The 111,498-nt window shown below is 72.9% G+C and carries 111 protein-coding genes, 3 pseudogenes and 1 riboswitch; of the genes and pseudogenes, 68 read left to right on the top strand and 46 right to left on the bottom strand.

Annotation, left to right across the window (positions count from 1 at the left end; translation table 11 throughout):
• Positions 1–164: 164 nt before the first annotated feature.
• From C3492_RS29660 to C3492_RS29650, 3 genes are all read left to right on the top strand, one after another.
• Positions 165–3,035 (top strand): DEAD/DEAH box helicase, encoded by a 2,871-nt coding sequence (locus C3492_RS29660; protein WP_181140611.1) that lies wholly within the window; start codon positions 165–167, stop codon positions 3,033–3,035.
• Positions 3,032–4,315: an SWF or SNF family helicase gene (locus tag C3492_RS29655; protein ID WP_103815708.1), complete on the top strand. Its 1,284-nt coding sequence runs from the start codon at positions 3,032–3,034 to the stop codon at positions 4,313–4,315. Before C3492_RS29660 ends, C3492_RS29655 begins: the two co-directional genes overlap by 4 nt.
• Before the next feature lie 128 nt (positions 4,316–4,443).
• Positions 4,444–5,784, top strand: coding sequence for an esterase-like activity of phytase family protein (locus C3492_RS29650; protein ID WP_103815707.1), 1,341 nt, complete (start codon positions 4,444–4,446; stop codon positions 5,782–5,784).
• A gap of 61 nt (positions 5,785–5,845) precedes the next feature.
• Here C3492_RS29650 and xylA read toward each other — a convergent pair whose 3' ends face one another.
• Positions 5,846–7,012: a xylose isomerase gene (xylA, locus tag C3492_RS29645; RefSeq protein WP_103815706.1), complete on the bottom strand. Its 1,167-nt coding sequence runs from the start codon at positions 7,010–7,012 to the stop codon at positions 5,846–5,848.
• A gap of 158 nt (positions 7,013–7,170) precedes the next feature.
• Here xylA and xylB point away from each other — a divergent pair, with 158 nt between their 5' ends.
• The 9 genes and pseudogenes from xylB to C3492_RS29605 all read left to right on the top strand — a co-directional run bounded on the left by xylB (position 7,171) and on the right by C3492_RS29605 (position 17,119).
• Positions 7,171–8,616, top strand: coding sequence for a xylulokinase (xylB, locus tag C3492_RS29640; RefSeq protein WP_103815705.1), 1,446 nt, complete (start codon positions 7,171–7,173; stop codon positions 8,614–8,616).
• Between the two features lie 52 nt (positions 8,617–8,668).
• Positions 8,669–9,877, top strand: coding sequence for an ROK family transcriptional regulator (locus C3492_RS29635; protein ID WP_103815704.1), 1,209 nt, complete (start codon positions 8,669–8,671; stop codon positions 9,875–9,877).
• Positions 9,878–9,992: 115 nt separating this feature from the next.
• Positions 9,993–10,049 (top strand): annotated as a pseudogene (locus C3492_RS46130) (hypothetical protein); the annotation flags it as partial.
• Positions 10,050–10,120: 71 nt separating this feature from the next.
• The gene (locus C3492_RS29630; protein ID WP_258055966.1) at positions 10,121–10,411 is read left to right on the top strand and encodes a hypothetical protein; all 291 of its coding nucleotides are present in this window, start codon (positions 10,121–10,123) and stop codon (positions 10,409–10,411) included.
• A gap of 377 nt (positions 10,412–10,788) precedes the next feature.
• Positions 10,789–12,273, top strand: coding sequence for an APC family permease (locus C3492_RS29625; RefSeq protein WP_103815703.1), 1,485 nt, complete (start codon positions 10,789–10,791; stop codon positions 12,271–12,273).
• An 80-nt stretch (positions 12,274–12,353) separates the two neighbouring features.
• A complete protein-coding gene (locus C3492_RS29620) occupies positions 12,354–13,367 on the top strand; it encodes an acetamidase/formamidase family protein (RefSeq protein WP_103815702.1) in 1,014 nt (337 codons plus the stop codon).
• Positions 13,368–13,444: 77 nt separating this feature from the next.
• Positions 13,445–14,044: an N-acetylmuramoyl-L-alanine amidase gene (locus C3492_RS29615; RefSeq protein ID WP_181140621.1), complete on the top strand. Its 600-nt coding sequence runs from the start codon at positions 13,445–13,447 to the stop codon at positions 14,042–14,044.
• A 188-nt stretch (positions 14,045–14,232) separates the two neighbouring features.
• The gene (locus C3492_RS29610) at positions 14,233–15,540 is read left to right on the top strand and encodes a GAF domain-containing protein (protein ID WP_103815700.1); all 1,308 of its coding nucleotides are present in this window, start codon (positions 14,233–14,235) and stop codon (positions 15,538–15,540) included.
• A gap of 55 nt (positions 15,541–15,595) precedes the next feature.
• Positions 15,596–17,119 (top strand): aldehyde dehydrogenase family protein, encoded by a 1,524-nt coding sequence (locus tag C3492_RS29605; RefSeq protein ID WP_103815699.1) that lies wholly within the window; start codon positions 15,596–15,598, stop codon positions 17,117–17,119.
• A 257-nt stretch (positions 17,120–17,376) separates the two neighbouring features.
• Here the strand turns inward: C3492_RS29605 and C3492_RS29600 are convergent, their stop codons facing one another.
• Positions 17,377–18,120 carry a bifunctional 2-polyprenyl-6-hydroxyphenol methylase/3-demethylubiquinol 3-O-methyltransferase UbiG gene (locus C3492_RS29600; protein WP_103815698.1) on the bottom strand — a complete coding sequence of 248 codons (744 nt, stop codon included), beginning with the start codon at positions 18,118–18,120 and terminating at the stop codon, positions 17,377–17,379.
• A gap of 402 nt (positions 18,121–18,522) precedes the next feature.
• Between C3492_RS29600 and C3492_RS29590 the strand changes: the two genes are divergently transcribed.
• Complete coding sequence (locus tag C3492_RS29590; RefSeq protein WP_103815696.1) at positions 18,523–19,071, top strand: SMI1/KNR4 family protein; 549 nt, start codon at positions 18,523–18,525, stop codon at positions 19,069–19,071.
• Between the two features lie 331 nt (positions 19,072–19,402).
• Complete coding sequence (locus C3492_RS29580) at positions 19,403–20,206, top strand: MBL fold metallo-hydrolase (RefSeq protein ID WP_103815695.1); 804 nt, start codon at positions 19,403–19,405, stop codon at positions 20,204–20,206.
• A gap of 119 nt (positions 20,207–20,325) precedes the next feature.
• Here C3492_RS29580 and C3492_RS29575 read toward each other — a convergent pair whose 3' ends face one another.
• Entirely contained in the window at positions 20,326–21,417 is a 1,092-nt protein-coding gene (locus C3492_RS29575) for a HAMP domain-containing sensor histidine kinase (protein ID WP_308461161.1), read from the bottom strand.
• A gap of 10 nt (positions 21,418–21,427) precedes the next feature.
• Entirely contained in the window at positions 21,428–22,123 is a 696-nt protein-coding gene (locus tag C3492_RS29570) for a response regulator transcription factor (RefSeq protein ID WP_103815693.1), read from the bottom strand.
• 203 nt (positions 22,124–22,326) lie between these two features.
• On the opposite strand from C3492_RS29570, the gene C3492_RS29565 reads away from it, so the two are divergent.
• Positions 22,327–23,403 (top strand): endonuclease/exonuclease/phosphatase family protein, encoded by a 1,077-nt coding sequence (locus C3492_RS29565; RefSeq protein WP_103815692.1) that lies wholly within the window; start codon positions 22,327–22,329, stop codon positions 23,401–23,403.
• A gap of 175 nt (positions 23,404–23,578) precedes the next feature.
• A complete protein-coding gene (locus C3492_RS29560) occupies positions 23,579–24,217 on the top strand; it encodes a DedA family protein (protein ID WP_103815691.1) in 639 nt (212 codons plus the stop codon).
• Positions 24,218–24,320: 103 nt separating this feature from the next.
• Here C3492_RS29560 and C3492_RS29555 read toward each other — a convergent pair whose 3' ends face one another.
• Positions 24,321–25,043 carry a DUF2625 family protein gene (locus C3492_RS29555; RefSeq protein ID WP_103815690.1) on the bottom strand — a complete coding sequence of 241 codons (723 nt, stop codon included), beginning with the start codon at positions 25,041–25,043 and terminating at the stop codon, positions 24,321–24,323.
• Positions 25,044–25,072: 29 nt separating this feature from the next.
• The gene (locus C3492_RS29550) at positions 25,073–25,564 is read right to left on the bottom strand and encodes a hypothetical protein (RefSeq protein WP_103815689.1); all 492 of its coding nucleotides are present in this window, start codon (positions 25,562–25,564) and stop codon (positions 25,073–25,075) included.
• Positions 25,565–25,690: 126 nt separating this feature from the next.
• Between C3492_RS29550 and C3492_RS29545 the strand changes: the two genes are divergently transcribed.
• Together C3492_RS29545 and C3492_RS29540 are read left to right on the top strand one after the other, a co-directional pair.
• A complete protein-coding gene (locus C3492_RS29545; RefSeq protein WP_103815688.1) occupies positions 25,691–26,050 on the top strand; it encodes a DUF779 domain-containing protein in 360 nt (119 codons plus the stop codon).
• A 140-nt stretch (positions 26,051–26,190) separates the two neighbouring features.
• Positions 26,191–27,363, top strand: a complete 1,173-nt coding sequence (locus tag C3492_RS29540; protein ID WP_103815687.1) for a phosphodiester glycosidase family protein — start codon at positions 26,191–26,193, stop codon at positions 27,361–27,363.
• Between the two features lie 32 nt (positions 27,364–27,395).
• Here C3492_RS29540 and C3492_RS29535 read toward each other — a convergent pair whose 3' ends face one another.
• From C3492_RS29535 to C3492_RS29510, 6 genes are all read right to left on the bottom strand, one after another.
• Positions 27,396–27,590: a hypothetical protein gene (locus C3492_RS29535; protein ID WP_103815686.1), complete on the bottom strand. Its 195-nt coding sequence runs from the start codon at positions 27,588–27,590 to the stop codon at positions 27,396–27,398.
• A gap of 103 nt (positions 27,591–27,693) precedes the next feature.
• Positions 27,694–28,557, bottom strand: a complete 864-nt coding sequence (locus C3492_RS29530) for a phosphatidylinositol-specific phospholipase C/glycerophosphodiester phosphodiesterase family protein (protein WP_103815685.1) — start codon at positions 28,555–28,557, stop codon at positions 27,694–27,696.
• A 158-nt stretch (positions 28,558–28,715) separates the two neighbouring features.
• Entirely contained in the window at positions 28,716–29,801 is a 1,086-nt protein-coding gene (locus tag C3492_RS29525; RefSeq protein ID WP_103815684.1) for an acyl-CoA dehydrogenase family protein, read from the bottom strand.
• Positions 29,798–30,979 carry an acyl-CoA dehydrogenase family protein gene (locus C3492_RS29520; RefSeq protein WP_031092418.1) on the bottom strand — a complete coding sequence of 394 codons (1,182 nt, stop codon included), beginning with the start codon at positions 30,977–30,979 and terminating at the stop codon, positions 29,798–29,800. The genes C3492_RS29525 and C3492_RS29520 overlap by 4 nt, the downstream gene beginning before the upstream one ends.
• Positions 30,976–31,947 carry an NADPH:quinone oxidoreductase family protein gene (locus C3492_RS29515; protein ID WP_103815683.1) on the bottom strand — a complete coding sequence of 324 codons (972 nt, stop codon included), beginning with the start codon at positions 31,945–31,947 and terminating at the stop codon, positions 30,976–30,978. Before C3492_RS29515 ends, C3492_RS29520 begins: the two co-directional genes overlap by 4 nt.
• 86 nt (positions 31,948–32,033) lie before the next feature.
• Positions 32,034–32,606 (bottom strand): helix-turn-helix domain-containing protein, encoded by a 573-nt coding sequence (locus C3492_RS29510; RefSeq protein ID WP_103815682.1) that lies wholly within the window; start codon positions 32,604–32,606, stop codon positions 32,034–32,036.
• Positions 32,607–32,670: 64 nt separating this feature from the next.
• Here C3492_RS29510 and C3492_RS29505 point away from each other — a divergent pair, with 64 nt between their 5' ends.
• The 8 genes from C3492_RS29505 (at position 32,671) to C3492_RS29470 (ending at position 40,651) form a co-directional block, all read left to right on the top strand.
• On the top strand, positions 32,671–33,603 hold the full coding sequence (locus C3492_RS29505) for an NAD(P)/FAD-dependent oxidoreductase (protein WP_103815681.1): 933 nt from the start codon (positions 32,671–32,673) through the stop codon (positions 33,601–33,603).
• Positions 33,604–33,734: 131 nt separating this feature from the next.
• Complete coding sequence (locus tag C3492_RS29500; RefSeq protein ID WP_103815680.1) at positions 33,735–35,273, top strand: ATP-dependent DNA ligase; 1,539 nt, start codon at positions 33,735–33,737, stop codon at positions 35,271–35,273.
• Complete coding sequence (locus tag C3492_RS29495) at positions 35,270–35,743, top strand: NUDIX domain-containing protein (RefSeq protein ID WP_103815679.1); 474 nt, start codon at positions 35,270–35,272, stop codon at positions 35,741–35,743. The genes C3492_RS29500 and C3492_RS29495 overlap by 4 nt, the downstream gene beginning before the upstream one ends.
• Before the next feature lie 111 nt (positions 35,744–35,854).
• Complete coding sequence (locus C3492_RS29490; protein WP_103815678.1) at positions 35,855–37,240, top strand: NADP-dependent succinic semialdehyde dehydrogenase; 1,386 nt, start codon at positions 35,855–35,857, stop codon at positions 37,238–37,240.
• A gap of 25 nt (positions 37,241–37,265) precedes the next feature.
• Positions 37,266–37,499 carry a DUF6213 family protein gene (locus C3492_RS29485; protein ID WP_030655224.1) on the top strand — a complete coding sequence of 78 codons (234 nt, stop codon included), beginning with the start codon at positions 37,266–37,268 and terminating at the stop codon, positions 37,497–37,499.
• Between the two features lie 338 nt (positions 37,500–37,837).
• Positions 37,838–38,902 (top strand): type III polyketide synthase, encoded by a 1,065-nt coding sequence (locus C3492_RS29480; protein ID WP_103815677.1) that lies wholly within the window; start codon positions 37,838–37,840, stop codon positions 38,900–38,902.
• Positions 38,899–40,122 carry a cytochrome P450 gene (locus C3492_RS29475; RefSeq protein ID WP_103815676.1) on the top strand — a complete coding sequence of 408 codons (1,224 nt, stop codon included), beginning with the start codon at positions 38,899–38,901 and terminating at the stop codon, positions 40,120–40,122. Before C3492_RS29480 ends, C3492_RS29475 begins: the two co-directional genes overlap by 4 nt.
• A gap of 7 nt (positions 40,123–40,129) precedes the next feature.
• On the top strand, positions 40,130–40,651 hold the full coding sequence (locus C3492_RS29470) for a cupin domain-containing protein (RefSeq protein WP_014671261.1): 522 nt from the start codon (positions 40,130–40,132) through the stop codon (positions 40,649–40,651).
• 3 nt (positions 40,652–40,654) lie between these two features.
• Here C3492_RS29470 and C3492_RS29465 read toward each other — a convergent pair whose 3' ends face one another.
• On the bottom strand, positions 40,655–41,881 hold the full coding sequence (locus C3492_RS29465; RefSeq protein WP_103815675.1) for an acyl-CoA dehydrogenase family protein: 1,227 nt from the start codon (positions 41,879–41,881) through the stop codon (positions 40,655–40,657).
• Positions 41,882–42,051: 170 nt separating this feature from the next.
• Here C3492_RS29465 and C3492_RS29460 point away from each other — a divergent pair, with 170 nt between their 5' ends.
• Positions 42,052–42,696: a TetR family transcriptional regulator gene (locus C3492_RS29460; protein WP_103815674.1), complete on the top strand. Its 645-nt coding sequence runs from the start codon at positions 42,052–42,054 to the stop codon at positions 42,694–42,696.
• A gap of 16 nt (positions 42,697–42,712) precedes the next feature.
• On the opposite strand, the gene def is transcribed toward C3492_RS29460, so the two are convergent.
• Entirely contained in the window at positions 42,713–43,267 is a 555-nt protein-coding gene (gene def, locus C3492_RS29455; RefSeq protein ID WP_181140610.1) for a peptide deformylase, read from the bottom strand.
• Positions 43,268–43,419: 152 nt separating this feature from the next.
• On the opposite strand from def, the gene C3492_RS29450 reads away from it, so the two are divergent.
• The 8 genes from C3492_RS29450 (at position 43,420) to rocD (ending at position 50,685) form a co-directional block, all read left to right on the top strand.
• On the top strand, positions 43,420–44,658 hold the full coding sequence (locus C3492_RS29450) for a MurT ligase domain-containing protein (RefSeq protein ID WP_030655212.1): 1,239 nt from the start codon (positions 43,420–43,422) through the stop codon (positions 44,656–44,658).
• Between the two features lie 29 nt (positions 44,659–44,687).
• The gene (locus C3492_RS29445) at positions 44,688–45,416 is read left to right on the top strand and encodes a type 1 glutamine amidotransferase (protein WP_103815672.1); all 729 of its coding nucleotides are present in this window, start codon (positions 44,688–44,690) and stop codon (positions 45,414–45,416) included.
• Positions 45,417–45,617: 201 nt separating this feature from the next.
• Positions 45,618–46,643 (top strand): 6-phosphofructokinase, encoded by a 1,026-nt coding sequence (locus C3492_RS29440; RefSeq protein ID WP_103815671.1) that lies wholly within the window; start codon positions 45,618–45,620, stop codon positions 46,641–46,643.
• 128 nt (positions 46,644–46,771) lie between these two features.
• Positions 46,772–47,722, top strand: a complete 951-nt coding sequence (locus tag C3492_RS29435) for a cytochrome c oxidase assembly protein (RefSeq protein WP_103815670.1) — start codon at positions 46,772–46,774, stop codon at positions 47,720–47,722.
• Between the two features lie 92 nt (positions 47,723–47,814).
• On the top strand, positions 47,815–47,982 hold the full coding sequence (locus C3492_RS29430; RefSeq protein WP_014671269.1) for a hypothetical protein: 168 nt from the start codon (positions 47,815–47,817) through the stop codon (positions 47,980–47,982).
• Positions 47,983–48,019: 37 nt separating this feature from the next.
• Positions 48,020–48,505 carry an Lrp/AsnC family transcriptional regulator gene (locus tag C3492_RS29425; RefSeq protein ID WP_103815669.1) on the top strand — a complete coding sequence of 162 codons (486 nt, stop codon included), beginning with the start codon at positions 48,020–48,022 and terminating at the stop codon, positions 48,503–48,505.
• Positions 48,506–48,658: 153 nt separating this feature from the next.
• Positions 48,659–49,468 carry a dimethylargininase gene (gene ddaH / locus C3492_RS29420; protein WP_103815668.1) on the top strand — a complete coding sequence of 270 codons (810 nt, stop codon included), beginning with the start codon at positions 48,659–48,661 and terminating at the stop codon, positions 49,466–49,468.
• Positions 49,468–50,685, top strand: a complete 1,218-nt coding sequence (gene rocD, locus C3492_RS29415; protein ID WP_103815667.1) for an ornithine--oxo-acid transaminase — start codon at positions 49,468–49,470, stop codon at positions 50,683–50,685. The genes ddaH and rocD overlap by 1 nt, the downstream gene beginning before the upstream one ends.
• A 48-nt stretch (positions 50,686–50,733) precedes the next feature.
• Here the strand turns inward: rocD and C3492_RS29410 are convergent, their stop codons facing one another.
• From C3492_RS29410 to C3492_RS29395, 4 genes are all read right to left on the bottom strand, one after another.
• The gene (locus C3492_RS29410) at positions 50,734–51,387 is read right to left on the bottom strand and encodes a DUF305 domain-containing protein (protein WP_103815666.1); all 654 of its coding nucleotides are present in this window, start codon (positions 51,385–51,387) and stop codon (positions 50,734–50,736) included.
• Between the two features lie 94 nt (positions 51,388–51,481).
• Entirely contained in the window at positions 51,482–51,892 is a 411-nt protein-coding gene (locus C3492_RS29405) for a DUF6153 family protein (RefSeq protein ID WP_181140609.1), read from the bottom strand.
• Between the two features lie 129 nt (positions 51,893–52,021).
• Positions 52,022–52,441 (bottom strand): cupin domain-containing protein, encoded by a 420-nt coding sequence (locus tag C3492_RS29400; RefSeq protein WP_103815756.1) that lies wholly within the window; start codon positions 52,439–52,441, stop codon positions 52,022–52,024.
• 265 nt (positions 52,442–52,706) lie between these two features.
• On the bottom strand, positions 52,707–53,081 hold the full coding sequence (locus tag C3492_RS29395; protein ID WP_103815665.1) for a hypothetical protein: 375 nt from the start codon (positions 53,079–53,081) through the stop codon (positions 52,707–52,709).
• Positions 53,082–53,448: 367 nt separating this feature from the next.
• Between C3492_RS29395 and C3492_RS29390 the strand changes: the two genes are divergently transcribed.
• The gene (locus tag C3492_RS29390) at positions 53,449–54,171 is read left to right on the top strand and encodes a 1-acyl-sn-glycerol-3-phosphate acyltransferase (protein WP_103815664.1); all 723 of its coding nucleotides are present in this window, start codon (positions 53,449–53,451) and stop codon (positions 54,169–54,171) included.
• A 115-nt stretch (positions 54,172–54,286) separates the two neighbouring features.
• Positions 54,287–54,607 (top strand): annotated as a pseudogene (locus C3492_RS46125) (NAD(P)-dependent oxidoreductase); the annotation flags it as partial.
• Between the two features lie 124 nt (positions 54,608–54,731).
• On the opposite strand, the gene C3492_RS29380 reads toward C3492_RS46125, so the two are convergent.
• From C3492_RS29380 to C3492_RS29340, 9 genes are all read right to left on the bottom strand, one after another.
• On the bottom strand, positions 54,732–56,297 hold the full coding sequence (locus tag C3492_RS29380; RefSeq protein ID WP_103815663.1) for an alpha/beta hydrolase: 1,566 nt from the start codon (positions 56,295–56,297) through the stop codon (positions 54,732–54,734).
• A 174-nt stretch (positions 56,298–56,471) separates the two neighbouring features.
• A complete protein-coding gene (locus tag C3492_RS29375; protein WP_181140608.1) occupies positions 56,472–57,239 on the bottom strand; it encodes an urease accessory protein UreD in 768 nt (255 codons plus the stop codon).
• Positions 57,227–57,904, bottom strand: coding sequence for an urease accessory protein UreG (gene ureG, locus C3492_RS29370; RefSeq protein WP_103815662.1), 678 nt, complete (start codon positions 57,902–57,904; stop codon positions 57,227–57,229). Before ureG ends, C3492_RS29375 begins: the two co-directional genes overlap by 13 nt.
• A 61-nt stretch (positions 57,905–57,965) precedes the next feature.
• Positions 57,966–58,640, bottom strand: coding sequence for an urease accessory protein UreF (locus tag C3492_RS29365; protein WP_103815661.1), 675 nt, complete (start codon positions 58,638–58,640; stop codon positions 57,966–57,968).
• The gene (locus C3492_RS29360; RefSeq protein ID WP_103815660.1) at positions 58,640–60,361 is read right to left on the bottom strand and encodes an urease subunit alpha; all 1,722 of its coding nucleotides are present in this window, start codon (positions 60,359–60,361) and stop codon (positions 58,640–58,642) included. The genes C3492_RS29365 and C3492_RS29360 overlap by 1 nt, the downstream gene beginning before the upstream one ends.
• Positions 60,354–60,665 carry an urease subunit beta gene (locus C3492_RS29355; protein ID WP_014671283.1) on the bottom strand — a complete coding sequence of 104 codons (312 nt, stop codon included), beginning with the start codon at positions 60,663–60,665 and terminating at the stop codon, positions 60,354–60,356. The genes C3492_RS29360 and C3492_RS29355 overlap by 8 nt, the downstream gene beginning before the upstream one ends.
• A gap of 9 nt (positions 60,666–60,674) precedes the next feature.
• Positions 60,675–60,977 carry an urease subunit gamma gene (locus C3492_RS29350; RefSeq protein WP_103815659.1) on the bottom strand — a complete coding sequence of 101 codons (303 nt, stop codon included), beginning with the start codon at positions 60,975–60,977 and terminating at the stop codon, positions 60,675–60,677.
• A gap of 295 nt (positions 60,978–61,272) precedes the next feature.
• On the bottom strand, positions 61,273–61,551 hold the full coding sequence (locus tag C3492_RS29345; protein WP_103815658.1) for a type II toxin-antitoxin system Phd/YefM family antitoxin: 279 nt from the start codon (positions 61,549–61,551) through the stop codon (positions 61,273–61,275).
• Between the two features lie 31 nt (positions 61,552–61,582).
• Positions 61,583–62,605 carry a S1C family serine protease gene (locus tag C3492_RS29340; RefSeq protein ID WP_258055955.1) on the bottom strand — a complete coding sequence of 341 codons (1,023 nt, stop codon included), beginning with the start codon at positions 62,603–62,605 and terminating at the stop codon, positions 61,583–61,585.
• A 266-nt stretch (positions 62,606–62,871) separates the two neighbouring features.
• Here C3492_RS29340 and C3492_RS29335 point away from each other — a divergent pair, with 266 nt between their 5' ends.
• The 3 genes from C3492_RS29335 to C3492_RS29325 all read left to right on the top strand — a co-directional run bounded on the left by C3492_RS29335 (position 62,872) and on the right by C3492_RS29325 (position 64,869).
• On the top strand, positions 62,872–63,507 hold the full coding sequence (locus C3492_RS29335; protein ID WP_103815656.1) for an ATP-dependent Clp protease proteolytic subunit: 636 nt from the start codon (positions 62,872–62,874) through the stop codon (positions 63,505–63,507).
• A 7-nt stretch (positions 63,508–63,514) separates the two neighbouring features.
• Positions 63,515–63,820, top strand: coding sequence for a hypothetical protein (locus tag C3492_RS29330; protein ID WP_103815655.1), 306 nt, complete (start codon positions 63,515–63,517; stop codon positions 63,818–63,820).
• Positions 63,821–64,193: 373 nt separating this feature from the next.
• Positions 64,194–64,392: riboswitch (cyclic di-AMP (ydaO/yuaA leader) on the top strand.
• A 3-nt stretch (positions 64,393–64,395) separates the two neighbouring features.
• A complete protein-coding gene (locus tag C3492_RS29325; RefSeq protein ID WP_103815654.1) occupies positions 64,396–64,869 on the top strand; it encodes a C40 family peptidase in 474 nt (157 codons plus the stop codon).
• A gap of 563 nt (positions 64,870–65,432) precedes the next feature.
• On the opposite strand, the gene C3492_RS29320 is transcribed toward C3492_RS29325, so the two are convergent.
• Positions 65,433–65,888 carry an ATP-binding protein gene (locus C3492_RS29320; protein WP_103815653.1) on the bottom strand — a complete coding sequence of 152 codons (456 nt, stop codon included), beginning with the start codon at positions 65,886–65,888 and terminating at the stop codon, positions 65,433–65,435.
• A gap of 212 nt (positions 65,889–66,100) precedes the next feature.
• On the opposite strand from C3492_RS29320, the gene C3492_RS29315 reads away from it, so the two are divergent.
• Together C3492_RS29315 and C3492_RS29310 are read left to right on the top strand one after the other, a co-directional pair.
• On the top strand, positions 66,101–66,961 hold the full coding sequence (locus C3492_RS29315; protein WP_103815652.1) for a helix-turn-helix transcriptional regulator: 861 nt from the start codon (positions 66,101–66,103) through the stop codon (positions 66,959–66,961).
• Positions 66,962–66,970: 9 nt separating this feature from the next.
• On the top strand, positions 66,971–67,192 hold the full coding sequence (locus tag C3492_RS29310) for a DUF397 domain-containing protein (RefSeq protein ID WP_103815651.1): 222 nt from the start codon (positions 66,971–66,973) through the stop codon (positions 67,190–67,192).
• Positions 67,193–67,270: 78 nt separating this feature from the next.
• Here the strand turns inward: C3492_RS29310 and C3492_RS29305 are convergent, their stop codons facing one another.
• Entirely contained in the window at positions 67,271–68,398 is a 1,128-nt protein-coding gene (locus tag C3492_RS29305) for an 8-amino-7-oxononanoate synthase (protein WP_103815650.1), read from the bottom strand.
• A 147-nt stretch (positions 68,399–68,545) separates the two neighbouring features.
• Between C3492_RS29305 and bioB the strand changes: the two genes are divergently transcribed.
• From bioB to C3492_RS29285, 4 genes are all read left to right on the top strand, one after another.
• Positions 68,546–69,697 (top strand): biotin synthase BioB, encoded by a 1,152-nt coding sequence (bioB, locus tag C3492_RS29300; RefSeq protein WP_103815649.1) that lies wholly within the window; start codon positions 68,546–68,548, stop codon positions 69,695–69,697.
• Positions 69,690–70,970: an adenosylmethionine--8-amino-7-oxononanoate transaminase gene (locus C3492_RS29295; protein ID WP_103815648.1), complete on the top strand. Its 1,281-nt coding sequence runs from the start codon at positions 69,690–69,692 to the stop codon at positions 70,968–70,970. The genes bioB and C3492_RS29295 overlap by 8 nt, the downstream gene beginning before the upstream one ends.
• 1 nt (position 70,971) lies before the next feature.
• The gene (gene bioD, locus C3492_RS29290) at positions 70,972–71,688 is read left to right on the top strand and encodes a dethiobiotin synthase (RefSeq protein ID WP_103815647.1); all 717 of its coding nucleotides are present in this window, start codon (positions 70,972–70,974) and stop codon (positions 71,686–71,688) included.
• A 441-nt stretch (positions 71,689–72,129) separates the two neighbouring features.
• On the top strand, positions 72,130–72,822 hold the full coding sequence (locus C3492_RS29285; protein WP_103815646.1) for a class I SAM-dependent methyltransferase: 693 nt from the start codon (positions 72,130–72,132) through the stop codon (positions 72,820–72,822).
• Here C3492_RS29285 and C3492_RS29280 read toward each other — a convergent pair whose 3' ends face one another.
• Both C3492_RS29280 and C3492_RS29275 read right to left on the bottom strand, forming a co-directional pair.
• Positions 72,823–73,197: a fic family toxin-antitoxin system, toxin component gene (locus C3492_RS29280; protein WP_103815754.1), complete on the bottom strand. Its 375-nt coding sequence runs from the start codon at positions 73,195–73,197 to the stop codon at positions 72,823–72,825. It abuts the gene before it with no gap.
• Between the two features lie 4 nt (positions 73,198–73,201).
• Entirely contained in the window at positions 73,202–73,444 is a 243-nt protein-coding gene (locus C3492_RS29275; protein WP_103815645.1) for a toxin-antitoxin system HicB family antitoxin, read from the bottom strand.
• A 293-nt stretch (positions 73,445–73,737) separates the two neighbouring features.
• On the opposite strand from C3492_RS29275, the gene C3492_RS29270 reads away from it, so the two are divergent.
• From C3492_RS29270 to mug, 7 genes are all read left to right on the top strand, one after another.
• Positions 73,738–74,625 carry an LLM class F420-dependent oxidoreductase gene (locus tag C3492_RS29270; RefSeq protein WP_103815644.1) on the top strand — a complete coding sequence of 296 codons (888 nt, stop codon included), beginning with the start codon at positions 73,738–73,740 and terminating at the stop codon, positions 74,623–74,625.
• Between the two features lie 45 nt (positions 74,626–74,670).
• Positions 74,671–75,096, top strand: coding sequence for a GNAT family N-acetyltransferase (locus C3492_RS29265; protein WP_103815643.1), 426 nt, complete (start codon positions 74,671–74,673; stop codon positions 75,094–75,096).
• Positions 75,097–75,248: 152 nt separating this feature from the next.
• Complete coding sequence (locus tag C3492_RS29260) at positions 75,249–76,727, top strand: hemolysin family protein (RefSeq protein ID WP_103815642.1); 1,479 nt, start codon at positions 75,249–75,251, stop codon at positions 76,725–76,727.
• Complete coding sequence (locus C3492_RS29255; protein WP_103815641.1) at positions 76,724–77,743, top strand: hemolysin family protein; 1,020 nt, start codon at positions 76,724–76,726, stop codon at positions 77,741–77,743. The genes C3492_RS29260 and C3492_RS29255 overlap by 4 nt, the downstream gene beginning before the upstream one ends.
• 271 nt (positions 77,744–78,014) lie before the next feature.
• Positions 78,015–78,803 carry an SGNH/GDSL hydrolase family protein gene (locus C3492_RS29250; protein ID WP_103815640.1) on the top strand — a complete coding sequence of 263 codons (789 nt, stop codon included), beginning with the start codon at positions 78,015–78,017 and terminating at the stop codon, positions 78,801–78,803.
• 230 nt (positions 78,804–79,033) lie between these two features.
• Positions 79,034–80,476, top strand: a complete 1,443-nt coding sequence (gene purB, locus C3492_RS29245) for an adenylosuccinate lyase (RefSeq protein ID WP_103815639.1) — start codon at positions 79,034–79,036, stop codon at positions 80,474–80,476.
• 71 nt (positions 80,477–80,547) lie between these two features.
• Positions 80,548–81,078, top strand: coding sequence for a G/U mismatch-specific DNA glycosylase (gene mug, locus C3492_RS29240; RefSeq protein WP_103815638.1), 531 nt, complete (start codon positions 80,548–80,550; stop codon positions 81,076–81,078).
• On the opposite strand, the gene C3492_RS29235 is transcribed toward mug, so the two are convergent.
• Genes C3492_RS29235 through C3492_RS29225 form a run of 3 tightly spaced genes read right to left on the bottom strand, consistent with a single transcriptional unit; the run spans position 81,039 to position 83,161 of the window.
• Positions 81,039–81,482, bottom strand: a complete 444-nt coding sequence (locus tag C3492_RS29235) for a hypothetical protein (protein ID WP_103815637.1) — start codon at positions 81,480–81,482, stop codon at positions 81,039–81,041. The two genes, mug and C3492_RS29235, sit on opposite strands and share 40 nt — an antisense overlap.
• 45 nt (positions 81,483–81,527) lie before the next feature.
• Positions 81,528–82,238: an ABC transporter permease subunit gene (locus tag C3492_RS29230; protein ID WP_103815636.1), complete on the bottom strand. Its 711-nt coding sequence runs from the start codon at positions 82,236–82,238 to the stop codon at positions 81,528–81,530.
• A 2-nt stretch (positions 82,239–82,240) separates the two neighbouring features.
• Positions 82,241–83,161 carry an ATP-binding cassette domain-containing protein gene (locus C3492_RS29225; protein ID WP_103815635.1) on the bottom strand — a complete coding sequence of 307 codons (921 nt, stop codon included), beginning with the start codon at positions 83,159–83,161 and terminating at the stop codon, positions 82,241–82,243.
• A 63-nt stretch (positions 83,162–83,224) separates the two neighbouring features.
• On the opposite strand from C3492_RS29225, the pseudogene C3492_RS29220 reads away from it, so the two are divergent.
• From C3492_RS29220 to C3492_RS29210, 3 genes and pseudogenes are all read left to right on the top strand, one after another.
• Positions 83,225–84,058, top strand: a pseudogene (locus C3492_RS29220) (sensor histidine kinase); the annotation flags it as partial.
• 14 nt (positions 84,059–84,072) lie between these two features.
• Positions 84,073–84,729, top strand: a complete 657-nt coding sequence (locus C3492_RS29215; RefSeq protein ID WP_103815633.1) for a response regulator transcription factor — start codon at positions 84,073–84,075, stop codon at positions 84,727–84,729.
• Between the two features lie 97 nt (positions 84,730–84,826).
• Positions 84,827–85,984: an ROK family transcriptional regulator gene (locus tag C3492_RS29210; RefSeq protein ID WP_103815632.1), complete on the top strand. Its 1,158-nt coding sequence runs from the start codon at positions 84,827–84,829 to the stop codon at positions 85,982–85,984.
• 549 nt (positions 85,985–86,533) lie between these two features.
• Here the strand turns inward: C3492_RS29210 and C3492_RS29205 are convergent.
• Positions 86,534–87,295 (bottom strand): GntR family transcriptional regulator, encoded by a 762-nt coding sequence (locus C3492_RS29205; protein ID WP_103815631.1) that lies wholly within the window; start codon positions 87,293–87,295, stop codon positions 86,534–86,536.
• A 266-nt stretch (positions 87,296–87,561) separates the two neighbouring features.
• A complete protein-coding gene (locus C3492_RS29200) occupies positions 87,562–88,446 on the bottom strand; it encodes an RNA polymerase sigma-70 factor (RefSeq protein WP_103815630.1) in 885 nt (294 codons plus the stop codon).
• A gap of 121 nt (positions 88,447–88,567) precedes the next feature.
• Between C3492_RS29200 and C3492_RS29195 the strand changes: the two genes are divergently transcribed.
• The 5 genes from C3492_RS29195 (at position 88,568) to C3492_RS29180 (ending at position 93,972) form a co-directional block, all read left to right on the top strand.
• Positions 88,568–89,221, top strand: coding sequence for an NADPH-dependent F420 reductase (locus C3492_RS29195; protein ID WP_103815629.1), 654 nt, complete (start codon positions 88,568–88,570; stop codon positions 89,219–89,221).
• 137 nt (positions 89,222–89,358) lie between these two features.
• Positions 89,359–90,189, top strand: a complete 831-nt coding sequence (locus C3492_RS29190) for an alpha/beta fold hydrolase (protein WP_103815628.1) — start codon at positions 89,359–89,361, stop codon at positions 90,187–90,189.
• A gap of 117 nt (positions 90,190–90,306) precedes the next feature.
• Complete coding sequence (locus C3492_RS29185; protein WP_103815627.1) at positions 90,307–91,893, top strand: alkaline phosphatase; 1,587 nt, start codon at positions 90,307–90,309, stop codon at positions 91,891–91,893.
• A gap of 264 nt (positions 91,894–92,157) precedes the next feature.
• Positions 92,158–92,391, top strand: a complete 234-nt coding sequence (locus C3492_RS44265; protein WP_146075733.1) for a hypothetical protein — start codon at positions 92,158–92,160, stop codon at positions 92,389–92,391.
• A 180-nt stretch (positions 92,392–92,571) separates the two neighbouring features.
• Positions 92,572–93,972: a GNAT family N-acetyltransferase gene (locus C3492_RS29180; RefSeq protein WP_258055954.1), complete on the top strand. Its 1,401-nt coding sequence runs from the start codon at positions 92,572–92,574 to the stop codon at positions 93,970–93,972.
• A gap of 19 nt (positions 93,973–93,991) precedes the next feature.
• Here C3492_RS29180 and C3492_RS29175 read toward each other — a convergent pair whose 3' ends face one another.
• Positions 93,992–95,194 carry a PLP-dependent aspartate aminotransferase family protein gene (locus C3492_RS29175; protein WP_103815625.1) on the bottom strand — a complete coding sequence of 401 codons (1,203 nt, stop codon included), beginning with the start codon at positions 95,192–95,194 and terminating at the stop codon, positions 93,992–93,994.
• 60 nt (positions 95,195–95,254) lie between these two features.
• On the opposite strand from C3492_RS29175, the gene C3492_RS29170 reads away from it, so the two are divergent.
• The 6 genes from C3492_RS29170 (at position 95,255) to C3492_RS29145 (ending at position 101,774) form a co-directional block, all read left to right on the top strand.
• Positions 95,255–95,740 carry an Lrp/AsnC family transcriptional regulator gene (locus C3492_RS29170; protein WP_058083750.1) on the top strand — a complete coding sequence of 162 codons (486 nt, stop codon included), beginning with the start codon at positions 95,255–95,257 and terminating at the stop codon, positions 95,738–95,740.
• Positions 95,741–95,793: 53 nt separating this feature from the next.
• Positions 95,794–97,485, top strand: coding sequence for a DUF885 domain-containing protein (locus tag C3492_RS29165; protein ID WP_103815624.1), 1,692 nt, complete (start codon positions 95,794–95,796; stop codon positions 97,483–97,485).
• A 596-nt stretch (positions 97,486–98,081) separates the two neighbouring features.
• Positions 98,082–98,729, top strand: a complete 648-nt coding sequence (locus C3492_RS29160; RefSeq protein ID WP_103815753.1) for a hypothetical protein — start codon at positions 98,082–98,084, stop codon at positions 98,727–98,729.
• Positions 98,730–98,887: 158 nt separating this feature from the next.
• Positions 98,888–99,118, top strand: coding sequence for a ferredoxin (locus tag C3492_RS29155; protein ID WP_103815623.1), 231 nt, complete (start codon positions 98,888–98,890; stop codon positions 99,116–99,118).
• Positions 99,108–100,499: an NAD(P)/FAD-dependent oxidoreductase gene (locus C3492_RS29150; protein ID WP_103815622.1), complete on the top strand. Its 1,392-nt coding sequence runs from the start codon at positions 99,108–99,110 to the stop codon at positions 100,497–100,499. Before C3492_RS29155 ends, C3492_RS29150 begins: the two co-directional genes overlap by 11 nt.
• Before the next feature lie 36 nt (positions 100,500–100,535).
• A complete protein-coding gene (locus C3492_RS29145) occupies positions 100,536–101,774 on the top strand; it encodes a cytochrome P450 (protein WP_103815621.1) in 1,239 nt (412 codons plus the stop codon).
• 13 nt (positions 101,775–101,787) lie between these two features.
• On the opposite strand, the gene C3492_RS29140 is transcribed toward C3492_RS29145, so the two are convergent.
• The 5 genes from C3492_RS29140 to C3492_RS29120 form a co-directional block, all read right to left on the bottom strand.
• Positions 101,788–102,888, bottom strand: a complete 1,101-nt coding sequence (locus C3492_RS29140; RefSeq protein WP_103815620.1) for a sensor histidine kinase — start codon at positions 102,886–102,888, stop codon at positions 101,788–101,790.
• The gene (locus C3492_RS29135) at positions 102,885–103,538 is read right to left on the bottom strand and encodes a response regulator transcription factor (RefSeq protein WP_103815619.1); all 654 of its coding nucleotides are present in this window, start codon (positions 103,536–103,538) and stop codon (positions 102,885–102,887) included. Before C3492_RS29135 ends, C3492_RS29140 begins: the two co-directional genes overlap by 4 nt.
• Before the next feature lie 131 nt (positions 103,539–103,669).
• Entirely contained in the window at positions 103,670–104,326 is a 657-nt protein-coding gene (locus tag C3492_RS29130; RefSeq protein WP_103815618.1) for a histidine phosphatase family protein, read from the bottom strand.
• Between the two features lie 157 nt (positions 104,327–104,483).
• A complete protein-coding gene (locus C3492_RS29125) occupies positions 104,484–104,987 on the bottom strand; it encodes a GNAT family N-acetyltransferase (RefSeq protein WP_103815617.1) in 504 nt (167 codons plus the stop codon).
• Positions 104,988–105,069: 82 nt separating this feature from the next.
• Complete coding sequence (locus C3492_RS29120) at positions 105,070–105,546, bottom strand: rhodanese-like domain-containing protein (RefSeq protein WP_103815616.1); 477 nt, start codon at positions 105,544–105,546, stop codon at positions 105,070–105,072.
• 94 nt (positions 105,547–105,640) lie between these two features.
• Here C3492_RS29120 and C3492_RS29115 point away from each other — a divergent pair, with 94 nt between their 5' ends.
• Positions 105,641–106,087, top strand: coding sequence for an Lrp/AsnC family transcriptional regulator (locus tag C3492_RS29115; RefSeq protein WP_103815615.1), 447 nt, complete (start codon positions 105,641–105,643; stop codon positions 106,085–106,087).
• Here the strand turns inward: C3492_RS29115 and C3492_RS29110 are convergent.
• From C3492_RS29110 to C3492_RS29095, 4 genes are all read right to left on the bottom strand, one after another.
• A complete protein-coding gene (locus tag C3492_RS29110) occupies positions 106,084–109,077 on the bottom strand; it encodes an AAA family ATPase (protein ID WP_103815614.1) in 2,994 nt (997 codons plus the stop codon). The genes C3492_RS29115 and C3492_RS29110 overlap by 4 nt on opposite strands.
• Positions 109,074–110,237, bottom strand: coding sequence for an exonuclease SbcCD subunit D (locus tag C3492_RS29105; RefSeq protein WP_103815613.1), 1,164 nt, complete (start codon positions 110,235–110,237; stop codon positions 109,074–109,076). Before C3492_RS29105 ends, C3492_RS29110 begins: the two co-directional genes overlap by 4 nt.
• Before the next feature lie 107 nt (positions 110,238–110,344).
• Positions 110,345–110,971: a YigZ family protein gene (locus C3492_RS29100; RefSeq protein WP_103815611.1), complete on the bottom strand. Its 627-nt coding sequence runs from the start codon at positions 110,969–110,971 to the stop codon at positions 110,345–110,347.
• A 35-nt stretch (positions 110,972–111,006) separates the two neighbouring features.
• A partial coding sequence (locus C3492_RS29095; protein WP_103815609.1) for a histidine phosphatase family protein occupies positions 111,007–111,498 on the bottom strand: 492 nt, incomplete at its 5' end.

Genomic DNA, 111,498 nt, shown 5'->3' with positions numbered 1-111,498 from the left:
GGGGCGGGGTCCGGCTGTCGCGCGGGGGTGACGAACACACGGGGCCCTCGAACACATTGTGGAGTGACCCACGTCATGGCATCGGCAGGACGAGAACGCCCCGAACGTCCTGTACCCTCGGCGACTCCCGTCGAGTAGTCAAATTTGAGGAGTGCGGCAGAGCTGTGCAGACCATCCCCACGGCATCACCCTCCGACCTGGCCGAACTGACCCAATGCAACGTGGTGTTCCTGCCGTCCGATCCCCCGCGCGCGGGCCGCATCGGCTTCTGGCGATCGGACGGCGGGGCTCCGCCCGCGCACACGGAGGGCTCTCCGGCAGATCTGGACCTCGTACTGCCCTCGGCCGACGGTGGCGTCGAACGCGTCCCGCTGCCCGTTCTCCTGCTCCCCGTCCGCACCGCCCTTCCAGTGCTCGCACGCGCGCGTGAACTGCCGTGGGAACACCGGGCCGCCGCGTTCTGGCGAAACGCGTACGAACTGGCCCTCGGCTTCGTGGCACGCGGTCTGCTCCTGCCGGGCCTGTCCGCCGGTGATCACGACGCCTGGCGCGTGGGACCACTGTCCGCGCGCGATGCGGAACTGGTCCGCGAACTCGCCGCCGCCATGCCCCCGGAGGCGCACGCCGTGCCGCTCACGGCGGACGGGCCACCGCTGTTGCCCGACCCGGAGCGGCTGCTGCGCGCCTTCCTGGACACGACCGCCGACGTGCTGCCGCGCTCTCCCGCCGCCCCGCTGGCGACCGGCGGCCCCGCGTACACGGCGCTGGAGCCGCGGCACCTGCCCGGGCTGCGGGCGTGGGCCGACGACATCGCCGCCGGCCATGACGCGGGGGTGCGGCTGTCGCTCCGCGTGGAGGCGTCCGGTCTCGACGCCTCCACCTGCCAGGACGGGGCTCCGGTCCGCTTCCGTGCGGTCCTCCAGGTGCACGGCCGGAGCGGACCGGCGGACGTCATGGATGCCGCCGGACTGTGGACCGGTGCGGACACAGGGTCCGCCGCGTTCGCTCCACGCGCGCGTGGAGCGAACGCGTTGCTGGCGCTGCGCCGGGCGGCCCGGGCCTGGCCGCCGCTGACACCGTTGCTCTCCGCCGCCGTGCCGGACGCCGTGGACCTCGCCGACGACGAGATCGCCGAACTCCTGGGCGAGGGCGCGCGGGCGCTGGCCGCCGTAGGGGTGGACGTGCACTGGCCCCGGCACCTGGCACGCGGTCTCACCGCGCACGCGGCCATCGGCCCGCCGCACGACGGCACCGCGTCGTCCGCAACCGCCACCGTTCCGTCGTTCCTCAGCGCGGACGAGAGGGTCACCTTCAGCTGGTGGTTCGACCTGGGCGGGCGGGAGTTGTCCCGCGAGGAGCTGGACCGGCTGGCGGAGGCCAAGCGTCCCCTGGTGCGGCTGCGCGACGGCTGGGTGCTGGTCGATCCGCGGGAGGCGGAGCGGGCCCGGACCGAGCGGGACCGTTCCGTCGCTCCCGTCGAGGCGCTGGCCGCGGCTCTGACGGGCTCGACGGAGGTCGACGGCCGGCGGGTCGACGTACGGCCCACGGGGTGGCTGGAGGGGCTGCGGGAGCGGCTGACGGCGCAGGACCCGGCCCTCACCGTCGGACAGCCGCCGGGCCTGGCCGCGACCCTGCGGGACTACCAGCTGCGCGGCCTCGACTGGCTGGCCCGCACGACATCGCTCGGGCTGGGCTGCTGCCTGGCCGACGACATGGGGCTCGGCAAGACGATCACGCTGATCGCGCTGCACCTGCACCGGCAGACGGATCCGGCGGCGGCCGGCCCCACCCTCGTGGTCTGCCCGGCCTCGCTGCTGGGCAACTGGCAGCGCGAGATCGAGCGGTTCGCTCCCGGGGTGCCGGTGCGCCGGTTCCACGGCCCCGGACGCGATCTGGCGTCCTTGGCAGACGGCGAGTTCGTCCTGACCACGTACGGCACACTGCGGCTGGACGGCGTCCGGCTCGCCGGGGTCCCGTGGGGAATGGTCGTGGCCGACGAGGCGCAGCATGTGAAGAACCCTTACTCCGCGACCGCGCGGGCGCTGCGCACGGTCGGTGCACGCGCGCGTGTGGCGCTCACCGGAACTCCGGTGGAGAACAACCTCACGGAACTGTGGGCGATCCTCGACTGGACGACACCCGGCCTGCTCGGCGGCCTGGGCAGCTTCCGCGCCCGCTACGCACAGCCCGTCGAGGGCGGCCGGGACCCCGCGGCCGCACAACGGCTCGCCCGGCTCGTCGGACCGTTCCTGCTGCGGCGGCGCAAATCCGATCCCGGCATCGCCCCCGAGCTTCCGCCGAAGACCGAGACGGACCATCCGGTGGCACTCACGGCTGAACAGGCGGGGCTGTACGAGGCGTTGGTGCGCGAGACCCTGGACCGCATCGCGGCCGTCGACGACATGACCCGCCGGGGCCTGATCATGCGGCTGCTGACCGGCCTGAAACAGATCTGCAATCATCCGGCGCAGTTCCTCAAGGAGGACGATCCGCGGCTCGCGGGACGCTCGGGGAAGCTGGAGCTGCTGGACGAACTGCTCGGCACCGTCCTCGCCGCGGACTCGGGCGTGCTCGTCTTCACGCAGTACGTGCGCATGGCCCGGCTGCTCGAACGGCACCTGGCGGCCCGCGGGGTGTCCTCGCTGCTTCTGCACGGCGGGACGCCGGTCGCCGCCCGTGAGGACCTGGTACGGCGCTTCCAGGCGGGCGAGGCCCCGGTGTTCCTGCTGTCCCTCAAGGCCGCCGGGACGGGCCTGAACCTCACCCGGGCCGAGCACGTCGTGCACTACGACCGCTGGTGGAATCCGGCGGTGGAGGCGCAGGCCACCGACCGGGCGTACCGCATCGGACAGACCCGTCCGGTGCAGGTGCACCGGCTGATCGCCGAGGGGACCCTGGAGGACCGCATCGCGGAGATGCTGGGCCGCAAACGGGAGCTGGCCGACGCCGTGCTCGGCTTCGGTGAGGCCGCCCTGACGGAACTGTCGGACGAGGAACTGACCGCACTGGTGGAACTGCGCGGGGAGGCGCGATGAGCCGCTACGACGACGAGCACGGCCGTGACGTGGGGCGCACGTTCGCCGCGCTGCCGCCCCCGCGCGGGCGCGCCTTCGCCCAGAGCTGGTGGGGCCGGGCCTGGCTGCGGGCCCTTGAGGACGCCGCCCTGGAAGCCGCGGCGGTCAAGGCAGGGCGCCGGCTCGCGCGCGCGGGCGGCGTGGGCGCGGTGACCGTACGGCCGGGCCGGGTCACCGCCGTCGTACGTGACCCCGGAGGTGCGGCCCACCGGGCCGACGTCCTGCTGCCGCGCCTGTCCGACGGGGAGTGGGCACGGTTCGAGGATCTCGCCGTGCGGCAGGCCGGCCACATGGCCGCACTGCTCGACCGGGAGCTTTCGCCGCACCTGGTCGAGGACGCGGCGGTGGCGGGGATCGAACTCCTGCCGGGCCTCGGCGATCTGGATCCCGAGTGCGGCTGCGGTGCCTGGGACCACTGCGGGCACACCGTCGCCCTGTGTCACCAGGTGGCGCGGCTGCTGGACGAGGATCCGTTTCTTCTCCTGCTGATGCGTGGCCGGGACGAGGACGCCTTCCTGGCGGAGCTGCACGTCCGCGGCACCGCGGAGCCGTCCGGGGCGACGCCCCCGGCCACGGGGGTGGACGCGGCCGAGGCGTGGGCGGCCGCCGAGATCCTGCCGCCGCTGCCCGAGCTGCCAGGGCTCCCTCCGGCGCCTGGGGCGCCACCGTCCTTCGCCACCGGGTCGCCGGCCGCGCCGGGAGTGGACCCCGCGGCGCTGGAGCACCTGGCCGGTCGCACCGCCGTGGAGGCGTACCGGCTGCTGGCGGCGGCGCTGCGTGGTGAGACGCGGGCCGGCTCGGACCTGACGGCCGCTCAGGACGCCGTACGCCTGGCGTGTGGTCCGGCACCCTCAACTGTCACCGACCGGCTGGCCACCGGGTCGGGGCGTGGACGCGACGGGCTCATGACAGCCGTCCGCGCCTGGCGCACCGGTGGCGCGGCGGCACTGGCGGTGCTCGACGAGGACCGGGACGTGGAGGGTGTGGCGCTCGCACGCGCGCGTGCGGCTCTGGAAGCGGCCTGGGAGGCGGACGAGCGGCCGGTGTTCCACAGGAGCGGCAACCGGTGGACCGTCCGGGAGGAGGGTGTTCAGCTGCGGCTCGGGAACGAGGGACACTGGTGGCCGTATCGCGACGAGCGAGGACGCTGGGTTCCGGCGGGCGGGGCCGATCCCGACCCCGCGACGGCACTGGCCTCCGCGCGACTGGAGGGGGAAGTTCACGCCCCGGAAGGGCTTTGACAGGCGGTCGTCACGGGGCGGCGCGATCCGACGAGCGGCGGACGCCGGCCGTTCACCGCGCGGTCGCGCGGCGTTCCTCCGGGGGCCCAATGGTGTCGGCAGCCCATGACCTTGCTCCAGGAGGCCCGATGTCCCCGCATGCCGCCGGCCTGCGCCGCGTCCACCGTACCGTCGCCACAGGTCTGCCCCTGGCCCTGGCCGCCGTCCTCGTCGCGGCGGGAACGGCGGCCGCGGCGCCGTCCGGGGACGCCCGCGTGATCCGCACGGCGACCCTCGGCGAGATCCCGCTCGGTGCGTTCAGCAACGCGCTGCTGCCCGGCGGCGTGGCCGACGACCACGGGATCAAGCTCGGCGGCATCGGCAGCGACATCTATCCGGCCGGCCGCGAGGGTGAGTACTGGACGGTGACCGACCGCGGTCCCAACGGTCAGATCAAGGTGGACGGCAAGAAGCGCCGCACCTTCCCGGTGCCGGGATTCGATCCCGCGATCGTGAAGATCAGGGTCTCCGGTGACACGGTCAAGGTGATCCACGCGATACCGCTGACCACCTCCTCCGGGAAGGCCGTCACCGGACTGCCCGACCAGAGGAGCCGGGACGAGGCGCCGTACACCTACGACGCGCGGACGCCGCTCTCCTACGACCCGAACGGCCTCGACACCGAGGGCATCGTTCGGGCCGGTGACGGCAGTTTCTGGCTCGTGGACGAGTACGGCCCGTCCCTCGTGCACGTCTCCGCGCGCGGGAGGGTCCTCGCGCGCTACGTGCCCGAGGGGCTCGGTCTGACGGGCGCGGACTACCCGGTGGTGGAGGCACTGCCCTCGATCCTGCTGCACCGCAAGATCAACCGCGGGTTCGAGGGACTGGCGCAGCTTCCCGGCGGTGACCTGGTGATGGCCCTGCAGAGTCCGCTGTCGCTGCCGGACGCGGACGCCGGGGACGCCTCGCGCACCACCCGCCTGCTGCGCTTCTCTCCCCGCGAGAAGGCCGTCACGGCCGAGTACGCCTACCGCTTCGACCCGGTGGACGTGGTGGACCCGGGCGAGGACGACACCTCCGAGCTGAAGATCTCCTCGGTGGTCGCGGTCGGCGGTGACCGGCTGCTGGTCGAGGAGCGCACGGACAAGGCCGCCCGGCTCCAGCTGGTCAGCCTCGGGCGCACGTCGGACATCCTGGGCGGTCCCTGGGACGACGACACCACGGCCCCTTCGCTGGAGCAGTTGGACGATCCCGCGGCGCAGGGCGTGCCGGTGCTGGCCAAGCGGCTGGTGGTCGACCTGGGCAAGGTCGCGGGGGTGCCCGGGAAGATCGAGGGCATCGCGCGCGTGGATCACGACACGCTCGCGCTCATCAACGACAACGACTTCGGGATGACCGACGGGACCGGTGCGTTCGACGCCCAGGGCCGCCTGGTCGACAGCGGGATCAGGACGACCGTGACGTACGTCCGGCTGCCCAAGCACCGCTGACGCCGACCTCGCGGCCGGGGGCCGGGGTGAGCCGCTGTGGCTCGCCCCGGCCCTCCTGCGTTCAGCCCCGCGCTCCCAGCAGGTGGTCCATCGCCAGCTGGTCGAGGCGTTCGAACGCCATGCCGCGCGCGGCGGCCGCCTCCACGTCGAAGTCCTCGAAGGACGCGCGGTCGGCGAGCAGTGCCTGCAGGCCGTCGGCCGCGGTCGGCTGGGCCAGCTCGTCCAGACGCGAGGCGCGCAGTGCCTCCTGCACCTCCGGGTCGGCGCGGAAGGCGGCCGCGCGCTCCTTCAGGATGAGGTAGTTGCGCATGCAGCCCGCCGCCGAGGCCCACACGCCGTCGAGGTCCTCGGTCCGCGGCGGCTTGAAGTCGAAGTGGCGGGGTCCTTCGTAACCGGCGCTCTCCAGGAGGTCGACCAGCCAGAAGGCGGACCGCAGGTCGCCCGCGCCGAATCGCAGGTCCTGGTCGTACTTGATGCCGGACTGGCCGTTGAGGTCGATGTGGAAGAGCTTCCCGGCCCACAGGGCCTGCGCGATGCCGTGCGGGAAGTTCAGGCCGGCCATCTGCTCGTGGCCGACCTCGGGGTTGACGCCGTAGAGCTCGGGGCGCTCCAGGCGCTCGATGAAGGCCAGCGCGTGCCCGACGGTGGGCAGCAGGATGTCGCCGCGGGGCTCGTTCGGCTTGGGCTCGATGGCGAAGCGGAGGTCGTAGCCCTGCGAGGTGACGTACTCGCCGAGGAGGTCGAAGGCCTCCTTCATGCGGTCCAGGGCGGATCGCACGTCCTTGGCGGCACCGGACTCGGCGCCCTCGCGGCCGCCCCAGGCGACGTACGTCTTCGCGCCCAGCTCGACCGCAAGGTCGATGTTGCGGATCGTCTTGCGGAGGGCGTAGCGGCGCACGTCGCGGTCGTTGGCGGTGAACGCGCCGTCCTTGAAGACGGGGTGCGTGAAGAGGTTCGTGGTGGCCATCGGGACGGTCATGCCGGTGGCGTCCAGGGCCTGGCGGAAGCGCTTGACGTGGGACTCGCGCTCGGTGTCCGACGAACCGAAGGGGATCAGGTCGTCGTCGTGGAAGGTCACTCCGTAGGCGCCGAGTTCCGCCAGGCGCTGCACCGTCTCGACCGGGTCGAGGGCGCGGCGGGTGGCGTCGCCGAACGGGTCCCTTCCCTGCCAGCCGACGGTCCAGAGTCCGAACGTGAACCTGTCCTCGGGGGTGGGCTGGTAGCTCATGCCGCGGCTCCTTGCTGCGTTGCGACTATTTCGTCATGGCGGTTTACAAATTAGTATGCCGACGCACCTCTGGGAAGAGACAAGATGTCTTCGACAGCAAGGTGTCTTCGAAACCACACACCGCACGTCCCGCGGAGCCGCGGAAGAGGGAGAGCCGGATGTCAGCAGCCGAGGGTCCGCTCGTCGTCGGAGTGGACACGTCCACCCAGTCCACGAAGGCACTGGTCGTCGACGCGGCCACCGGTCAGGTGGTGGCGAGCGGCCAGGCACCGCACACGGTGTCGTCCGGCGCCGGCCGGGAGAGCGATCCGCGCCAGTGGTGGGACGCGCTGTGCGAGGCGCTGCGCCAGTGCGGTGACGCCGCGCACGAGGCGGCGGCGGTGTCGATCGGCGGCCAGCAGCACGGCCTGGTCACCCTGGACGAACGCGGCGAGCCGGTGCGTCCGGCGCTGCTGTGGAACGACGTCCGCTCGGCGCCGCAGGCCGGTCGCCTGGTGGAGGAGCTGGGCGGACCGAAGGCCTGGGCGGAGCGGACCGGCAGCGTGCCCGGGGCGTCCTTCACGGTCACCAAGTGGGCGTGGCTCGCCGAGCACGAGCCGGAGGCGGTCCGCGCGACCCGGGCGGTACGGCTCCCGCACGACTACCTCACCGAGCGCCTGACCGGGCAGGGCACGACCGACCGCGGCGACGCCTCCGGCACCGGCTGGTGGGCGTCCGGGACCGAGGCGTACGACGAGGAGACCCTCGCGCACGTCGGCCTGGACCCGGCGCTGCTGCCCCGGGTGGTACGGCCCGGCGAAGTGGCGGGCACCGTGCGCGACAGCCACGACCTGCCGTTCTCGAAGGGCACGCTGGTGGCCCCGGGCACCGGCGACAACGCGGCGGCGGCCCTGGGTCTGGGCCTGCGGCCCGGCACACCGGTGCTGAGCCTCGGGACGTCCGGAACGGTGTACGCCGTCTCCCGGCGCCGTCCCACCGATCCGACCGGGACGGTGGCGGGCTTCGCGGACGCGCGCGGGGACTGGCTCCCCCTGGCCTGCACCCTGAACTGCACCCTCGCGGTGGACCGTGTCGCGGCCCTGCTGGGCCTGGACCGTGAGGCGGTGGAATCCGGCGGCTCCGCGACCCTGCTGCCGTACCTGGACGGCGAGCGCACCCCGAACCTGCCGCACGCCTCCGGAGTGCTGCACGGTCTGCGGCACGACACCACCGCCGGTCAGCTGTTGCAGGCGGCGTACGACGGCGCGGTGCACGCGCTGCTCGGGGCGCTCGACCTGGTCCTCGACGAGGACGCGGACCGCGACACCCCGCTGCTCCTGATCGGCGGCGGGGCCCGCGGGACGGCCTGGCAGCAGACCGTGCGCCGGCTCTCGGGGCGGCCCGTCCAGGTCCCGGAGGCCAGGGAACTGGTCGCCCTGGGTGCGGCGGCACAGGCGGCCGGACTGCTGACCGGCGAGGATCCCGCGGCGGTCGCCCGCCGCTGGAACACGGCCGCGGGCCCCGTCCTGGAGCCCGTGGAACAGGACCGGACGACGCTGGAGCGGATCACCGGGGTACTCTCCGACGCGGCCCCGCTGCTGGAGCGGGGGACGGACACCGAGTGACCGGAGCCGCCCGCGACCAGCCGGGCGGCAGACACCAAGGATTGACGGAGGCATGACCGCACCGCTGCACGAGGCGCGCCCACCGGGCGCCGGGCGCGCCCTGCCGGACACCCAGCAGGGCATGCGCCGGCGCAACCTCGCCCGGGTGCTGCACGCCGTGAGCGCCGAGGGCTCGCTGTCCCGGGCGGCGGTCGCCTCCCGGATCGGACTGACGCGGGCCGCGGTGTCGACCCTGGTGGACGAGCTGATCCGCTGGGGTCTGCTGGAGGAACTGGGCCCCGAGCGGCCGGGGCGGGTGGGCCGGCCCGGGTCGGCGCTCGCGGTGAGCGGCCGGGGGCCCGCGGGGATCGGGGCCGAGATCGGCGTCGACCACCTCGCGGTGTGCGCGGTCGACCTGCGCGGCGAGGTCCGCGCGCGGGCGGTACGGCGCGGCGCCAACCGGGGCCGGGCGCCGGGACCGGTGATCGAGGAGCTGACAGCGCTGATCCACCAGGTCGTCGCGGAGGCGGAACGCGCGGAACTCTGGCCCGCCGGGCTCGCGGTCGCCGTGCCCGGCCTGGTGTCCAGGGACGGGCGGACGGTCGTACGAGCCCCGAACCTCGACTGGCACGACATCGACCTGGGCCCCCTGCTGCCCGTCCACGGGCCGCTGACCGTGGACAACGAGGCCAACTTCGGCGCGCTGGCCGAGCTGTGGCTCGGTGCCGGTACGCCGGGCGACTTCCTGCACGTGTCGGCCGAGATCGGCATCGGCGCGGCGGTCGTGGTGGACGGCCGGCTGCTGCGCGGCACCCGGGGCTTCGCCGGGGAGCTGGGCCACGTGCCCGTACGGCCGGACGGTCCCGCCTGTCCGTGCGGCAGCCGGGGGTGCCTGGAGCAGTACGCGGGTGAGGAAGCGGTCCTGCGCGCGGCCGGACTGCAGCCGCGGGACGATCGGGTGGGCCTGCTCGCCGAGCGCGCCGAGGCGGGCGACGAGAGGGTGCGGGCCGCGCTGCGGGACGCCGGTACGGCCCTCGGCATCGCCCTGACCGGAGCGGTGAACCTGCTGGACCCCGAGACGGTGGTCCTGGGCGGCGCCCTGGCCGAGCTGTCGCCCTGGCTGCTGCCGTCGCTGGACACGGAGCTGACGGGCCGTACGGCCGGCCCGGCCTGCCCGGTGACGGTCTCCCCGCTGGGCCCGCAAGGCCCCCTGCTGGGTGCCGCGCACTCGGTCGTCCGAGCGGTACTGGACGATCCGGCGGTGGTGGCGGAACGATCCTGACGCGGCTCTGCGCGTGCCGGGGTCCACGGCTGCGGTGGGTCGGGGGACGGACTGGGTGCCACGTCAGGAATGGATCAGGTCTCAGCCGCGGGCGCTGCTCGCCCCGTGCGTCCTCATGCTGGACGAGCAGGGGCGCGTCCTGCTGCTGCGCTACGGTGCGAGGCGGCCCGACGCCGGGCGGTGGTGGCTGCCCGGCGGGATGCTGGACCACGGTGAGGATCCCTGGGCGGCGCGCGCAGGGAGATGCGCGAGAAGACCGGCATCGACATCGGGCAGGGGCCGGCGCTGGTCGGTGTCGACCACCGGGCGGACGTGCTCGGGACCGGGCCGGTTCTCGACTGCTTCTTCCTCGGTGGCACGCTGTCCGCCGACACCCCGGTGCGGCTGAGCGCGGAGCACGATCGGCACGGGATGTTCTCGCTCGACGAACTGCACGGGTTGCCGCTGGCCGCCAGGCGGTCCACGCTGACGGCGCTGCACGGGGCGGCGCGCGGCGGGGGTGTGGCGTATCTGCGGGAGGGTGTGGCGCCGTAGGGAGACCGGTGGTCAGCCTCCAGGACCGCCCGTGGGACGCCGGCCGTCGGGCCGCGGCACGGAATCCGCCTCCGCGAGCGACCGTGACGGACCGGGCGCCGTGCCTTCAACATCATCCGGGCGACTGGCTTCCAGCGCCGGCCGTGGTGTGCCGTCCGTACCCGCACACGCCAGGGGTCACCCGATCGAGTGAGCGAGTTGTCCACAAGCCGTGACTCGTCCACGGAACCGTGGCACACCCTTCTGCCCAACCCGCCCGAGTCGTACCGTGATTCACGCGGGGCGCAGCCGACGGATCGTCACCGACCGGTGGGCGCCTGCGGATTGAGGAGCGCACAGGCGGCGGTGGCAGCGGACCGACACGTATCGGGGGACACATGGACGGGGAGACGAAGGGGACGCTGCGGCGCGACGCCATCGGATTGCGCGAGGTCCTGTTCCAGAGCATCACGGCGATGGCGCCTGCCGCCGCGGTGGCGGCGTCGATTCCGTCGGGCGCGGCTTTCGCGGGCGGGAGCCTCCCGCTGGCGGTGCTCGTGGCCCTGGTGGCCTGTCTGTTCACCGCCTCCTGCGTGGCCGAGCTGGCGCGGGAGCTGCCCGCGGCGGGCTCGGTGGCGACGTACGCGGCAAGGGGCCTGCACCCGGCCGTCGGCTTCCTGGTCGGGTGGGCGTACGTCTTCGTGGAGATGCTGGTGCCGCCCCTGCTGCTCCTCCAGCTGGGTTTCACGGCGGCGGGCACGCTGCACGCGGAGTGGTCGGCGTACCCGGCGGACCTGTGGTGGCCGTGGGCGCTGGCGGGCGCCGGGGTGATCGCCGTCTCCGGCTACCTCGGCGTCCGCGCCTCCGCCCGCTTCGGCACCGTCCTCGGCGTCTTCGAGATCCTCGTCCTCCTCGTGTTCGCCGTGCTGCTCATCGGCAAGGCGGGCAGCGCCAACACCCTGTCGGTGTTCGGTACGTCCCACACCGCCGACGGATACGCGGGAGCCGCCGGGGTGTTCGCCGGGTCCGTGTACACGGTGCTGGCCTTCGCCGGGTTCGAGGCGGCTGCTCCACTCGCCGAGGAGACCCGCGATCCGCGGCGGACCATGCACCGCGCGGTCCTCGGAGCGGCCGTGGGCATCGGCCTGTTCTACGTCCTCACGACGTATGCGATGACCGTCTACTTCGGCCCCGACCGCTTCGCGGAGTTCGGTGCCTCGGGCGAGGCGTCCTGGGAGGGCGTCGCCCGGGCCTCCTTCGGTCTCTTCTGGGTGCTGGTGTTCCTCGCGGTGGTCAACTCCACGATCGCGAACGCCAACGCGAGCGCGAACGTCTCGACCCGCACGGCCTTCGCCCTCGCCCGCGTCCGCGTCCTGCCCGGCCTGCTCGCCACGCTCCATCCCCGGCACCGCTCCCCCGTGGCCGGCATCGCCCTGCAGACCGTCGTGGCGGTCGCAGCGGTGCTGGGGCTCGGCTTCGCCTACGCCCCGGTGACCGCGTTCCTCCTGCTCGCCACGGTGATCGTCACGGTCGTCGTCGGCGTCTACATCGTCGTGAACCTCTCCTGCGCCGGTCACTTCCTGCGCTCCGGCCGGGCCGCCTTCAAACCGGTACGGCACCTGCTGTTCCCGGTGCTGGGCATCGCCGCGTTCGTCCCCGCCCTGCTGACGGCCGCCGGCCTCCCGGTGTTCGACTTCGTGACGGAGCTGACGGCACCGGTGTCCTACGCCGGTCCGGTCGTCGGCGCGTGGATGGCCCTGGGCGTGGTCGTGCTGCTCGTGCTCGTACGACGGCACCCCGAGCGCATAGCCGAGACCGCGCGCGTGCACCTCGACGCGTACGACCCCGGCGCCGGCCGCACGGACGGATCCGTGCCGAGCTGATCACCCCGCACGTGGCGCCCCAGCCACGCCGGACCGCGTCCCCGCCCCGGGGATCGCCCTCAGAAGGGAGTCACGCCACGATGACCGACCCCCGGATCCTCACCGTGCGCCCTGAACCGGACGAGTACGCCTGGACGTTCGGCGGAGCGGCGCCCGTGGCGCGGATCGCGCCCGGCACGGTCCTCGACCTCCACACGGAGGACTGCTTCGCGGGCCGGGTCCGCTCCGAGAAGGACCTGGTGTCCGAGGTCTGCCAGTTCCCCTATCTCAATCCGCAGACCGGGCCCTTCCACATCGAGGGCGCCGAGCCCGGTGACACCGTGGCCGTGCACTTCGTGTCGATCGAACCGGCCCGCGACTGGGCGGCGTCCACGACGGTCCCCCTCTTCGGCGCGCTGACCTCCACGCACACGACGGCCACCCTTCAGCCACCGCTGCCGGAGCGGGTGTGGATCTGGCAGCTGGACCGGGCCCGGAGGACGGCCCTGTTCCGGGCGCGGGACAGCGACCTCCAGGTGGAGCTGCCCTTGGACCCGATGCACGGCACGGTGGGCGTGGCTCCCGCCAACCTGGAGGTGCGCTCGGCCCTGGTGCCGGACGCCCACGGCGGCAACATGGACACCCCCGAGATGCGGGCCGGCGTCACCTGCTTCCTGGGCGTCAACGTCGAGGGCGCCCTGCTCAGCCTCGGCGACGGGCATGCCCGGCAGGGCGAGGGCGAGACCTGTGGCGTGGCGGTGGAGTGCGCGATGAACACGGTGGTGGTCGTCGACCTCCTGAAGGACGTCGCCACGCCGTGGCCCCGGCTGGAGTCGGACACGCACCTCATCTCGACCGGCTCGGCCCGGCCGCTGGAGGACGCGTTCCGGATATCCCAGCTCGACCTGGTGCAGTGGCTGGTGCGCGACTACGGGTTCAGTGAGCTGGACGCGTACCAATTCGCAACCCAGGCTGTCGAATCACCGTTGGCCAACGTGTGCGACAGGAACTACACGTGCGTGGCCAAGCTCCGCAAGGAGTGGCTGCCCGCGCGGGAGACGTACCGCGGCGTCCACGCCCGGCTGCGGGAGACCGCGCGGGCCCTGCGCCGCTGACGTCCCTGTCGTACCCCCGACTTCCGAGAGCCTGCCCGGCATTCCCCGAGCATCCCGAAAGGCATCCCGCCATGGACATGGACCGAGCCAGACCCCGGCTCAGCCGGCGCCGGCTGCTCAAGGGCGCGGCACTCGCCGCCGTCCCCTACGCGCTGCTTCCGGAACCGCGGGCCGGTGCGCGGAGCGCGGCAGTCGACTATCCGCCCGCCGAGTGGCAGGCGGCCAGCAGTTCCAACTACACGGCGTCCGACCGCCCCGGCGACTTCACCGTCGACCGAGTGATCATCCATGTCACGCAGGAGACGTACGCCGACACGTTGGCGATCTTCAGCAACCCGCAGAAGAGGGTCTCCGCGCACTATGTGGTCCGCTCTGCGGACGGGCACGTCGCCCAGTGCGTGCACGAGGCCGACATCGCCTGGCACGCGGGCAACTGGAGCTACAACACCCGCAGCATCGGCATCGAGCACGAGGGCTGGATCGACCGGCCCGCCTACTTCACCGACGCCCTCTACGAGGAGTCGGCGAAGCTCACGGCGGCGGTCTGCGCCAAGTACGGCATCCCCCGGGACAGGGAGCACATCATCGGCCACTACCAGGTGCCCGGCACCGACCACACCGACCCGGGGGCGAACTGGGACTGGGTGCGGTACATCCGAATGGTCAACTTCGCCTAGCCGGAGGCGGAGCCGCCGTCGCACCGGTTGTCCGCGTGCACACCCGGGGCGACGATGGTCCCAGCCGCCGTGTGGCAGCCGCTGTGCCACCGCCGAGCCCGCCGCAGCACCGTCCGGAGCCGCCGTACCCCGTATCACCGTCCCTACCGCACCGCATCACCACCGTTCCACTGTCCGGGGAGGCCGAGTTGACCGATCCGTGGGTTGCCCTGCAGCCGGGGGCCGACCCCGCCGAGCGCGTCCGGTTGCTGCGCCGGGCGCACGAGACGTTCACCACGGTGGGGACGGTGCCGCGCCCGGTGCGCTCGGTGGTGGCGGAGTCGTGGCGGCGCAGCGCGCGGGCCGGTGTGGGGCCGGACGGCGCCGCCAGTGTGGAACTGACCGACGGCGATCTCGGCGCCCACCGCGCGGAGCATCCGCTGTCCCGGGTGATGCCCCTGTTCCGGGAGTTGATGGGCACCTTCGCGGCCGATGGCGAGCATCTGCTGGCGGTGTGCGACGCGCACGGCAGGCTGCTGTGGGTGGAGGGGCATGCCGCGACCCGGCGCCGCGCGGACCGGATGAACTTCGTGCCCGGTGCCCGGTGGTCGGAGAGCGCGGTCGGCACGAACGCGCCGGGCACCGCGGTCGCCGTGGACCGGCCCGTTCAGGTGTTCGCCGCCGAGCACTTCATACGGCAGGTGCAGCCGTGGACCTGCGCCGCCGCTCCGGTGCACGATCCACGCACCGGGCGGGTCCTGGGGGCCGTGGACATCACCGGCGGGGACGGGCTCGCCCATCCGCACAGCCTCGGCTTCGTGCAGGCGGTGGCGCGGGCCGCCGAGGCACAGCTCGCCCTGCTCGCCCCGCCGCGCGCCGCCGAGGAGGGGCCGCTGCTGAGCACGCTCGGCCGGGACGAGGCCGAACTCGCCCTGGACGGGCGGCGGATCAGGCTCAGTCGTCGACACAGCGAGATCCTCGTGCTGCTGTCCCGGCACCCCGAGGGCCTGAGCGGTGATGAGCTGCTGTGCGCGCTGTACGCGGACGAGTCGGTGACGCCGGTGACGCTGCGGGCCGAGCTGGCGCGCCTGCGCAGACTGCTGGGTCCGGGGCTGCTCGCCTCGCGGCCGTACCGGTTGACGGCCGCGGTCGAGTCGGACGCCACCGTGGTCGAGCGGCGGCTGGAGACGGGTGCGCTGACCGCGGCGGCGGAGGCGTACACCGGCCCGCTGCTGCCCGGTTCCCAGGCCCCGGCGATCATTCGGCTGCGGGAGCGGCTCGCCGGGGGGCTGCGCACGGCGCTGATCGCGCACGGTGACCCTGATCTGCTGGCGGACTGGGCGCACACGCCGTGGGGTGAGGACGACCTGGAGGTGTGGCGGGCGCTCGCCGCTGTACGCCCGACGGCACCGGTCCGTGCCCGGCTCGCGGCGCTGGAGGCCGAACTGGCGGCGCCGGCCGTCCGGGCGGGTGCCCGGACCCGCGGCGCAACGTACTTGCAACGTCCGCGTGTCTAGCCTCCCGCCGAGAGCTGCCCAACGGCGGGCAGCACTGCACCGGGAGGCAACCAGGATGACTCGTTACGCGGCGCCGGGCACCGAAGGCGCGATCGTCTCCTACCAGGCGCGCTACGACCACTACATCGGGGGCGCCTATGTGCCGCCGACGCGCGGGCAGTACTTCGAGAACCCGTCACCGGTCAACGGTCAGCCGTTCACGGAGATCGCGCGCGGTACCGCGGAGGACGTCGAGCGGGCGCTGGACGCGGCGCACGAGGCGGCGCCCGGGTGGGGTCGTACGTCGGTCGCGGAGCGCTCCGACATCCTGTTGAAGATCGCCGACCGTATGGAGGCCCATCTGGAGCCGCTGGCGGTGGCCGAGAGCTGGGAGAACGGCAAGCCGGTCCGGGAGACGCTGGCCGCCGACATCCCCCTCGCGATCGACCACTTCCGCTACTTCGCCGGGGCGATCCGGGCCCAGGAGGGTTCGCTGGGCGAGCTGGACGACGACACGGTGGCGTACCACTTCCACGAGCCGCTCGGTGTCGTCGCGCAGATCATCCCGTGGAACTTCCCGATCCTGATGGCGGCCTGGAAGCTCGCGCCGGCGCTCGCCGCGGGCAACACGGTCGTCCTCAAGCCGGCCGAGCAGACGCCGGCCTCCATCCACTACTGGCTGAGCCTGATCGCGGACCTGCTGCCGCCGGGTGTGCTGAACATCGTCAACGGCTTCGGTGTGGAGGCGGGCAAGCCGCTGGCGTCGAGCCCGCGGGTGGCGAAGGTGGCGTTCACCGGGGAGACCACGACCGGGCGGCTGATCATGCAGTACGCCTCGGAGAACATCAAGCCGGTCACCCTGGAACTCGGCGGGAAGTCGCCGAACATCTTCTTCGACGACGTGTGGGCGCACGACGACGACTTCCGCGACAAGGCGCTCGAAGGCTTCACGATGTTCGCGCTCAACCAGGGCGAGGTCTGCACGTGCCCGTCCCGGGCGCTGGTCCAGCGCGGTCACTACGCCGAGTTCCTGGAGGCAGCCGTCGAACGCACCCGGCGCATCAAGCCGGGCCACCCGCTGGACACCGACACCATGATCGGCGCGCAGGCCTCCAACGACCAGCTGGAGAAGATCCTCTCCTACCTGGACATCGGCCGCCAGGAGGGCGCCAAGGTCCTCACGGGAGGTGAACGCGTCGAGTACGAGGGTGAGTTGAAGGGCGGGTACTACGTCCAGCCGACCATCTTCGAGGGCGACAACCGCATGCGGATCTTCCAGGAGGAGATCTTCGGTCCGGTCGTCTCGGTGGCCTCCTTCGACGACTTCGACGACGCGATCAAAATCGCCAACGACACGCTGTACGGCCTGGGCGCCGGCGTGTGGACCCGGGACATCAACACCGCCTACCGCGCGGGCCGCGCGATCCAGGCCGGCCGTGTGTGGACCAACTGCTACCACGCCTATCCCGCGCACGCGGCGTTCGGCGGCTACAAGCAGTCGGGGATCGGCCGTGAGACGCACAAGATGATGCTGGAGCACTACCAGCAGACGAAGAACCTCCTGGTGTCGTACTCACCGAAGAAGCTCGGCTTCTTCTAGGCGCAAGGACAGGGCGCCTGACCGGGGAAGATGCCCGTCAGGCGCCCATGTCGGACGCCCTGGGCCGCGAGCCGTGCGCCTCGCCCGGAGACCTGGCGCAGAAGGCCGTACGGCCCTCACGACACAAGACGGCAGCCCCTCGCGCAGAACGTCGGCATCCACCACAGCGTCGTTGTGCCGGGGCGGGCGGCAACCCTCCCGGCCGCGCCGTCGGCAACACGTCCGTATCGAGGAGGTCGGACGGGACGCCGACCGGCTCAGCCCGTGACCTTCTCCCACACGGACACGTGCTGCCGGCTCTCGCTGGTGAACGGCTCCCGCGTCCACCCGTCCCACCGCCCCCGCAGCCGCATCCCGGCCAGCCGGGCCATGAGGTCCAGTTCGGCGGGCCAGACGTAGCGGAACGGAATGGCCAGGTGTCTGCCGCGGCCGTCCCGGACGGAGACGTGATGCGAGCTGACGGACTGGCTGGCCACGTCGTACAGGTCGAACCCCAGCCGCCCCTCGCCCACCCGGAACGGCACGGCGTTCTGCCCGGGCGGCAGCCGGCGCAGGTCGGGCACACCGACCTCGACGACGAAACAGCCGCCGGGCTCCAGATGGCCGGCGGCGTTGCGGAAGCAGTCCACCTGGGCGTCCTGCGAGGTCAGATTCATGATCGTGTTGTAGACGAGGTAGGCGACCGAAAAGGTTCCCTCGACCTCGGCGGTCGCGAAGTCCCCGATCGTGACACCGATCCCGTCCCCGCCGGGCTTGGCCCGCAGCCGCTCGACCATCGCCCGGGACATGTCGACGCCGTGCACCTCGACACCACGCGCCGCGAGCGGAAGGGCGATCCGCCCGGTCCCGACCCCGAACTCCAGCGCCCGCCCACCGTCCCCGGCCAGCTCCGCCAGCAGATCCACGGCAGGCTCCACGACCCGCGGATCGAACATCTCCGCCGACGACTCGTCGTACGTCTCGGCGACGGACTCCCCGAAGTAACCGTCTTCATCGAGCATGCGTCGACGGTACGGCGGTCGCCCGGCCGAAGCCCGGCATTTTCCGGGGCGGCCGGCACCGGAACCGCCACATCCGCCTGCTCTCCCGCACCGACCCGCTGGGTCGTACCACCCGCCGGACGCGGGGCGACGCGGGCGACCGGGTCTCGGTCACGGCTCCCGACGGCACGGGCGGCCACGTCACCTGCAACGCGTTGCACCTGCCGGTCCGCATCGCCGATCCGTGGGGGGCCGACCACCACGCTCGTCCGGGACGCCGGGGGCCGGTTGCGGGAAGGCACCGCAGCCAACGGCGCGGCCGGATCGTGGTCGGGAACGTAGGCGGCGGCAGTACAGGCCTCAGGCCTCACTATCGTGAACGTGCCCACACGCACATGACGCCCCAGAGGAGACACGCGCCTCATGCATTCCGCTGTGACCAGGCTCGTGGAGATCGTTCCGCCGGGCAGTCCCCGGCGGACCCGTGACTGGAACGCTGTCGAACGTGCGCTCGGCACGCCGTTGCCGGAGGACTACAAGGAACTGGTCGAGGTCTACGGGGGCGGCGTCTTCGACGAGACGGTATGGCTGTTCGACCCGGAGTGCCCCGATGAGCACTCCAACCTCGTGGCCCAGTTCGCGGAGCGGGAGAGGGTGCTCGGTCTGCTGTGGCAGAGCGAGCCGAAGCCGGCGGAACTCGACAGGCCGGGTACGCGGGTCCTGCCCTGGGCCTGCATCGAGGGCAGCGGGGCGATGCTCTACTGGCTCGCCGGACCGGGGCAGAGCCCGGACGAGTGGACCGTGATGTTCAACGAGGGGCGCGGTCCCGAGTGGGAGCACCACGCCACTCGGTGCGCCTCCTTCCTCCTGGCCGTCCTGACGGGAGAGTCCGACAGCTCGTACTTCTCCGACCTGCCCGCCGACAGCCATCAGTTCGACTCCAACGGCGAGATCCTCGGCGAGGAGGACTGAGCGACCCCGGCGGGCAGGTCCCGGCGGCCGGTACCGCGACGCCCGGCCTGCGGTTGAGGCGGTGAGGACCCGATCGCGCAGCTGGGGGGAACCTGAGCGGCCGGCTGCTCGACCGTTCCTCACGGCACGTCGAACTGACGAACCCCGGCGCGGAGTTTCCTCATTCACGTCGAGCGCGTCCTCGCCACCACTGTGAGATCCGCTGTGACCAGTGCCGCGTCCATGCCCGCGACGCACGGACGCGTCTCCCCAGGCATTTCACCGGCCACCGGGACACCATTGACGTCATGGATGTGAACCGGACGATCGAGACCACTCTGCGAGGACCGCGATGAGCACAGGGCTGTCCCGGCGGGAATGCGCGGTCACCGTGCTGGGCGGCCCGACGGCCGTCATCGACATCGGTGGCCTGCGGATCGTCAGTGATCCGACCTTCGACGAGGCGGGCCCCCAGGGGTACCTCACCAAGACCGCCGGACCTGCCGCCGACGAGGACGCGGTGGGACCGGTCGCCCTCGTCCTGGTCAGCCATGAGGCCCACCCCGACAACCTCGACGGGCGGGGTCGCGCGTTCGCGAAGGCCGCCCCGCTGGTACTCACGGGGCCGCTCGCGGCGGAGCGGCTCGGCTCACCCGCCGTCGGCCTCTCCCCCTGGACCGCACACACCGTGCCCCGACCGGACGGCGGCGGTGATCTGACCGTGCTGGCCGTTCCCGCCGTCCACGGTCCCGAGGACGGCGAACGCGACGCGGACGGCAACGTCAACTGCGAGGTCATCGGGTTCGTGCTGTCCGGGCAGGGGCTTCCCACCGTGTACGTCAGCGGCGACAACGCCTCGATCCGCACGGTCGCGGAGATCTCCCGCCGGGTGCCCGGCATCGACGCGGCCGTCCTGCACGCGGGAGCGGCACGCGTGCCGGCGAAGTTCGACGGGCGGCCCCTGTCCCTGGACAGCCGCCGGGCCGCCGCCGCTGCCGCCGTCCTGGGCGCGGAGATCGTCGTACCGGCCCACTACGACGGCTGGGCCCACTTCTCCGAGGGGCTGCCCGAGATCGAACTGGCCTTCCACGAGGCCGGCCTGTCCTCCCTGCTGCGGGTCGCACCCCACGGCACGTGGGTGCCGCTGACCCGCTGACCCCCTCATGACGGCACCCCCACCGGACTGGTCCTTCGGCTTCGGCCGCGCGCACTGCGTCGAGGGCGATCTGGCCGTGCTCGGCCGCCGGCGCCGTCGCGGGACTGGCCCCTTGCCGCTCAGTGCAGGTCTGCGGGGGCCGCCGCGGGCAGTTCCACCGTGATGCGGAGACCGCCGGCGGCGCGCGGGGTGAGGGTGAGTGTTCCGTCGTGTGCGTGCGTGATGGTCCTGACGATCGCCAGGCCGAGGCCGACGCCCGCGTGGTCGGTACGGATGCGTTCGGTGCCCCGCCGGAACGGTTCGGTGAGCGTCGAGACCAGTTGCGGGGCCAGCTTCTCGCCCGTGTTCTCGACGGTGAGGACCACGGTCCGGGGGCGGACGCCGGTGCTGACCCACACGGCGCCCTGTTCCGGCAGATTGTGGACGACCGCGTTGTGCACCAGGTTCGTGGTCAGCTGGAGCAGGAGCGCCTGCGACCCGCTCGTGGGGGCGATGTCGCCACCGGTCTCGACGGTCACACCATGCTTTTCGGCGAGGGGCAGGAGTGTTTCCGTCGCTTCCTCCGCCACCAGGGACAGATCGACGGGTTCCCGGGTGAAGGACCGCTGCTCCGCGCGGCTGAGCAGGAGCAGTGCCTCGGTGAGGTCGATCGCCCGGGTGTTGACGGCGTGCAGGCGGTCGACGAGCTCGCCGGTGTCGCGGCCCGGATCGGTGCGGGCCACGTCGAGGAGCGCCTTCGAGATGGCCAGCGGGGTGCGCAACTCGTGCGAGGCGTTGGCCACGAATCTCTGCTGTTCGGCGACGTGTGTTTCGATCCGGGCGAGCATCGTGTCGAAGGCGTCGGCGAGTTCGCGGAACTCGTCCTTGCGGCCCGGCAGCCGGACGCGGTGGGAGAGTGATCCGTCCGTGGCCCTGCGTGTGGCGTCGGTGATCCGGTCCAGGGGGGCGAGCATGCGGCCGGCGAGGATCCATCCTCCCAGGAGACCGAAGACCAGCAGGAACACCAGTACCGCGGCCGCCGACGGGGCGAAAGCGCGCAGGAGGCCGGACCGGACGGGAAAGACACCATGAGGGGGGTCGTCGCTGCTGATGAGGAGCGCGCGCTCGGGGACGTAACGCAGCAGGAACAGCCACACGGCGGCGAGCAGCAGGGCGCCCGCGACCATGAGGAATCCGGCGTAGCTGAGGGCGAGTCTGAGACGAACGCTCACCCCGGGCGCTCTATCCACGGCCCGGTCCCTCGGGTACGGCCTCCGGTCGCGTGTCGATGCGGTAACCGGCGCCTGGCGCGGTGGCGATGATCCATGGTTCGCCGAGACGCTTGCGCAGTGCCGAGACGGTGATGCGCACGGCGTTGGTGAACGGGTCCGCGTTCGCGTCCCACGCGCGTTCCAGGAGTTCCTCCGCGCCGACGACACCGCCTTCGGCCGCGACGAGGACTTCGAGCACCGCGAACTGCTTCCGGGTCAGCGCGACGTAGCGGCCGTCCCGGTGGACCTCGCGGCGGAACGGGTCCAGCCGCAGCCCCGCGATCTCCCGCACGGGCGGTCTGTTGTGGGCGCGCCTGCGGTCGAGCGCTCGGAGCCTCAGCACGAGTTCGCGGAGGTCGAAGGGTTTGGTGAGGTAGTCGTCGGCGCCGGCTCCGAACCCGGAGGCCTTGTCGTCGAGACGGTCGGCCGCGGTGAGCATGAGGATCGGCATGCCGCTGCCGGAGGCGACGATGTGTTCGGCGATCTCGTCACCGGAAGGCCCGGGGATGTCGCGGTCGAGTACGGCGATGTCGTAGCGGTTGATGCCCAGCATTTCCAGCGCGGTGTCGCCGTCACCCGCGAGGTCGGCTGCGATCGCCTCCAGGCGCAGGCCGTCGCGGATGGCTTCTGCCATATAGGGTTCGTCCTCGACGATCAGCACACGCATGCGGATGATGCTACGAGTCGGCACATATCGTCCGCGTATGCAAAAACGCATACCTGGCGGCAACACCGCGTTGCCTTGACTGGGGGCATGCGCCGAACGACACCATCAGCAGGAACAACGATCCACCGCATGCGCCGGCCCCATGCCGTCGGCATCGGGCTGCCCGTCCTCCGCCGGGAAGCGGCAGTGAGCGAGGACGGGCGATGACGCAGGTGGACGCGGCGCAGGCCGGGCAGGGCGGCGCGGGCCGCGAGGACACCGGCGCCGGGACGTCGGGCGCGCGCATCCGCCGGGTGGTGCGCGCCGTCTCCCGGCCGGGGCCATGGAGGCGCGGGCCGGTGCTCGCGGCGTCGGCGGTGCTCCTCGGCCTGGTCCTGCTGCTGCACGCGCGGATCACGGACCGCGGGGGCCTGGGCAGCCTGGTGGAGACCTTCCTCCCGTGGTTCGGCCTCTTCGTCCCCGTGCTGCTGACCGGCGCGCTGTGGCGTCGCTCCGCCTCCGCGGTGGTGGCGCTGCTGCTGCCGGTCGTGGTGTGGCTGAACCTCTTCGGCGGGCTGCTCGGCGACGGGTCCCACCCGGGGGGTGACCTGACCGTGGCCGAGCACAACGTCGGGGACACCAACCCCGACCCGGCCGGCACCGCCCGCGACATGGCCGCCTCCGGTGCGGACGTGCTGGCCCTGGTGGAACTGACCGAGCAGGCGCGGGGCACGTACGAGAGGGAACTGGCGGAGGCGTACCCGTACCACGCGGTGCGGGGCACGGTCGGGCTGTGGAGCAAGCTGCCGCTGTCGGACACCCGGCCGGTCGACGTCAAGATGGACTACGGGCCGCTGGGGGACACCAAGCCGGCCGACATCAAGATGACCTACAACCGGGCGCTGCGCACCACGGTGGCCACGGACCAGGGCCCGCTGGCGGTGTACGTGGCCCACCTGGGCTCCGTACGCGTGCTTCCCCGGAAGGGTTTCTGGACGGAGAGCCGGGACCGTGGCGCGAAGGCGCTCGCCGAAGCCGTCGCCGCCGAGCGGAACAAGCGGGTGGTACTGCTCGGCGACCTGAACGGCACCGTGGACGACCGCGCGCTCGCCGGCATCACCTCGCGGCTGCGGTCGGCCCAGTCCGAGGCCGGGGACGGCTTCGGCTTCACCTGGCCGGCGAGGTTCCCGGTGGCGCGGATCGACCAGATCCTGGTCCGCGGCGTGCGGCCGGACAGTTCCTGGGTGCTGCCGGCCACCGGCAGCGACCACCTGCCGGTGGCCGCCAGGATCAGTTGGTGAGCACCGCCGAGGGGATCCGACTGCGCTCCGGTCCGGCTCAGGGAAGTGGCCGGTCTCTGCCCCTGCTCCGAACGGCGCGTCCGACTGATCTGCGCGACCGGCGCGCGCACGTGCGCCGGGCACGCGATGCTGGGGAGCGTTACGGAATTCCCGAGGAGGCCGGGAGGCGTGGCCGGTGATCGCCGTCAACCCGATGGACAGCGCCTCGGTGCTGGCCGCCTTCGGCGCGCTGGGCGTCCTGGTCGTGGTCTTCGCCGAGTCGGGTCTGCTGGTCGTCGGCTTCTTCCTGCCCGGTGACACGCTGCTGTTCCCGGCCGGTGTGCTGTGCGCGGGCACCGCCCAGCAGCCGCCGCGGCTGTCGCTGTGGCAGGTGCTGGTGTGCGCGGCGATCGGGGCGGTGGTGGGCGGCCAGGTGGGATACCTGATCGGACGGCACGGCGGCCGGGCGCTGCTCGCGCGCACGAGCAGCGGGCGGGTGAAGGGCGCGGCGGCGCGGGCGGAACGGCTCCTGGCGCGCTACGGCTACGGCAAGGCGCTGGTGATCGGCCGGTTCGTGCCGCTGCTGCGGACGGTCCTGCACCCGGTGGCCGGGGCCCTGGGCGTGCCGGCACGGACCTTCACCCTCTGGCAGACGGTGGGTGGTGTGCTGTGGTCGCAGACGCTGGTGCTCGCCGGGTACACCCTGGGCGCGTCCGTCCCGCACATCGACGACTATCTGCTGCCGCTGGTCGCCGTGGTCGTCGTCCTGTCGCTGCTCCCGCTGCTGCCGGAGGCCCGCCGCGCCCGCCGGGCCCGGCGCGACTCCAGGCGCTGAACGCGCCACGGCTCACCCGCCGGACGTCCGCACCGGCCCCGGCGCCGCCGTCCCGGGCAGCATGGGCCCGGCCCTGCCGACGGACCGGAGGCGTGCGGTGGCGTCACAGATCGCCCAGGAACCCCGGATCCGCCGGGCCCAGTCGCCGGGCGAAGTCGGCGGACACGCCCACGACTTCGCGGAGCGCCACGGCCCGTCTGCTGGTGGCGGCGAGGTCCTGGTGCGCCTCCTTCGACCACAGGAACGGGACGACACTGATGCCCTGGGACAGCTCCAGGGTCGCCGCCTCCTCCCGCCAGCCCGGCCAGCGCAGCCCCGCGTAGAACCTCTCCGGCCCACCGGCCAGCAGCCAGCCGATCCACGCCGAGTGGCCCATGTCCAGCGCCTCCCACTCCAGGGTGTCGGGCGCGAAATAGGTCATCTGCCCCGGAGCTCCGGGGCGGCCGCTGCCCGCCGGGTCGTGGCCGTTGAGGCAGAAGACACCGCCGAGCACGTCATGGCCGACGACGAGCCCGGCCGCCGGGTGCCAGTGGGGGTCCAGCTCCTCGGGAAACCCGTTGATCCGGCCGAGGCCCGGCAGCTCGCCGCCGGCGCTGCCCGCGCCGTACACCCGCAGCCAGCCGTCGTCCACGACCAGCCCGCCGCAGTGCAGGGTCAGCGCACCGAGAGCCGACCTGGCCGTCACCTGCAACTGGAGGAGACAGCGGCGGCCCTCGTCAAGGTCGGCGGGCAGCACACGCACGGGTACGGCACTGCCGGCGAACGCCTGCTCAAGCTCCGGCCAGGCCGGATCGGCCACCTGGATCAGGTCATCGATCTCTCGCATCCGGAGATGATCGCAGCAGCGTTGCCGTCCTAACGCCCCCTGCCGTCCTCACGACGCTTCCGGTTCGGCCGGTGAGGTCGGTGCACCGTGTCCAGTTCGCCCACCGCCGCGCGCACATGGGCCGGATCGCCCGACCGGCCGCCGCCGGCGCAGCTCCAGACCGGACGGCCGGACTCCTCCCCCACGTGCATCCCGAGGCCGTGGAGCGTGCAGACCGGCCACGCCTGCCACAGGCACCCCGTGATGGTGTCCTGGGCGGCCTCGGCGATGGTCCACAGCGCCCAGTCGGCGGAGCCGGTCGGCTCCAGGGAGTTGCCGTGCGCGTTGCCGTCGGCCAGTGCGAGGTAGACCTGTTCGTCCTCGTGCGCGTCCGCCGGGTACGCGATGAGGCACAGCGGGCGCTGCCCGGGCAGGGTGGCCGCGAGGTCCCGGTTGACCGTCGCCAGTGCCTCGTCCCACAGCGGGTGTTCACCGGCGGGGACGAAGCGCGGTTCGGGCGGGCTCGGGAAGGCAGGGCGCATGCGTCCATGGTCCCAGCTCGCTCCCCAAGCGGATGCGGCGGGACGAGTTGGCGTTCTGGACGGGTTCGTGACCATCCGTGAGACTGGAGCCGACGATCCGACGCCCCCGCTGTCCAGGACGGTGACATGGAAGAGGAGATCGCGCGCGTCGCGCTGACCCCGCAGGCCGCGGAGCTCGTGCGCCGCCTGCGCGCCGAGCACGGCCCGCTGATGTTCCACCAGTCCGGTGGCTGCTGTGACGGCAGCGCCCCGATGTGCTATCCGGACGGCGAGTTCCGTACCGGCGGCTCGGACGTGCTGCTGGCCGAGCTGTCGGTGGAGGGCGTGCCGGAGCCCGTCACGTTCTGGATGTCGCGCAGCCAGTACGAGGCCTGGAGCCACACCCGGCTGATCGTGGACGTCGTGCCGGGGCGAGGCAGCGGCTTCTCCCTGGAAGCACCCGAGGGGGTGCGTTTTCTCACCCGTTCTCGCGTCGTCGACGCCTAGTCGGCCCACCGGCCGCCCGAGTCTGGTGCACTGCCCCTGCGATGAGGGCAGTTGACGAGACATCAGGGGGCACGGTGACGAGACCTCGCAGGCGTTCGGCGGCGGGCAGAGCGGTTCTCACGGTTGTCACGGCGTTCGGTGTGCTGGCCGGTGCGGCCCTGGCAGGGGCGGCACCGGCCGGTGCCGCGCCGGCCGGCAGACGGCTCGCGCCGGGCGTCACCTACCGGCAGTTCGACATCGACGCGGCGGCGGGAAAGGCCCGCGCGCATCTGCTCACGGTGGACCTGGCCAACCCGCACGTCCACGTCGACCTGCTGTACCCGGGCGCGGTGGCGGCCCGCGCGACCGTCTCCCGGCTGGCGGACTCGACCGGCGCGGTCGCCGGGGTGAACGGCGACTTCTTCAACATCACCGAGACGCAGCACCCGGGCGTGCAGGCCACGGGCGCGGCCGTCGGACCGGCCGTGGCGGACGGGCAGGTGCTCAAGGCGGCGGTGCCCGAGGGCCAGCGGTTCGGACCCGCGCTGCCCGGGGGCACGACCACCCGGGACGTGTTCGGCGTGGGCACCGACCGGCGGGCCCGCCTGGACCGCCTCTCCCTGTCCGGCTCGGTCGGTACGCCGCAGGGGCGGTTGCCGCTGAAGGGCCTTAACCAGTACGCGCTGCCGGTGGATTCGGTCGGCGCCTTCACCGCGCGCTGGGGCAGCGCCTCCCGGGTGCGGGCCGTGTGCGGCACGGACACCCGACGCGCGGCGCCGTGCAGCGACGACACGTACGAGGTGAAGGTGCGCGGGGGCCGGGTGGTCTCCGCCACCGACGCCCCGGGCAGCGGCTCGATCCCGGCGGGCACCACGGTCCTGCTGGGGCGCGAGGAGGGCGCGCGGTGGCTGCGCAAGCTGTCGGTCGGTGATCCGGTGGACGTGACGCACACGTTGGTGGCGTCCTCGTCCGGGGTGCCGTACGCGTTCGCGATCGGCGGCTTCCCGGTCCTGCGCGACGGCAGCCCGCTGTCCGGCCTGGACGACAGCACGTCGGCGGTGCGGACGGTCGTCGGGTACAAGGGCGGCGGGCAGCAGATGCTGCTGCTGGCGCTGGACGGCTCGGCGAACTACCGCAGCGGGCTGACCGTCGCAGAGGAGGCGGAGACCATGCGCTCGCTGGGGGCCACCGCCGCCTTCAACCTCGACGGCGGAGGCTCGACGGAGCTGGTCGCCCGCGACGCGGACGACGCCGCCGTGACGGTGCGCAACCATCCCAGCGGCGGCGCGGAACGCCCGGTGCCCAACGGCATCGGCGTCTTCTCCACCGGCTGAGGCCGGCACTCCACCGACCGGCGCCGGGAGACTCAGGGCCGCAGGCCGCTCACCAGGTCGGCGGTCGCGGTGAGCCCGCTCTGGATGGTGGGTGCCATGCTCGTGCAGGCCAGGTAGAAGCCGAGCAACAGGCAGACCAGGGCGTGCGAGATCTTCAGCGAGCAGTTGCGAATGAAGATCACGGCCAGGACCAGAAGCAGCAGCACCACAGAGATGGAGATGACCATCGGGAACCCTCCTCCGCCACGCCCCGTGTGCGGCGTTCGGCCGCAAGTGTGGCGTAACGGAGGGTTCGTCCGGGCTGCTGACGTGTCCTCCGATCGTGTGGTCTTACGCGGAGGGGTGGGCGTCGAGGAAGGACTCCAGGCCGGCGAGGTCGTCGGTGTTGAGGTAGTCGACCCCGGCGGCGAGCAGTTCCGTCCACAGCGCGTCCCGGGCGGGGCCCGCGGTGTCGGGGGTGGCCCAGAACCGGACCTGCTGCCCGCGCGCGTGGGCGGCGCCGGTGATGCTCCGCAGCTTCTGCCGCTCGGCGTCCGGGAACGCCCCGACGCCCGTCCAGGTGAAGTTCTGCGTCCAGTTGTCGCTGATCAGCGAGATGAGGGAGGCCGGGGCGGGGCCGCCGAGGTCGGTGAGGCGGCCGTCGTAGAAGGCGCGGCGCTCGGTCTGCGCCTCCATCGGGACACGGGCCGCCCGGTCGCCGGAGATGACCGCGGTGACCGGCCCGGCGTGGACGCGACCGTGCGCGTAGCGGGTGAACAGGTGCGGGTGGCGACGCAGGTGGCGGTCGAGTTCGAGGTACGTGGCGGAGCCCTCGGTCTTGATGTCGATGAGGAGCTGCAGCGGCCGGCGCGAACCCCGGTGGACGTGGCCGTGGTTGGCCTTGACCCGGGCGGCGAGCGGTTCCAGGTAGAGGGATTCGAGGGTGCGGGACGGGTCGAGGTCGGACGCCTCGTGGCCGACGAGGAGCTGGTCGCCGACGAGGAAGATGTCGGCTTCGACGCTGCCGAACCGGTGGTCGAGGGCGTCGAACAGGGGGCGCGGGTGCTCGTAGTCGTTGTGGGCGTGGGCGTGCCACAACGGGCGCGGGTGACGCGTCCGTTCACCGGCCAGCGCGTGGCCGGCGGGCAGGGCGAGCGTGCCCGCGAGGGCGGCGCCGAGGGTGGTGAGGGCTCTGCGACGGGTGGTGAGGGCCATGCACTGCCTCCCTGGGGGTGATGGGGACCGGGGAGAGTATGCGTGCACTTGCCGCCGAAGGGACCCGCTCGCACCGGGAGTTGGCGCTGTGTTCACTTCGCCCGTGCGTGCGCACGAAGAAGCCCGCCCCGGGTGGGGCGGGCTTCACCGTGGGTGTGTCAGGGTGTCTGGAGGGGTGCCCGGAGGTCGACCAGCCCTGCCAGCGCCTCGCGGTGGGCGCCAGCCGTGCCGTACGCGATGGAGTCCGCCTTGGCCCGCTTCAGATACAGGTGGACCGGGTGCTCCCAGGTCATCCCGATCCCGCCGTGGAGCTGCAGCGCCTCCTCGGTGACACGGACGGCGACGGGCGCTGCGTACGCCTGCGCGACGGCGACCGAGACCTCCACGTCCTCCCCGGTGGCGAGCGCGTCGGCGGCGGCGCGGGCGGCGGCCCGCAGGTGCACGACCTCCAGCCACAGCTGGGCGAGCCGGTGCTTGAGCGCCTGGAACCCGCCGACCGGCCGGTTGAACTGCTTGCGCTCCTTGAGGTACCGGACGGTTTCCGTCAACGCCCAGTCGGCCGTGCCCAGTTGTTCGGAGGCGAGCAGTCCGGCGGCGGCGCGCAGGGCACGGCGTACGGCGGGTTCGGCGGCGCCGACCCGGCGGCCGGGTGCGCCCTCCAGCCGTATGGCCGCGAGGGGGCGGGTCAGGTCCAGGGAGACCTGCGGGGTGACCGTCACGGTGTCGGCGGCGACGGCGTACAGGCCGCCGTCGTCGGCCGGGACGAGCAGGACGTCGGCGACGGCGGCGTCCGCGATCCCCGTCAGCTCGCCGTGCAGGGTGCCGTTCTCCACGCGTACGGCCGTGACGCCGGCACCCGGGGCCGTGTGCAGGCCGACCGCGAGGGCGCCGATGGTGCGTCCGGAGGCCAGCTGCCCCAGCAGCTCGGCGTCGTCGCAGGCCAGCAGGGCCTCGGTGGCCACCACCGCGCTGGTGAGGTACGGCACGGGAGCCACCGCCCGCCCCAGCTCCTCCAGCACGACGGCGACTTCGCGCGCGGAGGCGCCCTGGCCGCCCCGCTCCTCGGGGACCAGGAGACCGGCCAGGCCCATGCCGTCGGCGAGCAGCTTCCACAGGGCGCGGTCGTGCGGGGTGTCCGACTCGGCGCGGGTGATCACGTCGGCCGGCGCGCAGTGGTCCGTGAGCAGGTCGCGGACGGCGGCCCGCAGCGCCTCTTCCTCCTCGGAGTACAGCAGGTCGGTCATCGGGCGAGGTCCTTCCAGGCGACGTCCTTGTCGGTGCGCGGCTCGGCGGGCAGGCCCAGGACGCGCTCGGCGACGATGTTCAGCAGGACCTCGCTGGTCCCGCCCTCGATGCTGTTGCCTTTGGAGCGCAGATAGCGGTAGCCGGCGTCCCGGCCGGTGAAGTCGACCAGCTCGGGGCGGCGCATGGTCCAGTCGTCGTACAGCAGGCCCTCCTCGCCGCGGAGTTCGACCTCCAGGCCGCTGATCTCCTGGTTGAGGCGGGCGAAGGCGAGCTTCATGCCGGAGCCCTCGGGGCCGGGCTGGCCGGCGACGAGCTGCTGGCGCAGGCGTTCACCGGTGAACCGGGCGACCTCGGCCTCGACCCACAGCTTCAGCAGGCGCTGGTGCAGGTCGTGGGTGCGCAGTTCGGGGCGTTCCCGCCAGGTCTTCGCGACCGGGCCGATCATGCCGCCCTCGCGGGGCAGGGCCATGCCGCCGATGGAGACGCGCTCGTTCATCAGCGTGGTCTGGGCGACCCGCCAGCCGTCGCCGATCTCGCCGAGGCGGCGGTCGTCGGGGATCCGGACGTCGGTGAGGAAGACCTCGTTGAACTCGGCCTCGCCGGTGATCTGGCGCAGCGGCCGGACCTCGACGCCCGGGTCGGTCATGTCGCAGACGAAGTAGGTGATGCCCTGGTGCTTGGGCACGTCCGGGTCGGTGCGGGCGATGAGGATGGCCCAGCGGGCGACATGCGCGCTGGACGTCCACACCTTCTGCCCGTTGACCACCCAGCGGTCGCCCTCACGGACCGCCCGGGTGCCGAGCGCGGCCAGGTCGGAGCCGGCGCCGGGCTCGCTGAAGAGCTGGCACCAGACCTCCTCGCCGGTCCACAGAGGGCGCAGATAGCGGCGCTTCTGCTCCTCGGTGCCGTACTTCAGGATCGTCGGCGCGGCCATGCCGAGGCCGATGCCGATGCGCCGGGGGTCGTTGTCGGGCGCGCCGGCCGCCGCCAGCTCGGCGTCCACGACGCCCTGGAGGGTGCGCGGGGCGCCCAGTCCGCCGAGGCCCTCCGGGTAGTGCACCCAGGCGAGGCCGGCGTCGAAGCGGGCCCGGAGGAAGTCCAGGCGGTCGGTGCTCGCGGGCGGGTGCTGCGCGAGCAGCTCCCGGGTACGGCGGCGCAGTTCTTCGGCGTCGGTCATGCGACGGCTCCGTTCTCCAGCACGACGGCGATCCGGCCCGTGGTCACCCCGTCGGCGACCCGCTGCACGGCACCGGCCGCCTCGGCGAGCGGCACCCGCTCGCTGACCAGCGGCTTGATCGCGCCCCGGGCGGCCAGCTCGGTCAGTTCCTCGTGGCAGCGCTGGACCAGCCCGGGGTTCTTGGTGTTGTACAGGCCCCAGTGCAGGCCGACGATCGAGTAGTTCTTCACCAGGGCGTGGTTGAGGGCCGGGCTCGGGATGGTGCCGCTCGCGAAGCCGACGACGACGATCCGGCCCTCGAAGGCGACCAGCTTGGCGGACTGGGCGTAGGCCTCGCCGCCGACGGGGTCGTAGATCACGTCGGCGCCCCGGCCGCCGGTGGCCTCCTTCACGGCGGCGACGACGTCCTCGGAGCGCCGGTCGACCACCACGTCACAGCCCAGCTCCCGGGCGACGGCGGCCTTGTCCGCGCCGCCCACGACACCGATCACCGTGGCACCGGCCGCCTTGCCCAGCTGCACGGCGGCGCTGCCCACGCCCCCGGCGGCGGCGTGCACCAGCAGGGTCTCCCCGGCTTCCAGGCGGGCGCGGCGGTGCAGGCCGAACCAGCCGGTCTGGTAGCCGATGTGCAGGGCGGCCGCCTCGGCGTCGTCCAGCGACTCGGGCGCGGGCAGCAGGGCGCGGGCGTCGGCGAGGGCGTACTCGGCGAAGCCGCCGTGGGGCAGCGCGGGGTTGGCGATCACCCGGCGGCCGTCCTCGGTCTCGCCGCAGATCTCCACGCCGGGGGTGAAGGGCAGCGGGGGACGCACCTGGTACTGGCCGCGGCACAGCAGCGCGTCCGGGAAGTTGACGTTGGCGGCGCGCACCCGCAGCAGCACCTGGCCGTCGCCGGGCGTGGGCCGCTCGACGTCATGGAGGCGCATCACCTCGCTCGGCTCGCCGTTCTCGTGCACTTGCCATGCCTGCATGCGGGGCCTCCACGGGACTGCTTCGTCTGACCGGGTCCGACGGCATACTAAGCGGTCGCTTGCCGATCAGGGAACAGTCGCGTGGGTCACGTGCGGGCGGGCCGCGCCCGTACGTGCATCCGCTCCCCCTGCGGCCCGAACAGACTCAGGAACTCCACCGGCCCCTCCCCCGTCGACCCGAACCAGTGCGGCACCCGTGTGTCGAACTCGGCCGCCTCGCCCGCCGACAGCACGACGTCGTGTTCCCCGAGGACCAGGCGGAGCCGGCCCGAGAGGACGTAGAGCCACTCGTAGCCCTCGTGGGTCCGCGGGTCGGGCTCCTGGCTGCGCCGGGGTTCCAGGACCTTGAAGGCCTGGAGGCCGCCCGGCTGGCGGGTCAGCGGCCAGTGGGTACGCCCGCCCCGGACGATCGGCTTGGACCGCACCCGCGGGTCCCCCACCGGCGGCGCTCCGACCAGCTCGTCCAGCGGCACCTGGTGGGCCTGGGCGATCGGCAGCAGCAGTTCGAGGCTGGGCTTGCGCAGGCCCGACTCCAGCCGGGAGAGGGTGCTCACGGAGATGCCGGTGGCCTCGGACAGCGCGGCCAGGGTCACCTCCCGCTCCTTGCGGATGCGGCGCAGCCTGGGGCCCACGTCCGCCAGTACGTCCTCTGTGCTCATGGCCCCATTGCAGGATCGGCAAATCCGTTTGTCAATCCCGCAGTCACCGGGCGACCGTCGCCTCATGACCGAGAACAACGCGTACGAAGTCGTCGTCGTCGGCGGCGGGGCCGCCGGCCTGTCCGCCGCGCTGGTGCTGGGCCGGTCCCGGCGCCGCACGCTGGTCGTCGACGCGGGCGAGCCGCGCAACGCGCCGTCCGCGCACATGCAGGGGTATCTGTCCCGGGACGGCATGTCCCCGGCCGAGTTCCTGGCCGTCGGGCGCGAGGAGATCGCCCGGTACGGGGTGGAACTGGTCCGGGACCGGGTGGTGGACGTGTCCCGGGAGGGGGACTTCACCGCCGTCCTCGCGGGCGGCCGGACCGTGCGGGCGCGGCAACTGGTGATCGCGACCGGCCTGACGGACGAGCTGCCGGCGGTCCCCGGGCTCGCCGAGCGGTTCGGACGGGACGTGGTCCACTGCCCGTACTGCCACGGCTGGGAGGTGCGCGACCTGCCGACCGGCGTCCTCGCCACCTCACCGCTCAGCGTGCACCAGGCGCTCATGCTCACCCAGTGGTCGAAGGACGTGCGGCTCTTCCTGCACGAGGTGGACGAGGCCGAGCTGACGGATCAGGACCTGCGCCGGCTGGCCACCGCCGGGGTCACGGTCGTACCCGGCGAGGTGGCCGGACTCGTGATCGACGGCGACCGCCTCACCGGCGTCCGCCTGGCCGACGGCACGGTCCACGACCGCGAGGTCCTGTACGCCGCCCCACGCGCCGTCCCCCACAACGACCTGCTGATCAGGCTGGGCGCCGAACTGCGCGAGACCCCGTTCGGCAGCTACCCGGTGATCGACGAACGGGGCCTGACCACCGTGCCCGGCCTGTGGGCGGCAGGCAACGCGAGCGGCTTCGCGGAGCAGGTGATCAACGCGGCGAGCAGGGGTTACCGCGCGGGAGCGGCGATCAACGCGGAGCTCCTGATGGCCGACCTGGACGCAGGCGCCCTGTAGGGCCCGGGGCCGTGTCCGATGTGCGGCTGCCGCCTTGCGGGCGCGACCGGCCATGACGCGCCCGAAGACCACACCGCAGCCGCACGGACCGGAACCGCGCACCCCGCAGAGCGCTGAGGCACGATGACTACATGCTGCTGACCCGGTTGGCCCAGGTGTCCCGGGAGGTCGCCGCGACAGCGGCGCGGTCCCGGAAGATCGCGCTGCTCGCGGAGCTGTTCCGGGACGCGGAGGCGGACGACGTGCCGATCGTCATCCCGTATCTCGCGGGCCGGCTGCCGCAGGGCCGGCTCGGCGTCGGCTGGAAGGTGCTGGGCCGGCCGGTCCCGCCCGCCGCCGAGCCCTCCCTCACCGTGCGGGAGGTCGACGCCCGGCTCACCGAGCTGGGCAAGGTGTCCGGGCCCGGCTCCCAGGCCGAGCGGACGCGGATCATCGGGGAGCTGATGGGCGCGGCCACCGAGGAGGAGCAGCGCTTCCTGCGCGGCCTGCTCACCGGCGAGGTGCGGCAGGGCGCGCTGGACGCGGTCGCGGTGGAGGGGCTGGCCCGGGCGACCGGCGCGGACCCGGCGGACGTGCGGCGGGCCGTGATGCTGGCGGGGTCGTTGCAGACGGTGGCGCAGGCCCTGCTCGGCGAGGGGCCCGGATCGCTCGACCGGTTCCGGCTCACGGTCGGCCGGCCGGTGCTGCCGATGCTGGCGCACAGCGCGTCCTCGGTCGCGGAGGCGGTGGAGAAACTGGGCGCGTGCGCGGTGGAGGAGAAGCTGGACGGCATCCGGGTCCAGGTCCACCGGGACGGCGACACGGTCCGGATCCACACCCGCACCCTGGACGACATCACCGACCGGCTGCCCGAAGTCACGGCCGCCGCGCTGGGGTTGGCAGGCGAGCGGTTCATCCTGGACGGCGAGGTGATCTCCTTCGACGCGGCGGGCCGGCCCCGGTCCTTCCAGGAGACGGCGGGCCGGGTCGGCTCGCGCACGGACGTGGCGAGGGCGGCCGAGGAGACCCCGGTCTCCCCCGTCTTCTTCGACGCCCTCTCCGTCCACGGCCGTGACCTGCTCGACCTGCCCTTCGCCGAGCGGCACACGGAGCTGGCCCGGCTGGTGCCGGAGCCGATGCGGGTCCGGCGCACGGTGGCCTCGGGCCCCCGGGACACCCCGGAGGCGGAACGGTTCCTCGCCGAGACCCTGGCCCGCGGCCACGAGGGCGTGGTCGTCAAGGCGCTCGACGCGCCCTACAGCGCGGGCCGGCGCGGCGCCGCCTGGCTGAAGGTCAAGCCCGTGCACACCCTCGACCTGGTGGTGCTGGCCGCCGAGTGGGGCCACGGCCGGCGCACCGGCAAGCTGTCCAACCTCCACCTCGGCGCCCGCACCCCGGACGGCGGCTTCGCCATGCTCGGCAAGACCTTCAAGGGCATGACCGACGCGATGCTCGCCTGGCAGACCGAGCGGCTGAGGGAACTGGCCGTCGAGGACAACGGCTGGGTGGTCCGGGTCCGCCCGGAACTCGTCGTGGAGATCGCCTACGACGGCCTCCAGCGCTCCACCCGCTACCCGGCCGGTGTCACCCTCCGCTTCGCCCGCGTGGTCCGCTACCGCGAGGACAAGCGCCCCGAGGAGGCCGATACCGTGGAGGCCCTGTTGGCAGCCCACCCGGAGGTCTCGCCGTGACGGTGCGGACGACGAAGCGCAGCGCGGGACTGCTGTTGTTCCGGCACACCGACCAGGGGCTGGAGGTATTGCTCGGCCATATGGGCGGGCCGCTCTGGGCCAAGAAGGACGCCGGCGCCTGGACCGTGCCCAAGGGCGAGTACGACCCGGCGGAGCCGGCCTGGGAGGCGGCCCGGCGGGAGTTCCAGGAGGAGCTGGGGGTGGCGCCGCCCGACGGGGAGGCCGTACCGCTGGGCGAGGTCGTGCAGCGCAACGGCAAGATCGTCACGGCGTGGGCGGTGGCGGCGGACCTGGACCCGGAGACGATCACCCCGGGGACGTTCACGATGGAGTGGCCGCCGAGGTCGGGGCGGAGGCAGGAGTTCCCGGAGCTGGACCGGGTGGCGTGGTTCGGTGTGGACCGGGCCCGTGAGGTGATCGTCACGGCGCAGGCCGCGTTTCTCGACCGGCTGGCGGAGCACTCGGACTAGCAGGAACCCCCTGCCGCGACCGGGGGAAGAACGCCCGAGGGGCCTGTCGCGTTGCGACTTGCGGGGCCGCGCGCGAAGGTCGAGACAAGCCCGCTCCCAGGGAGGTCAGCCATGCCCATCGCGACGGTGAACCCGGCGAACGGCGAGACGCTCAAGACGTACGAGCCCATGGACGAGGACGAGCTGGAGCGCCGGCTCGAACTCGCCGAGGCCACCTTCCGCACGTACCGGACGACCTCCTTCGCCGACCGCGCCCGACTGCTGAACAAGGCCGCCGACCTGCTGGACGAGGACCAGCGGGAGATCGGCCGGATCATGACCACCGAGATGGGCAAGCCGGTCAAGCAGGCCCGCGCGGAGGCCGCGAAGTGCGCCAGGGCGATGCGCTGGTACGCGGAACGCGCCGAGGGGCTGCTGGCCGACGAGGAACCGGCCGAGTCGGACGTGACGGACTCCGGCGCCTCCCGGGTCCGGGTCCGCTACCGGCCGCTCGGCCCGGTGCTCGCGGTGATGCCCTGGAACTTCCCCCTGTGGCAGGTCGTCCGCTTCGCGGCGCCCGCGCTCATGGCGGGCAACGTGGGCCTGCTCAAGCACGCCTCCAACGTCCCGCAGACGGCGCTGTACCTGGAGGACCTGTTCCACCGGGCGGGCTTCCCCGTGGGCTGCTTCCAGACGCTGCTGATCGGCTCGGCCGCGGTGGACGACATCCTGCGCGACGAGCGCGTGAAGGCGGCCACCCTGACCGGCAGCGAACCCGCGGGCCGGGCGGTCGCCTCCACCGCCGGGGAGATGATCAAGAAGACGGTGCTGGAGCTCGGCGGCAGCGACCCCTACATCGTGATGCCCTCCGCCGACCTGGACCGCGCGGCCGAGGTCGCGGTCACCGCCCGCGTGCAGAACAACGGGCAGTCCTGCATCGCCGCCAAGCGGTTCATCGTGCACACCGACGTCTACGACGCGTTCGCCGAGAAGTTCGTCGCGGGCATGGAGGCCCTCAAGATCGGCGACCCGCTGGCGGAGGACACCGAGATCGGGCCGCTCGCCAGCGAGCGGGGCAGGAACGACCTGGAGGAGCTCGTCGACGACGCCCGGCGGAGCGGGGCCGAGGTGCGGTGCGGCGGGCAGCGGCCGGACGGGCCCGGCTGGTACTACCCGCCGACCGTCCTCACCGGCATCACCCGGGAGATGCGCATCCACCGCGAGGAGGCGTTCGGGCCGGTGGCCACGCTGTACCGGGCGGGCGACCTGGACGAGGCCGTGCTGATCGCCAACGACTCCCCGTTCGGACTCAGTTCGAACGTCTGGACGCGGGACGAGAACGAGGTGGAGCGGTTCGCGCGCGACCTGGAGGCCGGCGCCGTGTACGTCAACGGGATGACCGCCTCCCACCCGGCGTTCCCGTTCGGTGGTGTGAAGCGGTCGGGGTACGGGCGTGAGCTGTCCGGGCACGGAATCCGGGAGTTCTGCAACATCACCACGGTTTGGCAGGGTGCGTGAGCGCCGCGCGGCTACCATCCCGTTTGTGAACCGCGAAGTGACCCTGCCTCTGATCGTCGACGACCGCGGGACCTTGCAGGTGGCCGCGGTGGACGTGAGTAAGTTGTTGCGGACCGTGGGGGCGCGGTGGCTGCACCTTGTCGAGGCCGGGGAGCAGGGGCTGGACGAGGACACGGTCGCCGCGCTGACCATCGAACTGGCGAAGCTGGCGGACCGTATCGACGTGGCGTGCATCGCCCACAGCAGCGGGGCGCCCTGACAGCCGTGCCCGTGTGACGTCCGTACGCGCGTGACAGCCGTACGCGCGTGACAGCCATTGCCCGATGACAGCCGTACGCGCGTGACAGCCCTGCGGGTGGTGAGAGCCCCGCGTGCCTGTGGTCACAGCCGTCCCTCTTGTTAACGGCCGTACCCGCGTTTTCCCTCGTCCGGCCGCATGAATCGCCCTGCGGGCCTGACCCCCGGGTCCCCGATTCGGAGTAACCCAGCGCGAGATCGTCGTCCCCCCGGGTGACGGTGGGTGTAGCACCCACAAGGTGAACCCACCTTCTCGCCGGTGGGCGAAGGACCCCGGAGAGCGGAAAGCAGGGACGGTTCATGGCGACTTTGTGCAAGCCCTCGGTGTCGGTCCCGGAGCACGTGATCACGATGGAGGAGACGCTGGAGCTGGCGCGCTCGCGCCACGCGGACCACCCCCAACTGCCACTGGCCCTCAGGCTGATCGAGAACACCGGCGTCAAGACACGGCACATCGTGCAGCCCATCGAGGAGACCCTGAAGCACCCGGGCTTCGAGGAGCGCAACAAGCTCTACGAGGCCGAGGCCAAGGCCCGCGTCCCCGCCGTGATCCAGCAGGCGCTGGACGACGCGGAGCTGCTCACCAGCGACATCGACGTGATCATCTACGTCTCGTGCACGGGCTTCATGATGCCCTCGCTCACGGCCTGGCTGATCAACGAGATGGACTTCGACAGCACCACCCGCCAGCTCCCCATCGCCCAGCTCGGCTGCGCGGCCGGCGGCGCGGCCATCAACCGGGCGCACGACTTCTGCTCGGCCTACCCGCACGCCAACGCGCTCATCGTGGCCTGCGAGTTCTGCTCGCTGTGCTACCAGCCCACCGACCTCGGCGTCGGCTCGCTGCTCTCCAACGGCCTGTTCGGTGACGGCATCGCCGCCGCCGTGGTCCGCGGGCGCGGCGGCACGGGCGTCCGCCTGGAGCGCAACGGCTCCTACCTCATCCCGAAGACCGAGGACTGGATCGCCTACGACGTGCGGGCCACCGGCTTCCACTTCCTGCTGGACAAGCGGGTGCCCGCGACCATGGAGCCACTCGCCCCGGCGCTCAAGGACCTGGCCGGCGACCACGGCTGGGACGCGTCCGACCTGGACTTCTACATCATCCACGCGGGCGGTCCGCGAATACTCGACGACCTCAGCAAGTTCCTGGAGGTCGACCCGCACGCCTTCCGGTTCAGCCGGTCCACGCTCACCGAGTACGGCAACATCGCCAGCGCTGTCGTCCTGGACGCGCTGCGCCGGCTGTTCGACGAGGGCGGTGCCCACGACCGGGCACGCGGACTGCTCGCCGGCTTCGGTCCCGGCATCACCGCCGAGATGTCGGTGGGCCGCTGGGTCACCGCGGACGGCGACGCCCGATGATCGAGGAGGCGACGCGCACCGGCGTCGAGGTCATGCCCCCGATCCGGCACTGGCCGGCGCTCGACCTCACGGGCACGGACTTCGACCCGGTGCTGGCCGAGCTGATGGCCGAGGGCCCCGTCGCCCGCGTCCAGCTGCCCAACGGCGAGGGCTGGGCCTGGCTGGTCACCCGCTACGACGACGTACGCATGGTGGCCAACGACCCCCGCTTCAGCCGGGAGGCGGTCGTCGACAAGCCTGTCACCCGGCTCGCCCCGCACTTCATCCCCGACCCGGGCGCGGTCGGCTTCCTCGACCCGCCCGACCACACCCGGCTGCGCCGCTCGGTCGCCGCCGCCTTCACGGCGAAGGGCGTGGAGCGGGTCCGCGACCGGGCGCGCGCCATCCTGGACGAGCTGGTCGACGACCTGCTCGGGGCCGGCCCGCCCGCGGATCTCAAGGCGGCGGTCCTCGGGCCGTTCCCGATCGCGGTGATCTGCGAGCTGATGGGCGTGCCGGCCGGCGACCGGCACGGCATGCACACCTGGACGCAACTGATCCTGTCCGCCGCGCACGGCAGGGAGGTCAGCGAGCGGGCCAAGCGGGAGATGAGCGCGTACTTCGCCGACCTGATCGCGCTGCGCGGGGACAGCGCGGGCGAGGACGTCACCTCGCTGCTCGGTGCCGCCGTGAGCCGCCGCGAGATCACCCTGGAGCAGGCCGTGGGCCTCGCCGTGCTCCTCCAGATCGGCGGCGAGGCGGTCACCGCCAACAGCGGGCAGATGTTCTACCTGCTGCTGACCCGTCCCGGTCTGACGGCGCGGCTGCGGGCGGAGCCGGCGATCCGCCCCCGGGCGATCGACGAACTCCTGCGCTACATCCCGCACCGCAACGCGGTCGGTCTGTCCAGGATCGCCCTGGAGGACGTGGAGATCGCGGGCGTCCGCATCCGCGCGGGCGACCCGGTGTACGTCTCCTACCTGGCCGCCAACCGGGACCCGGACGTCTTCCCCGAGCCGGACACCGTCGATTTCTCCCGCTGCCCGAACCCGCATGTGGCGTTCGGCTTCGGCCCGCACTACTGCCCGGGCGGCATGCTGGCCCGGCTGGAGGAGGAACTGCTGATGAACGCCCTGCTGGACCGGGTACCGGGCCTCAGACTGGCCGCACCGCCGGATCAGGTCCCCTTCGTGAAGGGCGCGTTGATCCGGGGGCCCGAGTGCCTGCCGGTGACCTGGTGAGGTCCCCATGACAGAGACCGAGGGACTGTACGTGCCACCGGGCCACGGCCGGGTCGTCGAGACACCGGCCCAGCGGGTGACCTTCAAGGTCACCGGCCTGCACTCGCGCATGGCCTCCACCTTCGAGGTGGAGGTCCCGCCCGGCTTCGACGTGGGCGCCCATGTGCACACGCGCAGCGAGGAGTTGTTCTACATCCTCGAAGGCGAACTGGACGTGCTCGCCTTCGAGCCGCGCGTGCGCACCCCCGACAACTGGCGGAAGTGGGAGTCGTCCTCGGGCAGCCGGGTGGTCCGGGCGACACCGGGCACGGTCATCGTCGTACCGCCCGGCTGCCCGCACGCGTTCGCGAATCCGACGGAGACACCGGCGAAGATGTTCTTCCAGGCCGCTCCCCCGCCGGACCACGAGCGCTATTTCGAGGAGCTGCTGGACATCCTCGGCAACGGCGGCCCTCCGGACCAGGAGGCCATCGAGGCGCTGCGGGCCAAGTACGACATCGAGCAGCTCACACCGCTCAGGCACCGGTGAGCGCTAGCGGATGGGCATCCCCGACAGGGTCCGCGCGATGACCAGCCGCTGGATCTCGCTCGTGCCCTCGAAGATGGTGTAGATGGCCGCGTCCCGGTGCATCCGCTCGACCGGGTACTCACGGGTGTAGCCGTTGCCGCCGAGGATCTGGATCGCCTGGGCCGTCACCTTCTTGGCGGTCTCGCTGGCGAACAGCTTCGACATGGAGCCCTCGGCGGCGGTGAACGGCTTGCCGTTGATCGCCATCCAGGAGGCACGCCACACCAGCAGGCGGGCGGCGTCGATCCGGGTGCGCATGTCCGCCAGCTGGAAGGCCACGCCCTGGTTGTCGATGATCGGGCGGCCGAACTGCTCGCGGGTCGTGGCGTAGTCGAGGGCGACCTCGTACGCGGCCCGGGCGGTGCCCACCGCCATGGCGCCGACCGCCGGGCGGGACGCCTCGAACGTGGCCATGGCCGCGTTCTTGACGCGGTCGCCGCCCTTCTTCGCCTTCTCCCGGGCCCGGGCCAGCCGCTCGTCCAGCTTGTCCTTGCCGCCGAGCAGGCAGGACCCGGGCACCCGGACGTTGTCCAGGATGACCTCGGCGGTGTGCGAGGCGCGGATGCCGTGCTTCTTGAACTTCTGCCCCTGGGAGAGTCCGGGCGTGCCCGGCGGGACGATGAAGGAGGCGTGGCCCTTGGAGCCCAGCTCGGGGTCCACGACGGCGACGACGACGTGGACGTTGGCGATGCCGCCGTTGGTCGCCCAGGTCTTCGTGCCGTTGATCACCCACTCGTCCTTGGCCTCGTCGTACACGGCACGCGTGCGCATGGAGGCGACGTCGGAGCCGGCGTCGGGCTCGGAGGAGCAGAACGCGGCGACCTTGACGTCGTTCTGGTCGCCGTACATCTGGGGTATCCAGGTGCCGATCTGTTCCTCGGTCCCGTTGGCGAGTACGCCCACGGCGGCCAGGCCGGTGCCCACAATGGACAGGGCGATGCCCGCGTCGCCCCAGAACAGCTCCTCCATGGCCATCGGGATGCCGAGGCCGGTGGGGTCGAAGTACTGCTGTGCGTAGAAGTCGAGGGAGTAGATGCCGACCTTCGCGGCCTCCTGGATGACCGGCCAGGGAGTCTCCTCGCGCTCGTCCCACTCCGCCGCCGCGGGACGGATCACATCCGCGGCGAAGCCATGGAGCCAGTCGCGTACTTCCTTCTGTTCCTCGTTCAGCTCCATGGTGAACTCGGCCATGTCCCCTCCAGCTGCGGTGGTGCGGTGTTACTTACGGTAACCCGAGTGTGTTACCGATCGGTAGGAAAAGTCAACCGCCGATGACGCCTCGGCTGCCCGTTCGATGTCGGGGGCCCGGTCAGTGTTAGTTTGCGCAGGCGTCACCGAATCAGCACGGGTGGGGAGAGCACATGGACACCACGCAGCGGACCGATCAGCAGCGGTCCGCCGACCGCCGACGGCGCGAGCTGCTGGAGGCCGCCGACCGGGTGGTGCTGCGCGACGGCCCGCAGGCGTCGATGAACGCGATCGCGGCGGAAGCGGGTATCACGAAGCCGATCCTTTACCGGCACTTCGGCGACAAGGGCGGTCTTTACGCGGCCTTGGCCAAGCGGCACACCGACGCGCTGCTGGCATCGCTGCGCGCGGCGCTGGACGCGCCGGTCGACCGGCGCGAGCGGGTCGAGTCCACGCTGGACACCTATCTCGCCGCGATCGAGGCGCGACCCCAGGTGTACCGGTTCCTCATGCATCCGGCGGAGGGGAGCACCGGCGGCGACCAGGGCTTCGACGTCGGCAAGCACTCGGCTCCACTGCTGCGGCGGATGGGCGAGGAACTGGCCCAGGTCATCGAGGAACGGGTGGACCTCGGGCCGGAGAGCCAGCAGCTGGCACGGGTGTGGGGACATGGGATCGTCGGGATGATGCACGCCGCCGGGGACTGGTGGCTGGGGGAACGGCCCTGTTCCCGCGCCGAGTTGGTGCGGTCTCTCGCCGACCTGCTGTGGGGTCGCCTGGCCGCGGCCGGGGACAGGGTGGGCGGCCCGGGGTTCTGAACGGCCCCCGCGCCCCTCAGGCCTGCGCGCCCACCCGGTTCCAGGAAGCTCTGGAGACCTGCCTCAGCAGTCGCCGCTTCCGCCACCCCGTGAGGTGGTCCGCGTACACCCGGCCCTCCAGGTGGTCGCACTCGTGTTGCAAGCATCTGGCAAAGAAACCGGTGCCGTGGAGGGTGACCGGGTCGCCGGTCAGCGTGAAGCCCTCGACCACCGCGTGGTCGTAGCGCTCGGTTCCCGCCTCCAGCCCCGGCAGCGACAGGCAGCCCTCGGGACCGCGGACCACCACACCGTCCGCCTCCACCAGCCGGGGGTTCACCACGTGCCCCAGGTGACGCACGTCCTCGTCGTCCGGACAGTCGTACACGAACACCCGCAGACCGACCCCGATCTGATTAGCGGCCAGGCCCACCCCCTGCGCCGCGTACATCGTGGCGAACAGGTCCTCCACGAGGGCGGCGAGGCCGGGGCCGAAGTCGGTGACGTCCCGGCAGGGCTCGCGCAGTACCGCGTCGCCGAGCAGGGTGAGGGGCCGGACGCGCCCGTGGGCGCCCGGAATGGAACCGTGTCGCATGGCGGCAAGGGTACGGTTCGTATCGCTCATGCCCGCCGCTCAAGGCCTGGGCCGGGATTCGGGTGTGGGAATGGATCTCGATAGGCTGAGGTTCACACCACGTTGCCGGATGGCCCCAGGCGCGGCGCGTACGCAAGGAGGATCGAGAACTGATGGCAGGCAACTCGGACCCGCTCACGCCGCGGGCCAAGCTGGCCGTGACCGCGGGCAAGGCGGTCGCTGCGGCATCGCGGGCCGCGGGGCGCGGCAGCGGATCGGTGATCGGTGGCCGGGTCGCACTGAAACTCGACCCCGACCTGCTCGCCCGGCTCGCCCAGAACCTGGACGTCGTCCTGGTGTCGGCGACCAACGGCAAGACCACGACCACCCGGCTCATCGCCGAGGCGCTGCGCGCCGCGGGCCCGGTCGTGTCGAACGCGCTCGGCGCCAACATGCCGGCCGGTATCACCTCCGCCCTGGCGGGCGGCTCGGACGCCAAGTTCGGCGTCATCGAGGTCGACGAGAAGTACCTGGCCGGTGTGGCCCGGGACACCAGCCCGAAGTGCATCGCCCTGCTGAACCTCTCCCGTGACCAGCTCGACCGCGCCGCCGAGACCCGGATGCTCGCCGAGAACTGGCGGGAGGGCCTGGCCGGCTCCAAGGCCGTCATCGTCGCCAACTGCGACGACCCGCTGGTGGTGTGGGCCGCGTCGTCGTCCCCGAATGTGATCTGGGTCGCGGCCGGGCAGATGTGGAAGGACGACGCCTGGTCCTGCCCGTCGTGCGGTGGCGTGATGCAGCGCCCGGGTGACGACTGGTTCTGCGGTGAGTGCGGGTTCCGGCGGCCGACGCCGACCTGGGCGCTGTCCGGGGACCATGTGCTGGACCCGCACGGGTCCGCCTGGCCGATCCACCTCCAGCTGCCGGGCCGTGCCAACAAGGCGAACGCTGCCTCCTCCGCGGCCGTCGCCGCCGTCTTCGGCGTGCCGCCGCAGGTGGCCCTGGAGCGGATGTACCAGGTGCAGGCGGTGGCCGGCCGGTACGACGTTGTCCAGTTCCAGAACCGCGACCTCCGGCTGCTGCTGGCGAAGAACCCGGCCGGCTGGCTGGAGACGTTCTCCCTGATCGACCCGCCGCCCGCGCCGGTGATCCTGTCCGTGAACGCGCGGGGGGCCGACGGCACCGACACCTCCTGGCTGTGGGACGTCGACTACACCCGGCTGACCGGCCACCCGATCTTCGTGATCGGCGACCGGAAGCTGGACCTCGCCGTCCGTCTGGAGGTCGCCAACCAGCACTTCCAGGTCTGCGACAACCTCGACCAGGCCGTGCAGATGTGCCCGCCGGGCCGGATCGAGGTCATCGCGAACTACACCGCGTTCCAGGACCTGCGCCGCCGCGTCGGCAACTGATCTTCTGATCCTCGAAGGGCGATCACCTCATGAGCGACAACCAACTGCGGCTGGTGTGGATCTACCCGGACCTGCTGAGCACCTACGGCGACCAGGGCAACGCGCTCGTCGTGGAGCGCCGGGCCCGGCAGCGGGGCCTGGACGTGGCCCGCCTCGACGTGCGCAGCGACCAGCCGATCCCGACCTCCGGTGACATCTACCTCATCGGCGGCGGCGAGGACCGTCCGCAGCGGCTCGCGGCCGAGCGGCTGCGCCGGGACGGGCATCTGCACCGGGCGGTGGAGAACGGCGCGATCGTCTTCTCGGTCTGTGCCGGCTACCAGATCCTCGGCCACGAGTTCATCAACGACCTCGGCCAGCGCGAGCCGGGCCTCGGCCTGCTCGACGTGGTGTCCGTGCGCGGCGAGGGCGAGCGGTGCGTCGGTGACGTGCTGGCCGACATCGACCCGCAGCTCGGCCTCCCCCAGCTGACCGGCTTCGAGAACCACCAGGGCGTCACCCACCTGGGCCCCACGGCCCGCCCCTTCGCCCGGGTGCAGATCGGCAAGGGCAACGGCACCGGGGACGGCACGGAGGGCGCGTACAACGGGACCGTCTTCGGTACGTACATGCACGGACCGGTCCTCGCCCGCAACCCGCAGATCGCCGACCTGCTGCTGAAGCTGGCGCTCGACGTCAACGCGCTGCCGCCGATCGACGACCGCTGGTACGAGGCGCTCCGCAACGAGCGCATCGCGGCTGCGCAGCAGCCCGCGTAACCCGTTCTTCAGCCGGATTTCAGTGTGGTCCGGCAGGCTCGTGGCGGGCCCGCCTGACGGTCCGTCCGCTCACATGTGCGGGCGCGTCCAGCAGGCGGACGCCCGCTACGGAGCCACCCCCTCACGCCGGTAGGGTGACCGGGAATCCGCCGGACATCGTGGTCCGGTTACCGGGCCCACGTTGAGAAGGTATTTCGGGCTATGCGCATTGGTGTCCTCACGTCCGGCGGCGACTGCCCCGGCCTGAACGCCGTCATCCGGTCCGTCGTGCACCGCGCCGTCGCCGACCACGGCGACGAGGTCATCGGTTTCCGGGACGGCTGGAAGGGCCTCCTGGAATGCGACTATCTGAAGCTCGACCTGGACGCCGTGGGCGGCATCCTCGCGCGCGGCGGCACCATCCTCGGCTCCTCCCGGGTCCGCCCCGAGCATCTGCGGGACGGCGTGGAGCGGGCCAGGGGCCATGTCGCGGAACTCGGCCTGGACGCGATCATCCCGATCGGCGGTGAGGGCACGCTGAAGGCGGCCCGGCTGCTGTCGGACGCCGGTCTGCCGATCGTGGGCGTGCCCAAGACCATCGACAACGACATCGCCGTCACCGACGTCACCTTCGGTTTCGACACGGCGGTGACCGTGGCGACCGAGGCCCTGGACCGGCTGAAGACCACCGCCGAGTCCCACCAGCGGGTGCTGATCGTGGAGGTCATGGGCCGGCACACCGGCTGGATCGCGCTGCACTCCGGCATGGCGGCCGGTGCCCACGCCGTGGTCGTGCCGGAGCGGCCCTTCGACATCGACGAGTTGACGAGGAAGGTCGGCGAGCGGTTCGAGGCGGGCAAGCGGTTCGCCATAGTGGTCGCCGCGGAAGGGGCCAAGCCGCGACCCGGCTCCATGGAGTTCGACGAGGGCGGCAAGGACGTCTACGGCCACGAGCGCTTCGCGGGCATCGCGCGGCAGCTGTCGGTCGAGCTGGAGCAGCGGCTCGGCAAGGAGGCCCGGCCGGTGATCCTCGGGCATGTGCAGCGGGGCGGCACGCCGACGCCGTACGACCGGGTGCTGGCGACCCGCTTCGGCTGGCACGCGGTGGAGGCCGTGCACCGGGGTGAGTTCGGCAAGATGACGGCGCTGCGCGGGACCGACATCGTCATGGTGTCACTGGCGGAGGCCGTGGAGACGCTGAAGACCGTACCGGCGGAGCGGTACGACGAGGCGGAGTGCGTTCTCTGACCCACTGGTCCGGGTGAGGACAAACCGGCCCCGGTCACCGCGGTGACCGGGGCCGGTTCTACTCTTGGTGCGGACACAGACAGCTGTGGACAGACACCGCTCAACCCCCACGAACCAGGAGCCGCCGGATGGATCACAGCGGGCACGGCATGACCATGGATCTGCCGCCGTTCACGCTGGGGCGAGGGCTCGAATGGTCGGCGGACCCCTTCTTCCTCATCGCCTGCCTGGCCGGTCTGGCCCTGTACGGCTGGGGTGTCGTGCGGCTGCGGCGGCGCGGGGACGCCTGGCCGGTGAGCCGTACCGTCTCGTACGTCGTCGGCGTGCTCACCATCGCGCTGGTGATGTGCACCAGGCTGAACGACTACGGCATGGTCATGTTCAGCGTGCACATGGTGCAGCACATGGTGATCAGCATGCTGTCGCCGATCCTGATCCTGCTCGGCGCGCCGGTCACCCTGGCGCTGCGCGCGCTGCCGACCGCCGGCAAGGGCCGCAAGGGTCCACGTGAGCTGCTGCTGATGCTGCTGCACAGCCGGTACATGCGGATCATCACCCACCCGGCGTTCACCATCCCGCTGTTCATCGCGAGCCTGTACGCCCTCTACTTCACCCCGCTGTTCGACTTCCTGATGGGCTCGAAGACCGGGCACGTCGCGATGATGGTGCACTTCCTCGCGGTGGGTGTCGTGTTCTTCTGGCCGATCATCGGCGTCGACCCGGGCCCGCACCGGCCGGGCTACCTGATGCGGATGCTGGAACTGTTCGCGGGCATGCCGTTCCACGCGTTCTTCGGCATCGCGTTGATGATGGCGTCGACGCCGATGGTGGAGACCTTCGAGCACCCGCCCGCCTCGCTGGGCATCGACGCGCTGTCCGACCAGAGCGCGGCGGGCGGCATCGCCTGGGCGTTCAGCGAGATCCCGTCGGTGCTGGTGCTGATCGCGCTGCTGTTCCAGTGGTACCGCTCCGAGCAGCGGCAGGCCAAGCGCAAGGACCGGGCCGCCGACCGGGACGGCGACAAGGAGCTGGAGGCGTACAACGCCTTTCTGGCCTCGCTGAACGCGCGCGAGGGCTAGCCTCGTCCCGCGCCGGGACCGGCCGCACCTGTCCCGTCCGGGCGCGAACCGGGGCACCATGGTCGTGGACGGACCATGAGGAGGGTGTCGCGATGCCCGGTTCCACGAACGGTTCCACCAAGACGATGGGGGCGCTCACGGTCGGCGGGCTGGTCGTCGTGACCGCCTACACGGTCGCGCTCGGCAGCAACGGCTGGCTGTGGTTCGGATGGGTGGTGCTGGGGTTGCTGACGCTCGCCCTGGTGGTCACCCAGTCGTGAGCCGCGCGGTGCGTGCGCGGCTGGCTACAGTGCCCGCATGAACAGCAGGACGCCGTCGTTCGACGAGCTGGACCGCCAGATCACCACCGCGCTCATGACGAACGCGCGGACCAGCTTCGCCGAGATCGGAGCCGCGATCGGGCTGTCCGCCACCGCGGTCAAGCGGCGGGTGGACCGGCTGCGGGAGACCGGGGTGATCACCGGGTTCACGGCCACGGTCAAGCCCTCCGCGCTGGGCTGGCGCACGGAGGCGTACGTCGAGGTGTACTGCGAGGGCGCGGCCCCGCCCCGGCGGCTGGCGGAGGTCGTCCGCAACCATCCGGAGATCGCGGCGGCCATGACGGTGACCGGCGGCGCCGACGCGCTGCTGCACGTGCGCGCCCGGGACGTGGAGCACTTCGAGGAGGTGCTGGAGCGGATCCGCGCCGAGCCGTTCATCCGGAAGACGATCAGTGTGATGGTGCTGTCCCACCTGCTCCCGGAAAGCCCGGAAGCCGGCGCCACCCACGCGGCGCCCGAGTGACCGGACCGGCGCGCAGGAGTCGTGCGTGCGCCCCGGCGACAACGCAGTGATGCTGCGCAACCGCGCAGCTTTCCTCGCTTGTCGCCCGTCTTCCTCCCTTCCTACCGTGGTGTCACCCCTCAGTGACACACAGGAAAACGGAGGAAACCCTCTGTGTCCGACAGTCGTGTGCCGCGTTCCCGGCGTTTTCTCGTCTGTGAACCCAGACACTTCGCCGTCCAGTACGCGATCAATCCCTGGATGCATCCCGACAAGCCCGTCGACGTGGACCTCGCCCAGGAGCAGTGGCAGCAGCTGATCCGCGCCTACCGGGCCCACGGCCACACCGTGGACTCCGTCGAGCCGGTCCCCGGCCTGCCGGACATGGTGTTCGCCGCCAACGCGGCGTTCGTCGTCGGCGGCCGGGTCTTCGGCTCCCTGTTCCACGCCCCGGAGCGCCGTCCCGAGTCGGTGCACTACGACACCTGGTTCAAGACGGCCGGCTTCGACGTCCACCGGCCCGAGTCGGTGACCGAGGGCGAGGGCGACCTGGTGTGGACGGGCCGGTACGTGCTCGCCGGCACCGGGTTCCGCACCACGCGTGAGGCGCACCGGGAGGCGCAGGAGTTCCTCGGCCACCCGGTGATCGGCCTGACCCTGGTCGACCCGTACTTCTACCACCTGGACACGGCGCTGTTCGTCCTCGACGACGACAACATCTGCTACTACCCGGAGGCCTTCTCCCCGGGCAGCCGGGAGGTCCTCAAGCGCCTGTACCCGGACGCGGTGCTGGCCACCCGCGAGGACGCGATGGCGTTCGGCCTGAACTCCGTCTCCGACGGCCGGAACGTCTTCATCGCGCCCCAGGCGGAAGCGCTCGCCGAACGTCTGGCCGGCCACGGCTACGTCCCCGTCCCCGTCGACCTGTCCGAGTTCCACAAGGCCGGCGGCGGCATCAAGTGCTGCACCCAGGAGATCCGCTGATGACCGCACCCGCGCGCACCCGTACGTCCGACGACCTGATCCGCGCGGAGGAGCCGGTCCTCGCGCACAACTACCACCCGCTGCCCGTGGTGGTGGCCCGTGCCGAGGGCACCTGGGTGGAGGACGTCGAGGGCAACCGCTACCTCGACATGCTGGCCGGCTACTCGGCCCTCAACTTCGGCCACCGGCACCCGGCGCTCATCGAGGCGGCACACCGCCAGCTCGACCGGCTCACCCTCACCTCCCGGGCCTTCCACAACGACCGGCTGGCCGAGTTCGCCGAGCGGCTCGCGGAGCTGACCGGGCTGGACATGGTGCTGCCGATGAACACCGGCGCGGAGGCCGTGGAGAGCGGCATCAAGGTGGCCCGCAAGTGGGCGTACGACGTGAAGGGCGTCCCGGCCGGACAGGCGACGATCGTGGTCGCGGCGGAGAACTTCCACGGCCGTACGACGACCATCGTCAGTTTCTCCACCGACGAGACGGCCCGGGCCGGGTTCGGACCGTTCACGCCCGGTTTCCGGATCGTGCCGTACAACGACCTGGCCGCGCTGGAGGCAGCGGTCGACGACACCACGGCGGCGGTGCTGATCGAGCCCATCCAGGGCGAGGCCGGGGTGATCATCCCGGACGACGGCTATCTCGCCGGGGTGCGGGAGCTGACCCGCCGCAAGGGCTGCCTGTTCGTCGCGGACGAGATCCAGTCGGGCCTCGGCCGGACGGGCCGCACCCTCGCCGTCGAGCACGAGGACGTCGTCCCGGACGTGCTGCTGCTCGGCAAGGCGCTCGGCGGCGGCATCGTGCCGGTGTCGGCGGTGGTGGGCCGGCGCGAGGTGCTGGGGGTGCTGCACCCGGGTGAGCACGGTTCGACGTTCGGCGGCAATCCGCTCGCCGCGGCGGTCGGCACGGCCGTGGTCGAGCTGCTGGAAACCGGTGAGTTCCAGCGTCGGGCGGCCGAGCTCGGCGTGGTCCTGCGGGACGGGCTGACCGAGCTGACCGGCAAGGGCGTGACCGGTTTCCGGGCGCGGGGGCTGTGGGCCGGCGTCGACGTCGACCCCGCCCTCGGCACCGGCCGCGAGATCAGCGAGCGCCTGATGCGCGAGGGCGTCCTGGTCAAGGACACCCACGGGTCCACGATCCGGCTCGCGCCGCCGCTGACGATCACGGCGGAGGAGCTGCGGTCGGCGCTGGCGGCCCTGGAGAAGGTGCTGGCCTGAGGGACGGGCGGGGGCCGGTGACGGCACCGGTCCCCGCCCGCCGCGCCGTCAGTGCGTGCCGAGGAGCTGCTTCATCTCCTTGATCTCGGCGTTCTGCGCGGTGACGATGGCGTCCGCCATGGTCCTGGCGGGGCCGTACTGGCCCTTCTCCTTCTCGGTTGTGGCCATCTCGACGGCGCCCTCGTGGTGGTCGACCATCATCGACAGGAACTTGGTGTCGAAGTCCTTGCCGGTGGCCTTCTCCAGGGCCGTCATGTCGGCCTCACTCATCATCCCGGACATCTCTGACATGCCCGACATTCCGGAGTGGGCGGAGTGGTCCATGCCGGCCATGGGGACCTGCTCGCCCCAGGACGTCAGCCAGCCGGTCATGGTGCGGATCTCCGGGTCCTGCGCCTTCTCGATGCGCGAGGCGAGGTCCTTCACCCGCGCGGAGGAGGCCCGGCCGTCGGCGAGCTTCGCCATCTCCAGGGCCTGCCGGTGGTGCGGGATCATGCCCTGCGCGAAGGAGACGTCCTGGGCGTTGTGCGCGGTGGCCGACGCGCTCGGAGCGGCCGACGCGCTCGCGGTGGCGGAGGAGCCGTGGCCGGTGTGGCCACCGCCGGCGCTGTCGTTGTCGCCGCCGCAGGCGGCCAGGACGAGGGCTCCGGTCACGGCGACCGCGGCGAGGGCGGCACGGCGCGTCAGGGTACGGATGGTCATGCGGGGAACTCCTGCTGTTCGGAAGGGATTTCGGGCACGCGTGAACACGACCGCGGCACCTGCGCCGGGGCAGGGCGGGCGGCCGGGGGCGGCTCTAGATCCGCAGGAGTTGGAGTTCCGCCAGATCGGGCGGGGCACGGGCGCCGTCCGGCGCGGTGGCCGGACCGGGGCGAGGACAGGCGGCCGGTACGACGACGGCCACCGGGTCGGGGGCCGGTACGGGCAGCTGGGGGCCGCCGTCCAGCGCGCCCGAGGCACAGCTCGGGTCGGCGTGGTGCAGCCGGTGGCCGCCGCAGTGACCGGCGGCGTCCGGGCAGTCGTCCGGCGCGCTGACGGCGACCGCGCCGTGCGCGGCCCGGGCGTGCCCGGGGTGTCCGGCGTGAGCCATGCCCCCGCCGGGCGCCAGCGCGTGCATCCCGAGCAGTCCGGCCAGCAGGGCGAGCACGAGCAGCCCGCGGTGCCGCCGCTGGGGCGGTCGCGGGGCGTGTGCTCGGGTGCCGGTCATCGGGGACATCGTACGAGGGCCGGACACGGCCGGCGTGCGGGGGCACGCCGGCCGCGGCCCGCGTGCCGCAGCGGCGCGGGGTGAGCCGGGCCGAGGGGCCGTGTCCGGGGCGTTCGATGCTCTCGCGGGTCAGCCTTCGGAGGGGCGCGGGGCGCGCAGATGCGCCCGTTCCTTCAGCTCCTCCTCCTCGACCAACGTGAGCATCGGCTGACCCGGCGCGCACACCATGGTCACCACGAACTTGGTCGGTGCGTCCGACAGGGCGTTGCCGTCCTGGTAGTGGATCACGTCACCGCCAGGCTCCCAGAACGTCCCACCGGCCTCGACCACACGCTCGGGCTCACCCTCCAGCTCGAACCGGAGCGCACCCTCCATCACATAGCCGAACGACGGGCCCGAGTGGCGATGCGGAGGCAGCCCGGGGTGACCGGGAGGCCAGTCGACGAGGATGGTCATTCCCGAACCACCTTCGGGAAAGAAGGGGGGAGTGACGTCCTGCAACAACTTGACTTCGGGCGGCAAGGAGATCTCAGGCTTCTTCTCGGACATGTTCCACACCTCCGTAAGCCTGCCCGGAACGGCCGATCGGCAGATCCGTGACAGACCCTGCGCCTTCTGCCGCGCCCCGACGGTCTCAAGACCACCCTGCCTCCCGTCAGCGGCCACCACAATCCGGGAGCAGGCGAGACCGAGACCGCCTCACAAGCCGTAGGCCCGGCCACCGTGATGTCCGGTGAGTGAGTCTGCAGTGACGTCGGCATGCCCGTGCAGGGCATGAGAGCAGGGCCGTCAGGGGCGGCCGATCATGCGCCGTTCAGGGGCCGAGGGGGCTCCAGTCGAACCATCCATGAGAGGTGTCGTAGACCGTCGTGGGCTCGTCGCAGGTCTGAGTTGCCGCGATCCGCGCGGCGACGGCGTCCGCGCGCGCCGCGTACCCGTCCGCCAAGACCATCAGGACCACAACGGCGGACAGGGCGAGGGCCGGCAGGATCCGCCGGCGCCGCACGCGCGAGAGGGCCAGTGCCGCCACGGACAGCACCAGCCCCGCCATCAGAAGCCACCGGTTCGTACCCGCCTCGCGGTCGAGCCTCTCGGAGAGCCCGACAACGTGATCGCACAGGACATACGTCTCCGGCCCGCCGGCCAACGACAGGAAGCGCTCCAACAAGGCCACCAGCACGACGCACATCCCCAGAACCGGAAGAGGACTCCGTTCCTGGCGCGGTTGCACTCTCATCTCGCACCCAAGCCCTCTCATACCGACTCACGTGCCTTTGATCAGAAGGCGGCGTTCATTGAACCACTGAGGACGTCCCACGATCGGTGCTGATCAGGACGAGCCTTCGGCTACAGCAGCACTGCGCGACAGCCCTGGGGGCGGTACCGGACGCCCCGTCACCTGACCAGCCATCAGTCAACTCGGCAAGGGGTCAGCATGAGACCACTCGAACCTGGTTACAGATGACGACAGGTGCACATCGGCCCATGTCCGTGACCCTGAGCTGACCTGGGGAAACGCCGGTTCAAAGAAGAGCCGGCAGAGTGAGGAGCGAGCCGTGTTCTACTACCTGCTCAAGTACGTGGTCCTGGGTCCGCTGCTCAGAGTGGTCTTCCGGCCCCGGATCGAAGGTCTGGAACACGTGCCCGCGTCGGGGCCGGCGATCATCGCCGGGAACCACCTGTCGTTCTCCGACCACTTCCTGATGCCGGCGATACTGAAACGCCGCATCACCTTCCTCGCCAAGGCGGAGTACTTCACCGGCCCCGGGGTGAAGGGCCGGCTCACCGCGTTCTTCTTCCGCAGCGCGGGGCAGATCCCGGTGGACCGCTCGGGCAAGGAGGCGGGCCAGGCCGCGATCCGCGAAGGGCTCGGGGTGCTGCGCCGGGGCGAACTGCTCGGCATCTACCCCGAGGGCACCCGTTCGCACGACGGCAGGCTGTACAAGGGCAAGGTCGGGGTCGCGGTGATGGCCCTCACGGCAGGCGTCCCGGTGGTGCCGTGCGCGATGATCGGCACGTTCGAGGCACAGCCGCCCGGGAAGATCGTCCCCAGGATCCGCCCGGTGACCATCCGCTTCGGTGAGCCCCTGGACTTCTCCCGCTATGCCGGCATGGAGCACCAGAAGGCCGTGCTGCGGGCGGTCACCGACGAGATCGTCTACGCCATCCTGGCCCTGTCCGGGCAGGAGTACGTCGACGAGTACGCGGCCGTCGTCAAGGAACGGCAGGCGGCGGAGCAGAACGCGAGGCGCAGGTTTCCGCGTGCACCGCTGAGTTGACCTCCGCCGACGGCAGAAGGAAGACAGCGGGCCGGGGCCGGATGCCTGGGTTCGCCGTACGGCTCGACCGCGCCGACGACACGGCCCTGGCCGCATACCGGTCCCCGAGACCCAGCCGACGGTCGCCGGGGCCGGTGCCGCGGTCGACGCCGTGACGGGGGTGGAGACCCGGACCGTGTATCTCGACGGGCTACCGGCCGGCTCGGTGGGACTGACGCCGTGGTCGGTGCCGCGGCCGGTGGTGTGCGGCAGGTCGGCCGCCGAGCGGAAGTTGGGCTACCGGCCGGTGGTGTCGTACGCCGAGAGCCTGCCGGAGACGGTGGAGTGGCTGACCGGGGCGCTGCGCGGCCGGGACTGGCGGGAGGTCTTTCCGCTGCTCGCCCAGGTCTGTCCGGACCTGTTCGACCACGCGGCGGAGGACGCCTGGCGCACGGCTCAGCGGCCGTACGGGAGGAGGGCTGCCCGGAGGATCGTACGGGAGAGGAGCGGCAAGGGAAGGCCCGCAGGGGCGACGGGCGGCCGGGAACGCCCGGCCGCCCCTCGTCACCGTGCCGGGACGGTCACGGCTTGGGCGTGGCGTGCGGCGCGCAGGTCACGTCCTTGCCGTCCAGCGTGCCGTCGAGCAGGTAGGCGTCGACGCGCTGGTTGATGCAGGGATTGACCAGGCTGGTCACGCCGTGGGAGCCCGCGTTCTTCTCGGTGATCAGGCGGGAGCCCTTGAAGCGCTTGTGCAGTTCGACGGCGCCCGCGTACGGAGTGGCGGCGTCACGCGTGGACTGCACGATCAGGACCTTCGGCAGTCCCTGGCGGGTCTTGACCTCGACCGGGGTGTGCTGCTTGCCCGGCCACGTGGCGCAGGGGAGGTTCATCCAGGCGTTGGACCAGGTCAGGAACGGGTAGTCCTTGTTGAGCCGGGTGTTGTCCCGGTTCCACTTCTGCCAGCTGGTGGGCCACTTGGCGTCGGCGCACTCGACGGCCGTGTAGACGGCGTTGCCGTTCTCCGCGCTGATGTTGCCGGCCGTGTCCGACAGGTCGGGGGCGGCGGCGTCGACCAGCGCCTGGGTGTCACCGGCGAAGTACTTGCTGAACACGGTGGCGACCGGCACCCACGAGGAGTCGTAGTACGGCGCGCCCTGGAAGAAGGAGATCAGCTCGGCCGGGCCGACGACCCCGCCGATGGGGTTCTTCTTGGCGGTGGCGCGAAGCTGGAGCCACTTGTCCTGGACGGCGGCGCGGGTGGTGCCGAGGTGGAAGGCGGCGTCGTTGGCGGCTACCCAGTCCTGCCAGTCCTTCCAGCGGCCCTCGAAGGCGACGTCCTGGTCGAGGTTGGCCTCGTACCAGATCTTCTCGCGGGAGGGGTTGACCACGCTGTCCACGATCATGCGGCGGACGTGGCCGGGGAAGAGCGTGCCGTAGACGGCGCCGAGGTAGGTGCCGTAGGAGACGCCGAGGTAGTTGAGCTTCTTCTCGCCCAGCGCGGCGCGGATGACGTCGAGGTCGCGGGCGGTGTTCGGCGTGGTCATGTGCGGCAGCATCGCGCCGCTGTGCTCGGCGCAGCCCTCCGCGTACTCACGGGCCAGCTTGCGCTGCGCGGTCTTGTCGGCCTCGCTGTCGGGCACCGGGTCCATCTTGGGCGCCTTGACGAACTCCTGCGGGTCGACGCAGGAGATGGGCGCCGAGTGGCCGACGCCGCGCGGGTCGAAGCCGACGAAGTCGTAGGCCTTGGCCACGTTCGCCCAGACCGGGGCCTTCGTGGTGACCCGGCGCGGGAAGCGCAGACCGGAGCCGCCGGGGCCGCCCGGGTTGTAGACCAGGGCGCCCTGGCGCTCCTTCTTGGTGCCGGTGTTGCCGATGCGGTCCACGGCGAGCTTGATCTGCTTGCCGTAGGGGTGGGCGTAGTCGAGCGGCACGCTGACCCAGCCGCACTGGATGGGCTTCTCCAGCCCCCAGTCGGCCGGGCAGTCCTGCCAGTCGACGCCCGCCTTCGCGGCCCGGGCGGCGGCGATCTCGGCGCCCTTGGCCTCCCGGTCCTGCGCGGGCCGGCCGGCGGCACCGGCCGTGGGAGCCGAGACCGCGCCGGCGATCAGGGTGGCGGTGACGAGTGCTCCAGCGGAACCGAGTGCCATCAGACGGCTCTTCGGTCTGTTCTCCCTCAAGTGGGCCCCTCCCCGTACCTCGCTGTGAGTTGTCAGGCGGGGATCCTCTCGGCTGTGAGTCGGCTGGGAACAGGGGTCGTCACCTATCTTTATCAATCCGATAACCGGATGATCATGTTCGGTTCCTCGGACGGACTGGATGCCTCAGCCGAGCCCGGCCAGTGCCTCGTCCAGCAGCCTGCGCAGTCGCAGCGCGTCCGGCGCGACGGCGGTGACGAGCGCGGCGGGGCCCGCCAGGGGTACCAGTGACGCACACTCCCCCAGCATCCGCGCGGTCACCGGCGCTTCGACGAACTCGGGGCGTACGACGACGAGTTGCCCGACCGCACGACATCCCGACAGCACGGCCGGCCCGTCCCAGCCGCCCGGCGCACCAGGTCCGCAGGCCAGTTCCTGGTCCAGCACGGTCCGGCCCGCGACCCGCACGGTGAGACGGCTGGTGAGGCGTCCGGGCTGCTCCCCGGTCCGCCCCAGCACCTGCTCCTCGCGCAGCACGAGCCGGGCGCCGGCGGCGAGGTCGGCGCGGGTGGTGACGCGCAGGTCGCTGCCGCCGGCCGAGATCAACTGCTCGGGCATCCAGTGCAGTTCGGCACCGGCGGCCACGTCGAGCCGGACGTCGTACCGGGCCTCACCCTTGGCCTGGCCCGGCAGGGTGAGGGTGGCGGCGGCCGACCCGACGTGCAGCCGGGCGCCCTCCTCCACCCGTGCGGTCAGCGTGAAACGGTCACCGCCGAGCGGCCCGCTCATGGCGCCGACGACCATGACCCTCGCCTCGCCTCCGGCCGACCGGGTGCGGCGCGGCGCCAGTGGACCCTCGCCGTCCAGGACGGGCAGGGCCGTACCGCCGCGGCCGTCGGCGCGGGCGACGATCCGGGCGCTTCCCCGGACGCCGGTGACGGTCACGCCGTCCATGCGGCGAGCCGCTCGCGGACCCAGGCGGCCACGTCGCCGACACCGGCCTCGCCGCGCAACGACTGGAAGACAACAGGTAGTTCCGCCCGCTGTGCCTTGGCGTCGGCGGCCATCCGGGCGAGGTCGGAGCCGACGTAGGGGGCGAGGTCGGTCTTGTTGACGACGAGGAGGTCGGCGGTGGTGACGCCGGGGCCGCCCTTGCGCGGGATGTCGTCGCCGCCGGCCACGTCGATCACGAAGATCTGGGCGTCCACGAGTCCCTTGGAGAAGGTGGCGGTGAGGTTGTCGCCGCCGGACTCCACGAGGATCAGGTCGAGGGGGCCGACCGCGTCCTCCAGGTCCTCGACGGCTTCGAGGTTGGCGGAGATGTCGTCGCGGATCGCGGTGTGCGGGCAGGCGCCCGTCTCTACCGCGGTGATCCGCTCGGGTGGCAGCACGGCCTCCCGGAGCAGGAACTCGGCGTCCTCGCGGGTGTAGATGTCGTTGGTGACGACGGCGAGGGACAACTCGTCGCGCAGCGCCCGGCACAGGGCGGCGACGGTGGCGGTCTTGCCCGAGCCGACCGGGCCGCCGAGCCCGATCCGCAGGGCGCGGCGGGTCCCGTCGGGGCGGCGCGCGTCCGCGCTGAGGGCGGCCGGGGCGGGATGGATGTGGTCGAGGTGCATGTACGGCTCCTGTGATCGGTCGGTGTTCAGCCGAGCGCGTCGGTGGTGCGGGTGGGCGGACTCATGACGCGAACAGCCGGACGGACCAGCCCGCGTGCCACTCCGCGCCCACCTCCAGCAGCGGCGCGGAGGCCGCGGGCAGCGCGTCGACCCCCTCGTCGGCCACCCTCCGCGCCGCCTCCACGGCGGAGTCCGCCACGCGGTCGAGTTCGGGGGCCAGCCGGGCGAGAACCCCGGTCGCGTCGAACGGGTCGAGGCTCAGCAACCGCACGGTGGCCGTCGCCGGCCCGCTCACGCTCTCGTACACCGCGCAGTGGGCCGCGTCCTCGGGTGCGAGCCCGGCGGCCCGGGCGGCGAGACCGAGCACGACGGGCTGATGGGCGCCCTTGGGGAACCGGCGGGCTACGGCGTCCAGTTCGGCGGACGGCCAGGTCACCCGGGCGGCCCTCAGCAACTGCCGGCCGAGGCGCCGCGCGGCGGCACGCAGGGCCGGGGACGGCGTACGCGCGTCGGCCGCCGCGTCCAGCTCGCCCGGGTCGGCACCGAGGACGGCCGTCGCCGCCAGCGCCGCCGCGACCAGCCCGGAGGTGTGCAGCCGGCCCCGGCAGAACGCTTCCAGACTCGGCGCGTCTGTGATGCGGCCCGCCCTGACGGCGGCCTCCGCCCCACCGGAGTGCGCGTGCCCTCCGGCGGGGAAGCGGCCGTCGGCCAGGACGAGCAGGGTTGCCCTGGACACTAGAAGAGGAAGTAACGCTGGGCCATGGGCAGTTCGGCGGCCGGGGTGGCCTCGACGAGTTCGCCGTCGATGTGCACGGCGAAGCTGTCGGGGTCGATCCGGACGTCCGGCCGGGCGTCGTTCTCGCGCATGTCGGCCTTGGTGACCGCGCGCGTGGACTCGATCGCCGCGAACCGCTTGCCGAGTCCCAGCCGTTCCGGCAGCCCGTCCTCGATCGCCAGGCCCGCGACGAAGTTGACGGAGTTGGCGGCGGGAGCCCGGCCGATGGCGCCGTACATCGGGCGGGGCAGGATCGGCTGCGGGGTGGGGATGGAGGCGTTGGCGTCGCCCATCTGCGCGTACGCGATCTGCCCGCCCTTGATGACGAGGAGCGGCTTGACCCCGAAGAACGCGGGTTCCCACAGCACCAGGTCGGCGAGCTTGCCGGTCTCGACGGAGCCGGTCTCGGCGGCGAGGCCCTGGGCGAGCGCCGGGTTGATCGTGTACTTGGCGACATAGCGCCGTACCCGGTAGTTGTCGGCGCGGCCGTCGCCCGGCAGGGCACCGCGCCGGCGCTTCATGACGTGGGCCGTCTGCCAGGTGCGCAGGATCACCTCGCCCACCCGCCCCATCGCCTGGGAGTCGGAGGAGATGATCGAGATCGCGCCGAGGTCGTGGAGGATGTCCTCCGCGCCGATGGTGGAGGGGCGGATGCGGGACTCGGCGAAGGCCAGGTCCTCGGGGACGGACGGGTTGAGGTGGTGGCACACCATCAGCATGTCGAGGTGTTCCTCGGTCGTGTTGACGGTGAAGGGCCGGGTCGGGTTGGTGGAGCTGGGCAGGACGTTCGCCTGCGAGACGACCGTCATGATGTCCGGGGCGTGGCCGCCGCCGGCGCCCTCGGTGTGGTACGAGTGGATGCCCCGGCCCGCGATGGCGGCGAGGGTGTCGCCGACGAACCCGGCCTCGTTCAGGGTGTCGGTGTGGATGGCGACCTGGATGCCGGTGCGGTCTGCGACCGTGAGCGCCGCGTCGATGACGGCGGGCGTGGAGCCCCAGTCCTCGTGCAGCTTGAGACCGACGGCGCCGCCCCGGATCTGGGAGAGCATCGCCTCGTGGCTGACGGTGTTCCCCTTGCCGAGGAACCCGACGTTGACGGGGTAGGCCTCCATCGCCTCCAGCATCCGGGCGAGGTGCCAGGGGCCGGGGGTGACCGTGGTGGCCTTGGAGCCCTCGGCGGGTCCGGTGCCGCCGCCGATCAGGGTGGTGACGCCGGAGGCCAGCGCCTCGTCGGCCACCTGCGGGCAGATGAAGTGGACGTGCGCGTCGATGGCACCGGCGGTCAGGATGCGCCCGTTGCCCGCGATGATCTCGGTCTCGGGGCCGATGACCAGGTCGGGGTGGACGCCGTCCATGGTGTCCGGGTTGCCGGCCTTGCCGAGGGCGGTGATCCGGCCGTCGCGGATGCCGACGTCGGCCTTGACGACGCCCCAGTGGTCGACGACGACGGCGCCGGTGATCACGGTGTCGGGGGTGCCCTCGGCGCGGGTGACGCGGGACTGGCCCATGGACTCGCGGATGACCTTGCCGCCGCCGAAGACCGCCTCGTCCCCGGAGCTCGTGGGGCCGCCGGAGCGGTCCTCCTCGATCTCGATGAGCAGGTCGGTGTCGGCGAGCCTGATGCGGTCGCCGGTGGTGGGGCCGAACAGGTCGGCGTAGGCTGCGCGGGAGATCTCAGGCATCGAGGGCACCTCCGGTCTCCCCGCGCAGCCCCGGGACGATCCGGGCGCCGGTCAGGGGCACGAGCTCGACCGCCACGGGGATGCCGGGCTCGAAGCGGACGGCGGTGCCGGCGGCGACGTTGAGCCGCTTGCCGCGGGCGGCCGCGCGGTCGAACTCCAGGCCGGGGTTGGCCTCGGCGAAGTGGTAGTGGGAGCCGACCTGGACCGGCCGGTCGGCGGCGTTGAGGACGGTGAGCCGGGTGACCTCGCGGCCCGCGTTGCAGACGACGGGGTCGTCCGCGAACAGGATCTCTCCGGGAATCATCTCGGCCCCTCAGACGATCGGCTCGTGGACGGTGACGAGCTTGGTGCCGTCCGGGAAGGTGGCCTCGACCTGGACGTCATGGATCATCTCGGCGACCCCCTCCATGACGTCGTCCCTGGTCAGGATCTTGCGGCCGGAGGACATCAGCTCGGCGACGGTACGGCCGTCCCGCGCGCCCTCCAGGATGTGCGACGTGATGAGGGCGACCGCTTCCGGGTGGTTGAGCCTGAGCCCGCGGGCCCGGCGCTTCTCGGCCACGTCGGCCGCCACATGGATCAGCAGCCTCTCTTGCTCATGCGGGGTCAGTTGCACGTCCCACCTCACAGTCCTTGCTCCGGACCGTGCGGGGTCCGGTTGCCGCGGCCACCACGACGGGGACAGATGTAACACACAGACAAATCCCCGGAGTCTCGTCAATCCGGGCGGAAAAACCCCTGGTGGCGTGGATCGGCAGGCTAGAACGCCGGAGTTTCAACGACGTTAACCAGACCTTGGCACGCGCATGACCGCGCTATGGGCCGGCGCGGAGAGGGAGACGTGGGCTCGCGCAGAGAGGGAGACGTGGGCTCGCGCAGAGACAGAGGCGTGGGCTCGCGCGTGGACGGGGTCAGGAGGTGCCGGGCCGGCGGTGCTCCGCCGCGATGCCGAAGCGCTGCTGTCCGCGCGGCGTGGAACGGGGCTCGTGGACCCCGGACACCGAGCTGATGACCTGCTCCCCGGCCTCCTCGTCCAGCGCCTCCAGCCGCTCCAGGTCGGCGGCCGAGACCAGCGCGACCAACGGCTTGCCGTGCCGGGTCACGACGACGCGCTCACCGCCGTACACCACCCGGTTGATCAGCTCGGCGAGTTCAGCTCTTGCTTGCGTCACCGGAATCTCGTAGGCCATACCTCCAGCTTACGGGGCGTCCCCGCGGGACCTACTTCTTCGGCAGGAGCAGATCGGTGGTCCAGTCCTCACCGAAACGAATGACGTGGCTGTCGTCCGCCGTCGCGCCGGCATTGAGGCTGTACTTGCCTTCGAGCGGGAGCTTCTCCCCGGGAGCCGCGGACTGCAGGACGTCGCAGAGGTCGCCGACCGTGGCCACGGGAGTGTCCTTCACCGCGGTGATCACGTCGCCGAACTCCAGGTTGGCCTTGGCCGCCTCCGAGTCGGTCGCCGTGTTCTCCACGAACAGCCCGCTGGTGCCGTCCTTGAGCAACCGCTCCTGCGCGTCGGCCACCATCCGTTCCGTCTTGGGATCGTCGCGGAAGACGGCGCTGAGGTCCGGGTCGTCCAGGGAGCCGACCAGCCAGCCGGGGTCGTTGTGCCTCTCACCGGAGGCCAGCCCGTCCAGCAGCGGGCGCACGTGGTCGCTGCTGATCGAGTAGTACTGCCCCTCCGCCTCGGGGTTTCCGAGGGCGTTCACGCCGATCACCTTGCCGTCGGCGTCGAGGAGCGGCCCGCCGGAGTTCCCGGGATTGATCGCGGCGGAGTGCTGGATCGTGTCCGCGTAGTGGGGCAGGGAGGGCGAGGGGTCCGCCGGCACGTTCGGCGACTGGACGCTGCCCGCGGTGTAGACGGGCTTCTGCGCCTCCACGTTCTTCTCGAAGGACGCCGGGTAGCCGATGGCCGTGACGGCGTCGGCGGCCCTGACGTCGCGGCTGTCCGCGAACTCCAACGCCTTGAGGTCCTCCTGCGGCGTACTGAACTGCAGGACGGCGACGTCCTCGCACGGATCGGTGCCCAGGAGCCGGACGGGCACCTCCCCCTTGTCCTGGACGACGACCTTGAGGGCGTTCTCCCCCGCGACGACATGCGCGTTGGTGACGATGAGCCCCTTGTCGGCGTCGTAGATGAAGCCGCTTCCCGCCTCGGTCTTGCCCACCACGTGGACGGTGCCCGGCGCGGCCTTCTCGAAGATGTCCTGCGGCGAATCGTCCGCCGGGGCCGCGTTCGCCACCGTTCCGCCCAAGACCAATGACGCGACCGCTGTTCCGACGAGCGCGGCTCTGACTTTCGCACCCACGGCGTGGAGCCTTCCGACGACGGGCGGCACCCACCGGGACCAGCCCGGAAATGATCGCTTACACCTCCAGCTTAGGCCCGCAGCCATGCGGTGTCCTGATGAACCGTTACAGCATCCGGACCCTTTAACTTCTGTACGTCCTGTACATTTTTTACAGAGAGCTCGCCGAAGGCGGCTCCGCTACGAGGAAGGGTGTGCCCATGCTCCGACCGTCCGCCCGACATGTCCTGCCCGAGTTCACCGAGCGCACCGGGAGCGTCACGCGCACCCTCGATCCCTACGCGAAGCTCTTCGAGGACCGGATCGTCTTCCTCGGCACGCCGGTCGACACGGCGGCGGCGAACGACGTGACGGCGCAACTCATGTACCTGGAGCACACGGCGCCGGACCGGGACATCACGCTGTACGTCAACTCGCCGGGCGGCTCGTTCGACGCCATGGCGGCGATCTACGACGTGATGCAGTACGTCGGCTGCGACGTGGCGACCTACTGCCTGGGCCAGGCCTCCGCCTCGGCCGCGGTGCTGCTCGCGGCCGGCGCCCCGGGCAAGAGGTTCACCCTGCCCGGCGCCCGCATGGTGATCGAGCAGCCCGCGCTGCCGGAGCCGGTGCGCGGACAGCCCAGCGACCTGCTCATCCAGGCGGAGGAGTTGACCCGGATCCGCGCGACGCTCGCGGAGATGCTCGCGCGGCACACGGGGCGCACGGCCAGGCAGGTCCACGAGGATCTGGAGCGTGACCTGATCCTGGACGCCGCCGGGGCGGTCGCCTACGGTCTGGTGGACGGCATCGTGCCGAGCCGCCGGGACACGCCCGGCGCACCGGACGCGAGGTGAGCCGCTCATGCTGCCGGACCTCCCGCCACTGCCCGCGCTGACCTGCGCGGAGGGCGAGTTGATCGACCGTTACCTGGAGGCGGTCGACCTGCTCGGCCGCATCAACCCGGCCCGGCCCGGGGACACCTACAGCGGGCTGCGCGCCGCCCAGGCCCTGGTGCGCAAGGCGGCAGAGCTGCGGGACGCGCTCGCACTGATGCACCAGCGGGGCGAGACGGAGCTGCACGGGGACACGCTGGCACGAGCGTTGCGGGTGCTGGACGGTGAGCGCCGGGCCGCTCGCGTCGCGCTCCCGCCGGACGGCGTCGGCTGAGCCGGACGCTCTTCCGGCTCAGCGGGCCCCACGCGTCGACACGCGTCGTTCGGACGGGACTTGAAACGGCCCGAACGACGTACCGCCGACCGGTGTACATCCAGATCGTTTTCCGGGTCTTCCGAGTTGCGCCAAGCGCCACCGCGTGAGCCGCCGGAAGGCGCTTCGCCCCAGGTCGGGGGCTACGTCCGGGATCTGACGGACGCTCGAACAGAGCAGTGTCCACCCGAACGGGTGAGTGGTGAGTAACGCCACAAATCCCCGATTCCGTTGGGATTTTCGGACAGTCGTAAGCCAAGATCCGTGTCTGACGACAAGCCCCCGCCACCGCGGCGGGGCGATCCGGGCGGACGCCGAGTCCTGCCGCCGCCCGGATGACCGGTCGACGGAGTGGATCGGCAGGAGTGGAGGACCCAAGCAAGGCGGGTCGCCGGAACAGATGTTCGTCCGCACCACGCGGACGGTCGTCGGCTCCGGGCAACCCTTGGGGTGAAGCCGTGGCAACGCGGCCGGGCAACTTCGCCAGCCCGAATCCGACAGGTCATCCTTCACAGGCGGCTGACGAAGGGTTGCGCATGACTGCGCTCAATCGTGTCCCGTCGCTGATGGCCCGGGCCGGCACGGCCTCGGCTCTGACCCTCGCCGCCGTGGGCGGCTCGATCGCGGTGCCCGGCCTCGCCACCGACGCCTCCGCCGCGACGTTGGCGACGAAAGCACTCAAGGTCGCGGCCTCGAAGAAGGGCGCCCCGTACGCGTGGGGAGCCACCGGGCCGCGCCGGTTCGACTGCTCGGGGCTGACGCTCTACTCCTACAAGAAGGCCGGCAAGAAGCTGCCGCGCACCGCCGCCCAGCAGTACAACAAGACGCACCACATCTCCTCCAGGAGCCGCAAGGCGGGCGACCTGGTCTTCTTCCACTCGGGTTCGTACGTCTACCACGTCGGCATCTACGCCGGTCACGGCAAGATCTGGCACGCCCCGAAGACCGGGGACGTGGTGAAGCTCGAAAAGATCTGGACGAAGAGCGTCTGGTACGGCCGGGTCAGCTGACCCGGCCTCGGGCCGGCAGCGGCTCCAGAAGCAGGGCCGCTCCCAGCGCCGCCGGCGCCGCCCCGGCGCCCGCCCGCGACCCAAGGGCGGCGGGCCGCCGCGGGCGCCTGCCGGAGCGGACAGGCGGCCCAGGCCACGGCTTCCTCCGGCCTCCGGCCGGGCCGTGGGAGCGCCACGGGGCGCGCACCCCCGAGCTGGAGCACATGGGCGCCGCCCGGCAACGGGGGCTCCCGGAACGCGCGGGCCGGGCGGCAGGACGGCCGCGCCGCCGGCCACCGCCTGGGCGGTGCGCGCCGGGAGTCCGCCCGGCGGCGCAGTCGTCTCCCGGAGGCCGGGCGAGCCGGAGCCGGCCCGGAACGAACTGGCGCGGCTCACCGGGCTCATCGGGGGCGCGCTGCCGCTCGGCACCTTCCCGGCCGCCGGGGGTACGTCCGCCGCCACGGAGCGCTGGTCAGCGGCGGGCTGGGGACGGCCGACCGAGCGCGCCGAGCCGCCGGCCGCGTGTGCCTGCCGTGTGCCGCTCGGCAGGGAGAGGGAAGGACACCCCGGCCCCGTCCGGAGGGCTAGGGCTCCTGCTGGCGCGCCGGTACCGGGGCCGTCGGAAGCGTCCAGGGGAGTTCGATCGAGACCGTCTTGCCGCCCTCTCGCGTGGGGCGGATGCGGAGTCTGCCGCCGCACTCGGCGGTGAGCCAGCGGATGATGACCATGCCGCGGCCGTTGTCCTGCTGGACGGCGGCGGGCAGTCTCTTCGGGAAGCGAGGATGGCTGTCCGTGACGCCGATGCGCAGGTGTTCGTCATGGTGCAGCGCGATGTCGACCGTGAAGGTGGGTGACTGGCCGAAGGTGTGCTGTACGGCGTTCGTGGCGAGTTCGGAGACGATGAGCCGCACGGTGTCGGCGACGTCGGTGTCGGACGGCAGGCCCCACTCCGCCAGGGTGCCCACGACGTAGGAGCGGGCGGCCGAGACCGAGGCTGGATCGCTCGGCAGAGTGACGGATGCTTCCAGGTGGTCTGCCATGGCGACGTCGTCCCTTTCCCATGGGGCCGTGGTCCGACATGTGGCGGAGGGTTCGAGTACGGTCCCGGACTGGTGCTTGTTCGCCAGACTGCCACCAACGGGCGGTCACAGGGAGCGATCCACCAAGATATGCATATATCTGTCGCTCGAAGCGGTGAACTCTGCGACGCGAGACCGTATGTGGGCGGCCCGGAAGGAGTAAGGAGGAGCCCATGCAGAACGGTCCGGCAGTGCGCCGCCGCAAACTGGGCGCCGAACTGCGCATGCTGCGCACCGGTGCGGGGCTCACGAGCGGTGAGGCCGCCCGGCTGGTCGGCTGGCACCAGTCGAAGGTGAGCCGCATCGAGACCGGCGCCAGCGGTGTGAAACCGGCCGATCTGCGGTTGCTGCTCGACGCCTACCAGGTGCGGGACGCGCATCTGCGCGAGTTGCTGCTGATGCTGGCGGGGGCGGAGGACGCGGGCGGCCGTCACCGCTGGTGGCACGCCTACCGCGGGGTGCTGCCGCCCACCTACCGCGACTTCATCAGCCTGGAGTCGCAGGCGAGCGCGATGCGCACCCTGGAGACGACCGTGGTGCCGGGGCTGCTCCAGACGCCCGAGTACGCCCGCGCGGTGACCCGGGCGGCCGTGAAGGACCTGGACGAGGACCGCCTGGACACGCTGGTGGAGGTGCGCCTGGCCCGGCAGGACGTGCTGCGGTCCGATCCGCCTCTGGTGCTCAGCGCCGTACTGGACGAGGCGGTGCTGCGCCGTGAGGTCGGTGGCCCAGAGGTGATGGCGCGGCAGCTCGAACGGCTGATGGAGGCGGCCCGGCTGCCCCAGGTACGGCTCCAGGTGCTGCCGTTCGCCGCGGGGGCACATGTCGGACTGACCGGGCCTTTCGTTATCTTCTCATTTCCGAGCACTTCTGATCTGGACGTGGTTGTTCTCGACCAGTTGACGAGTAGCCTCTACCTGGAGCGGAAAGAAGACCTCATGGCCTACTCCGAGGCCTTCAACACCCTTCAGTTCCACGCCCTTTCCCCCGAGGAATCGTTGGACTACATCGCCGGGATAGGTGACGGCGCGTAAGGAGGCACCATGTCAGCTCTGCCTCGGAACGTCCCTGCCAGTACCGACCTGCACGCCGTGCGCTGGCTGCGCAGCAGCTACAGCACGGGAGCGAACAACTGCGTGGAGACGGCCCGGCCGCGCTCCGGCCCCGCGGCCGGACTGCTCGCCGTGCGCGACTCGAAGAACCCCGCCGGACCCGCGCTGCTCTTCTCCGCCGGCAGCTGGGCGGAGTTCGTCACCAGGATCTGATCAGAGGTCACCACCCCTGACCCCGACCCACCCAACCCGTTCGTCACCCTCGTGCGACACACGGCCGTGTACGCCGACTCATGGTCGCGTTTCGCCGATCACTCGTACAGCGCGTTCGATCTCCGCCCCGGAGAGGTCCGCCCGGGCGGTCAGCCTCAGCCGTGAGATGCCGTCGGGCACGGAGGGAGGACGGAAACAGCCCACGGCCAGGCCCGCCGTACGGCAGTCGGCCGCCCAGCGCACCGCCCCCTCCGGGGACGGAGCCCGCACGGAGACCACCGCGGCGTCCGGACGCACCGCTTCCAGACCCGCGGCGGTCAGCCGTGCGTACAGTTCCGCGGCCACTTCACGGGCCCGAGCCGCCCGTTCGGGCTCGCGTTCCAGCAGCCGCAGCGCGGCCAGCGCGGCACCGGCCGCCGCGGGCGCCAGGCCGGTGTCGAAGATGAACGTCCGGGCCGCGTTGACCAGGTGGTCGATCACCCGGGCCGGGCCGAGCACCACCCCGCCCTGGCTGCCCAGCGACTTGGACAGGGTGGCCGTGACGACCACGTCCTCGGCGCCCGCGAGCCCGGCCGCGTAGGGCGCGCCCCGGCCGCCCTCGCCCAGTACGCCGAGCCCGTGCGCGTCGTCCACGACCAGTCCCGCGCCGTGCTCCCGGCACGCCTCGGCCAGCGCGGTCAGCGGTGCCCGGTCCCCGTCGACGGAGAACACCGTGTCGGAGACGACGATCGCGGCGCCCGCGTGCGTGGCCAGGGCCTTGCGCACGGCCTCGGGATCGGCATGCCCGACGACCTGCGTCCCGCCCCGGGCGAGCCGGCAGCCGTCGATGAGGGAGGCGTGGTTGCCCGCGTCCGACACGATCAGCGAGCCGTGCGGGCCGAGCGCGGTGACCGCGGCGAGGTTGGCGGCGTACCCGGAGGAGAACACCAGGGCCGCCTCGAACCCGCAGAACGCGGCCAGCGCCCGCTCCAGTTCGGTGTGCAGGACCGTCGTACCGGTGACCAGCCGGGAGCCGGTGGAGCCGCCGCCCCAGGTCCGGGCGGCCCCGGCCGCTCCCTCGACGACCTCCGGATGGCGGGTCAGGCCCAGGTAGTCGTTGCTCGCCAGATCCAGCAGCGGCGCGTCGGCGGGACGCGGACGCAGGGTGCGGACGAGTCCGGCGCGGCGGCGCGCCCCGGCCTGCTCGTCGATCCAGCCGAACGCCATGGGTCCTCCGGTGCTTTTGTAGGTAGCGGACAGACCCTAGCGGTACGACCAGCCGCCCAGGGTGTGGCAATACCCACACGGTGAACCTGCTCCGTTGTGCAAAGTCTCCTTGGCCCGGGGCCGTCCCGTAGGACAGGATCAGGCCTCATGGACCTGCTGAACACGCTGGTGGACAAGGGGCTTCGGCGCGAGCTGCCGACCCGCGAGGAAGCGCTCGCCGTGCTGGCCACCTCCGATGACGACCTGCTCGACGTGGTGGCCGCGGCCGGCAAGGTGCGCCGGCACTGGTTCGGGCGCCGGGTGAAACTCAACTATCTGGTGAACCTCAAGTCGGGCCTGTGCCCGGAGGACTGCTCGTACTGCTCCCAGCGGCTCGGTTCCAAGGCCGACATCCTGAAGTACACCTGGCTCAAGCCGGACGAGGCCTCCCAGGCCGCCGCCGCGGGCCTCGCGGGCGGTGCCAAGCGGGTCTGTCTGGTGGCCAGCGGGCGCGGCCCGACGGACCGGGACGTGGACCGGGTCTCGCAGACCATCAAGGCCATCAAGGAGCAGAACGAGGGCGTCGAGGTGTGCGCCTGCCTCGGCCTGCTCTCCGACGGCCAGGCCGAACGGCTGCGCGAGGCCGGCGCGGACGCGTACAACCACAACCTCAACACCTCGGAGTCCACGTACGGGGACATCACCACCACCCACACGTACGCCGATCGGGTGGACACGGTGCAGAAGGCGCACGCGGCCGGTCTGTCCGCCTGTTCGGGCCTGATCGCGGGCATGGGCGAGAGCGACGAGGACCTGGTCGACGTGGTGTTCTCGCTGCGTGAGCTGGACCCGGACTCGGTGCCCGTGAACTTCCTGATCCCGTTCGAGGGCACCCCGCTGGCCAAGGAGTGGAACCTCACCCCGCAGCGCTGCCTGCGGATCCTCGCGATGGTCCGGTTCGTCTGCCCGGACGTGGAGGTCCGGATCGCGGGCGGCCGTGAGGTCCATCTGCGCACGATGCAGCCGCTGGCACTGCACCTGGCCAACTCCATCTTCCTCGGCGACTACCTGACGAGCGAGGGCCAGGCCGGCAAGGCCGACCTGGAGATGATCGCGGACGCCGGGTTCGAGGTGGAGGGCGCCGACCAGGTGACGCTGCCGGAGCACCGGACGGAGGCCGGGGGCTGCGGGGACACCGGGGGCTGCCACGAGGGCGGCGGCGTCTGCGGGTCGGCGCCGGCGCCGGCCGGTGAGCCGCGGACCGACCTGGTCGCGGTCCGCCGCCGGGGCGCCGGGACGGACCTCGCGCCCAATGCCTGAGCTCGGTGTGCCGGAACTGCTGGAGCTGGACCGGCGGCACGTGTGGCATCCGTACGGCCCGATGCCCGGGCGCGCGGAACCGCTCGTCGTGGAGGCGGCGAGCGGGGTCCGGCTGCGGCTGGCGGACGGGTCCGGTGAGCTGGTCGACGGCATGTCGTCGTGGTGGTCGGCCATCCACGGCTACCGGCACCCGGTCCTCGACGAGGCCGTGCGCGAGCAGCTCGGGCGGATGAGCCACGTCATGTTCGGTGGGCTCACGCACGAGCCCGCCGTCCGGCTCGCGAAGCTCCTTGTCGACATGTCGCCTGACGGTCTGGAGCACGTCTTCCTGGCCGACTCCGGGTCCGTGTCGGTCGAGGTCGCCGTGAAGATGTGCCTCCAGTACTGGCGCTCGCTCGGCCGGCCGGGCAAGCAGCGGCTCCTGACCTGGCGCGGCGGCTATCACGGTGACACCTGGAACCCGATGTCCGTGTGCGACCCCGAGGGCGGCATGCACCAGCTGTGGACCGGCGTGCTGCCGCGCCAGGTGTTCGCGGACGCGCCGCCCGCCGGGTACGAGGAGGCGTACGCGGACCATCTGCGGGAGCTGATCGCGCGGCACGCCGACGAGCTGGCCGCGGTGATCGTGGAGCCGGTGGTGCAGGGCGCGGGAGGGATGCGGTTCCACTCCCCCGCCTATCTGCGGGTGCTGCGTGAGGCGTGCGACGCGCACGACGTGCTGCTGGTGTTCGACGAGATCGCCACCGGCTTCGGCCGCACCGGCGCGCTGTTCGCGGCGGACCACGCGTCCGTCAGCCCGGATGTGATGTGCGTGGGCAAGGCGCTGACCGGCGGTTATCTGACGATGGCGGCCACCCTGTGCACCGCGCGGGTCGCCGACGGCATCTCGCGGGGCGAGGTGCCGGTGCTCGCGCACGGGCCGACGTTCATGGGCAACCCGCTGGCCGCGGCCGTGGCCTGCGCCTCCATCGAGCTGCTGCGGGGCCAGGACTGGCTCGCCGAGGTCAAGCGGATCGAGGCGGCCCTGCGGGAGGGCCTGGCGCCGGCGCTCGACCTGCCCGGGGTGCGGGACGTCCGCGTCCTCGGCGCGATCGGGGTCGTCCAGCTCGACCACGCGGTGGACATGAAGGCCGCGACCGAGGCCGCCGTACGGGCGGGCGTGTGGCTGCGCCCGTTCCGCGACCTGATCTACACGATGCCGCCGTACGTCACCTCGGACGAGGACGTGGCACGGATCGCGCGCGCGGTGTGCGCCGCCGCGCGGGAGGGATGACATGCCGGTACTGGTGATCACAGGGACGGGCACGGAGATCGGCAAGACGGTCACCACCGCCGCCGTCGCCGCCGCGGCGCTCGCGGCCGGCCGCTCGGTGGCCGTGCTGAAGGCCGCCCAGACGGGCGTGGGGCCGGACGAGCGCGGGGACGCTGACGAGGTCGCGCGCCTCGCGGGCCCGGTCACGACCGGTGAACTCGCCCGATTTCCCGAGCCGTTGGCCCCGGGTACGGCGGCCCGACGGGCTGGGATGGCGCCGGTGCATCCGCACGAGGTGGCCGAGCGGGCCGCCAAGCTGGCCACCGAGCACGATCTGGTGCTGGTCGAGGGAGCGGGCGGGCTGCTCGTCCGGTTCGACGCGGCCGGCGGCACGCTGGCCGACGCCGCCAAGCTGCTGGGGGCGCCGGTGCTGGTCGTCGCCCAGGCCGGGCTCGGCACGCTCAACGTCACGGAGCTGACGGCACGTGAACTGCGGCGTCGTGACCTGGAGCTGGCCGGGGTGGTGATCGGCAGCTGGCCCGCCACGCCGGATCTCGCCACCCGCTGCAACGTGGCCGACCTGCCGGAGGTCGCCGCGGCCCCGCTGCTCGGCGCGCTGCCCGCCGGCGCCGGCGCCCTGCCCCCCACCGAGTTCCGCACAGCGGCCCCGACCTGGCTGTCCCCCCGCCTGGACGGCACATGGGACGCGGAGGCGTTCCGGGTACGGGAGGCGCCGTAGCCGTACCGGGGCGGACGTCGCCGGGGCGCGGCAGCGGTGCCAGGTGAGCGAGGCCGACGGGGTACCGCTGCCGGGCGGGACCGGGCGTCGGCGGGACCCCTCAACGGTGCCTGGTGACCGAGGCCAGCCGGGTACCGCTGTCAAACCGGACCCGGGCGTCGGCGGGACATCGCAGCGGTACTGGTGACCGAGGCCGACGGGGTGCCGATGCCGGATCGGGTCGCTGGCGACGGCGCCCAGGTGACCACCAGCTCATCGGGAACGGCGCCGGCCCCTCCGCCGCGGTGACGGGCACCCGCGCCTGGCGGGCCTCCCCGCCCACGACGTGCGGTGGCCGGCCCCGCGCGCCCGGCTGGGCGTGCCGCAGTCCGCTCGGTGGGGGTGCGCCGGGGTGGACCGGGGGACACTCTTCCCAGGGGCGTGCTGTCCAGGGAGGTTGCCATGCGGCTGCTGTCCACCCGTTCCGGCCAGGTGGCGCGGGGTCCCGTCCACCATCCGCTGTTCGCCCGTTACTACGCCCGGATCAGCGTCGGCGCCGAGTCCCGGCTCGGGATGGCCGGGATGCGGGAACGGCTGCTGGCCGGGCTCGCCGGGCGGGTGATCGAGATCGGCGCGGGCAACGGCCTGAACTTCCGGCACTACCCCGGCACCGTCGCGGAGGTCGTCGCGATCGAACCCGAGCCGCTGCTCAGGCAGCTGGCGCTGGAGTCCGCGCTGCGCGCCGAGGTGCCGGTCGACGTGGTGCCGGGCGCGGCGGAGGCGCTGCCGGTCAAGAGCGAGGCGTTCGACGCGGCCGTGCTGTCGCTGGTCCTGTGCAGCGTACGGGATGTCGCGCGGACGCTCGGCGAGGTACGACGGGTGCTCCGGCCCGGCGGCGAGGTGCGGTTCTTCGAGCACGGGCGGGGCGGCGGCCGGCTGATGACGGTGACCCAGCAGGCCCTCGACCGCACCCTGTGGCCGGCGCTGAACGGCGGCTGTCATCTCTCCCGGGAGCCGGTCGCCGCGCTGCGCGCCGCCGGATTCAGCCTCGGCCCGCACCGACGGGTACTGCTGCCGGAGAAGGGCCCCACGCTGCCGACCTCCTACTGCGCGCTGGGCGTCGCCTGGCGGCCGGACGAGCCGGAGGCCCGCTGATCACAGGCTCCAGCCGCGCAGCTCGCGCGCGATGTCGTCGACGCTCGCGGAGCCGTCCTTGACGAGCCGGGCCAGGTCCCGGACCTGCTCGGGTGTGGTGGCGACCTTCTCGCCGCTGGCGACCAGATAGGCGTAGGCGACCGCGGAGGCGAACAGTGCGTTGGCCCGTTCCAGCGCCGGGACGTGGATGAGCAGCTGGAGCAGGGAGGCGGCGCGGGCGTGCGGGGTGTCGTACACGGGCACGCCGAATATCTCGGCCCGGTGCCGGGCGACGGCGGCGACCAGGGCGCCCCAGTCCGTGACCTGCGGGTCTCCCGGGGTCTTCTGTTCGGCGAGCATGAGCAGCCAGGCGAGGTCGATACTGAGATCGTTCAAGGGATCAGCGGCGGCCTTCACCGGCGTCGGTGCCGCGGGTCTCGGCGATCTCCTCGGCGAACACGGACTCGTACTGCTTCATGAAGTCGGCGGCGGCCTCGACGAAGGTGCGGCCCGCCTCGCCGGTGTCCTGTCTGACCAGCTCTTCGATGTAGCGGTTGACGCTCATGCCGCGGGCCAGGGCGCGCTCGCGGGCGGCACGGGCGGTGCCCTCGTCCACGCGCACGTTCAGCTGGGTCTTCGCCATGCCTCGACGCTAGCGCCGGAACGCTAGCGGCGGCAAGGGCGCACGGGGGCACGGCGCCGGGCCCGCGCCGTCGCGCTGCTCGGGTTCTCCGGCAGCACGTGCCGGCGTTGCGCGGGCTGACGGCGCTCGCGATCCCGTGGGGCACGATCATCGCGGTGGTGCTCGGCCCGGCGGCGGTGAGCGTGCCGGCGGCGCACGAACGGCCGGTCCCGGACACGGGCTGTTCCCGATCGACGGGGGCGGGGTCGGACATGATGGAAGCGACTCAAGTCACCGCTCCCCGGGGAGGGTTCATGTCGCGTCCGTTCCGCTTCGGAGTCAACCTGCTCGCCTCCGCGCCCGCCGGCGAGTGGCGCGCCAAGTGCCGCCGCGCCGAGGAGCTGGGGTACGACGTGATCCTCGTCCCCGACCACCTCGGCATGGTCGCGCCGTTCCCGGCGCTGGTCGCGGCGGCGCAGGCGACCGAACGGCCCCGGCTCGGCACGTTCGTGCTCAACGCCGGCTTCTGGAACCCGGCGCTGCTGGCCCGCGAGGTGGCGACCACCGACGCGCTGACCGGCGGCCGGCTCGAACTCGGCCTCGGCACCGGGTACGTACCGGCGGAGCACGAGGCGGCCGGGCTGCCGTACGGCTCCCCGCGCGAGCGGGTGGACCACCTGGAGCGCACGGTGGCGGAGCTGGGGCGGCTGCTCGGTTCCGCGGAACACGAGCCGCGGCCCGCGCAGTCCCGGGTGCCGGTGCTGATCGGCGCCAACGGCGACCGGATGCTGCGCCTGACCGCGGCCCACGCGGACATCGCGGCCTTCACCGGGGCCCGGCCGGGCAGGACGCCCGGCACGCTGGACCCGCTGAGTGCCGAGGAGCTGGACGAGCGGGTGGCCCGCTACCGCGCGCTGGCGGTGGACCGGGCGGCGCCCGCCGAGCTGAACCTGCTGGTCCAGGCCGTGGCCGTCACCGACGACCCGGAGTCGGCGCTGAAGCCGCTGCTGGAACGGCGGCCCGACATGACCGTGGACCAGGTACTGGCCCTGCCCCTCGTGCTGGCCGGTCCGCTGGAGGAGGTCGTGGCGAAGGCGCGGGTCCAGCGGGAGCGGTTCGGGTTCTCGTACCTGACCGTGCTGGAGCCCTTCATGGAGGCGTTCGCGCCGGTGATGGAGCGGCTGCGCGCGGAGTCCGCATGACGGAAGCCGGGGCGGCGCGCGGACGGTCCCGATCATGATGGGCGCATGACTGATCTGCGTCTGCGCGCCGCCGTGTCCGACGATCTCGACGCCGTCCTCGCCTTCTGGAGGACGGCCGCCGAGGGCACCAGCATCAGCGACGACCGCGCCGGGGTGGAGCGGCTGACCGACCGCGACCCCGAGGCCCTGATCCTCGCCGAACAGGACGGCGAGCTGGTCGGCACGGTGATCGCCGGCTTCGACGGCTGGCGGTGCCATCTGTACCGGCTCGCGGTGCACCCGGAGCGGCGGCGGCAGGGCGTCGCCTCGGCGCTGCTGGCCGCCGCCGAGGAGCGGTTCGTACGGCTCGGCGGACGGCGCGCGGACGCGATGGTGCTGGTGCGCAACGAGACCGCGCACCACGCCTGGGGTGCGGCCGGGTACGGGCCGGAGGAGCACTGGAGGCGGTGGGTGAAGCCGCTCACGGACTGAGACCGAAAGGCTTCTTTGCTCATCCTTTACCCTTGAGGGAGCACTCGGCCCTCTATGAAAGGTTGTGAGCGTCCGCCCATGGGCGAGCCTCCCAGTCCGCGATACCGCGCGTTCTCCCGAACCCTGTCCGATCCTGGGACGGGGGTGACCCGATGACCGAAGTGCTCCTCCTTCTGGTGGCGATCCTGCTGTCGCTGGCCTGCGGCGCCTTCGTGGCGGCGGAGTTCTCGCTGACCACGGTGGAACGCGGCGAGCTGGAGCGGGCCGCCGCGCGTGGCGAGCGCGGTGCCGCCGGCGCCCTGAAGGCCGTACGGAACCTGACCTTCCAGCTGTCCGGCGCCCAGCTCGGCATCACCGTCACCAACCTGGTGGTCGGCATGCTCGCCGAGCCGTCGATCGCCAAGCTGCTCGCCGGGCCGTTCCAGGCGATGGGTCTGTCACGGTCCATGGCGAGCTCGGCCGCGCTGGTCCTGGGCACGGCCCTGTCGACGGTGGTCCTGATGGTCGTCGGCGAGCTGGTGCCCAAGAACTGGGCGATCTCCTCGCCACTGACCATGGCCAGGCGGGTCGGCAACGCCCAGCGCCTGTTCAGTGCCGCCTTCCGTCCCTTCATCACCCACCTGAACAACACCGCCAACCGCTTCGTGCGCCGGCTCGGCATCGAGCCCGCCGAGGAGCTGGCCTCCGCGCGCGGGCCGCAGGAGCTGGCCGCCCTCGCGCGGCACTCCGCCAAGGAGGGCGCCCTGGAGGCGGACACCGCCGAGCTGTTCGTCCGGACGCTGAACCTGGCCGACCTGACCGCCGAGAACGTGATGACCCCGCGCGTCCAGGTCATCGCCCTGGACACCCAGGCGACCTGCGAGGACGTGGCCAACGCCACCCGGGCGACGGGCCTGAGCCGGTTCCCGGTCTACCGGGGCAGCCTGGACTCGGTCGTCGGCACCGCCCACATCAAGGACGTGCTGGCGGTCCCCGCCGACCAGCGGCGCCACCGCACGGTCGCCCAGGTGATGCGCGAGCCGCTGCTGGTGCCCGAGTCCCTGACCGTCGACCGGCTGCTGGACCGGCTCGGCGGCAGGCGCACCATGGCCGTCGTCATCGACGAGTACGGCGGTACGGCCGGTGTCGCCACCCTGGAGGACATCGTGGAGGAGGTCGTCGGCGAGGTGCGGGACGAGCACGACCCGCACGAGACGCCCGACCTCGCCCCGGCCGGCGCGGACGAGCGGGGCCGGGCGCTGTACGCGGCGGACGGCGCTGCCCGCACCGACCAGCTCGCGCGCGTGGGAATGCGCGTGCCCGAGGGTCCGTACGAGACCCTGGCCGGACTGGTCGCCACCGAGCTGGGCCGGATACCCGCCGCCGGGGACAGCGTCGAGGTGGCCGGCTGGCAACTGGACGTCGTCGACGCCTCGGGCCGCCGGGCCGCCCGGGTGCTGATGCACGCGCCGCTGGACGACGAACGGTCCGTCGGACCCGACCGGACCGGTCGCACCGAGGGGCCCCAGGGACGCCGCGGGAGTGAAGGACGCCCCAGGACCGAGGGGCAGCGCGGCACCGAGGAGCGCCACGGGAGCGAAGGACGCCGTGGGACCGAGGGGCACCGCGGGACGCGGGAGGGGACGCGATGACCGCCGTACAGCTGCTGATCGGTCTGGCGACCCTGGTCGTCAACGCCTTCTTCGTGGGCGCCGAGTTCGCGCTGATCTCCGTGCGCCGCTCGCAGATCGAGCCATTGGCCCAGGAGGGCGACCGGCGCGCGCGGAGCGTGCTGTGGGGTCTGGAGCACGTGTCCGCGCTGCTGGCCGCCGCCCAGCTCGGCATCACGCTGTGCACGCTGGTCCTGGGTGTGGTCGCCGAGCCGGCCATCGCGCATCTGCTGGAACCGGTGTTCCACGCGGTGGGGGTGCCCACGAGCGCGGGTCACGCCGTGTCCTTCGTGATCGCGCTGACCCTCGCGACCTATCTGCACATGCTGCTGGGCGAGATGGTGCCCAAGAACATCTCGCTCGCCGAACCGGTCCGCAGCGCGCTGCTGCTCGGCCCGCCGCTGGTCACGCTGTCCCGGGCGCTGCGTCCGGTGATCTTCGCGATCAACGCCTTCGCGAACGGGCTGCTGAAACTGCTGCGCGTGGAGGCGAAGGACGAGGTCGCGGCGACCTTCACGGACGCCGAGCTGGCCGAGATCGTCAAGGACGCCAGCGAGGCCGGCCTGATCGACGACCGGGCGCAGGAGCGGTTGCACGACGCGCTGGAGCTGGGCAGCCGGCCGGTGCGGGACGTGGTCGTACCGCTGCAACGTGTCGTCTACGCGCGCGTGGGCGTCACCCCGGAGCAGTTGGAGCGACTGTCGGCCGAGTCGGGCTTCTCCCGCTTCCCGGTGGTCGACACCAGCCGCCGGATCGTGGGCTACCTGCACGTGAAGGACGCGCTGGACGCCTCCCCCCGGGACGTACCGTTCCGCCTGGGCGACATGCGGTCCATCGCCCGCGTCCGCGAGGGCACCCCCCTGGACGACGTCCTCACCGCGATGCGCGGCAGCCGCACCCACGTGGCAGCCGTCCTGGGCGAGGACGGCCGGCTGGCGGGCCTGGTGACGATGGAGGACGTGCTCCGGGAGCTGTTCGGCCAGCCGGTGCAGAGGTGACGCGGGGGCGCTGACCCCGGACGGCCGCGACGGCTCCCGGGGGCGCCGGCACGGGCCAGGGACGGCCGCGGTGGCCCCCGGGTGCGCCGGTACGGAGCCGGTACGGCTGCGGCGGTGGCTCCCGGGGTCGCCCGTACGGGCCCGGGACGGCCACGGTGGCGCCCGGGGTCCGCCGGTGCCGGCCTGCGGCTGCCTGAGGCGGCTGGGCCGGGCGGGTGGGGCGGGCCGACCGACCGGCAGGTATTGGCCCCGGGATACCATCTCTGTCGCCATGCAGACGAACCCCACACCTCCCCCGTACTCCAGCCTCGTCGCGGTCGGCGACTCCTTCACCGAGGGCATGTCGGATCTGCTGCCCGACGGCTCCTACCGTGGCTGGGCCGATGTGCTCGCCGCGCGGATGGCCGCCCGCACGCCCGGGTTCCGGTACGCCAACCTCGCCGTGCGCGGGAAGCTGATCGGGCAGATCGTCGACGAGCAGGTGCCGGTGGCCGCAGCCATGAACGCCGACGTCGTCACCCTGGTCGGCGGGCTGAACGACACCCTGCGGCCCAAGTGCGACATGGGCCGGGTCCGGGGCCTGCTCACCGAGGCCGTGGAACGGCTCGCGCCGTCCTGCAAGCAGCTGGTGCTGATGCGCAGCCCCGGCCGTCAGGGCCCGGTGCTGGAGCGGTTCCGGCCGCGCATGGAGGAGCTGTTCGCCTGCGTGGACGAGCTGGCCGAGAAGCACGGCGCCCTGGTGGTCGACCTCTACGGGGCGCCCGCGCTGGCCGACCCGCGGCTGTGGGACGTGGACCGGCTGCATCTGACGGCGGAGGGACACCGCCGGGTCGCCGAGGCGGTGTGGCAGACGCTCGGCCACGACGCCGAGGACACCGAGTGGCATGTGCCGATGGCGGCTACGGCCCCGCCGGGCTGGGTCACGCGCCGGGTCGCGGACGTCCGGTTCGCCAGGCAGCACCTGCTCCCGTGGATAGGCCGCCGGCTGACCGGCCGATCCTCGGGCGACGGCCGCCCGCCGAAGCGGGCGGAGCTGCTGCCGTACGAGGGCCAGGCGTAGCCCTTCCGGCGCGACCACGCGTGTCACGCGTGTCCGGGGCCGGATCGACGCGTCCCCCACGGTCCCCGGCCGGAACACGCGCCCGCCGATGTGGTCCACGTCGGCCGCTCCCCGGAGAGGAAGCGGGGCGGCACGCGGGCCGGCGCAGCCGGGGTGACCGGGGTCTCGTAGCTTCCGCCGAACACACCCATGGCGCTGGCCTGCACGAACCGCCAGTAGACTCTGGACACGTGACTTCTGCGCCCGCCAAGCCCCGCATCCCCAACGTCCTCGCCGGACGCTACGCCTCCGCCGAGCTCGCCACGCTCTGGTCCCCCGAGCAGAAGGTGAAGCTGGAGCGTCAGCTCTGGCTCGCCGTGCTGCGGGCCCAGAAGGACCTCGGCATCGAGGTGCCGGACGAGGCGATCGCCGACTACGAGCGCGTGCTCGACACCGTCGACCTGGCCTCGATCGCCGAACGCGAGAAGGTCACCCGGCACGACGTGAAGGCGCGGATCGAGGAGTTCAACGACCTCGCCGGGCACGAGCACGTGCACAAGGGCATGACGTCCCGCGACCTCACGGAGAACGTCGAGCAGCTCCAGATCCGGCTCTCGCTGGAGCTGATGCGCGACCGTACCGTGGCCGTGCTGGCCCGCCTCGGCAAGCTCGCGGGCGAGTACGCCGAGCTGGTCATGGCCGGTCGCTCGCACAACGTGGCCGCGCAGGCCACCACCCTCGGCAAGCGGTTCGCGACCGCCGCCGACGAGCTGCTCGTCGCCCACGGCCGGGTGGAGGAGCTGCTGGCCCGCTACCCGCTGCGCGGCATCAAGGGCCCGGTCGGCACCGCGCAGGACATGCTGGACCTGCTGGGCGGGGACGCGGCGAAGCTGGCCGAGCTGGAGAACCGGATCGCGCGGCACCTGGGCTTCTCGCAGGCGTTCACCTCCGTCGGCCAGGTCTACCCGCGCTCGCTGGACTACGAGGTCGTCACCGCGCTGGTGCAGTTGGCGGCGGCGCCGTCCTCGCTGGCCAAGACGATCCGGCTGATGGCCGGGCACGAGCTGGTCACCGAGGGCTTCAAGCCGGGCCAGGTCGGCTCCTCGGCGATGCCGCACAAGATGAACACCCGCTCCTGCGAGCGCGTCAACGGCCTCATGGTCATCCTGCGCGGCTACGCCTCGATGACCGGCGAGCTGGCGGGCGACCAGTGGAACGAGGGCGACGTGTCCTGCTCGGTGGTGCGCCGCGTCGCGCTGCCGGACGCCTTCTTCGCCCTGGACGGCCTGCTGGAGACCTTCCTGACCGTCCTGGACGAGTTCGGTGCCTTCCCGGCCGTCATCGCCCGTGAGCTGGACCGCTACCTGCCGTTCCTGGCCACCACCAAGGTGCTCATGGGCGCCGTCCGGGCCGGGGTCGGCCGCGAGGTCGCGCACGAGGCGATCAAGGAGAACGCCGTGGCCACCGCGCTCGCGATGCGTGAGCAGGGCGCCGAGCGCAACGACCTGCTCGACAAGCTCGCCGCCGACGAACGGCTGCCGCTGGGCCGCGAGCAGCTGGCCGCGCTGATGGCCGACAAGCTGTCCTTCACCGGCGCCGCCGCCGACCAGGTCGGTGTGGTCCTCGGCCGGATCGAGGAGATCGTCAAGCAGCACCCGGTGGCCGCCGGCTACACCCCCGGAGCGATCCTCTGACCGGGGCACCCCGCTCACCGCGCTTCACCAAGGCGGAGCTGGAGGCCGCCCGCGACCGTCTCGTCCCGGACGTGGTCGCGGACGGCCTCCGGGTGCTGTTCTGCGGCATCAACCCGGGGCTGATGACGGCCGCGACCGGCCACCACTTCGCCCGTCCCGGCAACCGGTTCTGGCCGGTGCTGCACCTGTCCGGCTTCACGCCCCGGCTGCTGAAGCCGGCCGAGCAGCGGGAGTTGCTGTCGTACGGCCTCGGCATCACCAACGTGGTGGCGCGGGCGACCGCGCGGGCCGACGAGCTGACCGCCGAGGAGTACGTCGAGGGCGGGCGGCTGCTGACCGAGAAGGTGACGCGGCTGCGGCCGACGTGGCTGGCCGTGGTCGGTGTGACCGCGTACCGGGCCGCCTTCGGTGACCCCACGGCGCAGGTCGGTCCGCAGGAGCGGACGATCGGGGACACCCGGGTGTGGGTGCTGCCCAACCCGAGCGGGCTGAACGCGCACTGGACGGCGGCGACGATGGCGGAGGAGTTCGCCCGGCTGCGGGAGGCGGCGGGCGCGCCCGGTCACGGCGGGTCGGTCTCCGTCACTATCCCGAGCAGCTGAAACGGCAGTTCCTTGTCCCACTGGGACACACCGAGGGCGATCCAGCGGCCCGTCTCCGGGACCCGCCACAGGTGGACGTCGGGGACGTGACCACTGAGCCCGGCCCAGGGCTGCGCGACGTCCTCCCCCGCCAGGGTCCGGTCGAGCACGCTGTACAGGCTGAACTGCTGCGGCCGGCCCCACCGCTCCCCGAGCCGCTCCGCGAGGCCGTCCCGGTCGGCCTCGTACTGCGCCTCCGTCTCCTCCCGCGCGCTGCCGTCGCCGTCCCAGAAGTCCTCGCTCGTCTGTAAAGCGGCTATGTGATAGCCGGGCCCGCTCTCGCCGTGCTCCGTCCTGCCGTACACCGACGGGAACTCCCGGGCGCACAGCAGGTCGATGAGGGTCAGGCACTTCGCGATGTCCATGGGATCCAGTAAAGCGGGGGGCACTGACAATTGGCGGTGCGTCAGTCAGGCGTCCCGGCGCCGCACGTTCCACCCGCCCGCCGCCAGGGCGGCCGCCGCCCACAGCGCGCTCACCGCGAGCCCGCTCCACGGGCCGAGGGTGCCGTCCCAGGTGCTGTGCAGCGCGACCTGGCCGGCCCGGTCGGGGAGGAAGTCGGCGGCACCGCCGGACAGATCGCCGACGACGAAGGAGACGATCAGCAGGAACGGGATCAGCACGGAGAGGGTCGCGACGGCGCTGCGCAGCACGGCCGCGAGTCCTGCGGCGAGCAGGGTCATCAGCGTCAGGTGCAGGCCGCAGCCGACGGCGCCGCGCACGCCCTCGGCCCAGCCGGGAGCGGACGCGCCGAGCGCCGCCCGGCCCACCAGGAGCGTGACGAACCCGGTGAGCAGTCCGACGGCCAGCGCCGGCAGCGCGATCGCCGTCGTCTTCGCGGCGAACCAGCGTCCCCGGTCGGGCACCGCCGACAGCGTCAGCCGCAGCGCACCGCCCCGGAATTCCGACGCGACGGCCGTCGTGCCGAAGGCGATGGCGGCGATCTGCCCGAAGTTGATGCCGAAGAACACCGAGAACAGCGGGTCGGCGTCGTCGGTGTCGGCCGCCGCGAGCGCCGAGAACGCGGCGGTGGCGACGAGGACCGCGGCGAGGGCGCCCAGCAGGGAGCGCAGGGTACGGATCTTGATCCACTCGGCGTGGAGCGCGGGTGTGAAGGACATGGTCAGGCCTCCTGGGACGGTGCGGTGAACTCGGCCTCGGCCGCCGTCAGATCGAGGTAGGCCTCCTCCAAGGTGGCCTCGTGGGCGGAGAGTTCCAGGACCGGGACGCCCGCCTCGGACATCAGCCGGCCCAGGTCGTCCACGCGCGCGTGCCGTACCGTCCAGGCCCCGTCCTCGTCCCTGGAGGCGTCGTGGCCGTGCCGGGCGAGGAGGTCGGCGAGGGCGGCGGGGTCGGTGGTGCGGACGCGGACGTGGGGCCGTACGCGCGCGTGGATGAACTCCCGCACCGGTGTGTCGGCGAGCAGACGGCCGCGGCCGAGGATCAGCAGGTGGTCGGCGAAGGCCGCGGTCTCCCCCATGAGATGGCTGGAGACCAGGACCGTACGCCCCTCGGCGGCGAGCCGGCGCAGCAGTGCGCGGATCCAGACGATGCCCTCGGGGTCGAGTCCGTTGGCGGGTTCGTCGAGCAGGACGACCTCGGGGTCGCCGAGCAGGGCGGCGGCGATGCCGAGCCGCTGGCGCATGCCGAGGGAGTACGTCCGTACCCTGAACCGCGCCACCGGGGCGAGGCCGGTCTCCTCCAGGACCGCGTCGACCCGGCGGACGGGGATCCGGTTGCTCGCGGCGAGGGCCAGCAGATGGTCGCGGGCGGTGCGGGAACCGTGCGCGGCGCCCGCGTCGAGCAGGGCTCCCACCCGGCGCAGGGGTTCGCGGAGCCGTCGGTAGGGGTGGCCGCCGATCGTGGCGGTGCCGGCGGTGGGCCGGTCGAGGCCCAGGACGAGGCGCAGGGTGGTGGACTTGCCGGCGCCGTTGGGGCCGAGGAAGCCGGTGACCCGGCCGGGGCGCACACGGAAGGTGAGGCGGTCGACGGCCCGCCGGCCGCCGTGGTCCTTGGTGAGGTCCCGTACGTCGATGCTGGTCATGGCAACAGCCTCGCCGGGAGCGGCGGTTGGCTCCTCCCCCGCCGGTGGGGACCGTCTCCCAGGGTGTGGCTGCCCATCGTCGGCTTCGAACTGGCGCGGTGCGCCTGGGGCGGAGCCCCGGCGGGGGTCCCGCTGCTGGACCGGCTGCCGGTGCACCGCGCCTGGGCGCTGCTGGCGCCGCTGCCGTTGCTCGCTCTGTACGGGCTGGTCGTCGGGCTCGGGGAGCTGGTCACGGCCGGTGCGCGCCGGCTGCTCGGGCCGTCGGCGGCCGAGCGGCTGGCCGCGCTGGAGGAACGCACCGAGCAGTTGCTGGAACGCACCCGCATCGCACGGGAGTTGCACGACTCGATCGGGCACGCCCTGACGGTGGCCGTGGTCCAGGCGGGCGCGGCGCGGGCGGCGGGCGATCCGGAGTTCACCGACCGGGCGCTGGGCGCCATCGAGGAGACCGGCCGGGCCGCGCTGGAGGATCTGGAGCGGGTGCTGGGCGTGCTGCGGGAGACCGAGCGGCCGGTGAGCGCGCGGCCCACGCTCGCCGACGCGGGCCGTCTGCTGGAGTCGGCGCGGGCCTCGGGGGCGAAGGTCGACGCCGAGGTCACGGGCCCACTGGAGGCCGTGCCCGGCCCGGTGTCCCGCGAGGGCTACCGCATCCTCCAGGAGGCGCTCACCAATGTGCTGCGGCACGCGGGCGCCGTACCCGTGCGGGTCCGGGTCGCGGTCGACGACGGCACGCTCGTCCTGAAGGTCCGCAACCCGCTGCCGGGAGCGATACCCGGCCCCGGGCGGGGCAGCGGCCTGCGGGGCATACGGGAACGGGCCGCGCTGCTCGGCGGCGCCGCCCGGACCGGTCCGGACGAGGGCGACTGGGAGGTCCGCGCGGAGCTGCCGGTCGGCTGATCTACGCTGGCCGGATGCCGGTCACCGTACTCCTCGTCGACGACGAACCCCTGGTCCGCGCGGGTCTGCGGGCCGTACTGGAGGCGCGGCCCGACATCGAGGTGGTGGGCGAGGCGGCCGACGGCGCGGCGGTCATCCCGCTCGTGCGGCAACTGCGGCCGGACGTGGTCGCCATGGACGTACGGATGCCCCTGATGGACGGGATCGAGGCCACGCGCGCGGTGCTGCGCACCGTGGCCGAACCGCCGAAGATCCTGGTGGTGACCACCTTCGAGGACGACGAGTACGTGTACGAGGCGCTGCGCGCGGGCGCCGACGGGTTCCTGCTGAAGCGGGCCCGACCGGCCGAGATCGTGCACGCGGTGCTGCTGGTCGCGGAGGGCGAGTCGCTGCTGTTCCCGGCGTCCGTACGACGTCTCGCCGCCCGGTACGGCGACGGCGCCCGGCCGGCGCGGACCACGCCGGCGCACGCCCGGCTCACGGAGCGGGAGGCGGAGGTGCTGCGGCTGATGGCGCGGGGGCTGTCGAACGCGGAGATCGCAGCCCGGTTGGTGGTGAGTGCGGAGACGGTGAAGTCGCATGTGAGCGCCGTGCTGGCCAAGCTCGGCGCGCGCGACCGCACCCAGGCGGTGATCGCGGCCTACGAGTCCCGGTTCGTGGAACCGGGGTGACCGAGGGTCCGGCCGCGGGCGGGGCCGGCCACTCGCCGGGGGCGGACCGCGCCGAGTACCATCCGCCCAACACGCCCGCGAGCTGGGAGGACGGACGGTGGGGCAGCTGACCGGTGGCGATCCCTCGCTGCTGCGAAGGATCAATTCCGCGGTGGTGCTGCACGCGCTGCGTGCCACGGACTGCGCGACGCTCACCGAGATCACCCGCGTCACCGGACTGTCCCGGCCGACCGTCGAGGGCGTCGTGGAGGGTCTCATCGAGGGCGGCCTCGTCGTCGAGACGGCGGCCGAGGACGGTGGTGCGCGGCGGCAGGGTCGGCCCGCCCGCCGGTTCCGGTTCCGGGCCGAGGCGGGGCATCTGCTGGGCCTGGAGGTCGGTCCGCACCGGGTCGCCGCGCTCCTGTCCGATCTGGACGGGCGGGTCCTGGGCGCGCAGGCCAAGGAGGTCGGCGAGACGGCCCCGGCGGACGAGCGGCTGGACCGGCTGCGCGGCGCGGTCGCCGAGCTGCTGCGCCGGGCCGGGGTCGCGCGCAGCTCGCTGCGGGCCGTGGGCGTGGGTACGCCGGGCATCGTGGAGGCGGACGGCACGGTCCGGCTGAGCACGGCCCTGCCGCAGTGGACGGGGCTGAGGCTCGGCGAGCGGCTGAGCCGTTCCTTCCGGTGCCCGGTGCTGGTGGAGAACGACGCCAACGCGGCGGCGGTCGCCGAGCACTGGAAGGGCGCGGCGGCCGAGACGGACGACGTGGTGTTCGTACTGGCCGGGCTGAGCCCGGGGGCCGGCTCACTGATCGGCGGGCGGCTGCACCGGGGCTACGGCGGGGCGGCCGGGGAGATCGGCGCGCTCCATCTGCTGGGCCGGGAGGCGAAGCCGGAGGCGCTGCTGTCCACCACCGACGAGCCGCTGCACCCGCTGGACGAGCAGGCGGTGGCCGAGGTGTTCGCGCTGGCGCGCAAGGGCGACCAGCGGGCCAGGGCGGCCGTGGAGCGGTTCATCCAGCGGCTGGTGCACGACGTGGCCGCGCTGGTGCTGGCGCTCGATCCGGAGCTGGTCGTGATCGGGGGGTGGGCGGCCGGTCTGGACGGGGTCCTGGAGCCGCTGCGGTGCGAGTTGGCCCGCTACTGCCTGCGGCCGCCCCGGGTGGCGCTGTCCGTGCTGGGGGAGGCGGCCGTGGCCACGGGGGCGCTGCGGCTGGCTCTGGACCACGTGGAGGAACAGCTGTTCGCGGTCGACGGCACGGTGACGGCCCGCCGGTGACCCGGTGCCCGTTCAGGGTGACCGCGCGGCTGTGCTCAGGGTGCCCGTACGGTGACCGCCCGGCTGCGACCAGGGTGCTCGTACGGTGACCGCACGTGACCAGAATGCCCGGTCACGGTGAACAACCGCCGGTGAGCCGGTGCCCGGCACGTGACCGCCCGACTGCGATCGGGTGCCCGGCACGGTGAACTCACGCCAGTGGTCAAGGCGCCCGGCACAGTGACCGCCCGACTGCGACCAGGGCGGCCCAGCGCGGTGATACCCGCCGGAGGTCAAGGCACTCGGCACGGTGACCACATGCTGGTGACCAAGGTGCCCGGCACGGTGACCACCCACCGGTGGTCGGGGTGCCGGCTACGGCGCTCGCGCCCAGTGCGGCGGGTCTGCCCCGTGGCGGGCGTGCCGGGCACGGCGCTCCTGCCCCGTGCGGCGGTCCTACCGCTGCCGCGGGCGTGCCAGGTGCGGTGCCGTCGTCGCGGGGCGCGTCCGCACGGCGGGGCCGCGCATGCCTGCGGCGGCCCTGCCCCTGGGTCGGCTGTCCACCCGGCGTCAGGAAGCTCGCTTCTCCGGGTCGTGGTGTATTTCCACCCCGGCCGACTCGCCGAAGGTGAGCCGGCAGGTGTCGGCGCGGTAGGTCGCGACCGAGAGTGCCGCGGTACGGCCCTGCACGAAGAAGCGGGTGGTGACGACGAGGACGGGTGAGCCGGGGAGCCGGTCGAGTTCCTTGGCGTCGTCCGCGCGCGCGGAGCCGAGCTCGACGGCGCGGTCCTCCCCCTCCAGCGACAGGTGCTGCAACTCGCGCAGCACCGCACGCGCGCGTGCCGCGCCGGACGGGGCGTCGATCGCGGTCAGGCCGGGCACGGAGGCCGCCGGGATGTAGAGCAGCTCGGTGGCGACCTGCTGGCCGTGGGACATGCGGGAGCGGCGCACGGTGTGGACGGGCTCGTCCGCGCCGGTCTCCAAAGCCGCGGCGACGGCGGCGGGCGGTGGCGCCTGGACGCTGTCGACGGGCTGCCAGGCGTCCCCGGCGGCGCCGGGCCAGGTGTGCTGTTCGGTGCCGACGGCCACGCCCACGCGCGGGGGCGCGACGGTCGTACCGACCCCGCGGCGGCGCTGGAGCCGGCCCTCCAGCTCCAGTTGTTCGAGTGCCTGGCGGAGCGTGGCGCGGGCCACGCCGAAGCGGGCCGCGAGATCACGCTCGTTGGGCAGGATCTCGCCGACCGAGAACTCGGAGTCCAGTGCCTCGGTGAGCACGGTCTTCAGATGCCAGTACTTCGGTTCCGGTACCGATTCCAGCTGCGTGGTCCCCACCCTGTCCTCCGCAAGAGCCGTGGTCCGGCGGTTTTTAGCGCCCTTGTTTATTAAAGGTTGTTGCACTTCTCTGCGACGATAGGGCGGCCGTCACCCTTGGTCAAGACCAATCCTCGGTCCCCGCGCGAACGGACAGGCGCCCCGCGCGCACAGCGTTCACGCGGCGTTCGTGTGCGGCGGTGCGTGTGACATCGCGGCAAAGCGCCTGTCGCACGACAGAGCCCCCGCCGGACGACGGGGGCTCGGGCGCGCGGCGGGGCGGGGGCTCAGTGGCCGGTGAGGTGCCGCAGCTTGTCGGGGTTGCGGACGATGTAGACGGCGGTGATGCGGCCGTCGGCGATGTCCACCTGGAAGAGGCTGTCGGGCTTGTCTCCGGACAGGATGAGCAGGGCCGGGCCGCCGTTGGCCTCCAGGAGCCGGTACGAGATGTCCGCCGGGCCCGAACGCGCGGCGCCGACGAGGAAGCGGCCGACCTTGTCGGCGGTGTGCAGGACGCGCACCGGCGCCTTGGCCTTGCCGCCGCTGTCGCCGACCAGCCGGACGTCCGGGGCGAGCAGGGACATCAGCCCCTCCAGGTCGCCCCCGGACGCGGCGGCGAGGAAGCGTTCGGTCAGGTCCCGGCGCCGCACGGGGTCGACCTCGTACCGGGGGCGCCCTTCCGCGACGTGCCGGCGGGCGCGCCCGGCGAGCTGCCGTACCGCCGGCTCGGCGCGGTCGAGCAGGGTGGCGATCTCGGCGTACGGGTAGCCGAACGCCTCCCGGAGCACGAACACCGCCCGTTCCAGCGGGGATAGCGATTCCAGGACGACCAGGACGGCCATGGAGACCGTGTCGGCGAGCACCGCGCGGTCCGCGGTGTCCGGTGCGGTGTCGGCGAACTCGGTGAGGTACGGCTCCGGCAGCCACGGCCCGACGTACGCCTCGCCGCGCGACTGCACCTGGCGCAGCCGGTCGATGGCCAGCCGGGTGGTGACGCGCACCAGGTAGGCGCGCGGTTCGCGGACCGCCGCGCGGTCCGCCTGGTACCAGCGCAGCCATGCCTCCTGGACCACGTCCTCCGCGTCGGCGACCCGGCCGAGCATGCGGTACGCGACCCCCATGAGCAGGGGCCGGTGCTCTTCGAAGACATCGGTGGCGAGGTCGGCGGTCACGGGTCCATCCCAGCCGACACGCCTTGCGCTGTCCACCCGGAATGCCCGGCTCCAGGAGCGGTCCGGATCACAATGACCGCGGGCCGCCGGCGGTCGGCGGCCGGTGACCGTGAGGTGGGCGATGCGGTACGCGGTGCTGGGCACGGGCGAGGTGGGCCGCACGCTGGCCGGCCGGCTGCTGGAACTGGGGCACGAGGTGACCCTGGGGTCCCGCTCCCGGGACAACCCGGTGGCGGTGGAGTGGGCGACCGCCGCGGCCGGCCGGGCCCACGCCGGGACGTTCGCGGACGCCGCCGCGGCGGGCGAGGTGGTCGTCAACGCGGTGGGCGGCCGGGTGGCGCTGGACGCGCTGGCGGCGGCGGGCGCGGAGCACCTGGACGGCAAGGTGCTGGTGGACGTCTCCAATCCGCTCGCGTTCGAAGGCGGTCAGCCGCGGCTGGACCCGGTGGAGTCGGACAGCGTGGCCGAGCGGATCCAGCGGGCGTTCCCGCACGCGCGCGTGGTCAAGACGCTGAACACGGTCAACTGCCAGGTGATGGTGGACCCACGCCGGGTCCCGGGCGACCACCACGTCTTCGTGTGCGGGGCGGACCCCGGCGCCAAGCAGCAGGTGACGGCGCTGCTCGGGGAGTTCGGCTGGCCGGCCGGAAGGGTGCTGGACCTGGGCGGCATCCGGTCTGCGCGCGCGGTGGAGATGTATCTGCCGCTGTGGCTCGCGCTGTTCGGCCGCTTCGGGAACGCCGACTTCAACGTCGAGGTGCGCCGGACCCGTTGACGACCGTGCGGCATGCCGTACGACATGGCCGTGCGGAAGTGCCGTACGGCGGGGACGACCCTGGGGGCTACCGGCCGGTAGTAATTGCTGACAAGCTGTCTACGGCGTCCGTCAGCAGCCCAGCCGAGGAGCACCCCATGTCCGCCACCGTCTCCTTCAAGGTCCCCACCCCGCACGGCCCGCGCGATGTGAGCGTGTCCTACGCGCGCGTGGGCCGCGGCGAACCCCTGGTCCTGCTGCACGGCATCGGCCATCACCGGCAGGCCTGGGACCCGGTCGTGGACATCCTGGCCACCGAGCGGGAGGTGATCGCCGTCGACCTGCCGGGCTTCGGCGCGTCCCCGGCACTCCCGGACGGCCTGACCTACGACCTGCCCACCACCAATGCCGTGCTCGGCGCCCTGTTCGAGGCGCTGGAGCTGGAGCGTCCGCACGTCGCCGGCAACTCGCTGGGCGGCCTGCTCGCCCTGGAGCTGGGCCGGGAGAAGCTCGTACGGTCCGTCACCGCCCTGTCCCCCGCCGGTTTCTGGTCCGAGGCCGAGCGGCGGTACGCCTTCACGGTGCTGCTCGCGATGCGGGGCATCGCCCAGCGGCTCCCGCTCCCGCTGGTGGAGGGGTTGTCCCGCACGGCTGCCGGCCGTACCGCGCTGACCAGCACCATCTACGCCCGTCCCGCGCGCCGTTCGCCGGAGGCGGTGGTCGCCGAGACGCTCGCGCTCGTCGGTGCCACCGGCTTCGAGGCGACCCTGCGCGCGGGCGCCACCGTCCGGTTCACCGACGACCTGTCGGGCCTGCCGGTCACGGTGGCCTGGGGCACCCGGGACCGGATCCTCGTGCGCCGCCAGGGCGTCCGCGCCAAGCAGCTCATCCCGCACGCCCGGCTGGTGCGGCTGCCCGGCTGCGGCCACTGCCCGATGAACGACGACCCGGCGCTGGTCGCGCGGGTCATCCTGGACGGCAGCCGCTGAGCACCGCCGACCGCCCTCCGGCCGACGGGAGTTCACCTCCGGTTCGTGCGCGCGCCGCAGCGCCCCAGTAGGTGTGGCTGTGCACACTGGCCGGATCCCGTCCCTGGAGGCGCAGCCATGTCCCACCGTCCGCTCCCCGGTCGCCGCAGCGTTCTGCGCGGCTCCCTCGCCGCGTCGGCGGCCCTGACCCTGCCCGTGGGCCTCGGGGCGGCCCCGGCGTTCGCCCGCTCCGGACGGCCCGCGGCGGGCTGGGGCGTGCAGACCGGTGACGTGACCACCGACTCCGGCCTGGTGTGGGTGCGTTCGGACCGGCCCGCCCGGATGATCGTGGAGACCTCGGCCACCGAGTCGTTCCGCAACCCCCGCAGATGGCACGGCCCACTGCTGGGCGCCGGCACGGACTTCACCGGCACCACCCGGCTGCACGGACTGCCCTCCGGCGAGCAGATCCACTACCGGGTGCTGCTCGCCGACCCGGACGACCCGCGCCGCACCGGCGAGCCGGTGACCGGCACCTTCCGCACGGTCTCACGGCGCCGCCGGGACGGCGTACGTTTCCTGTGGTCGGGCGACCTGGCCGGCCAGGGCTGGGGCATCAACCCGGACCTCGGCGGCTACCGCATCTACGACGCGATGGCGAGGCTGGACCCGGACTTCTTCCTGTGCAGCGGCGACAACATCTACGCCGACGGCCCCATCGCCGCCACGCAGGCGCTGCCCGACGGCAGCACCTGGCGGAACATCACCACCGAGGAGAAGTCCAAGGTCGCCGAGACGCTCGCCGAGTACCGGGGCAACTTCCGCTACAACCTGCTCGACGCCAACCTGCGCCGGTTCAACGCCCAGGTGCCGTCGATCATCCAGTGGGACGACCACGAGGTGCGCAACAACTGGTACCCGGGCGAGGTGATCGCCTCCTCCGACACCCGTTACACCGAGAAGAGCATCGACGTCCTCGCCGCGCGCGCCCGGCGGGCGTTCAGCGAGTACTTCCCCCTCTCCACGCTGCGTCCGGGCGCCGAGGAGGGCCGCGTCTACCGGGTGCTGCGCCAGGGCCCGCTGCTGGACGTGTTCGTGCTCGACATGCGGACCTACCGCAACGCCAACTCCACCGACGACCAGACCGTGGACCCGCAGGGCATCCTCGGCCGGGAACAGCTGGAGTGGCTCAAGCGGGAGCTGGCCCGGTCGCGCGCGGTGTGGAAGGTGATCGCCGCCGACATGCCGCTCGGCCTCGTCGTACCGGACACGACGGAGAACAAGCCGAACTTCGAGGCGGTGGCCCAGGGCGACCCGGGCACCCCGCTCGGCCGTGAGCTGCAGATCGCCGAGCTGCTGCGGTTCGTCAAGCACCGGCGGATCACCGGCACGGTGTGGCTGACGGCGGACGTGCACCACACCTCCGCCCAGCACTACCAGCCGTCCCGGGCCGCGTTCACCGACTTCGAGCCGTTCTGGGAGTTCGTCTCGGGACCGCTGAACGCCGGGGCGTTCCCCGCCAGCGCGCTGGACGGCACGTTCGGCCCGGAGCGGGTGTTCGTGAAGGCGCCGACCGCGTCGAACGTCTCGCCCGCGGGCGGTTACCAGTTCTTCGGCGAGGTAGACATCGACGGGGACAGCGGCGAGCTGACGGTGCGGCTGCGGGAACAGGACGGCACCGTGCTGTTCACACAGACGCTCCAGCCGGGCCGGGTCGGTCAGTAACCGGCACCTGCGGGACCGCCGCCAGGAGGTCCCGAACGGTCAGGGTCGTGCCCCGCACCGGTGTCGTCTTCCGGTGCGCGGCACGGCTCCCGTCCCTCCCACCCGGTGCGTGGCACAGCTCCCGTCCCGCCGGGTACGTGGGCCGGCTCCGCTGCTCACGCCCCGTGCGCGCCCTGCTCCGCTCCCGCCGGGAACGCGGCCCCGGACCCGCGTCCGGCAACTCTCCCTCCCAACGGGCGTTTTCGCAGGCCAGGCCGATTGTGAGTGGTCGCCTCTACGGTTCTGGCGGGTCTCGCGACCGCCCGCCCGGAGGCGGCGGCCGTGGCGGCCCGGGGCCTCGGGGACCTGCTGGCCGTCGCAGCGGAGTGCGCCGAACAGTGCGGGGCCCGGGGAGACGTGCCGCATCTCCCGGAGACCGCGAACCGCGCCGGCTCCTCCCGGCTGGTCACCCAGGCGCGGCGGCTGGGGGACGCCCTCGGTGTGGCGGTGGCCGCCTGACCCGGACCGCGACGCCCACGCCCGCGCCCGCTCTCTCCCCCCGCCGCATCCGTTCCCGCAGCTACTCCCGTCAACAATAGAAAATGCAACAAAAAGGACGGAGCATGCTTTACCCATCGGTCACAATCAGTTCGTGATCACGCAACACCCTTCCTTCACAGTGGCTGCATGACTCCAGACATGCCTGATGTGACCCGGGCGAGGCACGGGCGGCCCGTGCACCACTGGCGGCGGGACGTCGTCGAACTCGCCGCGCTCTTCACCGCCGTGGCCGTCGCGGACGCGGTGGCCAACCTGATCGGGCACGGGCCCGACGGCCCGGCCCTGCTGATGATCTCGGCCATCGTGCTGGCCGCGACCGCGGGCTTCCACGTGTGGTGGTCACGCCGCCACGGACACGCGCCGCCGGTGAGCGATACCGGTGCCCGGCCGGCCGCCGAGACGCGGCCGGCCGGGCCTTCCGAGCAGCCCGCCGCCGACGAGGTCACAAGCGTGCTGTGGCGGATGCGGACGACGGTGAAGGACGAGCCGGGCTCCCTGGCCGCCCTGTGCACGGCGCTCGCCGAGCGACGGGTGGACATCCTGAGCCTGCAGACGCACCCGCTGGCCGACGGCACGGTGGACGAGTTCCTGCTGCGGGCGCCGGGCGCGCTCGCAGCGGCCGAGATCACCCGGGCGGTCGCGCTGGCCGGGGGCACGGCCACGTGGATCGAGCGGGCCGACGCCCATGACCTGGTCGACGCGCCCACCCGGGTGCTCGGGCTGGCCGCCCGCACCGCCCTGGACACCGCCGAACTGCCGCTCGCGCTGCGTCAGTTGCTCGGCCGCTGCACGATCCGGACACTGCCCGGCACGCCGGCCGGGGGCGGCCGGGGCCCCGAGCCGGTGCCGGTCGAAGGCGTCCTGGAGGACACCGTGATGCGGCTGCCGGCGCCCGAGGGCGGGGTGCTCACCGTGGAGCGGCCGTATCTGCCGTTCACCCCGACCGAGTTCGCGCGCGCCCGGGCGCTCGTGGAGCTGGACACCCGGCTCGGGCCCCGGATCCCTCGCGGGCACGATGTGCTGACTCTGCCCGAGGGCGACCACATCACCGTGCGCCGGGTCGACACCGGGGACCTGGCGGCGGCCCGGGCGATGCACGACCGGTGCTCGCCGCACACCCTCGGCCTGCGCTACCACGGCCCGGTCGGTGACGCGGACCGTTATCTGAACCACCTGCTCAGCCCCCGCTTCGGCCGGACGCTGGCCGCGCAGACCGCCTCCGGCCGGATCGTCGGCCTCGGGCATCTGCTGTGGGACGGCGACGAGACCGAGGTCGCGCTGCTGGTCGAGGACGACTGGCAGCAGCGCGGCGTCGGCGGTGAACTGCTCGGCCGGCTGGTGGCGATGGCGGCGGAGGCCGGCTGCGAGAGCGTGTACGCCGTGACGAAGGCGTCCAACACCGGCATGGTCGCCGCGATGCGCGGGCTGGGTCTCCCGCTGGACTACCAGGTCGAGGAGGGCACCCTGGTGATCACGGCCCGCCTGGATCCCACGCAGGTCGCCACCACGCCCGGCGCCCAGTCGCCCCGCCTCGGCTGACGGCCCCCGGCAGAGAGCCTCAGCGCACCGCCTCCCGCAGCGGCGTCACCCGGCGTCCGCGGGGAGTGCCCAGGGCCTGGTCCAGGTCGGACCACAGGTCGTCGACGTCCTCCAGGCCCACCGACAACCGCAGGAGCCGGTCGCTCACCCCGGCCCCGCGGCGGGCCTCGGCGTCCACGATGCGGTGGCTGATGGAGGCGGGGTGCTGGATGAGCGTGTCGACGCTGCCCAGACTCACCGCGGGGGTGACCAGCCGGACCCGGGAGATCACCTCGTGCGGGTCGCCGTGCACCTCGAAGGCGATCATCGCGCCGCCGAGCCGCGGATACCGCACCCGGGCAACGCGCGGGTCGGCGGCGAGCCGGCGGGCCAGTTCGGCGGCGTTCGCGGAGGCGGCCCGCACCCGCACCGGGAGCGTGGACAGCCCCCGCAGCAGCAGGTAGCCGGCGAGCGGATGCAGGACTCCCCCGGTGGCGAACCGTATCTGCCGTAGCCGGCCCGCGAACTCCTCGTCGCAGGCGACGACCCCGGCCAGCACATCGCCATGACCGCCGAGATACTTGGTGGCGCTGTGCAGCACCAGCCGGGCACCCTGCTCGGCCGGGCGTTGCAGCACGGGCGTGGCGAAGGTGTTGTCGGCGAGCAACGGCACCGAGCCGCAGGCGTGCGCGATGCCCCGCAGGTCGAGTTCGGCGAGGGTCGGATTGGCCGGGGACTCGACCATTACCAGACCGGTGTCCGGGCGCAGCGCGTCCGCGACGCCGGCCGGGTCGGTCCAGGTGACCTCCGTGCCGAGCAGCCCGGCGGTGAGCAGGTGGTCGCTGCAGCCGTACAGCGGCCGTACCGCGACGACATGGCGCAGGCCCATGGCGGACCGGGCGAGCAGGACCGCGCTGAGCGCGGCCATGCCGCTGGCGAAGGCGACGGCGGACTCGGTGCCCTCCAGGCGGGCGAGCGCGGTCTCGAATCGGGCGACGGTCGGGTTGCCGAGGCGGCCGTAGACGGGCGGTCCGACCGGGTCGGCGCCGTCGGCGGCGAAGGCGTCGATGCGGGCGGCCTCGGCGCGGCTGTCGTAGGAGGGGTAGGTGGTGGACAGGTCGATCGGCGGGGCGTGCAGGCCCTGGCGGGCGAGGTCGTCGCGGCCGGCGTGCACGGCCTCGGTGGCCAGCGCTCTCGATGCGGTGCGTACGTCGTCGTAGGCACTCGTGCTCGATGTGTCCATGGCCGGAAGGGTGAACAGCGGACGGTTCCCGGGGGCCGGACGCCGTGCTACGTTCGGCCGGTGGCCGATTCCGTCGTACTGGATCCGGTCGATCTGCATCTGCTGCGGCTGTTGCAGAACGACGCCCGGACCACCTACCGCGACCTCGCCGCGCAGGTGGGCGTGGCGCCGTCGACCTGTCTGGACCGGGTGACGCGGCTGCGCCGCTCGGGCGTGATCCTCGGGCACCGGCTACGACTCGATCCGGCCAAGCTCGGGCGCGGCCTCCAGGCACTGCTGTCGGTGCAGGTGCGCCCGCACCGGCGGGAGCTCGTGGGGCCGTTCGTGGAGCGGATCCGGGCGCTGCCGGAGGCGCGGTCGGTGTTCCATCTGACCGGGCCCGACGACTACCTGGTGCATGTGGCCGTCGCGGACATGGCCGATCTCCAGCGGCTGGTGCTGGACGAGTTCACGGCGCGGCGCGAGGTGGCACGGGTGGAGACCCGGCTGATCTTCCAGCAGTGGGAGTGCGGGCCGCTGCTGCCGCCCGGCCACGCCCAGAGCTGAATCCCGGCAAACACGGATGACGCGGCGATCGTCCTCGTACGAGGATGGGCCGCATGTCTGAGACCCAGAGCCCGCTGCCCCGTCAGGTCGCCGACGCCTACGTCGACGACCTCATCGCCCTCGATCCGGTCACCGGTACGTACCTCGGTGTGAAGGAGAGTTCGAGCAGGCTGCCCGACTACTCACCGGCCGGTCAGGAGGCCCTGGCCGCGCTGGCACGGACCACCCTCGCGAGGCTGGACGAGGCCGAGCGGCGGCCCGGTGCGGACAGCGACGCGGAACGGCGCTGCGCACGGCTGCTGCGGGAGCGGCTGACCGCCGAGATCGCCGTGCACGAGGCGGACGAGCACCTGCGGGCGATCGGCAACATGAGCACGCCGGGTCACTCGGTGCGGGACATCTTCACGGTCACCCCGGCGGACACGGAGGAGGACTGGGCGGCGATAGCGGAGCGACTGCGCGCGGTGCCGGGAGCGCTCGCGGGTTACCGCGAGTCACTGCGACTCGGCCTGGAGCGCAAGCTGTTCGCCGCTCCCCGGCCGACCGCCACCTTCATCGACCAGCTCACCGAGTGGACGGACACGGACGGCACGGGCCGCGGCTGGTACGAGGACTTCGCCGCCGCGGGTCCGCAGGCGCTGCGCGCGGAGCTGGACGGGGCGGCGCGTGCGGCGACCGGCGCCCTGGTGGAGCTGCGGGACTGGCTGCGGGACGTGTACGCGCCGGCGATCGAGGGCGCCCCGAACGTGGTCGGCCGGGAGCGGTACGCGCGCTGGGCCCGCTACTTCAACGGCACCGACCTGGACCTGGACGAGGCGTACGCGTACGGCTGGGCGGAGTTCCACCGCATCCTCGGCGAGATGAAGAGGGAGGCGGAGAAGATCCTGCCCGGCGCTGAGACGCCGTGGGTGGCGCTCGCCCACCTCGACGAGCACGGCCGGCACATCGAGGGTGTGGACGAGGTCCGGGAGTGGCTCCAGGGCCTGATGGACAAGGCGATCGAGGAGCTGGACGGCACGCACTTCGAACTCGCCGAGCGGGTGCGGAGGGTGGAGTCGTGCATCGCCCCGCCCGGCGGCGCGGCGGCCCCCTACTACACGGCCCCGTCGGAGGACTTCTCCCGGCCCGGCCGCACCTGGCTGCCCACGATGGGCCTGACCCGCTTCCCGGTCTACGACCTGGTCTCGACCTGGTACCACGAGGGCGTGCCCGGCCACCACCTCCAGCTCGCGCAGTGGGCGCACGTGGCCGAGAACCTCTCCCGCTACCAGGCGACGGTCGGCGGGGTCAGCGCCAACATGGAGGGCTGGGCGCTGTACGCGGAGCGGCTCATGGACGAGCTCGGCTACCTGACGGGCCCGGAGGAGCGGCTCGGCTACCTGGACGCGCAGATGATGCGGGCGGCCCGGGTGATCGTGGACATCGGCATGCACCTGGAGCTCCGGATCCCGGCGGACTCGCCGTTCCACCCCGGGGAGCGGTGGACGCCGGAGCTGGCCCAGGAGTTCTTCGGCGCGCACAGCAGCCGTCCGGCGGACTTCGTGGAGAGCGAGCTGACCCGGTACCTGACGATCCCGGGCCAGGCGATCGGCTACAAGCTCGGGGAGCGGGCGTGGCTGCTGGGCCGGGAGAAGGCGCGCGAGCGGCACGGCGACGCGTTCGACCTGAAGGCCTGGCACATGGCGGCGCTGTCGCAGGGCTCTCTGGGCCTGGACGACCTGGTGGACGAACTGTCCCGGCTGTGACGGCTCACGTCGTCCGACTCCGACCGCTCACGACGTCCGGCTCTGACCGCTCACGCGTCCGACTGTGACCGCCCGTTTCAGCCCCGGGGGCCGCCTTCCGGGGTGACGACCTCGCCCGTGATCCGGCCCGTCTCGTCGATGACCGGCCAGACGATGAGGCGGACCGGGTCGTCGGGCGCGCCCAGCGTCCGGCGGGGAACCGCGCGGCCACGGGCCCCTGTCCGGCGAGCGTCGTGGGCGGGGAGCGGGTGACGGAGGCGAGGGCGCCACTGCCCGATCCCGGCCCGCGGCGGGCGCCGGTCACGCGTGCGGTACCCCCCTCGACCTGGGCAGCCTCCCAGCGGGCCGCGCAGGGGGCAGGGGGCGCGGCCCAGTCACGGCGGAGCGTGCGGCATGCACGCCCGGCTCCGGGAGGACGGCGCGAGGGGATTTCCGCTCGGCCGTACGGACGCCTCCCGCTGGCGCGGGCGGGAGCCGGACGGCTAGCTGGTGCCGGGGGCCGATGCGGAAGGCGGGCCGGGCATGCAGGAGACGGGGCCGGGGGCCGATGCCGAAGGCGGGCCGGGGACGCGGGAGAGGGGCCGGGGCAGGAGGCGCTGCGGACACCGCGCGCCGCGGGGCTGGCCGGGGTCGTCTTCGCGCTGCTCCTGGCGGCGGCGATCGTCCTGGTCAGGCTGGGGATCCCGGAAGGGGCGGACGCGGTCACCGCGCACGGCTTCACCGACTCCGCGCGGCGCCGGGCGCTGCGGACGGCCCTCGCGCTGGTGCCGTTCGCCGGGATCTTCTTCCTGTGGTTCATCGGCGCGATCCGCGCGCACGTCGGCGCGGGCGAGGACAAGTTCCTCGCGACGGTCTTCCTGGGCAGCGGGCTGGTCTTCACCGCCACGCTGTTCGGCGCGGCCGCGGCGGCGAGTGCCGTGCTCGTGGTGGCCCACCCGGCCGGTGTCTCACCGCTGCCGGCCACCTGGGACTTCGGCCGCCACCTCGCGTACGCGCTGATGACGGAGTACGCCATGCGGATGGCGGCCGTCTTCGTGTCCTCGATGTCGGTCATCGGCCACCGCCTCGGTGTGCTGCCGCGCTGGCTCACGGTCCTGGGCCTCCTCACCGCTCTCACGCTGTTGTTCGTGTCGTCCAACGTGCCGTGGGCGGAATTGGTCTTCCCGGCCTGGTCGCTGCTGCTCAGCGTGCACATCCTCGTGGCCGGCCGCCGTGACGGTCCCCGGCCCGCCGGCGCCGGATGACGCCCGGGCCGCCGGCCGCTCACTCGATCGGCGTGCCCGGCGCGCGGTCACCCCGCCCGGGCTCGCATGCTGGCGGGCGGGGGACGACCGCCGTCCGGAGCCGTCCGCGCTCGCCGCGCGGTGCGTCCGGACCTGGCCATGGGAAGGGCGGAGCGTCGATGAGGCTCGTCGTCGATCTCAACAAGTGTCAGGGGTACGCGCAGTGCGCGTTCCTCGCGCCCGACGTCTTCACCATGCACGGCGAGGAGGCGCTCCTCTACGACCCGCGCGCGGACGAGGAGCAACGGGAGCGGGTGGCGCGTGCCGTGGCCGCCTGCCCGGTGCAGGCGATCACGGCCGACGGACTGGATCGCGCGGGAGGGGTGCGGGAGGCGTCCGATGGCCGCTGACTACGTGGAGTGGCTCAGGCGCGAGGGCCGGATCGTGATCGTGGGTGCCTCACTGGCCGGTCTGCGGGCCGCCGAGACGCTGCGCGCGGAGGGTTTCGCCGGTGAGCTGACCCTGGTCGGTGACGAGCCCCACGAGCCGTACGACCGGCCGCCGCTGTCGAAGTCCGTGCTGCTGGGCAAGGCGTCCCCGTACCACACCGAGCTGCCGCACCGCCGGGAGATCGACGCCAAATGGCGCCTCGGCGTGGCCGCGACCGGCCTGGACCTGACGGCCAAGCGGGTCCGGATGGCGGACGGCGACGAGGTGGAGTACGACCGGCTGCTCATCGCGACGGGGGTGCGGGCCCGGCCGTGGCCGAAGGAGGACGAGGCCCGGCTGGACGGCGTCTGTCTGCTGCGCACGCGGGAGGACGCGGCGGACCTGTACCGGCGGCTGAGGGCGGGGCCGCGCCGGGTGTTCGTCATCGGCGCCGGGTTCGCCGGTTCGGAGGTGGCCTCGGCGTGCCGGGAGATGAACCTCCCCGTGACCGTGGCGGAGCGCGCGGGCGCGCCGCTGGTGGGCGCGCTCGGCGGGGTCGTCGGCGCGGTCGCGGCGGACCTCCAGACCGAGAACGGCGTGGACCTGCGCACCCATGTCACGGTGACCGCGCTGGAGGGTGACGCGGTCGGCAGGGTGCGGGCCGTCCACCTGTCCGACGAGAGCGTGGTCGAGGCGGACGTGGTCGTGGTCTCGCTGGGTTCGCTGCGGAACACCGAGTGGCTGACCGGGTCGGGGCTCGGTGCCGGGCCCCGGGGCATCGCCTGTGACGCGGGCTGCCGGGCCTTCGACTTCCGGGGCATCGTCACGGACGACGTCTTCGTGGCGGGCGATGTGGCGCGCTCCCCGCACGCGCTCTTCGGGTACCAGTTCCTGTCGCTGGAGCACTGGGGCAATGCCGTCGCCCAGGCGGAGACCGCCGCGCACAACATGATCTGCCACGGCGCCGACCGGCGGCCGCACCTGTGGATGCCCGCCTTCTGGTCGTCGATGTTCGGTGTGAACATCAAGTCGGTCGGGGTGCCGCCCATGGGTGAGCAGCTCATGATCACCCAGGGCTCACTGACCGAGCGCCGGTTCGTCGGGGTCTACGGCTACCAGGGCCGGGTCGTGGCCGCCGTGACCTTCGACAACACGCGGTGGCTGGAGTTCTACCAGCGGCAGATCGAACGGGGGGCGCCGTTCCCGGTGGAGTACCCGACGGTGGACCGGCGTCCCGAGGGCCGGCAGCCGGTGCCGGCCGGGTTCCCGGACCCGTCCCTGCCGACGCACGGCCCCATGGTCACCCTCAGCGGCTACTCGCCGGCCGACCAGCAGCTGGTCTTCCACCCCGCCCGCCACTGACCCCCGCCCACGGCCCCGACGCCCCAAGGACCCGCCATGCCGCACGCCTCGATCGCGCGCCAGATCACCGACTACGCCAACCGCGCCAACCCGTACCCGGTCTACGAGGAACTCCGCAGGACGCCGGTGCTCCACGAGGAGGAGGGAGGCCCGTACCTCATCAGTTCGTACTACGACATCAAGGCCCTCCTCCACGATCCGCGGATCAGCTCCGACGCCGCCAACCTGGCCGCCGCGGGGGGCGACGGGCTCGACCGGACCGAGGAGACGGGAGGGCTGCCGCCGTCGTTCCTGCGGCTGGACCCGCCCGAGCACGACCGGCTGCGGCGCATCGCCAACAGCGCCTTCGGACCGCCGCACCGGCCGCGGCGGATCGAGAACATGCGGGGTGAGATGCGACAGATCGTGACCGAGCTGATCGACGGGTTCGGCGACGCGCGCCAGGTCGACCTGGTCGACCAGTTCGCCTATCCGTTCCCCGTCACGGTGATCTGCCGGCTGCTCGGGGTTCCCCGGGAGGACGAGCCGCGGTTCCGCACCTGGGTCGACCCGCTGGTCGCGAGCCTCGACCCGGCGGCCGGCCCGGACGAGGACGCCGACGCCCGGAAGGCGACGCGGGAGGCCCGTATGCAGCTCGGCATGTACCTGGCCGGGCTGGTCGAGGAGCGCGCCAAGGAGCCGCGGGACGACCTGTTGTCCGACCTGGTGGCCGGCCGGGGCCCGGACGGCTCCCTGTCGATGATGGAGGTGCTCAGCACCTCGGTGCTGCTGCTGATCGCCGGTCATGAGACGACGGTCAACCTGATCACCAACGGCATGCTCACCCTGCTGCGCCACCCGGAGATCCTCGGGCGGCTGCGGGAGGACCCGGGTCTGTCGGTCAACATCGTGGAGGAGCTGCTGCGCTACGAACCGCCCGTGCAGTTGGTGCCGCAGCGCACCTGCATCGCCGACATCGAGGTGCGCGGGGTCACGATCCCCAAGGGTTCGCGCATCTGGCTGGTGCTCGCCGCGGGCAACCGGGACCCGGAGCGGTTCAAGGACCCGGAGCGGTTCGACCCGGACCGCGGCGACATCCAGCACCTCGGTTTCGGCAGCGGCATCCACAGCTGTTTCGGCGCCCCGCTGGCCCGGCTGGAGGCCCAGATCGCGCTGTCCGAGCTGGCCCGGCGGCTGGAGGGTCCCCGCCTGGTCGAGGACCCGCCGCCGTATCGGCGCAACGCCGTGCTGCGTGGCCCCCGGCACCTGGGCGTCACCTTCGACGGGCTGCGCTGAACACGTCGTACGCTCACCCCGCGATGTCCGCCGGCAGCACCACGCAGACCTCGTAACCGCCGTCGCTCGTCGGGCCCGCGGTCATGGTGCCGCCGAGGAGTTCGGCGCGCTGGCGCAGCCCGATCAGGCCGTGGTGGGCACCGGGCAGCGGCAGTGGCGGCTGGGTCGGCGCGGTGTTGGTGACCCGGACCCGGACGGAGCCGTTGGTGTGCAGCAGGTCGATGCGCGCCTTGGCGCCGGGAGCGTGTTTGCGGGTGTTGGTCAGCGCTTCCTGGACCGTGCGGTAGACCGCGCGCTGGACGGTGGCCGGGAGCCCTTCGGGCAGGTCAGTCTTCAGCTCGGTCTCGATGCCGCAGCTTTCGGCGAGCCGCTGGATGTCGGTGAGCGCCGGCTGCGGGGTCAGCTCCGTGGGGTGGCCGCCGGAGGCACGCAGGACGCCGACCATGTGGCGCAGCTCGTCCAGCGTCTGCACGCTCAGTCGCCGGATCGTCGCCGCGGCCTCCTTGGTGTCCGCGTCGTCCGCGCCGACCTGGAGGGCGCCGGCGCGCACGGCGATCAGGCTGACCTGGTGGGAGACGACGTCGTGCATCTCCCGCGCGAGCTGGGCGCGCTCCTTGGCCAGGACGGCCTGGGCGGTCAGCAGCTGCTGGTGGTCGCGCGCCTCGGAGATCTCGGTCAGTCTGAGCGACAGGTCGCGCCGGGTCCGCACGAGCTGCCCGAGGAACACGGCGGCGGCCGCGGTGGCGGCGCTGTAGCCGAACGGGATCAGCCTGGCGAGCTCGGTCAGATCGAAGTTCGGTGACGGCAGGGCGGTCGTGTCGCAGAACGCGAAGGCCAGGACGCACAGGAGCAGCAGCGTCCGGGGGCGGCTGAGGGAAGCGAGCGTGTACAGCGCGGCCAGGCAGGCGACGACCGAGTCGGACAGCAGCACGGCCGGGAGGGTCAGCAGGAAGGTGAGCAGCGGCTGCCGCCGGCGCAGCAGCAGGACGACGGCGGCGCCCAGGGCGCAGGCCATCCGCAGCGGCTCGCCGATGTCCCAGTGGGCCCACACGTCGAGGAGGGCCATGGCCATCGCCACGCCGTCCAGCAGCAGCGGGGACGGACGGCCGGTCACCCTGTCTCCTCCGCGAGGAGGCCGGCCCGCTGGGCGAACAGGGCGGCCTGGACCCTGCCGCTGACCTCCAGCTTGGTGAGGATCGCGCTGACATGGTCCTTGACCGTGCCGGTGCTCAGGTGCATGCGGGTCGCGATCTCGGCGTTCGACAGGCCCTCGGCGACGAGGAGCAGTACCTCACGCTCCCGGCCGGTGAGCCGTTCGAGGGCCTTGGGCGGGCGTTCCGGCGCTCCGGCGCTCAGATAGCCGTCCACCACCGTGCGCGTGACCTTGGGCGACAGGACCGTGCCGCCGCGGGCCAGGCTCTGCACGGCCAGCGGCAGCGCCTCGGGGTCGGTGTCCTTGAGGAGGAATCCGGCGGCGCCCGAGCGCAGTGCCGTCTCCACGTACTCGTCCATGTCGAACGTGGTCAGCATGGCCACCACGGGGGGCTCCCGCAGCCTGCGGATCTCGCCCAGCACGGTGAGCCCGTCCACGTCCGGCATGCGGATGTCGAGCAGCACCACGTCGGGGTGCTGCTCGCGCACCGTCCGCAGGGCCTGGCCGCCGGACACCGCGCCGACGACCTCGATGCCGTCGGCGGCGGCCAGGATGCGCTGGAAGCCGGTGCGGATCAGGGCTTCGTCGTCGACCACCAGTACCCGGATCACGTGCGCTCCAGCCTGTACGGAACCACTGTCCGATTCGTACCACGCCCGGGGCGGCTTCGCCGCTGGGCGCCGTACGGACCGGCGTCGATGGCTCCGGTGCCGTGATCAGGTGGTGGCGTGTCCCCGCGGTGTCAGGGCCGGCCGGTGAGGCACATGCGCTGTCGCGTGGTGGGCATGGTCAGCACCGCGACGGTGGGCACGCCGTCGGCCGACTGACGGCGCTGGGGGACGGTGAGCCGGTCGCACCGGGTGCTCCAGCAGCCGTCGCGCAGGGTGAGGATGACCGCGGACGCGGGCGGGACCTGGAGGTGCCGGAAGGAGCGGGCGGGTACGGACAGGGCGTGGACCAGCGCGGCCCTGATGACGGACGCCTCGGTGATCACGAGGATGCGTCCCGTGTCGGCGGGCAGGGTTTCCAGCCAGGCGGCTGTCCGGCGGCAGAGCTCGCGGACGCTCTCGCCGCCGTGCGGTGCGGCGTCGGGATCCGTCAGCCAGCGGGACAGCCCATGGGGGTCCACGGCGGCGATGTCCTCGGGTGTGCGGCCGTCCCACGAGCCGTGGTCCAGGTCGCGCAGGGCGGGCTCGGGCGCGGCCGCGACGGCGAGGGCCTCGGCGGTCTGCGCGCAGCGGGCGGAGGGCCCCCGCAGAGCCACCGCGTACGGTGGGAGGGTCGCTGTCATGGCTGCCAGCTCACGCCGGCGGCGCTCACTCACGGCACCGTCCCCGAAGACCCGGCCGAGGCCGCCTTCGGCGGTGGTCGCGCAGAGCATCGTCAGTCGCACCGTCACTGTCCGACCTCCTTCTCCGATCGGGAGGGCCACGCGGCCGGCGGACCAGCCGGGGCAGAGCCGTTTCCCTTGGTCACAAGGTTCCAGGAAAGGTGCTCCTTCAACCTCCGGCAGGTGGCCGGACCACCCCCGCCGGTCGGCGGGGCGCCCCACCGCTCTACGGCCGGAGCGTGACCAGGTCGCACTGGTACCAGGTGCCCGGCTTGCCGCCGAGGTCGGCGGGGTCGGCCGGTCCGATCGGGACGAACCCCGATTTGGTCAGCACCCTGTGGGAGGCGACGTTCTGGTGGGAGGTGGCCGCTCGCAGGACGCGCAGTCCGTGCCGGCGTGCCGCCAGGCGGCACAGCTCCCGGACGGTCTCGGTGGCCACGCCGCGGCCGGCGACGTGCTCGGCGACCCGGTAGCCGAGTTCCGCGGTGCGGTTCTCGATGTTGACCAGGTTGAACCGGCCGAGGACCGACCCGTCGTCGGCGAGGAGCACGTAGAAGGCGCAGCTGCCGGCCTCCTGTTCGGCCAGCAGGGCGTCGTAGCGGTCGGTGAACTGCTCGAAGTAGTCGTCGCCGCGGTCGGAGACGAAGTCGGCGAAGTAGGCGCGGTTCGACAGTTCGAAGTCCAGGACCGCGGGGGCGTGGCTGGCGTGCAGCCGCTTCAGCTCGGGCACTGCCCGACTGTACCCGTACGGGGTGCCGGGGCCACTTGTGTTGCGCCGACCGATCGACCCCCGCGCGGCGTGGGGGCGCGTCTCAGCAGCCGCATTCCCCCGCCAGGGGTGCCGTCAGCGGGTCGGTGTCCCGGCGCGCCGGGCCCTGCCAGGTCTCGTAGGGGAAGCCCTCGCGGGCCCAGTACTCGAAACCGCCGAGCAGCTCCTTGACCTGGTATCCGAGTTCGGCGAGGGCGAGGGCGGCACGGGTGGCGCCGTTGCAGCCGGGGCCCCAGCAGTACGTCACCACCGGCACGTCCCTGTCGAGGAGCCGGGCGGCCTGCTCCGGGACGAGCGCGGTCGGCAGGTGGACCGCGCCGGGGATGTGGCCCTGGTCCCAGGACTCGGTGGAGCGCGAGTCCACGACGACGAAGCCGGGGTCGCCGCCGGCCGTGAGCGCGGCGGCGACGTCGGAGACGTCGGCGTGGAAGGCGAGGCTCGCCCGGAAGTAGGCGGCGGCCTCCGCGGGAGCGGCCGGGGCGACGCGGAGGACGGGGTTCTCGGAAGCGGTGTTGATCATGTGGGGAAATCTACGGTCCACGGGCCGCCGCCAGAAGGGACGATCCTCGGGATCGCCCTTGCCCGGCCGGGGATTCCCCTGCTATCCATCCGGGATGACCGCGCATTCCCCGGACGCCACCGACTGGCGCATCCTCGACGTCCTCCAGCGCGACGGACGGGCCAGCTACGCCGAGCTGGCGCGGGCCGTGGCCATGTCGCCGAGCGCCGTCACCGAGCGGGTCCGGCGGCTGGAGGAGGCCGGCGTGATCCAGGGGTACGCGGCGGTGGTCGACCCCGAGCGGCTGGGCCTGCCGATCCTGGCGTTCGTGCGGCTGCGCTATCCGAACGGCAACTACAAGCCGTTCCACGACCTGGTCGCGGCGACGCCCGAGATCCTGGAGGCGCACCACGTCACGGGCGACGACTGTTTCGTCATCAAGGTCGCCGCGCGGTCCATGTCCCATCTGGAGGAGATCTCCGGACGGATCGGCGCGCTGGGCTCGGTGACCACCAGTGTCGTGTACTCGTCCCCGCTGACCCGCCGCCCCCTGGGCCGCTAGGCCGCCCCCCGCTGCCGCAGGGTCGAGCCCGAGCGGTCCTTGACGACCTCCAGCTGGGCGTGGATCCGGCGGCGCAGGTCGGCGACGTGGCTGACGATGCCGACGCTGCGGTCGCGTTCGCGCAGGGAGTCCAGGACGTCCAGGACCTCGTCCAGGGTCTGGTCGTCCAGGCTGCCGAAGCCCTCGTCGATGAAGAGGGTGTCCAGGCGGACGCCGCCGGCCTCGTCGGTGACGACGTCGGCGAGGCCGAGCGCGAGCGCGAGGGAGGCGAAGAAGGTCTCTCCGCCGGACAGGGTGGCGGTGTCCCGTTCCCGTCCGGTCCAGGCGTCGACCACGTGCAGTCCCAGGCCGGAGCGTCCGCGCCCGGTGCGGTCGTCGGAGTGGACGAGGGTGTAGCGGCCCGACGACATGCGCTGGAGGCGGACGGTCGCGGCGGCGGCGACCTGTTCGAGACGGGCCGCCAGGACGTACGACTCCAGGCGCATCCGGCGTTCGTTGTCGGCGGAGGTGCCCGCGGTGAGGGCGGCGAGCCGGGCGACCCGGTCGTACTCCTCGCGCAGCGGGCCGAGCCTGCGTACGGCCTGGCCGGCGCGGGCGGAGAGGCGGTCGAGCTGCGCGCAGCAGCGGGCGGCGGCGTCGCGCGCGGAGGCCGCCTCGCGCAGCCGCCGTTCCGCGGCGGCCGCGGTCCGCTCGGCGGTGGCCGGGTCGGCGGGCGGCTGCTGGGCGGCCGCCGCGGTGCCGGGCTCGGCGAGGACCGCGCGGACGGCGGCCTCCTCCTGCTGCCAGGCGTCCAGGCGGTGCTGGAGTTCACGGTGGGCGGCCGGGTCCAGGAGGGCCGCCGCGGCGGCCTGCGGGGTCTCGAAGCCGGCCCGGTAGGCGGCGTCGGCGAGGCGGGCGTCGGCGTCCTTCAGCCGCTGGGCGGCGTCCTCGGCGGCACGCACGGCGTCGGCGGCCTCGGTGAGCAGGGCCGCCCGCCGCTCCAGCTGGGCGGCTCTCGCGGCCACGCTGTCGGCGCTGCCCCGGGCCTGCTCCAACACCTCTTGGAGTTGGGCCTGTTCGCGCTCCAGGGTGTCGCGGCGGGTGAGCCGGGAGGCGGCCCGTACGGCGGCCTGCTGACGGTCGGCGAGTCGCTGCTCGCGCTCCCGCTCGGCGCGCCGCAGCTCCTCCTGGGCGGGGTGCAGCGCGGAGGCGGCGCGGCGGGCGCGGGCGTACTCCTGCTCCAGTCGGTCCGCCTCGGTGGCGAGTTCGCCGGTGGGCGTGTCGCCGGCCTCGGCGGTGGCGGCGGCCAGGGCCTCGCGGAGCACGCCGAGACGCCGCTCGTCCTCGGTGTACCGCTCCTCGGCCCGCTGGAGGACGGCGAGGGCCTGGTCCTCGGCCTCGCGGTCGACGTGCCCGGCGACCTTGCGGGCGGGGGCGGGGTGTTCGGTGGCTCCGCAGACCGCGCAGGGCTCGCCGTCGGTGAGATGGGCGGCCAGTTCGGCGGCGATGCCGTTCAGGCGCTGCTCCTTGACGTCGAGCCAGTGGGCGCGGGCGTCGAGGGCGCGCTGCCGTGCGGCACGCGCCTGCTCCTGGGCCTGTTCGAGGTCGGCGGCGAGCTGGTCGCGGGTGCGGGCCGCGTCGAGCCGGCGCCGCATGGGGGCGCGCTGGACGGCGAGCTGTTCGGCGCGGGTGGCGGCCTCCTGGGCGGAGTCGACGCGGGTCTGGAGGGCCGCGCGGATGCCGTCCCAGTCGGCGAGCCAGGCCTCGGCCTCGCGCAGGACGTCCTCGTCGGCGCGCTCCTGCCGGTCGAGTCCGGCCCGCTCCTCGGCGAGCTCGGCGAGCCTGCGTTCGGCGCGCCGGGCCGCGTCCAGGCCGCCCAGTTCCTCGGCGGCCCGGCGGGCGGCGGCGGCGAGACCGCTCGCGCCCGCGTCTGCGTAGGAGTCGGGCAGCAGTCCGCGCGCGTGTGCCTCGGCCGCGGCGGCCCGGCGGTGTTCCGCCTCGGTGGCGTCCCGCAGCTCCAGGGCGGGGGCGACCGCCTCCGCCTTGCGGGCGCGCTCCATGCGCTGCTGGGCCTCGCGGTGGGCGCCGGACCGCTCCTTGAGGCGCTCGGCGCGCTGCCGGGCCTCGGCGAACCGGGCCTGGAGGCGGGCCAGTTCGCGTGTCTCGTCCAGGGCGCGGCGGGCCGCGGCGTGGGCGGACTCGGCTGCGGAGAGCCGGCAGTGGGCGACGGTGAGGCGCTCCCGCGCGGTGCTGCGGGCCACGGCGGCGGCGCCGAGGACGGCCTCGGCCAGCCCGGGGTCGCCGGGGGCCAGGTCGGGCAGCTCCATGGCGTCGCCGGCCTCCTGCTGCATGCGGTGGGCGTCGGCGAGCAACGCCGTGTCGCCCTCGCGCACGCGTGCCTCGGTGGCGCGGCGGCGTTCGGCGAGGCGCTTCTCGACGTCGGCGAAGCGCTGGGTGTCGAAGAGGCGGCCGAGGAGCCTGCCGCGGGCCTCGGCGTCGGCGCGCAGGAAGCGGGCGAAGTCGCCCTGGGGCAGCAGGACGACCTGACAGAACTGCTCCCGGCTCATGCCGAGCAGCTGGGTGATCTCCTCGCCGATCTCCTGGTGGGAGCGGCTGCGGTCCTTCCAGACGCCGGCCGTGCCGTCGTACTCGCGCAGCCAGGTCTGGGCCTTGTCGACGGTCGTCCCCGTGCCCCGCAGCTTGGGGCGCTCCCACGGGGGCTGCCGGGTGATCTCCAGCCGTCGTCCGGCGACGGTCAGTTCGAGACGGACCTCGGTGCGGGTGCCCGGCCGGGCGTGGTCGCTGCGCAGGGTCGTGCCCTGGCCGCTCTGCCGGGCGCCGGGGACGGAGCCGTAGAGGGCGTAGCAGACGGCGTCCAGGACGGAGGTCTTGCCGGCGCCGGTGGGGCCGTGCAGCAGGAACAGCCCGGCGGCGGACAGGGCGTCGAAGTCGACGCTCTGGGCGCCCCCGAAGGGCCCGAAGGCGGTGAGGTCGAGCCGGTGCAGCCTCACCGCGCCACCTCCCGCACGGCGTCGTCGGCGCGCACGGCGTCGAACGCCTCGCGCAGCACAGCCGCCTCGTGCTCGTCGGGTCCGGCACCGCGCACATGGGCGACGAAGTCCTGGGCGATCTGCTGGTCGCTGCGGCCGGCGAGGCGGCGGGCGTACGACACCTGGGGGTCGTCCGGGGTGCGCTCGGGGGCGAAGACCAGGCTGAGGGTGTGCGGGAAGCGCTCGGTGAGCCGGGCCATGGGGTCGGCCGGGCGGACGGGGTCGGTGAGGGTGGCCTCGATCCAGGCGTCCTCGTGGCGGGTCAGCTCCGGGTCGGCGAGGAGGTCGTCCAGGGTGCCGCGGACACGGGCGAGCGGGCGGGGCACCGGGCAGTCGACGCGTTCGGCGGTGACGGAGCCGTCCGCGTCCAGGTCGATCAGCCACATGGTCTTGCGGTGGCCGGCCTCGGAGAAGGAGTAGGCGAGCGGTGAGCCGGAGTAGCGCACGCGCTCGGTGATGGTCTGGCAGCCGTGCAGATGCCCGAGCGCCGCGTAGTCGACGCCGTCGAAGATCCCGGCCGGTACGGCGGCCACCCCGCCGACGGTGATGTCCCGCTCGCTGTCGCTGGCCTGGCCGCCGGTGACGAAGGCGTGGGCGAGGACGACGGAACGCGTGCCGCGCGCGCGTGTGGCGAGGTCGGCGCGGACGCGGTCCATGGCGGCGCCCAGCACGGCCTCGTGGCCGGCCTTGTCGACGCCGAACTCGTCCTTCACCAGGGCCGGTTCCAGGTACGGCAGGCCGTAGAAGGCCACGTCCCCGTGGGCGTCCCGGAGCACGACGGGGGTGCCGGCGGCGGACGGCTCGGTGCGCAGGTGGATGCCCGCGCGGCCGATGAGTCCGGCGCCGACGCCGAGCCGGCGGGCCGAGTCGTGGTTGCCGGAGATCATCACGGTGGGCACGCCGAGGTCCGCGAGGCGGTGCAGGGTGGTGTCGAACAGCTCGATCGCGGCGAGCGGGGGCACCGCGCGGTCGTACACATCGCCCGACACGACCACCGCGTCCACCTCGCGCTCACGCACGGTGGTGACGAGGTGACCGATGAACTCGGCCTGGGCCCCGAGCAGGTTCACCCGGTGGAAGGCCCGGCCGAGGTGCCAGTCGGACGTGTGCAGGATCCTCATGATCCCCGAGACTAACGGCCGGGTCTGACATCACGGGCGGTTACTCCCGTACCAGCCCGTCACCACCCCCACCACACAGGCCCGTTATGCCCGATTCACTCCAATTGTCATGCGTCTCCGTAGGCTTCGCCGCCCAGTTCGAAGCCGGCCGTGCCCGCCGTCACATCGGCGAGCCAGGCGCGGAAGGCGTCCACGTCGGCGTCCGGCAGGCCGATCTCGATGGCGACGGCCTCGCCGTAGCGGACGTCGCGCACCTCGCGTCCGGTGGCGCGCAGGTCGTTCTGGACCTTGCCGGCACGCTGGTGGTCGACGGTCACGGTGGCCAGCCGGAAGCGGCGCCGGGTGATCGTGCCGAGCGCGTCCAGGGCCTCGCCGACCGAGCCGCCGTAGGCGCGGATGAGTCCGCCGGCGCCGAGCTTCACGCCGCCGTAGTAGCGGGTGACGACGGCCACCACGTACCGCATGTCGCGGCGCAGCAGCATCTGCAGCATGGGCACGCCGGCGGTGCCGCCCGGTTCGCCGTCGTCGCTGGCCTTCTGCACGGAGGCGTCGGCGCCGATGACGTACGCCCAGCAGTTGTGGGTCGCGTCCGCGTGCTCCTTGCGCACGGCGGCGATGAAGTCCTGGGCCTCCTGCTCGGTGGCGGCCGGGGCGAGGGCGCACAGGAAGCGGGAGCGGTTGATCTCGGTCTCGTGCACGCCCGCGCGGGCGACTGTGCGGTACTCGTCCTGCATCCCGCCAGCCTATGCGAGCGCCAGGACGCCCCCGGTCAGCCCTTCTTCTTCCCGCGCGGGACCGTGAACGAGGTGAGCAGGGCCGCGCCCGGGGCGAGGGCCGGCCAGTCGGTGCCGTGCCAGGCGAGCACGGCGACGGCACTGGTCGGGAACTTCTCCCGCACCCGGTCCAGGGAGTCGTCGAGGCCGTCCGCGGCCAGCGTCAGGACCAGCTCCTCCAGGCCGGGGTTGTGGCCGATCAGCAGCAGCGTCCGGACCTCCGGCGGCGCCTCGCGCACGACCTCCAGCAGTTCGGGTACGCCGGCCGCGTACAGTCGCCGGTCGTAGCGCACCGGCGGCGGAGTGGCCCACTCGGCGGAGGCCAGCTCCCAGGTGCGGCGGGCGCGTACGGCGGTGGAGCAGAGGGCGAGGTCGGGCAGCGTACCGGCGGCGAGGGCGCGTCCGGCGGCGGGCGCGTCACGCAGCCCGCGCGGCGAGAGCGGCCTGCGGTGGTCCTCCACACCCTCGGGCCACGCGGACTTCGCATG

It is taken from the genome of Streptomyces sp. Ru62, from assembly GCF_002920615.1.
GTDB lineage: Bacteria > Actinomycetota > Actinomycetes > Streptomycetales > Streptomycetaceae > Streptomyces.
The sequence above is the reverse complement of the archived record's forward strand: the minus strand, read 5'-3'. Positions and strand labels throughout refer to the sequence as shown.

Coding starts and splice junctions, on each gene's coding strand:
- C3492_RS29655 (WP_103815708.1), top strand. CDS start 3,032: ATGAGCCGCTACGACGACGAGCACGGCCGTGACGTGGGGCGCACGTTC.
- C3492_RS29650 (WP_103815707.1), top strand. CDS start 4,444: ATGTCCCCGCATGCCGCCGGCCTGCGCCGCGTCCACCGTACCGTCGCC.
- xylA (WP_103815706.1), bottom strand. CDS start 7,012: ATGAGCTACCAGCCCACCCCCGAGGACAGGTTCACGTTCGGACTCTGG.
- xylB (WP_103815705.1), top strand. CDS start 7,171: ATGTCAGCAGCCGAGGGTCCGCTCGTCGTCGGAGTGGACACGTCCACC.
- C3492_RS29635 (WP_103815704.1), top strand. CDS start 8,669: ATGACCGCACCGCTGCACGAGGCGCGCCCACCGGGCGCCGGGCGCGCC.
- C3492_RS29630 (WP_258055966.1), top strand. CDS start 10,121: ATGCGCGAGAAGACCGGCATCGACATCGGGCAGGGGCCGGCGCTGGTC.
- C3492_RS29625 (WP_103815703.1), top strand. CDS start 10,789: ATGGACGGGGAGACGAAGGGGACGCTGCGGCGCGACGCCATCGGATTG.
- C3492_RS29620 (WP_103815702.1), top strand. CDS start 12,354: ATGACCGACCCCCGGATCCTCACCGTGCGCCCTGAACCGGACGAGTAC.
- C3492_RS29615 (WP_181140621.1), top strand. CDS start 13,445: ATGGACCGAGCCAGACCCCGGCTCAGCCGGCGCCGGCTGCTCAAGGGC.
- C3492_RS29605 (WP_103815699.1), top strand. CDS start 15,596: ATGACTCGTTACGCGGCGCCGGGCACCGAAGGCGCGATCGTCTCCTAC.
- C3492_RS29600 (WP_103815698.1), bottom strand. CDS start 18,120: ATGCTCGATGAAGACGGTTACTTCGGGGAGTCCGTCGCCGAGACGTAC.
- C3492_RS29590 (WP_103815696.1), top strand. CDS start 18,523: ATGCATTCCGCTGTGACCAGGCTCGTGGAGATCGTTCCGCCGGGCAGT.
- C3492_RS29580 (WP_103815695.1), top strand. CDS start 19,403: ATGAGCACAGGGCTGTCCCGGCGGGAATGCGCGGTCACCGTGCTGGGC.
- C3492_RS29570 (WP_103815693.1), bottom strand. CDS start 22,123: ATGCGTGTGCTGATCGTCGAGGACGAACCCTATATGGCAGAAGCCATC.
- C3492_RS29565 (WP_103815692.1), top strand. CDS start 22,327: ATGACGCAGGTGGACGCGGCGCAGGCCGGGCAGGGCGGCGCGGGCCGC.
- C3492_RS29555 (WP_103815690.1), bottom strand. CDS start 25,043: ATGCGAGAGATCGATGACCTGATCCAGGTGGCCGATCCGGCCTGGCCG.
- C3492_RS29550 (WP_103815689.1), bottom strand. CDS start 25,564: ATGCGCCCTGCCTTCCCGAGCCCGCCCGAACCGCGCTTCGTCCCCGCC.
- C3492_RS29545 (WP_103815688.1), top strand. CDS start 25,691: ATGGAAGAGGAGATCGCGCGCGTCGCGCTGACCCCGCAGGCCGCGGAG.
- C3492_RS29535 (WP_103815686.1), bottom strand. CDS start 27,590: ATGGTCATCTCCATCTCTGTGGTGCTGCTGCTTCTGGTCCTGGCCGTG.
- C3492_RS29530 (WP_103815685.1), bottom strand. CDS start 28,557: ATGGCCCTCACCACCCGTCGCAGAGCCCTCACCACCCTCGGCGCCGCC.
- C3492_RS29525 (WP_103815684.1), bottom strand. CDS start 29,801: ATGACCGACCTGCTGTACTCCGAGGAGGAAGAGGCGCTGCGGGCCGCC.
- C3492_RS29520 (WP_031092418.1), bottom strand. CDS start 30,979: ATGACCGACGCCGAAGAACTGCGCCGCCGTACCCGGGAGCTGCTCGCG.
- C3492_RS29515 (WP_103815683.1), bottom strand. CDS start 31,947: ATGCAGGCATGGCAAGTGCACGAGAACGGCGAGCCGAGCGAGGTGATG.
- C3492_RS29510 (WP_103815682.1), bottom strand. CDS start 32,606: ATGAGCACAGAGGACGTACTGGCGGACGTGGGCCCCAGGCTGCGCCGC.
- C3492_RS29505 (WP_103815681.1), top strand. CDS start 32,671: ATGACCGAGAACAACGCGTACGAAGTCGTCGTCGTCGGCGGCGGGGCC.
- C3492_RS29500 (WP_103815680.1), top strand. CDS start 33,735: ATGCTGCTGACCCGGTTGGCCCAGGTGTCCCGGGAGGTCGCCGCGACA.
- C3492_RS29490 (WP_103815678.1), top strand. CDS start 35,855: ATGCCCATCGCGACGGTGAACCCGGCGAACGGCGAGACGCTCAAGACG.
- C3492_RS29480 (WP_103815677.1), top strand. CDS start 37,838: ATGGCGACTTTGTGCAAGCCCTCGGTGTCGGTCCCGGAGCACGTGATC.
- C3492_RS29475 (WP_103815676.1), top strand. CDS start 38,899: ATGATCGAGGAGGCGACGCGCACCGGCGTCGAGGTCATGCCCCCGATC.
- C3492_RS29470 (WP_014671261.1), top strand. CDS start 40,130: ATGACAGAGACCGAGGGACTGTACGTGCCACCGGGCCACGGCCGGGTC.
- C3492_RS29465 (WP_103815675.1), bottom strand. CDS start 41,881: ATGGCCGAGTTCACCATGGAGCTGAACGAGGAACAGAAGGAAGTACGC.
- C3492_RS29460 (WP_103815674.1), top strand. CDS start 42,052: ATGGACACCACGCAGCGGACCGATCAGCAGCGGTCCGCCGACCGCCGA.
- def (WP_181140610.1), bottom strand. CDS start 43,267: ATGCGACACGGTTCCATTCCGGGCGCCCACGGGCGCGTCCGGCCCCTC.
- C3492_RS29450 (WP_030655212.1), top strand. CDS start 43,420: ATGGCAGGCAACTCGGACCCGCTCACGCCGCGGGCCAAGCTGGCCGTG.
- C3492_RS29445 (WP_103815672.1), top strand. CDS start 44,688: ATGAGCGACAACCAACTGCGGCTGGTGTGGATCTACCCGGACCTGCTG.
- C3492_RS29440 (WP_103815671.1), top strand. CDS start 45,618: ATGCGCATTGGTGTCCTCACGTCCGGCGGCGACTGCCCCGGCCTGAAC.
- C3492_RS29435 (WP_103815670.1), top strand. CDS start 46,772: ATGGATCACAGCGGGCACGGCATGACCATGGATCTGCCGCCGTTCACG.
- C3492_RS29430 (WP_014671269.1), top strand. CDS start 47,815: ATGCCCGGTTCCACGAACGGTTCCACCAAGACGATGGGGGCGCTCACG.
- C3492_RS29425 (WP_103815669.1), top strand. CDS start 48,020: ATGAACAGCAGGACGCCGTCGTTCGACGAGCTGGACCGCCAGATCACC.
- rocD (WP_103815667.1), top strand. CDS start 49,468: ATGACCGCACCCGCGCGCACCCGTACGTCCGACGACCTGATCCGCGCG.
- C3492_RS29410 (WP_103815666.1), bottom strand. CDS start 51,387: ATGACCATCCGTACCCTGACGCGCCGTGCCGCCCTCGCCGCGGTCGCC.
- C3492_RS29405 (WP_181140609.1), bottom strand. CDS start 51,892: ATGACCGGCACCCGAGCACACGCCCCGCGACCGCCCCAGCGGCGGCAC.
- C3492_RS29400 (WP_103815756.1), bottom strand. CDS start 52,441: ATGTCCGAGAAGAAGCCTGAGATCTCCTTGCCGCCCGAAGTCAAGTTG.
- C3492_RS29395 (WP_103815665.1), bottom strand. CDS start 53,081: ATGTGCGTCGTGCTGGTGGCCTTGTTGGAGCGCTTCCTGTCGTTGGCC.
- C3492_RS29380 (WP_103815663.1), bottom strand. CDS start 56,297: ATGGCACTCGGTTCCGCTGGAGCACTCGTCACCGCCACCCTGATCGCC.
- C3492_RS29375 (WP_181140608.1), bottom strand. CDS start 57,239: ATGGACGGCGTGACCGTCACCGGCGTCCGGGGAAGCGCCCGGATCGTC.
- ureG (WP_103815662.1), bottom strand. CDS start 57,904: ATGCACCTCGACCACATCCATCCCGCCCCGGCCGCCCTCAGCGCGGAC.
- C3492_RS29360 (WP_103815660.1), bottom strand. CDS start 60,361: ATGCCTGAGATCTCCCGCGCAGCCTACGCCGACCTGTTCGGCCCCACC.
- C3492_RS29355 (WP_014671283.1), bottom strand. CDS start 60,665: ATGATTCCCGGAGAGATCCTGTTCGCGGACGACCCCGTCGTCTGCAAC.
- C3492_RS29345 (WP_103815658.1), bottom strand. CDS start 61,551: ATGGCCTACGAGATTCCGGTGACGCAAGCAAGAGCTGAACTCGCCGAG.
- C3492_RS29335 (WP_103815656.1), top strand. CDS start 62,872: ATGCTCCGACCGTCCGCCCGACATGTCCTGCCCGAGTTCACCGAGCGC.
- C3492_RS29330 (WP_103815655.1), top strand. CDS start 63,515: ATGCTGCCGGACCTCCCGCCACTGCCCGCGCTGACCTGCGCGGAGGGC.
- C3492_RS29325 (WP_103815654.1), top strand. CDS start 64,396: ATGACTGCGCTCAATCGTGTCCCGTCGCTGATGGCCCGGGCCGGCACG.
- C3492_RS29320 (WP_103815653.1), bottom strand. CDS start 65,888: ATGGCAGACCACCTGGAAGCATCCGTCACTCTGCCGAGCGATCCAGCC.
- C3492_RS29315 (WP_103815652.1), top strand. CDS start 66,101: ATGCAGAACGGTCCGGCAGTGCGCCGCCGCAAACTGGGCGCCGAACTG.
- C3492_RS29310 (WP_103815651.1), top strand. CDS start 66,971: ATGTCAGCTCTGCCTCGGAACGTCCCTGCCAGTACCGACCTGCACGCC.
- C3492_RS29305 (WP_103815650.1), bottom strand. CDS start 68,398: ATGGCGTTCGGCTGGATCGACGAGCAGGCCGGGGCGCGCCGCCGCGCC.
- bioB (WP_103815649.1), top strand. CDS start 68,546: ATGGACCTGCTGAACACGCTGGTGGACAAGGGGCTTCGGCGCGAGCTG.
- C3492_RS29295 (WP_103815648.1), top strand. CDS start 69,690: ATGCCTGAGCTCGGTGTGCCGGAACTGCTGGAGCTGGACCGGCGGCAC.
- bioD (WP_103815647.1), top strand. CDS start 70,972: ATGCCGGTACTGGTGATCACAGGGACGGGCACGGAGATCGGCAAGACG.
- C3492_RS29285 (WP_103815646.1), top strand. CDS start 72,130: ATGCGGCTGCTGTCCACCCGTTCCGGCCAGGTGGCGCGGGGTCCCGTC.
- C3492_RS29275 (WP_103815645.1), bottom strand. CDS start 73,444: ATGGCGAAGACCCAGCTGAACGTGCGCGTGGACGAGGGCACCGCCCGT.
- C3492_RS29270 (WP_103815644.1), top strand. CDS start 73,738: ATGTCGCGTCCGTTCCGCTTCGGAGTCAACCTGCTCGCCTCCGCGCCC.
- C3492_RS29265 (WP_103815643.1), top strand. CDS start 74,671: ATGACTGATCTGCGTCTGCGCGCCGCCGTGTCCGACGATCTCGACGCC.
- C3492_RS29260 (WP_103815642.1), top strand. CDS start 75,249: ATGACCGAAGTGCTCCTCCTTCTGGTGGCGATCCTGCTGTCGCTGGCC.
- C3492_RS29255 (WP_103815641.1), top strand. CDS start 76,724: ATGACCGCCGTACAGCTGCTGATCGGTCTGGCGACCCTGGTCGTCAAC.
- C3492_RS29250 (WP_103815640.1), top strand. CDS start 78,015: ATGCAGACGAACCCCACACCTCCCCCGTACTCCAGCCTCGTCGCGGTC.
- C3492_RS29235 (WP_103815637.1), bottom strand. CDS start 81,482: ATGGACATCGCGAAGTGCCTGACCCTCATCGACCTGCTGTGCGCCCGG.
- C3492_RS29230 (WP_103815636.1), bottom strand. CDS start 82,238: ATGTCCTTCACACCCGCGCTCCACGCCGAGTGGATCAAGATCCGTACC.
- C3492_RS29225 (WP_103815635.1), bottom strand. CDS start 83,161: ATGACCAGCATCGACGTACGGGACCTCACCAAGGACCACGGCGGCCGG.
- C3492_RS29215 (WP_103815633.1), top strand. CDS start 84,073: ATGCCGGTCACCGTACTCCTCGTCGACGACGAACCCCTGGTCCGCGCG.
- C3492_RS29195 (WP_103815629.1), top strand. CDS start 88,568: ATGCGGTACGCGGTGCTGGGCACGGGCGAGGTGGGCCGCACGCTGGCC.
- C3492_RS29190 (WP_103815628.1), top strand. CDS start 89,359: ATGTCCGCCACCGTCTCCTTCAAGGTCCCCACCCCGCACGGCCCGCGC.
- C3492_RS29185 (WP_103815627.1), top strand. CDS start 90,307: ATGTCCCACCGTCCGCTCCCCGGTCGCCGCAGCGTTCTGCGCGGCTCC.
- C3492_RS29180 (WP_258055954.1), top strand. CDS start 92,572: ATGCCTGATGTGACCCGGGCGAGGCACGGGCGGCCCGTGCACCACTGG.
- C3492_RS29175 (WP_103815625.1), bottom strand. CDS start 95,194: ATGGACACATCGAGCACGAGTGCCTACGACGACGTACGCACCGCATCG.
- C3492_RS29165 (WP_103815624.1), top strand. CDS start 95,794: ATGTCTGAGACCCAGAGCCCGCTGCCCCGTCAGGTCGCCGACGCCTAC.
- C3492_RS29155 (WP_103815623.1), top strand. CDS start 98,888: ATGAGGCTCGTCGTCGATCTCAACAAGTGTCAGGGGTACGCGCAGTGC.
- C3492_RS29150 (WP_103815622.1), top strand. CDS start 99,108: ATGGCCGCTGACTACGTGGAGTGGCTCAGGCGCGAGGGCCGGATCGTG.
- C3492_RS29145 (WP_103815621.1), top strand. CDS start 100,536: ATGCCGCACGCCTCGATCGCGCGCCAGATCACCGACTACGCCAACCGC.
- C3492_RS29120 (WP_103815616.1), bottom strand. CDS start 105,546: ATGATCAACACCGCTTCCGAGAACCCCGTCCTCCGCGTCGCCCCGGCC.
- C3492_RS29115 (WP_103815615.1), top strand. CDS start 105,641: ATGACCGCGCATTCCCCGGACGCCACCGACTGGCGCATCCTCGACGTC.
- C3492_RS29105 (WP_103815613.1), bottom strand. CDS start 110,237: ATGAGGATCCTGCACACGTCCGACTGGCACCTCGGCCGGGCCTTCCAC.
- C3492_RS29100 (WP_103815611.1), bottom strand. CDS start 110,971: ATGCAGGACGAGTACCGCACAGTCGCCCGCGCGGGCGTGCACGAGACC.